We start from the raw sequence: 115,343 nt of genomic DNA on the forward strand, positions 1-115,343 counted from the left end.
TACCGATGGTCCCGCTCGGCGCCCCTATCACCGATGCGCTTCATTCCCGGGTGGGCGGTTGGGCTACCGTTCACGGGTAATACGTAGCGACGCTCGCGGCCTGCTGTACCCGGCCGCCGGGCGAGACCAGGTGAGCAGGGAGGGCGACCCTTGAGGGTTACCGTTGTTGTGCCGACCTACAACGAGCGGGACAATCTGCCGGTAGCGGTGGAGCGGTTGACTGCGCTACCCGTGCCCGACCTGCACGTACTGGTAGTCGACGACAACTCCCCGGACGGCACCGGTGAGGTGGCGGACAAGCTGGCCGTGGAGCTGCCCGATGTCGTGTCGGTACTGCACCGCACGGAGAAGGACGGGCTGGGCCGGGCCTACATAGCCGGTATCACCCGAGCCCTCGAGGAGGGCGCGGATGTGGTGATCCAGATGGACGCGGACCTGTCCCATCCCGCCGAGGTGATCCCTGCCATGCTCGCGGAGCTGGACCGGCCGGGTACCGGAGTCGTGCTCGGGTCCCGCTACGTGCCCGGCGGTTCCACCGCGGCGGAATGGAAGTGGTACCGCAAGGCGCTGTCGGCGTGGGCCAACTTCTACGTCAATGCCATCCTGTGGCTCGGGATCAAGGACGCCACCGCCGGTTTCAAGGCGTGGGAGGCCGATACGCTGCGCGCCATCGAGGTCGGCACGATCCGCAGCAACGGCTACTCCTTCCAGGTCGAGATGAACTACCGGGCCAAGAAGCAGGGCATCGGTATCGCCGAGGTACCCATCCGCTTCGAGGAGCGGACCCTCGGGGATTCCAAGATGAGCCTGAAGGTGCAGCTGGAATCGGCGCTGATGCCGTGGAAGCTGCTTCTCGGCCGCGCCCTCTGACCGTTCAGCGCGGCCAGTCGCGGAGTGTGTCGAGGTAGCGCTGCCGTACCTCGGCGACCTTCTCGTCCAGTTCGGCCGGGTCCTGTGTGTCCACCGCGATCGGCGGCAGGATCGCCACCTCGACCACACCGGGCCGCGCGATCATCGAATCCCGCCGGCCGACCTCGGCGGCATTGCGGATCACCACCGGGATCACCGGCACCCCCGCCTGCCGGGCCATGTGGAAGGCGCCCTTCTTGAATCCGCCGGGCTGCGCGGTGTACGAGCGGGTGCCCTCCGGGGCGATCGCGACGGACAGCCCGCCGCGCAGCGTATCCACCACCGGTGCCAGCGAGGCCTTGGCGAGGTCGGTGTTCGACCGGTCGATGAAGGTGACGCCGACGAACCGCATGAGTGGGCCGAAGATCGGATGCCGGATGAGTTCTTTCTTACCGACGCCGGTGACGTGTCCGCCGAGCACGGCGGGCACGATGAGCACGTCGAACTGACTCTGGTGGTTGAACAGGAAGACCGCGGGCCGCGGTTGGCGGGCGTGCTCCGCACCGGTGACGCGGAGCCGGATCCCGCACAGGCGCAGCGGCCAATCGGTGCCGTACTTCATCAGGGCCTCGGCCATGGCCCGCCGGTCGCGGGTGTAGGACTTGCGCAGTACCCCGTACAGCGCCCCGCCGAGCAGGGCGAAGAGCCCGAGTACGGTCCGCAGATAGTCGGCCGGGCGCGGGGCGGTCCGCGGGCCCACGGCGAGTGCGGCCCAGCCGTACTCGGCCGCCGTGGCCGCGAGTACGGGGCCCGGTGCGATCGGGATCCGCGTGCCGCCGCGGGACAGGAGCGGGAGATCGCTCGCGCTGCCGCTGTAGATATAGGAACGAGCGAGGTCGACCCCGTGGGCGGCCGCGAATTCCGCCACCGCCTCGGCCTTCTCGGGGCCGTAACGCACTTCGCCGTGGATGAGCCCGGTCAGCCGGCCCTCCGACACCGCCGCCCGGCTGCCGAGCACCCGTGGGATACCGAGCGCGGCGGCCGCCGGGAGTAACTGGAATTCCGCCGCGTCCCCGGTCAACACCACGGTGTGCCCGGCCGCGATATGTTCCTGCACCAAGCGCAGCGGCTCGGGGCGTAACCGGTCGTACCAGCCCCGTTTGAACAGGCGTTCGCCCAGCGCGGTGAGCTCTTCCGGTGTCCGTCCGGCCGCGGCCCGCACAGCGCGCTCGAGCATCTCGCCCGCCGCGTTCTCGCCGCTGTGCCGCAACTGGTCGAACAGCGTTTCCAGCACTTCACGGTCCGGCCCGCGCCACCGCGGCACGGGCGCGGACCCGAGTTCGGCTACGGCCGTCAGATCGAAGACAGCGCCGACCTCGGCGCCGCGGGGGCCGGAACGGATGGTGGCCACCACGGCGTCTATCCCGGACGGCGCGGGATTCTCGCCGGTGCGCCCGGTGCCCGCTTCCCGGGTGCTCACCGGATCCGCCCGGCCGGGAGATTGGAGGGGTCGAGGGTGGCGGCCCGGGAGATCCGGAAGCCGATGGTGCGCAACCGCTCGGCGAACTCGGCACGCCGAGTGGCCAGTTCGGCCACCGATTCCGCCGATTCCGGGTCCGCGGGTTCGAGCAGCCCGCGATTGGCGGCCAGTTTCAGCGCACTGCCGAACAGCTCGGTGGACACCGACTCCGTACTGTGCAGCCGTTGCTGCAACAGCATCTGCCTGCCGACCGAGACGCATTCCTCGACGAACTCCTTGCGGTCGATCGGCGCGGCCGGGTCCCGGGCGGCCAGCCGTTCGGCCACCACCAGCTGCGCGTCGAAGAACGAGCGCAGTACCCGGTGGGCCATCATGAAGCCGGTGCCGGTGAGCGCGGCCAGGATCTCGCTGCCGAGAGTGTCACGTGACCGCGACCGCCAGCGCGGGTCGATGAGCAGTACCTCCGCGGTCATCCGCTCGGCGAACTCGGTCCGGTCCGGGAAGAAGAACTCGAATTTCAGCAGATCCCGCAGCCGGTAGGCCTCGTCCCAGCCGACGTCCAGGGCGTCGGCGTCCGGTCCGACGGCATCGCCGGCCGGATCGTCGGGCGCGGCGTCGACCGCGGCCAGGATCGCCAGCTCGACAATGGCCCGATCGACGAACCAATGCACCGCGCTGTTGCGGTAGAACGCGGCTTCGAGGTGGGCACCCGCTTCGATGGAGTACACCGGCTCGACACCCCCGCGGTAGACGGTGACCACCTTCGCGAGCGATAACTGCTCGAGGACCACCGCCAGGCTCTGCTCGTCGCGCAGTTTCGCGATCTCGCCGCAGGGCAGGTTCCGCTGTTCGATGTAGTCCAGTACCGGGGCGAGTACCTCGCACACCTCGGTCCGGGTCAGTGCCCGCTGGTGGACGCCCAGTAAGACCAGCGTGACCAGGGCGTTGACGGTGATCGGGGTGACCGAGTTGATGCCCACGGCGACATCGAACGCCAGCCGCTGTACCGCCAGGCGTTCCTTTTCGCCGATTTCGTCGGGTGGCTCGCCGGGTTCGGTCCAGGCCCGGCCGTTGGCGTCGGCCGGGTGCAGCGGGATGGTGACAGGGGGCGCGATCAGCGGGTCGCCGTGCGCGGCGAGACGTTCGCGGGCCGAAAGCGGGGCCCCGAAGCGGACGTAGACGTGCCCGGCCGAATGCTGCTGGTTGCGGACGTAGCGGGCCAGCCAGGCCAGGCCCTCGGGTTTCTTACGACCGCCCATCTGCTCGTCGGCGATGGCGCCGAGTTCGTTGAGCCGTTCGTAGGTGATCGACACCGGGACCAGCAGTGCGTCGGCGATCCGGTCCTGGCGCACGGCCGCGGCGAGATAGTTGAGCAGGCCGTAGCGGGGTGGGCGCAGCTTTCCGGTGCGGGTACGGCCGCCCTCGAAGTACCACTCCAGGTTGAACCGCCGCGCCATCAGATAGCCGAAGTACTCCTCGACCACCGCCTGATACACCGTGTCGCCCCCGAAACTGCGCCGGATGAAGATCGTTCCGGTACGCCGGGCGATCGGGCCCATGGGCCAGAACCGGAGGTTCGCGCCGCCCACCACGTGGTTGGGCGGGAAATCGTTGCGGGCCAGCACATCGCCCAGGACGAAGGCGTCCACATAGGACCGGTGGGAGGGGAGGAAGATCAGCGGGTAGCGCCGGTTGAGGTCACGCAGGGCGGTGAGCCCGGATTCGTCGCAGTCCACCTTCCAGGTCGACGCGTGGACCGGGCGCATGGCCTGGGTGAACAGATCCGAGACCGTGCGGCTCTGCGCCGCGACCAGTTCGTTCAGTGCTTTCTCGGCGCGCCGGTGCACCTCCTGTGGCGCGGCCCCGATCTCGTCGGCGATCGATTCGAGCCGGCGCAGGAATTCCGGCGAGTCCAGGATCTCCTCGGTGACCAGGCGGGGCACCTTGTACCGGTCACCGATCACGCCGCGTTCCGCGCGTTCGAGCGCGACGACCGCGGCACGTACCACCGCGCGGGCGAACGGGTCCGCGGTGCCGGCGTAGTGCAGGGCGGTGGCCTCGGGATTGTTGGCCCGCAGTTCGCTCAGCCGGGCCGGGCTGCCGGTGAGCACGAGGTGCCGGTCGGGGGATCGTTCGACCAGCCGCCGCTGGGCGAGCCGGTTCGGGCGGCGCGGGTTGGTGAGCTGGGCGAGATCACCGAAGGTCACCCGCCGGACGCCGTCGCGTTCGGGCGGTAGCCACAGCACCCGGACCGGGACCACCAGTGGATCGTCGGCGCGGCCGGTGAGCCGGTCGGCGACGGCACCGGCGTCCAGATCGAGCTGGGTGACCGGGGCGCGTACGCCCAGTTCGGCGGTCAGGCCGCCGTCGGCGATCCAGCGACCGATCAGTTCCCGTTCGGTACCCGATGCCGAATCCACCAGCGCGACCACCGATTCCAATGGCAGATCGGAGAGTGCCGGAGCTCCACTGCGGTGCTCGATCATGGTGTGGATCCTCTGCTCGGAGGGGGGCGGTCGGCCCCGGCCCGGATGGGGCCGTATGACCGGATCGGCGAAGCCCGATCGGTCGTCGGCTCGAAAATACTCCTTGCCAACCACTATGGACGGCTCTCGCGCCGTTGGGGTTGTTTGGCTCGTTTCCGGTCGTTTCCGAAACCTCCCAACAAGAAGAGGTAATGCTAACCTTACTTTCGATTTCGGGTCGGTTAGCCTTGGAGGATCGTTGTCGACCACTGACGAACGTTTACGTGCCGAGTATGTGACCGACCCGGCGGCAGCGATGGCGCGCCTGGCGGCCGAGAACCACTCCGGCGACCATATGGTCTACGAGCGCGGCGGGGAATGGGTCTTCGCCGCGGATCCGATCGGCACCGTCGAACTCGACGCCGGCGAACTCCGGATCACCTGGGCCGGCGAGACCACGGTCCGCGGCTGGTCCGGCAGCCCGGCCGCGCTGATGCACAGCGTGCTCGCCGAACTGCCGATGACCGGCCGCAATGCCTACGGGTGGATCGGGTTCGAATTCTGCGCGTGGTCGCTGGGCGCCACCGGATATCTGCGCCCCGGCATTGCCCTGGCCCATCTGATGATCCCGCGCGTGGAGGTCCGAATCGACACCGCCGGGGCGGTGTGGATCACCGGAGCCGATCCGGCCGAGGCCGCGACACTCGCCGATACCGTCGCGAGTTCCCGGGATACCGCGCTCCCGCAACCCCATCCGGTCGATATCCGGGTGGATACCTCCGGCTACCGCGAGCGCGTCGCCGCGGCCGTGGCGGAGATCGAGGCCGGGCGGTACCAGAAGGTCATCCTCTCGCGGAAGGTCGAGCTACCGTTCGCGGTGGATATCCCGGCCACCTACCGGCTCGGCCGGGCGCACAACACCCCCGCCCGGTCCTTCCTGCTGAATCTGGGCGGGTTGCAGGCGGCCGGATTCAGCCCGGAACTGGTGCTCTCGGTGGACGACGACCGGACGGTCAGTACCGAACCGCTCGCCGGCACCCGCGCCTTCGGGCTCGGGGCCGAGATGGACAGTGCCGCGCGCGCGGAGCTGATCTCCGATCCGAAGGAGATCGTCGAACATGCCCTCTCCGTACAGACCTGCTTCGCCGAGATCGGTACGGTCGCCGAACCCGGCACCACCTCGGTCTCGGATTTCATGGCGGTGCGCGAGCGCGGCAGCGTGCAGCATCTGGCCTCCACCGTCCGGGGGCGCCTCGCGGCCGGCCGTACGGCCTGGGACGCGCTGGACGCGATCTTCCCTTCGGTGACCGCCTCGGGCATTCCGAAGCGGCCGGGGGTCGATTCGGTCTTCCGGCACGACCGGCCGCGTGGTCTGTACTCCGGTGCGGTGCTGATGGTTTCGCCCACCGGCGCGTTGGAGGCGGCGCTGGTGCTGCGGGCGGTGTACCAGACCGGTGCGGGCGCGTGGCTGCGCGCGGGAGCGGGCGTGGTCGCGCAGTCGCGGCCCGATCGGGAATTCGAGGAGACCTGCGAGAAGCTGGGCAGCGTGGCGCCCTACGTGGTGAAGGCGTAGGGCACCTCGGCCGGTACGAAGACGGCCCGGCCCGGCCCGTCTTCTCGCCTACACTTGGGCGCGCAGCGTCTTCTTGTCGATCTTGCCCACCGCGGTCAGCGGCAGGGCGTCCGCGCGGCGCGCGACGTCCGGGAGTTTGTAGGTCGCCAGGCCCCGCTCGGTGAGGAACTCCTTGATCTCGGCCAGGGTCGGCATATCGCCGGTGACGACCAGTACCGCGCAGACCTTTTCGCCGAGACCGGGATCTGGCAGGCCGACCGCGGCCGCGTGCCGGACAGCGGGGTGGGCGAGCAGATGCTCCTCGAGTTCGTCGCAGGAGACGTTCTCCCCGCCCCGGTTGATCACATCCTTGATCCGGCCCGACACCATCAGATGGCCACTGGGCAACTGCCGCACCAGATCGCCGCTGCGGTAGTAGCCGTCGGGAGTGAAGGCGCGGGCATTGTGTTCGGGGGCGCGGTAGTAGCCGCGTAGCGTGTACGGGCCGCGGGTGAGCAGTTCACCCTCCGCGCCCGGTGCGACGTCCACACCGTCCTCGTCGACCACCCTGATCTCGTCCGCCGGGCACAGCGGACGGCCCTGAGTGGTGCAGACGATATCCGGATCGTCGTCGAGCCTGGTGAAGTTCAGCAGCCCCTCGGCCATGCCGAAGACCTGTTGCAGGGTCACCCGTAGCGCGGGCGCCACTTCGCGGGCGTTCACTTCGGCCAGTTTCGCGCCCCCGACCTGCAGCAACCGCAGGGAGGAGATATCGGCCTCCTCCCATTCCACCGCGGCCGACCACAATTGCGCCAGCGGCGGCACCACGGCGGTGACGGTGACCCGATGGCGTTCGATCGCCGCGAAGGCACTCTCCGGGCTCGGGTCGGTGACGAAGGCCAGCGCGCCCCCGGTCGCCACCGTGCCCAGGATGCCCGGGCAGGCCAGCGGGAAATTGTGCGCGGCGGGCAGGGCGGCCAGATAGACGTCCCGGTCGTCGAGTTCGCAGACGGCCGCGCTCGCGGTGGCGTTGTAGACGTAGTCGTCATGGGTGCGGGCGATGAGTTTCGGGAGCCCGGTGGTACCGCCGGAGACAAGCATGAGCGCGATATCGGCTGGGTCGACCGCGGGCAGCGATCCGGTGTCCCGCGCGATGGACATCAGTGCGGTGAATTCGCCGGCCGCACCGGCGACCAGGACGTGCCGCAACGATTCGACGGTGGTCAGCAGGGTGGCGGCCAGTTGCCGGTAGTCGAAATCACCCTGCCGGTCGGCGACCAGATACGCGACCGCGCCGGAAAGACCGGCCAGATGCTCGATCTCGGACCGGCGGTGCGCGGGCAAGGTGAGTACCGGAATGATGCCGGCGCGCAACAATCCGAACAGCGCGATCACGAACTCGGGGGTGTTGAGCAGTTGGACGATCACCCGGTCGCCCGGCGCGATCCCGAGGGCCAGGAATCCGTAGGCCATCCGGTCGGCTTCCACGTCCAGTTCGGCGTAGGTGAGCGGCCGGTCGCCGAGCAGCGCGGGATGCTCCGGGCTGCGGCGCGCGGTATCGCGGAGCAGATCCCCCACGGTGGCGCCGGTCCAGTAGCCGGCGGCACGGTAGGTCTCGGCCAGGTCCTCGGGGAAGGGAACGTAACCGTCACGGTGGGTGCCGGCGGCGGTGGAAGTCACGATATGCCTCATAGGGAAAAAGGGACTCGAAAGCGTGTGCGGCGCGTTTCCGGTCCATTGATAGGTTAGGCAACCCTATATCTTTTGAAAAGAGCGTGTCTCTGCCGCGCAGGTCCCGGCGGTGCGCGAGAGATCCGGATCCGGTCCGCGATACCCGGTCCGTCGCGCCCGGTGCACACCCCCGTCGCGCATTAGACTCGCCCCATGAGTGGTTGGGGCGTCGGGGACATCCCCGATCAGCAGGGTCGAACCGTCATCATCACCGGCGCGAACAGCGGGCTGGGCGCGGTCGCCGCGCGGGCCCTCGCCGGAGCCGGGGCCCAGGTGATCCTGGCCTGCCGGAATGTGGGCAAAGGTGAGGCCGTCGCCGCCGAGATCGGTGAACGGGCGCAGGTCCGGCGGCTGGATCTGGCCGATCTGGCCTCGGTCCGGGAGTTCGCCGCCGGGGTGGAGAGCGCGGACGTCCTGATCAACAATGCCGGCGTGATGGCGGTACCGCTGCGGCGGACCGCCGACGGTTTCGAAATGCAGATCGGCACCAACCATCTCGGCCATTTCGCGCTCACCGGCCTGCTACTCGGCAAGATCGGTGAGCGGGTGGTCACCCTGTCCAGCGGTGCCCACGTGGCGGGGGCCATCGACCTCGAGGATCTCAACTGGGAGCGGCGCCCGTACAAGCGCTGGTCGGCCTACGGTCAGTCGAAGCTGGCCAATCTGCTCTTCGCCTTCGAGTTGCAGCGCCGGCTCACCGCGGCCGGCTCGGCGAAGCTGTCGGTGGCGGCCCACCCCGGCTACGCCGCCACCGCACTGCAGTCGCATACCGAGACCGTGCTCGACTCGGTGATGAACATCGGTAACAAGGTGTTCGCGCAGAGCGCGGAAATGGGGGCGCTGCCGGAGCTCTTCGCCGCCACCGCCCCGGTCGAGCCGGGCGCCTACTACGGGCCGACCGGCCTGGGCGGGATGCGCGGCCACCCTGGTCGGTCGGGTTGCTCGAAGCGGGCGAAGGACCAGCTCACCGCGCGTTCGCTGTGGGAGCTCTCAGAGCGGTCGACCGACGTGAAGTTCGACTTCTCGGCCTGAGGGGCCCACCTGTCCGCGATACTCCCCGCGGGATGTCACGCCTGCGTTCGCTGCGCCGTCGTCTCTGTGACAAGGCAGGAACGAAAGGAATCCGGATATGGAACCCCGTGTGAATCTCGCAGAGAACAAGGTGACCGCGAGCTACGTCAAGAGGTTGGTCACCGCCGGCAAGGTGGTCGAGAACTCGGGTCTGCCCGCAGCCACCTACGAACTGGTGAAGATCCGGGCGAGCCAGATCAACGGCTGCGCGGTGTGCCTGGATATGCACACCAAGGACGCTCTGCATGCCGGGGAAACCACACTGCGGATCAACCTCATCGCCGCATGGCGGGAGGCCACCGTCTTCACCGAGGCCGAACGTGCCGCGCTCGAACTCACCGAAGCGGGTACCCGGCTGGCCGACGGCGGCGGGGTGAGTGAGCAGACCTGGCAGCGGGTGCGCAAGCACTACGGCGACGACCAGATCGGTGGGCTGCTCGTCGCCGTCGCCACCATCAACGCGTGGAACCGGCTCAACGCCATCGCCCACTCCCCGGGCGGGAACTACGAGCCCGGCCAGTTCTGAATAGACAGCGGGGCGAGATTGTGTCTAATATCACTTTCCGCCATGCGATTCCGCCCCGCATCCATCCTCGTGGACAACCGCCTGGTACCGTCACCAATCGTGCAGCGCGTGTATTTCTGGTTTAGCAAGCCGGCCCGGGGTGGGTCGGTCTGCGGCTACCACGCGCGCTGACCAGTTTCCCCGAGCCGGATGACGACCGGCTCGACGGGCGAATATTTCCGTGGGTCGGCCCGAACGAGAAGGACACCACCCACGATGACAACCGCAGTCGATATCGACGCACGCCATTCCGATCTGGACGATCAGCGGACCCTCAGTGTGAGCCCGCTGCGCTCGCCGGCCGAAGTGCGCCGGGTCCACGCCATCACCGACGAGCACGCCGCCACCGTGCGGGCCGGACGTAAGTCCACCGTCGAGGTGCTCAACGGGGTCGACGACCGCCTGATGGTGGTCGTCGGGCCGTGCTCGGTGCACGACCCGGTCGCCGCGCTCGATTACGCGCGGCGGCTGGCCGCCGCGTCGGCGGAACTCTCCGATCGGTTGCACCTGATCATGCGGGTCTACTTCGAGAAGCCGCGTACCACGCTGGGCTGGAAAGGGCTGATCAACGATCCGCATCTCAACGGCAGCTTCGATGTCAACACCGGGCTGGGTATCGGCCGTCAGCTGCTGCTCGACATCACCGCGCTGGGCCTGCCGGTCGCCTGCGAGTTCCTCGATCCCATCACTCCGCAGTACATCTCGGATCTGGTCTCCTACGGCGCGATCGGCGCCCGTACCGCGGCCAGCCAGGTGCACCGGCAGCTGAGCAGCGCCCTGTCCATGCCGGTCGGGATCAAGAACGGGACCGACGGCGATGTGCAGGTCGCCGTGGACGGGGTCCGGGCGGCCGCGGCCAGCCATGTGTTCCCCGGTACCGATCTCGACGGCCGGGCCGCGCTGATCCAGACCGCGGGCAACGAGGACTGCCATGTGATCCTGCGCGGGGGATCCAACGGCACCAACTACGACGCGGCCTCGGTGGCCGACGCCTGCGCGCGGCTGGAGAAGTCCAAGCTGCCACAGCGGATCGTGGTCGACGCCAGCCACGGCAACAGCAACAAGGACCACCGGCGGCAGCCCGTCGTCGTCGCCGATATCGCCGAGCGGCTGGCCGCGGGTGAACCGGGTGTGGTCGGGGTGATGCTGGAGAGCTTCCTGGTCGAGGGCCGCCAAGACCTCACTCTGGGCCGGTCGGCCGATCTCACCTACGGCCAGTCCATCACCGACGCCTGCATGGACTGGGACACCACCGCCGCCCAGCTGAACCGGCTGGCCGACGCCGTCGCCCGGCGCCGCCGGCGTTGAGGATCCGGTCGCTGCGCCGTACGGACCGGGAGTCCGCGGCGCGAGCGGCCGGGCCGGCGACCGTGCGTCTCCGGCAGCGACCACCCGACGGCCGGATCAGACCCCGGCCGGCCAGCCGTCCGCCGGACCGGGCGGATCGGTGTTCAGCCGGGCGGCCATCCAATGGTCGCGACGACTCCCACGTAACACGCTGCCGAGCCGTGCCAGGCCCTCGTAACGGAAGCCCTGGGCGCGGACCGCGGCGGCGGATGCGTGATTACCGACGAAAGCCCGCCAATGGATACGGGCCAGGCCCATCCCGTCCGGGTCGAAGCCGAAATCGCACGCCAGCGTGAGCGCCCGCGATATCAGGCCCTGGCGTCGGTACTCGGCGGCGAGCCAGTAACCGATCTCGGCGGAGCCGCTGTCCGGCGGCCGCACACCCAGGCCCACGGTCCCGATGAGGCGGCCGTGCTCGCCGAGCCGGATCGCCCAGCACGGACTGCCATCGGCCCAGCTCTCCGCCGACCTGGTGCGGACGAAGTGCTCGGCGTCGGCGTGGGCGTAGGGCACCGGGACGGTCACCCATTCGGCGATCGCCGGGTCCTGGCAGCATTCGACAATCGACTCGATATCGGACTCCACCGGCCGGCTCAGCCAGACGGTCCCGTCGGTCAGTGTGCGCTCCTTCACCCGTCGATGGTGGCAGCCGGCGAAGGTCTCCGGCATCCGATTTCTCGGGCCGGCGCGCCGGGGCGTTACTCGGCCGGGCGGCGGGGCTCCGTAGAATTCCCGCGGTGGTAGCCACACTTCTCGCCGACCTCTTCGAGTCCCATCGCGGACATCTGCTGGCGGTGGCCTACCGGCTGACCGGCAGTGTGGCCGATGCCGAGGACGCGGTGCAGGAGAGTTGGTTGCGGCTGGCCGGCACCTCGCAGTCGGAGATCGAGGATCTGCGCGCCTGGTTGACGACCGTGGTCTCCCGGCTCTGCCTGGACCGGTTGCGCAGCGCCGCGGTGCGCCGGGAAAGTTATGTGGGGCAGTGGCTTCCCGAACCGGTGGTGAGTCCGCTGACCGGTGTGCCGGGGCCGGATCCGCTCGCCGCGGTGGTGCTGCGCCAGGAGTTCCGGCTGGCCGCGCTGGTGGTGCTCGATCAGCTCACGCCGCCGCAACGCGTGGCCTTCGTCCTGCACGAAGGTCTGCAGGTGCCCTACGCCGAAATCGCGAACATCCTCGACATCACCCCGGACGCGACCCGCCAGCTGGCCGCCCGGGCGCGCAAGGTCGTACGCGAACAGACCCCGCCGGTCGCCGCCGACACCGAGCACGAGGCCGCCGTGCAGAAACTCCTGGTGGCACTCGAAACCGGTGATGCCCGTGCGGTCGCGGCAGTGCTGCACCCCGACGCGAAGATGATCGGCGATTCCGGCGGCACCACCCGGACCGCGCGCAATGTGATCCTGGGACCGGACAAGGTCGCCCGGCTGTTCCTCGGCCTCATCCGCCGCTACGGGCTGGACCGGCCGGGCGCCGGTCTCGGGGCCGAGGATATGGAGTTCGTCCGGGTCAACGGCCAGCTCGGCGTGCTGTTCCATGCTCGTCCGGGCGACGGCGACTATCCGGGATTCCCGTCGCGGGTCATGGGATTCACCGTGGTGGACGGTGTGATCCAGAGTGCCTACGACCACGCCGATCCGGCGAAACTGCGCGGGGTCCGGTTGCGCTGACTCGACCGTTCAGGCCGGCGCCGGACGGGTCCGGTCGGTGAGCAGCAGGGCTGCCATCGCCCCCAGCACCGAACCCATCACGAACCGCTGGACGCGTAACCACAGCGGCCGTCCGCTCAAGAACCCCGCGACGGTGCCGGCGGTGCACACGATGAGTGCGTTCACCACCAGCGCGACGCTGATCTGCACCGCACCGAGGCACAGACTCTGGGCCCATACCGGGCCCGCCCCGGGCGATACGAACTGCGGGATCAGCGCCAGGTACATGACGGCGATCTTCGGGTTCAGCAGATTGGTCACCAGCCCCATGGTGAAGAGCTTGCGGCCGGGATCCCGGGGGAGTGGTTCGGGGGTGAAAACCGAGACCGCGCCCGGCCGGATCGCCTGCCAGGCCAACCACAGCAGGTAGGCGGCCCCGGCCGCCTTCAACGCGGTGTACAGCGCCGGGACCAGGGCGAACACCGCGGTGATCCCGGTCGCGGCGGCAGTCAGGTAGACGCCGAAACCGGCGGCGACCCCGGTCAGCGAGATCATTCCGGCGCGCCGGCCCTGCGAAATAGTGCGGGAGACCAGGTACATCATGTTCGGGCCGGGGGTGAGCACCAGGCCGAGCGCGGCCACCGCCACCCCGGCCGCCGCCGCGAGTTCGATCATGGGTTCAATACTGGTTTGCCGGTCGGGCGGTGTCTCGGTCCAGTTCGCACCAAGTGGTTGTGCAAGACAGTGCCGCGGGTCAGGCTCCGGTCACGTTCACCGTTCCGAGATGGGTGAATTCGGCGGCGATCTGCGTACTGGACTCGACGGGGACGGCATCGGTCATCCCGCCGGTCAGCACGATCCATCCGGCTTCGAGCGCCAGTCCGCGTTCGGCGAGCGCGTTCGCGGCGAGCGCGAGCGCCTGGGCCGGATGGCCCTGAACGGCCGCACCCGTCGCCGAATCGACCACAGTGCCGTCCACGCGCAGCACACATTCCTCGAGTGCGAGATCGAGGTCGGCCGGGCTCCGCTCGACCCCGCCGATGACGAATCGAGCCGAGGACGCGTTGTCGGCGAGGACATCGGGCAGGGTGAAGCGGAAATCGGTGAATCGGCTGTCGATCACTTCCAGGCCCGCGAAGACGGACCCGACGGCGGCCATCGCGGTGGCGGCGGTGACCCCGGGACCTTCGAGTCGTTCGCCGAGCACGAAGACGATCTCCGGCTCCACCCGGGGGTGGATGAGCTCCCCGGTAGGAATCGGCGTACCGGCCTCGAGCACCATCGCGTCGGTCAACCATGCGGTCAGCGGCGAGCTGATCCCCATCCGCTGCTGCTTGGCCTGTGAGGTCAGCCCGAGTTTCACCCCGACGATCTTCTCGCCGGCCGCCACCTTGCGGGCGATCAACGCATCCTGCACCCGGTACGCGGTCGCCACGTCGAGACCGGGCCAGTCCTCGGTGACCGGCTTACGGTCGGTCCTGGTCCGCTCGGCGCGGAGCAGGACTTCGGCGGCGGTCTCGACATTCCACCCGGTGCTGTCTGTATTCATGCGGAGAAGAGTTCCTTTCCTGCGGTGATCCCGGCCTCGGGCTATCCCGCGTCGGGCTGTGGTCAGCGGGCGAGGTCGTCGGATGGCCCGAGGTTCCCGGTCTCCAGTTCACGCCCTCGGGTCTCGGGCAGGAAGAAGAAGACGATCGCGGCGGCGAGTAGGTAGAACAGGGCTGTACCCATCATCGCGGCGCCGACTCCGGCCGAATGCGCCATGAATCCGACCATGGCCGGGGCCAGTGCGCTGGCGGCGCGGCCCGCGTTGTAGATGAACCCCTGCGCGAAGGCTCTGATCTCGGTGGGGAAGAGTTCCGCGAAGGTGGGACCGAATCCGGAGTAGAAACCCGTGCCGAACAACGCCATCACCGGGCCGAAAGCGAAAACGACGGCGGGAGCGGTCAGCGTGAGGAAGATCGGTATGCAGATCACGGCCGCGCCGAAGTAGACGATGAAGGCGTTCCGGCGGCCGATCCGGTCGGCGACGTAGCCGAAGGAGATGAATCCGGCCGCGGCCCCGATCTGCATGACGATGATCCAGGTGGTCGACGACAGCATGTTCATCCCGCGCCCGCCTTCCTCGACCGGTGAGGCGAGGTAATTCGGGATCCAGGTGAAAAGTCCCCAGTACCCGCACATGGCGGCGGCGGTGAACGAGAGGCAGACCGCGACCGCTCTGGGTTGCTGCGTGAACAGCTGCCGCAGCGAGGCGAGAGCGCCGAGTCGGGTGCCCGCCTCGAGCCAGATCTTCGATTCCTTGGTCTCCCGCCGCACCCAGATGGCCAGCACCGCGGGGAAGACACCGATGAAGAACGCCCACCGCCACCCGAGCGTGGGTACGACGAGGAACGCGATCAATGCCGCGAGCCCGTACCCGGTGGCGAACGCACTCTGCACCCAGGCGAGGACCTTGCCCCGATGGCGCGCGGGCCAGGTCTCGGAGACGAGGGCGGTCCCCGCACCCCATTCCCCGCCGACACCGAGTCCGACGATGACCCGCGCGGCCATGAGCGTTCCCATACCGGTCGAGAAGCCGCAGAGCATCGTCCCGATCGAATAACAGAGAATGCTGGCGACCATGGCCTTGGTCCGGCCGAAACGATCGGCGATATAGCCGAAGATCATGCCGCCGAACGCGGATGCCAGCAGCGTGAAGGACGCGATCATGCCCGCTGTGTCCCGGTCGCTTCCGAAATCCGAGATCACGTAGGTCAGGACCATCGAGAAGATGACGAGGTCCATGATGTCGAGCACCCATCCGAGGTAGGCACTCCAGAAAGCGCGCCACTGATCTTTGGTGGCTCCGCGGTACCACCGCGCTTCCGGGGCTGGTCCTGTCACGGTCATCTCCTTCTGAGAACGCAACCGCGCCACATGTATCGATCAGCGAGACTCGAATTCAGGCTGTCGTGACGTCGGCGTGGCGACGGTAACACGAAGTCCGGTACTGTTGCGACCATTGGTACAAGCGTATCGATGAGCGATACGAAGCTTGGATTTCGCGAAAGGGTTCCGCCATGCCACACACGATGTTCCTATTCGAGGACCACCTGCCCGCCGGCACCAAGCCGGTCTACCTGCCTCGCGGAAACCGCTCGATCTACGTCGTATCCGGCGGACTCGATATCCACTCCGACGACTGCACCCGGTACCTGTCCGAAGGCTCCGCCCTCGTCGCCGAGGACGAACTGGCGCTGCACGCCACCGAGGTCGACTCCACGATCTGGCGATGGGAACTGGCCGGCGCGGACTCCGACGAGACAGCGCACACGCTGCGTTCGGCCCCCCAGGCATCCAGCGCGCTGAAGCTGGCCGCGAGCCTCGATATCGACGAGCGCTACACCTGGCTCATGCGGTGCGACACCGTGACCTTTCCGCCCGGAGGTACCGCCCTGACCCATCTGCACCAGGGCCCCGGGGTTCGCATCACCCTGTCGGGCGAGATCACCATCGAGACCGAGGGCACGACGCAGGTGCACGGCCCGGGTTCGGCCTGGGCGGAGAAAGGAGTTGTCCCGGTTTTCGCGCCGACCACCGAGAAGGGTCCCACCGTCTTCGTCCGATGCTTCCTGCTGCCCAAACAGAACAAAGGCGCGAGCTCGATTCGTTTTGTCCATCCCGAAGACAACGAGAAGATCAACACCCAGAAGTACCGAGTCCTCATGGAAAGGGTGATCGTTGCCTGACAACGCGAACGAAGACGCGCTGCCCGAGCCGCCGGCGACCGGGCCCCGCGCGCCGGCCGTTCCCGCGTCGGACGCCCAGCCGACGCCGACCCTTCTTCCACTGCTGATCCTGGAGAAAGTGCTCGAACGCAGCGAGCCGTGGGGGGTGACGGCACTGGCCGCCGCGTTGGGTCTACCCAAAGCCCGTATCCACCGGCACCTCGGCAGCCTCCGGGACTCGGGTTTCCTCTCCCAGGATTCGGCAACGCGCGCCTACGAACCGGGGTGGCGTCTGCTGCTGCTCGGGCAGCGCATCGGCAAGCGGGCCGAGATACTCACTCTCGCGCGCCCCGTCATGACCCGGTTGCGTGACGAGATCGGCCAGACGATCGTGCTCTCGCAACTCACCGACCACGGCGTCACGGTCACCGAGGTCATACCCGGCGGGTCGCCGATCGATGTGATCTTGAGCCCGGGGACGCAATTCGGCTACAACAGCGTCGCGCAGGGGAAGGTGGCCCTGGCGTTCGGTTCCGCCGACCAGGTGCGCACCTGGTCGCGCCTCGCACCCGAATATCGCACGCCGAGTACGATCCTGGATCCGGCGCAGTTCCGCGCACAGGTGGCGAACGCCCGCCGGCAGGGTTGGGCATCCGCCCCGGAGGAGACGTTCCGCGGAGTAAATGCCGTCGCGGCGCCGGTGTTCGCGCACGGCGGCGACCTGGTCTGCACCTTGGCGGTGATCGCTTCCATCCACTATCTGCCGGATCCGCCGGCCGACGCTGTGGTCGACGCGCTCACGAGCGCCGCGCGGGCGTTGTCCGAGGAGCTCGGTCACCGGATTCGAGACCGCCGACCATGATCGTTCGAAGGAGAACCCCGTGCCGATAGTTCAGATCACCCTCGTCGAGGGCCGGGCCGCGGAGAAAGTCGAGAATTGCATTCGTGAGGTGGCCAGAACCGTCGCCGAGACCTTGGAGGCGCCGATCGGGACGGTCCGCGTCGTGGTCCACGAGGTCGAGCCGAGCCGGTTCGCGGTCGGTGACACGTTGAAGAGCGATAGCTGAGGCAACTCGCCTCCCGGGTCCCTTCAGGTCGGCTGTCGCAGCCGGATCGGCGGGCCGGACGGGGCGTCGACCCGGCCGGTCGCCCCGCGCCGGCGCCCCTGTCGGTGGTTTCGGGGACAATGGGTCGGAGCCGAGGTGAGGAGGTGTCCGTGGCAGACGGGCCGCTGATCGTGCAGAGCGATAAAACAGTGTTGCTGGAAGTCGATCACGAACTCGCGGATGTGGCGCGCCAGGCGATCGCCCCGTTCGCCGAGCTGGAGCGGGCGCCCGAACATGTGCACACCTACCGGGTGACTCCGCTGGCCCTGTGGAACGCGCGGGCCGCCGGGCACGACGCGGAGCAGGTGGTGGACGCGCTGGTCGGGCATTCCCGGTTCCCGGTGCCCCAGCCGCTGCTGGTCGATATCGTCGAGACGATGGCCCGTTACGGGCGATTGCAGCTGGTGAAACATCCGGCACACGGATTGACGCTGGTCAGCCTGGACCGCGCGGTACTCGCCGAGGTGCTGCGGCACAAGAAGATCGCTCCCATGCTCGGCGAGCGCATCGACGAGGACACGGTGGTGGTGCACCCGTCCGAGCGCGGGCACATCAAACAGCAGTTGCTCAAGATCGGCTGGCCCGCCGAGGACCTGGCCGGCTATGTCGACGGCGAGGCCCATCCGATCGACCTGGACTTCCACGGCGCGAGCTGGCAGTTGCGCGACTATCAGGAGATGGCCGCCGATTCCTTCTGGGCCGGCGGGTCCGGGGTGGTGGTGCTGCCGTGCGGGGCGGGCAAGACGATGGTGGGTGCGGCCGCGATGGCGCGTGCCAAGGCCACCACCCTCATCCTGGTGACCAATACCGTCGCCGGCCGCCAGTGGCGGCGGGAGTTGCTCGCGCGTACCTCGCTCACCGACGAGGAGATCGGTGAGTATTCCGGGGAGCGCAAGGAGGTCCGGCCGGTCACCATTGCCACCTACCAGGTGATCACCCGTAAATCGAAGGGTGAGTACAAGCACCTGGAACTTTTCGACAGCCGGGACTGGGGCCTGGTGATCTACGACGAGGTGCACCTGCTGCCCGCTCCGGTTTTCCGGATGACGGCAGATCTGCAGTCGCGGCGGCGGCTCGGTCTTACCGCGACTCTGGTCCGGGAGGACGGCCGGGAGGGCGATGTCTTCTCGCTGATCGGCCCCAAACGCTATGACGCGCCGTGGAAGGATATCGAGGCCCAGGGCTGGATCGCCCCGGCCGAATGTATCGAGGTCAGAGTCACGCTGACCGATGCCGAGCGGATGACCTACGCGACCGCCGAGCCCGAAGAGCGCTACAAGCTCTGTTCCACCGCGCACACCAAGATCGCGGTGGTGGAATCCATCCTGGACCGGCATCGCGGGGCGCCCACCCTGGTCATCGGGGCGTATCTGGACCAGCTGGAAGAACTGGGCGCCGCCCTGGACGCACCGGTGATCCAGGGGTCGACGAAGAACAAGGAGCGTGAGGCCCTGTTCGACGCCTTCCGCCGCGGCGAGATCCCGGTGCTGGTGGTCAGTAAGGTCGCGAACTTCTCCATCGACCTGCCGGAGGCGTCGGTGGCGGTGCAGGTCTCCGGCACCTTCGGGTCGCGCCAGGAAGAAGCCCAGCGGCTGGGCCGGTTGTTGCGGCCCAAACAGGACGGCGGTCAGGCCCATTTCTATTCGGTGGTGGCCCGCGACACTCTGGACGCGGATTATGCCGCGCATCGGCAACGTTTCCTCGCCGAGCAGGGTTATGCCTATCGCATAACGGATGCCGACGATCTGCTGGGGCCCGCCATCGGACCCGGCGAACAATAAGGGCATTCCGAACTCGACGAATTGTGTTAGGAATGGCGACGTGCGACGCATCGAATTCGCGGTGGACCGCCGGCACGCCCACGCGGTCAATGAAGTAGTCGCCGAACGCCGCCGGGTGCGGCTGTCCGCGGTGCTCGCCGCCGTCGCCGCGACGGCTGCCACCACCTCTCTGGTGTGGCTGGGGCATCCCTGGTCCTATCCGCTGGCCCTGGCCTGCGCCCTGAGCGCGGCGACGGCGCTGTGGGTGGCGCTGTGGGCGCCGCGCCGGGCCGGAATCGACCGCCTCTACGCCGAGGGCGAACTGGTGCCGGCGGTGGTCTCGCGCATCCAGGCCCGCGGCGCGGTGCTGCTCGCCCTGGTCAATCTGGCTCGCCGCGATTCCGGCGAGCAGCGATACGCGCTGGTCACCAAGAAGGTGCGCCGTCTGCCCGGACATCGGGTAGTCGAGGGGGAACGCGTTCCGGCCGTCGCGGTGCGCGGCGACCGGACCACCCGATCGATCGGCGAGCGCTGGATCCCGGTCGAGACGATGCCGATCGCCTGGGGTACCGCCGATACCGCGGTGATCGAGCGGGCCCGCGCGGCCATCGCCGAGAACGAATGGCGGCTGCTCACCGACAATCTCGCCCGCGCCGACGAGGTCCATCGCAGTGCGGCGAAGCGGTTGCTGCTCGACCCGGCTCAGCTGCCGGAGGGGCTCGGCGCCTGATCCGGCCCGGATACCGCCGGACGTGTAGTGGATCCGGCGTCGGGAAACGCTCGCGCGCCGCGTTTTCCGGGGTACCGGAATCCGAGACCGAATGCGACTAACGTCGTCGGACGAGATCACCCGGGAAGCACGATTCGATCACGGAAGGTGGAAACGTATGAGGCTCGGCCGCTGGCTGATCGCCGGGGTGGTTGTGCTGGCGAGCCCGGCGCCGGTTCCGGCCGCGGCACAGGCGCCGTCCGCGTCACTGGCGGGATCGGACGGCCTGGGTGACCCCTACTTTCCACAGGACGGTAACGGCGGTTACGACGTCGCGCACTACGACGTGACCCTCGGCTACGATCCGGCCGATCACCGGCTCACCGGATCCACCCGGATCGACGCGGCCGCCACCCAACCGCTGACCGCGTTCAATCTGGATTACAGCGGCCCCCCGGTGCGCGCCGTGCGGGTGAACAACGCACCGGCCGGCTTCGAACGGCAGGAAGCGCACGAGCTGGTGGTGCACCCGGCCCTGCCGCTGCTGCCCGGGCTGCCCTTCACCGTCACCGTCGAGTACGCGGGTACCGCCCCGGATACCCGCGGCGAGGGCTGGACCTACGCACCCACCGGTGGCGTCTTCGCCGCAGGACAACCACATTCGGCGAGCAGCTGGTATCCGCTCAACGATTCCCCCCGGGACAAGGCGACCTTCACACTGCACACGACCGTTCCCGAGGGATGGGAGGTGGTGTCGGGCGGGGTTCGGGTGCGCGACGAGGTGCGCGACGGATTCCGTACGGTGAGCTGGGAGCAGCGGCATCCGGTGATCGGCTATCTCACCACTGTCGCCATCGACCGTTTCGACTACCTGGAGCGGCGCCGCGCGAACGGTATGCCGTTGCTCAGCGCTTTCGCGCCGGGCGCCGAGGGTTTGCGGCAGTATGAGGAAAAGCTGCCGCAGGTGCTCGATTTCATCGAAGGCCTGTACGGCCCGTACCCGTTCGACGCCGGCGGCGGTATCTTCCTGTCCGCCGATATTCCGTTCTCCCTGGAAACCCAGACCCGGCCCACCTACGCGGCCTGGGCGGACCTGAACACCGTGGTGCACGAGACCGCCCACCAGTGGTGGGGCGATTCGGTGTCGGTGCACAGCTGGTCCGATATCTGCCTCAACGAATGCATCGCCAGCTATACCGCCGACTATCTGTGGCCAGAGCGGACCGAAGGCGCCGATGTGGACGCCGAATACCGCAAGACGATCCGGGAGATGCTGGCGGAGCCGAAATTCTGGGCCGTTCCACTGGAGGATCCCGGCCCGGAGAAAATGTTCACCTCGGTGTATTACCGAGGGCCGCTGTTCTTGCACGCCTTGCGGAAACAGCTGGGAGACGAGGTCTTTTTCGCGGCTCTGCGTGAATTCGTGACCTTCCACGCCTACGGCAATGCCTCGATGCGGGACTTCCGTACCTTCGTCCAGTCGAAATCGCCGACCGATCTCACCGGTTTCTTCGACGCCTGGCTGCGCGGTACCACGCCGCCGCCCGAGCAGTACCTCTACCCGGGATCGCTACGCGGCTGAGCACCGCGGCGGCACGGTTATTCGAGCAGCGCCACCGACGAGATCCGGTGCAGGGTGAACTGCCGGACCGTGCCGGTGACCGGGTCCAGCGCGTCCAACTGCCCATTACCGACCCGCACCGGCTCGACGACCCGCTGGATCGCGGTGCCCTTGGCGTCGACATAGCCGATATGCACCTGCCGCCGCACCCGCGCGGCCAGCTGGAGCAGGGCCAGGGCGGCGGCCGTGCTGGTGCGGGTCCCGTCACTGCGTACCACCTGCCCGGAGGTGGCGGTCGCGGCACGCTCCCCGGCGCGTAGCTCGGTGACCAGCAGTTCCAGCTGATCGGATGTCGGCGGGGCCGGCCGATACGGTTGCCGGGCCAGCGGCCGCACACCGATCCGCGCACCGCGTTGACGCAGGTCCACGATCGCGCCGGAGGCGTCCTCGCCCGCGGGTGCGAAGCCCGCCCGGCGCAGTTCTTCGAACAGTTCACCCAGCGGCGCCTGCGATATCGCCACCGTCGGCGCGATCCCACGCAGGGCCAGGGTCTCGGCCACCGGGGAGGCCAGGACCTGCGCCAGCAGGGCCGGGTCCTCGCTGCGCACGAACGACTGCGCCATCCCGGCCCGCAACCGGCCGTGCCGCCGCGCCACATCGTCGATCAGATAGGTGAGGGTTTGTGGAACCGGAGTCCGGGAATGCCGGCCGAACAGGCTGTGCAGCTCGGCGGCGGTCAGACCGGCGTCGAGCGCGCGGCGCAGGGTGGACTCCCCGATCCGGTAGACGGTGGCCGCCCCGGCCGACTCCACATCGGCGACCAATTCGATCCGGCGCTGAAGATCGGCGGTCAGGGGTCCGGGAGCCACCACCGTCAGATCGGCCTGGACCAGCACATGGTCCACCGGCTCGGGGAGGGCGGCCTCCAGGGCGGCTTCGGCGGCCGCGAGGCTATCGGTCAGCAGCATCCGGCCCGCTCCGGTGAGCGCACCCCGGCCCACCACACCGAGCCCGGCGGCCTCGTACAGGGTGTTGTCCACCACTTCGCGGCGGAAATGCCGACGGCGCCGCGGGGTACGCCAGGCCAGCAGCCGGGCGAGTCCGGCAGGTTCGAGTTCGGTGCCGGGTGGTTGCTCGGCGAGTGCTTCGAGCACGATCCGCCGGTCCCGCACGGCGTACGGCACCCGGAGTTCGTGTGCGAGCGCGGCCAGCGGTTTGTCCGCGGCATCGCGCAGGCCGATCATCCATGGATAGCGGTCCAGCTCCAGCCAGGCATGCACGAGCGGGACCCAGCGGCGGGCCGACGGCGCCTCCAGCCAGGAATCCGCGGCCGGGGTCGGCGCCCAGAAATCGTCGGCATCGGCCTCCGGCGGCGGGTCGGGGAAACCTTTCTCGATCAGTTTCGCCGCGGCCAGCAGTTCCACCAGCAGGCCCGCCCGGGTCTCATCGATACCGGCGGCCTTGGCTATCCGGCGCAGTTCTCGTACGCCGAGACCGCCCGCGCGCAGTGCCGGCGCGGGCAGCTGACCCAGCACTTCCAAGATCGCGGCGCAGTGCCGCAGCAGCTCGCCGACCTCGCCCGCACCGACGCCGTCGACTTCGCTCGGTGGGTGCGGGATCGCCCGGGGCCCGGGTTCGGCGAGCCGGTACGGGTCGGTGACCGGTTCGCCGCGCAGCAGCTGGCCCACGGCGGCCGGTAGCTCCACCGTCTCGTCGTCGATCCGGCGGAGCAGCCGGGCGGCCAGCAGCCGGGGGACGGGCCGGTCGGCGGGCGCGTCCGGGGCGGCATCCCGGGTACGTCCGCGTGGTCCGGTCTCGGCGAGTTTGTCCAACAGCGCGCGTTCGGCCTCGGGAAGATCGGTGAGCGCGGCGGCTATCTCCGATTCGGACGGCGCCGGGGCGGTCTCCACGCCGCTGCCCAACGGCCACGGCAGCGCCTCGGCGACGGCGGGTACGAGACGGATGCGGTCGCCTTCGAACCAGAGCAGCGCCCGGTCGGCCAGTTCGGTGACGGCCGCGTCCACCGTCGCGGCCTTGGCGCGGGCACGCAGCGCGCGTTTGAGTTCGGTGCGGGTCATCGGTTCACCGGCGCCCGCGGTATGCAGGGCCAGCATTTCCACGACCGCGAAGGGCACGGTGCCGAGATCGTCGGCCGCGCGCAGTACCGAAGCGCGCTGTTCGGCGCGGGCGGCGAGCACCGCCAGGGAGGCCGGCAACGGGACCGCGAGATCGGGCCGACGTTCCAGCAGTGCCACCAGCTGTGCGTCGGATCGGGCGCCGAGCCAGGCGGTGAACGAGTCTTGGCCGGTCATCCGGTCCAGACTAGCCGGGCGCCGCGGGTTCGGTGGGGCGTGGCCCGGCGACTCACGCGGCTCGGTCCGGCGGGCCGGTCCCGAGCCCGCGTCGGGTGTCGCCGAGGCGGTTGACATGCGGTACCGCGGCGAGGCCATGCCAGAATGAGAGGGTGGTGAACAAATCGAAGAAACCCTATATCGACAACGGCTGGCCCGAGGTGGCCGACGGTGAGCACGCGGTCACCGAGCTGTCGTCGTCCCGCTCCGGTAATCTCTCGCCCTTCGGCGAGGACACCGAGTTCCCGGTGGCTGCCGACCAGCTGCCGTACCTGCACCCGCACACAGTGATCAACCGCTGAGCGGACGAACGAAAGAACCCCGCGTCACCTGATGGTGGAGCGGGGTTCTTTCGTAGTAGAGGTGCCCGGTCAGGAGGGCAGCAGGCCCTTGTTGGCCTCGAAGACATTGAGCAGGCCCGGGTCGAGCTGCGGGGTGCCGGCCTTGACGGCTTCGAACAGATCCAGTGCGGGCTGCGGGACCTGAACACCCTGCGCCTGAACGGCGGCGAGCGCACGATCCACGGCGGTGTAGACCTCCTGGGTCTGCGTGGGTGCCTGGGCCGGAGCCTGGGCCTGGGTGCCCGGCGCGGCCTGGCTGCCCGGGGTTTCGGTCTGCACGGCCGGAGTGTCGGCCGGGGTTTCGCGCGGGGTCGCGCCGCTGGACAGGCCCAGCGAGGAGGAGCAGGAGGGCCAAGCGCCCCAGCCCTGCGAGGCGAGCACATTCTCGGCGACAGCGATCTGCTGTTCGCGGCTGGCCTGGTTGGCGGTCGGCGCGTAATCTCCGCCGCCGTTGGCCTGCCAGGTGCTCTGCGAGAACTGCAGTCCGCCGTGATAGCCGTTGCCGGTGTTGATGGCCCAGTTGCCGCCGGCTTCACACTGCGCGAGTCGATCCCAGTCGGAGTCGGGTGCCGCGCTGGCTGTACCGGCGAGGGCTACACCCGCACCGCTGATCATGGCGCCGGTGACGGCAACCTTGGCCACAGTGCGACCGGTATTGGTGGGCTTGCGGTGGCGTCCACTCATTCGGGTTCGTCTTCCTCTCGTACGCACCTGCGAGGTATTCGCTCGGGTCCAGGCTGAGAGGGTGCCCGTCCCGCCCTCGCCCCTCTTGGTTTCCGTTGGGGTCCGGTACCCGCGGGGCGAGGTTCGGTGCGGCGGGCCGGTGGGCCGGATGTGCCCGGCTGGGGTAGACGGTACGACGTTCCGGCCGAAAAATCACTATTTGGTAACCGGCGTGTGCGGATGGGTTGCGGAGCGGTCACAACCGCCCGCCAGCGACTCTCCGCAGCTAGTGGGACTGCATGAGGTATCCGCCGGGAGACACGCTGCCCCGTTATCGTGCCGTTATGTGATTATCATCACATCAGGCTTGGGAATTCGATGAGCCGGGTATTCGACAGTTGTCACCTGGATCGGCGACCGGAGCGCAGTGCGAAGATCAACGCCACGACAAAGCCGACGGGAGCCAGCATGGCGCCCAGGTACAACCAGAGCCCCGGCTCGCCGTCGGTGAGGATCGGGGTGAGGAAGATCGCCACCACCGACAACAGTCCGAGGGCGAAAAGACCCAGCGCGAGCTGAAGTAGCCAGTTGCCGGGGGTGCGCCCGGACGGGGGGCCGGAAGGCCGCGGATCGGCAGGATTCGTCACCGCTCGACCGTAAAACTGATGTGCTGGGGCTGTACCCACCGGGGTAGACTCGAAACGATCTCGCGTCCTGCTGCTTGCGGGGCGCGTTTTTCGAGTAGGGGAAAAGACCTGCCAACAGCGGGTTTCAGCAGACGAGCGTGCCCGGGCCCGGTGGGCCGGGCGCCGAACAGACGAACGGGTGAGCGCAGTGCCGACCGGCAAGGTGAAGTGGTACGACGTGGAAAAGGGCTTCGGCTTCCTTTCCCAGGACGAGGGTGAGGACGTCTATGTCCGCTCGTCCGCGCTGCCCCAGGGCGTCGAGACGCTCAAGCCCGGTCAGCGGGTCGAGTTCGGGATGGCGGCCGGGCGGCGCGGGCCGCAGGCGCTGAGCCTGAAACTGGTGGAGGCGCCCCCGTCGGTCCGGCAGAACCAGGAGCGCGGCGCCCGCAAGGAGCCGATAGCGCGGAAACACAGCCCCGACGAACTGCACGGCATGGTCGAGGACATGATCACGCTGCTCGAGGCGAAGGTGCAGCCCGACCTGCGCAAGGGTCGCTACCCGGATCGCAAGACCGCGCAGCGGATCTCGGAGGTGGTGCGCGCGGTCGCGCGGGAACTCGACCGCTGACCCGACGCGCACGACGCCGTAGTGGGCCGGCCGGATCATCCGGCCGGCCCACTGTCGTCTCAGTCCGTTTTGATCGACCACACCGCGTGTGGGATGGGGAATTCGTTGCCGGCCTCATCGATCGCGATGATCATCACCTGCAACTCCACACCGATCAGCTCCAGCTCCGGTTCCGGCCGGGAGGCAACGGTCAGGGCGCGAGTATTCGCCGGATGGTCCCGGTAGGAACTGGGCCGCTCGACGATCTCCCCGTTCTCGCGGGCGTACAGCGGCAGCAGTTCCCACGGGCTCTCCACGAGAGCGTCCGGCAGCGAGATCTGCAGGGGGTTACCGGCCGGCACGTCGAGATAGACGGTTTCGCCCTGCCGGCAGTCCTCCATCCGCACCGTGCAGTAGCGGAACGGCGGCACCGTCACCGTGGTGCCGTGCGCGTAGGCGGTGAGTTCCGGGTCCTTCGGCTCGACGTTCCGGGCCAGCAGCCAGACCACGCCGGCGGTCGCGGCCACCAGCAACAGGATCCCGGTCAGGGCCGGCGCGAGGGTCGTGCGGACTTTGTTCGTACTCACCGGGCGGCTTCTCCTCGTGGGGGGTCGTAGTGCGGGAATTCCTGCTCGGCGTGCAGCGGTCGGCGACCGCCGAGACCGGGCAGCAGACTGAACCCGCGGTAGCTCAGCACAGTCTGGACGAGGCCCCCGACCAGTACCGCACTGACCACCGCGAAACCCTTCCAGTAATCGGTCGGCAGCAGGACTCCGCCGGCGCCGCCGATCACCCAGCTGAGCTGCAGGACGGTTTCGGACCGGCCGAATCCGGAGGCGATCGACTCGGGCGGTAGATCGTCCTGGATGGCGGCATCGAGCGACACCTTGGCCAGGGCGCTCGCCCCGGCGGCGATCAAGGCGGCCACCGCCGCGCCGAACAGGTTGTCCATCACCACGGCGAGCACGGCGACGGCTGCGCAGCCGATGGTGCAGTTCACCACGATCAGCGAAGGCCGGCCGAGCCGGAGCCGGGCCCCGGCGGCGTTACCCGCGAAATTACCGACGGCGGCCGCCGCGCCGACCAGGCCGAGCATCGCGGCTTGCTGTACCGGCCGGTGTTCGGTCGCCTTGGCCACGAACGCGACGTAGAAGGTCAGGAATCCGGTGAGCACGCGGATACTGCCGTTACCCCACAGCCCGGTGACGACGGCGCGCCCCAGCGGCTGACGGCGTTTGCGGGCCGGTACCGGGTCGTCGGCGGCGGCGCCGTAGGTCTCGGTGTCCCCGGCGCGGGCGTGGTAGCCGAGCGTGGTCGGCACTTCCCCCTCGGTGATCTCCACCCAGCGCGGGATCTTCCAGCTCAGATAGGCCCCGCCGACGGCGATACCGGTGGCCAGGATCAACGCACCGGTCGAGCCCGCGATCGCCGCGACGGCCGCGGCGACGCCGCCGGCACCCAGGGTGCCGCCGACCAGGCCGAATACGGTCAGCCGGGAGTTCGTGCGCACCAGATCGATATCGGGCGGCAGCACTCTGGGTGTCACCGCGCTCTTGAGTACCGCGAACGATTTGCTGAGCACCATCATGCACAGCGCCAGCGGGTACAGCACCCAGCTGTCGAAACTGAAGATCAGCACCACCGCCACGACCGCGCGCGCGGCGAACGAACTCGCCAGGGCCAGTCGCCGGCCGCGCTGCAAGCGGTCCAGCGCGGGCCCGATGAGCGGCGCGATGACCGCGAACGGGGCGATCGTGATCAGCAGATACAGCGCGACCTTCGTTTTACTCTCCGCGGTCGCACTGGCGAAGAACAGGGTGTTGGCGAGCGCGACCGCGATGGCGGCGTCCAGTGCGAAGTTCGCCATCGTGGCGTAGGTGAGCGCGGTCAATCCGGATTTGTCCGCGCCGTCGGCCTCGGCCGCCCGCCGGAAGGTGGCGATACCTTTCTCGGTGATCTCGCGGCCGCGCATCGCCGCCACCCGGGTGACGGTGAGTTTGCGGGGGACACGCCGGCCTTCGGCGTCGTAGTCCGTGGCGGCTTCCGCGCTCGGGTACTCCTTGGTCGCGGGCGGTTCCTCCGCACCGCCGGCATGCGCGGCGGTGCGCCTGTCGCGCACGCCGTTCGGTTCGGTGCGGTCCCACGCGTCGGCCCCGGGGCCCGGCCGGTCCGCGGGCTCGGAGCGGCCCGCGGTGGGTGGCGGGCGTCGTCCGGCGGCACCGGACCCACCCGGATCACGCTGGGCCCCGGGGCCGGCCGGGGAAGCCGAGCCCCCGGGGGTGCGGTGATCCATGGGTGGGCCCGGTCGGAAGCGCGAGGTCGACCCCGACAGGGAAGCATCGGCCGCCGGTCCGGCACCACCGGCCCGCGGAGCGGAGCTGCCCGCGACGGGAGCACCCGGGATCGGCCGTTCCCGCTCGCCGGCGGGCCGCCGGCTGTTCCCGGGCGGGAGCGGCGCGCCGTTCGGCTCCTCGGCCCGCCGGCCGGGGCCCGGTTCCGCAGTCCCCGGCCGCACCGGTGGATCGGGCGGTTCCGCCGACCCGCGTGACCCGCTCAGCGAGCCGAGTATGCGAGCGAAGCGACCCCCTCGCCCCGGCGCACGGTCCCCGGACTCCACCGGCGGGTTCCGGTGACCACTCTGCGCCGACCGGGACGAATGGTCGTCCGGCCGCGCGCCGGACCCGGCAGCGGGCAGCGGGCGGGTCGGCGGCGGGGTAGGACGACGGTTGCCGGGGTCGGGCTCCCGATTGCGGTGTGGCACGTTCGGCGGGGGGTAGCGGTCGAAACCTGGATGCCGCTGGGGTGGCGGAGACTCGCCGGCGGGCCACTGACCGCGATCGGAACCGGAGGGCTCGCGGGAAGTGGGCACATCATCAATTCTGGCCCACCGCGGCGCCCGGCAAACTCCGCCCTGCTCACAGCGGCCCGAAAGTGAGATGTGTCGCGCCGTCAGGCCGGCACGAAACGGACCTCGAACACCGTGGGCCAGTACTTTCCGGTGAGCAGGAAGCGGTCGGTGCCCGGAATCTGGGCGATTCCGTTGAGCACGTCGGTCTGCGCGCGTTCGGCGGGTGGCAGCAAACCGGCGGCATCGACGATCGCCAGGACACGCCCGGTTTCCGGATCGATCCGCAGAATTTCGTCGGTGGGCCAGGAGTTGGCGTAGACCGAACCGTCCTCGGCGCATTCGAGTTCGTTCAGGCGGGCGTCGGTGTGCGTGGTCAGTCGCACCGATCCGGTCCGCGCGAAGGACACCGGATCGCGGAACGTGAGCCCGGCTGATCCGTCGCTCATGACCAACTGCCCGTCGCGGGCGCACAGGCCCCAGCCCTCGCCCTCGTAGCGCACCTGACGTTTCTCGGCCAGCGTCCGCGGGTCGCGAGCGAAGGCGACCCCTTCTTTCCAGGTGAGCTGCCACAGCGTGTCGCCGGCCAGGGTGATCCCCTCGCCGAAGAAAGGCGGCGGGAGAGGGACGCGGGCGAGTTCGGCGCCGGTCGCGCGATCGGTTGTCCGCACCCCGGAGAACCCGACCATCCCGGTGCTCTCGTACAGCACCTCGCCGTCGATCTCCAGCCCCTGTGTGAACGCGCCCAGGTCGTGCCGATGGGTCGCCAGCACCTCGATGTCCAGGCGCGGTACCGCGTCGTCGGTGTTCCGGCAGGCGGCCGTGGCGAGCAGGCAGACCAGCACGGCACCGACCCAGGTTCGCCGAGTGCGCTTCATACGGCAAAATGTAGACCGTGAGCGCAGTATCTGTTTCGGACACCGAGGTGCGGACGATCCTGGCAGGGTCCGTCGACCTGGCTCGTAGTGCGCTCGTGGACCTGGAACCGACCGGGGTCGGAGCGCATCTGGGAGTCCGGGCCGAGGACGAATGTTCGGCGACGCACCGTTTCGAGGCCACACTGCCCGGCTACCACGGCTGGCAGTGGGCGGTGGTGGTGGCCGCCGCGCCCGGCACCGACCGGGTGACCGTGAGCGAGTCCGCGCTGCTGCCCGGCCCCGACGCGTTGATCGCGCCGGAGTTCGTGCCGTGGGACCAGCGCGTCCGGCCCGGCGACCTGGCGCCCGGCGACTTGCTGGCCCCGCCCGCCGACGACCCACGGCTGGTCCCCGGCTATACCGCTACCGGCGACCCCGAGGTCGACGAGACGGCCCCCGAGGTGGGTCTGGGCCGTAAACAGGTGCTCAGCCGGGAGGGCCGGGCCGAGGCGGCCGAACGCTGGTACGCCGAGTACGGCCCCGATACCGAGATGGCCAAGGCAGCACCCGGCTCCTGCGAGACCTGTGGTTTCTATATGCCGCTGGCCGGTGCGCTGCGCGCCTGTTTCGGCGTCTGCGCGAACGCCATGGGCGCCGACGGCCATGTGGTCCACATGGGCTACGGCTGCGGCGCGCATTCGGACACCCAGCTGCCGACGGGCGCCGGGTCACCGATCTATCAGGCCTACGACGACGCCGCCATCGAAGTGGTCGCCGTACCGCCGAAGTCGCCGGAGACCGGATCCGGGAGTGAGGCGGCCGCCGAGGCCGACGTCGCGGCGAACACGGTGGTGCCGGGACACGCGGTCGTGGCCGCTCCGCCGGTGAGCGGGGCGGGGCCGGAGGCGGCAGCACCCGAATCCCGGACCGCTACCGAGGCCGTGAGCCCGGCCGGTGACGACCCGGCCGCGCAGGCCACCGCCGGTCCGGTCGCCACGAGCGAACCCGGTCCGGCCGGCGATTCGAGTACCGAAGCAGCCGCGGAACCGATCACCGATTCGAGCACCGGACCGGCTGCCGAATCGGCCGCTGAGCCGGTTGTCGAGTCCGGCCCCCCACCGGCCGCCGAGGCCGCCGAACCGGTTGTCGATTCGGGCACCGAATCGGCGATGGAGTCCGGTTCCGAACCGGCCGTGGAACCGGAAACCGCCGCCACAGACCGGACCGGTGTACCGGCCGCCGGGCGGGAGACCGGCGAGCAGACCACGTCGGAGACCGGCGACTCGGCCCACGGACCGGTCGACCACTGACCAGCCGGCCGCTGCCCCGGCTGTGCACGGTAAGCCCGCTGCGCTCGGGCACGTACGCTGGCTCGCGTGAGTGAGACCGGTGCGGTGGGCAATACCTTCGGGCCCGTGGGAACAGATGCCGGAACCGCGGATCCCTTCGGCACCGCCGATCTGCGTGCCGCGGTGCTGGCTGCCTGGCGCGATTCCCCGACCCGGCTGCGCGAGGACGCCGCTACCGAGGCGGACCTGGTGCGCGCCGGTTACCGCGATCGCCTGCTGACGGAGTTGGCGCAGAACGCGGCGGACGCGGCGGTGAAAGCGGGGGCGCCGGGCCGGATCGCCGTACGGTGCACGGGCCGGACCCTCTCGATCGCCAATACCGGCGCGCCGCTGGATATCGCCGGAGTGCACGCGCTGACGGCCCTGCGGGCATCGGGGAAATCGGGGAGCGGCGGGGAGACCGGGCGATTCGGTGTCGGTTTCGCCGCGGTGCTGACGGTTTCCGACGAACTGGAATTCCGCTCCACCAGTGGATCGCTGCGCTTCTCCCGGGAGTCGACCCGTGAGGCATTGCGCGCGTCCGGCATTTCGGCGCCGGGTGATGGGGACGTGCCGGCGCCGCCGGTGCTGCGCCTCGCGTGGCCGGTGGCCGCCGACCCGGCCGTCGGCGCGGAGACCGAGATCGTCCTGTCGCTGCGTGCCGGGATCGACCCGGTCGCATTGCTGGAGTCCATGCGGGCCGAGGCAGCGGACCTGCTGCTGGAGTTGCCGGCGCTGCGCGAGATCCGGATCGGCGAGGAGGTGGTGCGCGCCGAGACCCGCGATGCGCCGTTCGCCGGAGTGCGCGAGTTGCGGATCGGCGGTTCCGGGTCCGAACGGGTGTGGTGGGAGTTCCGGACCGCGCGGGCGCGCTGGCTACTGCCGTTACGCGACGGGGTCCCGGTGCCCGCCGCGCCCGACGTGCTGCGGGCACCGACCCGTTCGGACGAAGAGTTGTCCCTGCCCGCGGTACTCATCGCCGATATCCCGATGCAACCCGACCGGCGGCGCGTGCTGCCGGGCAATCATTCGGCCGAACTCGCCGCCGGGTACGCCGATTTCGCCCGCGCGCTGCCCCGGCGGCACCGGCTCGTGCTGGTCCCGGCTCCGGGATTCGCGCGCAGCGAGACCGACGGGCTCTTACGCGAGGCGATCCTGCGTGAGCTGCGGACCGGTAGCTGGCTACCGGTGGTCGCCGCGCCCGCGGATGCCGGACTCGACGAGGCCCCCCGGAACGGCGACGCGGACGACCGGGTGGCCGTACCCGCGCGGGCGAGCGTATTTCCCGATCTCACCCCCGAACTGGCCGAGTTGCTGGGTGGTGTGCTCGATCCACTGGTGGTCCCGGAACTGTCCGGCGCCCGCTACGCCGAGGCACTCGCGGCGCTGCAGGTGCACCGGCTCGGTCCGGCGCGGCTGGCGGAGCTGTCCGCCGGACTGGAACGGCCGCCCGCCTGGTGGTTCGCTCTCTACTCCGCGCTGGAACCGTTCGTCACCGACCCGCTGACAGTGGAGGAACTCGGCGCCCTGGCGGTGCCGCTCGCCGACGGACGGACGGTGACGGGACCGCGGACGGTGGTGCTGGACGACGAACTCACGGCGTTGCCCGCGGCGGTTCCGGTGCACTGGGCGCGGCTGGTGCATCCGGACGCGTCGCATCCGCTGCTGGCGCGTCTCGGTGCGCAGCGGGCGCGGATCGCGGATCTGCTGTCGGATCCCGCCCTACAGGCGGAATTGACCGAGCACCCCGACGATCCGGAGACCATCGAGGCGGTGCTCCGCTTGGCCGCGGCGGCCGATCCGGCCGAGTTGCCGGACTGGCTCGGCATGCTCGAACTTCCCGACAGTTCCGGTGGTGTGCGTCCGGCCGACGAACTACTGCTCCCCGATGCGCCCTTGATCGAAATTCTGGTCCCGGACTCGCCGTTCGGGGTCGTCGCGCGGGAGACGGTCGCCGAGTACGGTGCCGACGCGCTGCGGGCGATCGGTGTGGGATGGGATTTCGGGGTGGTCGCCGAAACCGACCCCACCGGTCCCGACCATCACCTCGACGACGAGGAGACCTGGTGGTCCGGGCTCGCCGAAGATCCCGCGGAACTGGTCGCCGTGCGTGATCTGGATCTGGTGGATGACGCGGCGTGGCCGGAGGCGCTGTGGCGGTTGCTCACCGCCGAACGGACCCGGCCGCTGCTCGGTGACCGGGACGGGTATACGGCGTGGTGGTTGCGCCACTATGCCCGGATCGACAGCATCGCGTTGGGTGGCTATCGGCATCCGGCGGATACCGAATTCGCCGGACTACTGCCGGAACTGCCGATCACCGGCCTGTCCGCGGCCGACCTCGACGCACTGCGCGGCTGCCTGGCCGACCCCGCGACCTTGGATCGCGATCTCGTCGAAGCGCTGCTGGCGGCGCTGGCCGACAGCGAGAAGACCCCCGCGCCCGAGGTGGTCGCGCTGGTCCATGCCCGGCTCGGCGCCGCGGTGCCGCGGCTGGAGCTCGGCACGCTCGACCCGCCCGATCGCGTCCGGGCCCTGTCCGGAGCGGTGATCGATGCCGGCGACGCCCTGGTGCTGGACCGGCCGTGGTTCGGTCTCGCGGTGCCCGCGGACCGGCTCGTGGCCGCCGATCCGGCGACCGCCGCCGACCTGGCGCTGCTGCTGGATCTGCCGTTGGTCTCCGAACAGGTCGACGCGGAGGTCGTCGGCCGGGGACACGAAACCGATTGGGCACGCGAGCCGCTGGGTGTGGTGCTGCGCCGGCTGTTCGATCTACCCGCGCAGAACGGGCCCCTGATCCTGCACGACGAACTGTGTATCCGGCTGACGGGCGCGGTTGATCGGACGGTCACCGTGCCGTGGTGGCGGGACGGTTCGGCCACCCATGTGCAGCGTCCGGGCCGGCCCGCCTGAACAGGCTATTCCGCGTGCCCCGCCAGCGCCGCGGCGAGCAGATCGAGTTGAGTGCGTACGCTGTCGCTGTCGTTGTCGACCAGCCAGCGCAGGACGAGGCCGTCGATCACGCTGAGCGTGAAACGCGAGAGCTGGGCCACCGGAACGGTCCAGGTACTCCCCGTGGCATCGCGGGCGTGGTCGAGGATATCGGCGACGGTGGAATCGTTGAAGGCGTACTGTTCCCGGGCGATCGCCAGTTTCGCGGGGGTCTGTTCGCCCTCACGCAGGGCGTAGGTGGTGGTCTCGTAGGTGAGCAGCTGACGTTCGGGGGTGGCTTCGATATTGAGCCACATGAGTTCCAGACCCGCGCGCAGCAGATCGCGTAGCGCCGTAATACCACTGCCCGCTTCCTGCCAGACCGATTCGCCTGCGTCCACCGAATCGCGCAGTTCCATCGACAGCGCCTTGACCAGCTCGGTCATCAGCGCGTCTTTGTTCTCGAAGCAGTAGTGCACCACGCCTAGCGAGACACCCGCCGCCTGAGCGACATCGCGGGTGGTCACCCCCGCGACCCCCTTCTTCTCGGCAAGGCCGATCGCGGCCTCGATAAGGTGGGCCCGTCGTTCTTCGACGCTCAATCGAGAGGACACCTGAGCGAGTTTGGCCCGAGAGGCCCGAACAGTCAATTCCCGGCGAGCAGCATCGGATCACCGGGGTCCCGCTCGACTTCCGGCTGCCGCCTGGTCGATATCGCCGCCGCCGCCGGAAAGCGCGGCGCTTCGGCGTCATAACCCGGTCTGTGCTCCCTTGTCACCGCGCCGGGCACCGCGGCGCTGTATCGCGAAGATGATGTACCCGAGCAGTCCGACCGCCAAACCCATCAGGCATACCGGGCGAGCCGATTCCCACCGGGGCCCGCTGAGCCAGACCACCGCGGTCGCGACGGCGAACAGCGCGCACCCGAGGGCGAGGACCGGCCGGGGGTCGGTCAGCCAGGTGGGGAGCTGCGGGAGCTGCGGGGCCATTCGGTCAGCGTAACCGCTGTACGCACGCCGATCCGACGTGTGTCACGTATGGTTCACTTTGTGACTACCCACTCGGATGTGCGGGCGCTGGCCAGCGACCTCTCGCTGGCGGTGGTGCGCTTGACGCGGCATCTACGGGGGCGGCGGACGGAATCGCAGATATCGCTGACCCAGCTTTCGGTCCTGGCCACCCTCGGGAACGAGGGCGCGATGACGCCCGGGGCGCTGGCGGCCAAGGAACGGGTCCAGCCTCCCTCGATGACCCGGGTGATCGCCTCGCTCACCGATCTCGGTCTGGTGGAGCGCAACCCGCATCCGACCGACGGCCGGCAGATCATCGTCTCGCTCTCCACTGCCGGTCACTCGCTGCTCGCCGATGAACGCAGCGCCCGGGAGGCCTGGATGAGCGACCAACTCGCGGGTCTGGAACCCGATCAGCTCGAAGACCTGCAACGGGCGGTCACGATCATGAACCAGATCGTCGCCGATTCGGAGTGAACCGGTAGCGGCGTCCTACCGGGGCCCCTGAATCCGCCCGGGTCGGAGATCATCCGCGGCACCGTGCACCGTGGCCTCAGCGCGCCGCGAACGGCCGGTCACTGTCGACGATTTCGCGGCCCAGCGGGAAGAGGGCGAGCGGGATCAGTTTGAGATTCGCCCAGGCGAACGGGATTCCGATGATGGTGCAGGCCAGGGCGATGCTGGTACCCAGATGGCCCAGGGCCAGCCACCAGCCGGCCACCACGAACCAGATGATATTGCCCAGCAGCGCCCCCGCGCCGGCGCCCGGCTTCTCGACCGTGGTGCGGCCGAACGGCCACAGCATGTAGACGCCGTTGCGCAGCGCGGCGACCCCGAACGGGATCGTGATGATGAGCACGAAGCAGATCAGGGCGGCCAGGAAATAGCCCAGCGCCATCCAGAACCCCGCGAGCACGAGCCACAGGATATTGAGCAGGAGCTGGATCGGCTTCATATCTCGAGCATGCCCTAAAGCGGCGCCGAGCGCACCCGCCACCGAACGCCGGTGGTGGGGGTTGGCAGGATGGGCGCCGTGGCCGTGGTTCTCGAGGTGAACAGTGTGGACGATCCGCGGGTGGACGATTTCCGCGACCTGAAGGCCGCCGACCGCAGACCCGATCGGCCCGGCGGGAAAGGTCTGGTCATCGCGGAGGGAACCGTGGTGGTCCGGCGGATGCTGGATTCGCCCTTCCGGCCACACGCGCTGCTCGGCGTGGACAAGCGGTGGCAGGAACTCGCGCCCGAACTCGCGGCGGTGGATGTGCCGTTCTACCGGGCCTCCGCGGAAGTGATGGCCGAGGTGGTCGGGTTCCATCTGAACAGGGGTGTGCTGGCGGTGGCGCACCGCCCGCCCGAACGCGATTTCGACGAGATCATCGCCGCTGCCACCACAGTGGCGGTGCTCGAAGGCGTGAACGACCACGAGAACCTGGGGTCGATGTTCCGTAATGCGGCCGGCCTCGGAGTAGACGCGATCCTGTTCGGCGATCGCTGCGCGGATCCGCTGTACCGTCGGTCCGTGCGGGTTTCCATGGGTCATGCGCTGCGGGTGCCGTTCGCCCGGGTACCGGAGTGGCCGGACGGGCTCGACCGGCTGCGGCGGCGAGGGTTCCAGGTGGCGGCCCTGACCCCGGACCCGGCGGCTCCGACGCTGGCCACCGCGCTCACCGGCGACCGGGTGGCGCTGCTGCTGGGCGCCGAGGGCCCCGGCCTGACCGAGGAGGCCATGGCCGCGGCGGATGTGCGGGCGCGGATACCGATGTCGGCGGGGACCGATTCGCTCAATGTGGCGACCGCGGCGGCGATGGCGTTCTACGAGCGGGTGCGGGCGTCGTGAACCCGGTGCTCGGAGGCTCCGGGGCCGGCCGGCGGCCTGATGAACCCACCCCGTGGGCGGCGGGTATCACGGTCGCGGTGCTGGTGGCCGCGCTGACCGCCGTCGGGGTCTTCGCCTTCGGGGCGGCGCTGGCCCGGGTGCACCCCGTGCTGTCGCTGGCGGTGAATCTGGTCGCGGTCGGTGGGGTGGCGCCCACCGTGTGGCGCTGGCGGGCGCGCCCGGTGACCCGCTGGGTGCTGGCCGGCGCGAGTAGCGGGGTGGCGCTGGCCTGGATCGGCCTGCTGTTCTCCGTGTGACCGGGACCGGTCTACTGATCGGCGCCCACGGTGGCTTCGTGCCCGCGCAGCCAGGACAGCAGGCCCTTTCGTTCGTGCGTGACCCGATTTTTCGGCTGCGGTGGTTCCGGCTCGTCGGGGCGATCGCCGCGGGGCCGCAACCGGAAACCACACACTCGGATGTCCTTGGGATCCACCGGGCGGGCGGCGTCGGCGTCGGCCGCGGTCTCCCTATCCGCGCTGGCCGTGGGGAAGTACCGGAAACCCAGCCATTCGTGATTGGCGGTATCGGCGAAACCGGGGGGATCGAACGGTAGGACCAGCGGATCGGGTAGCTCCCCGAGCCGCCACGCGATGGGATGTTCGCCCGCCCAGTGCGGTCGCTCCCAGATATGGGGCAGACCGTGGTCCTGCAGAATGTTGAGCCGGGTGGAACTGAACGCCCGGCGCAGTTCGCCACGCTCCCAGTGCGCGAACGCGCCCCAGCCGTATTCGAGGTCGAACGACACCAGATAGGTGTGCTCTTCGGCGAGCGGCCGCACCAGCAGCTCCGGGATGGCGGTCGGCTGCACCCGGGCGGCGTAGGAACTGCACAGCAGAGTGAGTCCGGGATAGCTGCCGATATAGACCTCGTCGGCTTCCGGGCCGTCGAGGTCGCCCAGGGGGACCGATTCGGTGGGCTCTACGTCCAGATCGGGATGCAGTTGCCGGGCCAGCGCGTACGCCGCGTCCGGATCGGGGTCGGGATCGGCGCGTAGCACCGCCGGCGGGTCGGGGGTATCGACGTACCACACGGACGAAACCTTGGACAGCATCGGTCCACCTCCGATAGCGCACGAAACCAGGTCGCGAACTCCTCGGCGCAACTGCTGTCGTCGTCCGGGCTGGCCCCGGAATCATCGGACCGCGTCGCCGTATACACCGAACTTACTCGCGCAAACGGATGATCCGGGCGGTTGCGCGGGGTAACACGCCGGTCCGTAGCCGGTCAGTGACCCGAACTGCGGACGCCGAGCAGTACGTCCTCCCAGGACGGCATGGGTGCCTTGCCGCGCTTGGTCCGGGGCGCCGGCTTCGTGGCTTTGGCGGAGGGTTTCTCGGCCGCCGGTTTCGCCTCGGCCGGTGCGGGATCCGGTGCTTCGGCGGCAGGTTCCTCGGCGGGGGCCTCGGGCATATCGGCTTCCGCGGGCGCGGTCTCTCCCACGGCCGGCGCGGCGGTTTCCGCCGTGGCCGTCCCGGCTTCCGGGGCGGGAGCCGGTTCGGCGGCGACCGGCGCGGGCTGCGGCGCCGCCACGGGGGCGGGCGCGGCCGCCAACGGAGCCGGTTCGGGCACGACGGCAGCCGGTGCCGGCTCGGGCTCCGGCGCAACGAGTTCGGGGGCGGCGGTTTCGACCGGAGTGGTCGGCGATTCGGCCGCCGGGGCGGGTGCCGCGGGCGGTGCGGGCGCGGGCCGCGGCACCGCGGGGCGCGCCGGTTCGGCGGGGACCGGATACGTTTCGGCCGGGGGCCGGTAGGTATCCGCGGGGGGACAGTAGGTTTCGGCGGGAGCACTCGCCGCCGGGGTGCCGGCGGGCAGCGCCGTGCCGCCGGGGCGGGGGCCACCGGGGGAGAGCGGGGTCGCGGCGGCGGGCAGCGGTGTCGTACCGCCGGCGGCCACGGCGCGCTGCTCGTAGTAGTCGTCGACGGCGGCTCGGGCGGGTTCACGCCGTGGCTCCGCCATCGCTTCGGCCGCGGCCGCCGGCTCGGCATCGACCGGCAGGATCGAGGCGAGACCACGCAGCGCGCGACCGAAATCCGGGTCGATCAGATCGGTGGCCGGATCGTCGAGTGGGGAAACGCTGCCACCGTGCGCATCCGGCTGATAGCGCCAGTGCGCGGCGATCTCCGAACGGCCGTTCTGCCACTGCAACTGGGCGACCCAGAAGCCCTTCTCGTCCTTCCAGGCATCCCATTCGGCATTGTCGAGGGTATGTCCGCGCGCGGTGAAAGCGGCTGTCACCACATCGATCAGGATCTCCACGGCCGGGCCGTCGGGTCGGATCGGATGCGCCTTCTGTGCGAGCTCGGCCGCGCGGGCCCGCTCCAACAGCACCGGGTAGGCGAACCGCTCCACCCGGCTCACCGGCATACCGGATTCCTGTGTCACCTGCTCGACCGACGCGCCGGCACGGATTCGAGCCTGGATATCGCGAGGACGCATAGTAGCTTCCATTTCGATCTCGATCTGGCCGAATCGGGCAAGGTCGCCGCGGGCGGCGGCACGAAGTTTGTCGTCGGCGGGAAGCCGGAATTTCTGACCACTTTCGGTGTCGACGCACACGATATGGGCGGAGTCGGGCGTCACCCCGATCACTCGAAGTTCACGCACCGTAACCTCCTTATCGCGTCGCTCGCGATACCGCCCACGTTCTGGAACAGTAGTGCACTTCTGGGATTCGTGTGGCAAGACACGCGGCATCGAAATGTACCCTGTGGCCGTCATCTACCGCTAATCTGCTCTATTCCCTTGTGTATCAACTCGATTCCCCAAGACGTCGGCGGGCCCGCCGCGCGACACGCGCGACGGGCCCGAACCCGCAGGTGATCTCGTCTCAGCCGAGATTTTCCACGACCCAGTCGATGCAGCGGGTCAGCTGCCCGACATCCTCGGGGTCGATCGCCGGGAACATCCCGACGCGCAATTGGTTGCGGCCCAATTTGCGGTACGGCTCGGTGTCGACGATGCCGTTGGCCCGCAGCGTCTTGGCCACCGCGGCGGCGTCCACCGAGTCCGCGAAATCGATGGTGCCCACCACCTGGGATCGGTGCGCCGGATCGGTGACGAATGGAGTGGCGAATTCACTGGCCTCGGCCCATGTGTACAGCCGCGACGAAGAATCCAGGGTGCGTTTCACCGCCCAGTCCAGGCCGCCGTTGCGATTGAGCCAATCGATCTGGTCGGCGAACAGCAGCAGGGTCGCCAGGGCCGGGGTGTTGTAGGTCTGGTCCTTGAGGCTGTTCTCGATAGCGATCGGCAGCGAGAGGAAATCCGGAGTCCAGCGCCCCGATTCCTTGATTTCGGCCACCCGCGCCAGCGCGGCCGGGCTCATGAGCGCGATCCACAGTCCACCGTCGGCGGCGAAACATTTCTGCGGGGCGAAGTAGTAGACGTCGGCGTCGGCGATGTTCACCGGCAGACCGCCCGCGCCGGAGGTGGCGTCGATGGCGACGAGCGCGTTCTCCGAACCCGCCGGTCGCTGCACCGGCACGGAGACACCGGTGGAGGTCTCGTTATGCGCCCAGCCGATCAGGTCGGCGGCGGGATCGGCGACCGGCTGCGGCGCGCTGCCCGGATCGGCGGAGACGACGATCGGGTCGCCGAGGAAGGGGTTCTTCTTGGTGACACTGGCGAACTTGGCGCTGAACTCGCCGTAGGTGAGATGCAGGGAACGCTCGCGGACCAGGCCGAACGCGGCGGCATCCCAGAACGCGGTGGTGCCGCCGTTACCGAGGATGACCTCGTAGCCCTCCGGGAGGGAGAACAGGTCCCGTAATCCGGAGCGGACCCGGGCCACCACATCTTTGACCGGTTTCTGCCGGTGGCTGGTGCCGAATACCGAAGCACCCACCTCCACCAGGGACTGCAGCTGCTCCGGGCGAACCTTGGACGGCCCGCAGCCGAAACGACCGTCGGCGGGCTTGAGGTCTTCGGGGATGGTCGGGAACGCACTGGTCATGGCGAACAGCGTAGCCGCGCCGTTGCTGTGCCGCGTACCACACTCCGGCTAACGTGAACGGGTATGAGCATGCGGTCGTCAAGGGGCGCTGCCGGGGGTGGAGCCGGTGACAGCCGGGCGCGCGGCCGGAGTGAGCTCCCGGGTTCACCCGGGCCGCTCATCCGGTTGCGCGACCTGCTCCCACGCCGCTTCCGGCGTCGCGGCGAAGCCCCCACCGGCCCCGATCGCCGGGATCTGCTGGCCACCGGAAGGGCGGGTTCGGCGACCGTGCTGGCGACCCGCACCCGCCGGACCGAACCCGGCTACACCTTCCGGGTCCGTGTGCGGCTGCCCGGATTGCCGCCGTACGAGGCCCAGGTACGCCAGCGGGTATCCGGCGCCGAACTGGACCGGATGCGACCGGGCGACCTGGTGTGCTGCCGGGTCGACCCCGAGGACCGCGACCGCATGGTGCTGTATCTCCCCGGTGATACCGACCCCGGCCGGGCCGGCCTGACCAAGATCCTCGCCGACGGTCGCCGCGCCGAGGCCACGGTCTTGGCGGTGACCGCGGTGGATGCCGACTACTGCGGCTGCGACGACCCGGTCCTGCGCCTGGACCTCGAATTACGCGCCTGGGACGAACCCGGGCCCTGGCGCGTCCGGGTGGTCCAGTCGGTTCCCCTGGCCGCCATCGGCCTCCTGGACCTCGGCGCCAAACTGGAAGCGGCCTTCTTCGCGGTCGACGCGGGGGAATCGGTCGCCATCGACTGGGAGGCGGAACCCGAACGGAGGTAACGGCCCGGGCGGCCTACACCGTGTGGACCTCGCCCCATCCCGCGACGTCGTGCGGTTTCCGCGGGCCCGGGCCGGTGTAGATCGCGGCCGGGCGGACCAGCTTGCCCAGCTTCTTCTGCTCCATGATGTGTGCGCACCAGCCGGCGGTCCGGCCACAGGTGAACATGGCGGGCATCATATGCGCCGGGACCTCGGCGAAGTCGAGGATGACCGCGGCCCAGAATTCGACATTCGTTTCGATGGCGCGGTCGGGCCGGCGTTCGCGGAGTTCGGCCAGGGCCGCCTGTTCGAGGGCGGCGGCCACTTCGTAGCGCGGCGCGGCCAGGCGGGCGGCGGTATCGCGCAGGACCCGGGCGCGTGGATCCTGGGCCCGGTAGACCCGGTGACCGAAGCCCATCAGCTTCTCCTTGCGGTCCAGGATCCCTTTGACCAGCGCGCGGGCATCGCCCGTGTTTTCCACCTCTTCGATCATGGGCAGGACCCGGGCGGGGGCGCCGCCGTGCAGCGGCCCGGACATGGCGCCGATGGCTCCGGAGAGCGAGGCGGCCACATCGGCGCCGGTGGAGGCGATGACCCGGGCGGTGAAGGTGGAGGCGTTCATGCCGTGTTCGGCCGCCGAGACCCAGTAGGCGTCGATGGCTTCGGTATGACGTGGGTCGGGGTCGCCCTTCCAGCGGGTCATGAAGCGGTCGGTGACCGTGGTGCATTCATCGATGCGGCGCTGCGGTACCGCGGGCTGGTAGATACCGCGGGCCGATTGCGCCACATAGGACAGCGCCATGACCGAGGCGCGGGCCAGGTTCTCCCGGGCGGTGGCGTCGTCGATATCCAGCAGCGGCCGATAGCCCCAGATGGGCGCGAGCATCGCCAGGCCGGCCTGTACGTCGACGCGTACGTCACCGGTGTGTACCGGCAGCGGGAACGGTTCGGCCGGTGGGAGGCCGTGCCCGAATTCGCCGTCGACCAGCAGAGCCCAGACATCTCCGAAGGTGACCCGGTTGCCGACCAGGTCCTCGATATCCACGCCGCGGTAGCGCAGCGCGCCCCCGTCCTTGTCCGGTTCGGCGATCTCGGTGGTGAACGCGACCACCCCCTCCAGGCCGCTGACGAAATCGTCCGGCACCCCACCGGACCCCGATACCGCGGAATTGGTGGTCATACGCGACTCTCCTCTCAACAGAACTCTAGCGCCGAGCTACCCGGGAGTAACGTCTGGCCCATGGCCGATGTGGAGGAGACGGGTGCCGATCTCGGCGCGATGCGCGCCGAATACGGTGCGGCCCATTCCGGTTCGCGTAACTCGGAACTGTTGCTGGGTGTGCACGACACGGAATTGGACGAACTGTCGGTGGCCGGCGGCTGGGAGCCGCTTCTGCGGTTGTGGATAGAACAGGCGACCGTCGCCGGGATCGCCGAGCCCAATGCCATGGTGCTCGGGACGCTCACCGGGTCGGGGGCCGATGCCCGGCCGGTGACGCGCACGGTGCTCTGCAAGGGCCTGTCACCGGAGGGCGTCACCTTCTATACGAACTACGATTCCGCCAAGGGCGCCCAGCTCGCGGCGACGCCGTACGCCTCGGCGACTTTCCTGTGGCCGCAACTGGCCCGGCAGGCCCATGTCCGCGGCCGGGTGGACCGGGTTCCCGCCGAGGTGACCGAACGGTACTGGCGGTCGCGGCCGCGGGAATCCCAGCTCGGCGCGTGGGCCTCGCATCAGTCCGAACCCATCGGTTCTCGCGCGGAGCTCGATGAACAGCTGGCACGGACCGCACGGCGTTTCGCCGCGGTCGCGGAGGTACCCGTACCGCCGCGCTGGGGCGGTTATCTGCTGAATCCCGACGAGGTGGAGTTCTGGCAGGGTCAGCGCGGGCGATTGCACAACCGGATCGTGGTCCGGATCGACGACGCCGGTATGTCGGTGCGGCGGCTCCAACCGTGACGGCGCGAACCGGCCGGTTATTCGGTCGCACGGCCGTGTTCAGGCCCGTTACGCCCCCTCCGGTGATGTTTCGCACGGTTTCATCGACAGACTTGTGGGTACGTTCTGTGGGCGGTGGCGAACGGCAGTTTCCGTGGATGTGGCACGGGCGCTGTCCACAACCGGCCGAGATCGGTTATCAGGGGTATTTTCCCCGGTCACAGCCATACCGACCGGCAGGTGAACCGCTGAATCCCACGCCCGTGCGGGCCGATTGTGAGATCGGCGCGCGGGTACCCTCCCCGCCGGTCCCACCAGAGCAAGGACTAGCGTCTACCGATAACGCACCGTGTGCCGACCGCATGCGATGCCGACGGTCTTGAGCCTGAGAGGGAACCTTCCGTGCCGGAGAATCACATAAATGACGCCAAACCGGTTCTCACCTACCCCGGTGGCGAATACCCGATGACGATCGCCGAGGCTTCCGAAGGAAACGACGGTATCGACCTCGGCAAGCTGCTGGCGAGTACGGGATATACAACCTATGACCCGGGTTTCGTCAACACCGCGTCGACCAAATCGGCCATCACCTACATCGATGGTGAACAGGGCATTCTGCGCTACCGCGGTTACCCGATCGAGCAGCTCGCGGACAATTCGACTTTCATCGAGGTCAGCTATCTGCTGATCTACGGCGAACTACCCACCCAGGATCAGCTCGAGGATTTCACCGACAAGATCCGCCGGCACACCCTGCTGCACGAAGATCTGAAGCGCTTCTTCGACGGCTTCCCCCGTAACGCGCACCCGATGCCCGTCCTCTCCTCGGCGGTCAACGCGCTCTCGGCCTACTACCAGGACTCGCTGGACCCCCGCGATCCCGAACAGGTCGAACTGTCCACCATTCGGCTGCTGGCCAAACTGCCCACCATCGCCGCGTACTCGTACAAGAAGTCGGTGGGCCAGCCGTTCCTCTACCCCGACAACTCGCTGTCGCTGGTGGAGAACTTTCTGCGGATGACCTTCGGTTTCCCGGCCGAGCCCTACCAGGTCGACCCGGAGATCGCCGCCGCCCTGGACATGCTGCTCATCCTGCACGCCGACCACGAGCAGAACTGTTCGACCTCCACGGTCCGGCTGGTCGGTTCCTCCGACGCCAACCTGTTCACCTCCGTATCCGGCGGTATCAACGCGCTGTGGGGTCCGCTGCACGGCGGCGCCAACCAGGCGGTGCTGGAAATGCTGGACGGTATCCTCGCCGCCGGTGGTGACGTCAAGGAATTCATCCGCAAGGTCAAGGACAAGGAAGACGGTGTGAAGCTGATGGGCTTCGGGCACCGGGTCTACCGCAACTACGACCCGCGCGCCACGATCGCCAAGAAGCACGCCGACACCATCCTGAGCAAGCTCGGCAGCGATCCGCTGTTCGATATCGCCCAGGCCCTCGAAGAGGCCGCGCTGACCGACGATTACTTCGTCGAGCGCAAGCTCTACCCGAACGTCGATTTCTACACCGGCGTCATCTACAAGGCCATGGGCTTCCCGACCCGCATGTTCACCGTGCTGTTCGCCATGGGCCGGCTTCCGGGCTGGATCGCGCACTGGCGGGAAATGCACAGCGAAGCCATCAAGATCGGCCGTCCGCGGCAGATCTACACCGGCTATGGTGCACGGGACTACACCGAAATCACCAACCGCTGAAGCGATTGAATCGAAGGGGATTCAAGGTATGAGCAAACCGGAGATCGAATTTCAGGCGGGCCCCCCGCCCACCGAACTGGTCATCAAGGACATCACCGTCGGCGAAGGCCCGGAAGCCGTTCCCGGCGGCACCGTCGAAGTGCACTACGTCGGCGTGGAATTCGATACCGGCGAGGAATTCGATTCGTCGTGGAACCGCGGCGAATCGATCACCTTCCCGCTGCGTGGTCTGATCCAGGGCTGGCAGGACGGAATTCCGGGCATGAAGGTCGGCGGTCGCCGTCAACTCACCATCCCGCCGGAACTGGCCTACGGCCGGGCCGGTGGGGGTCATCATCTGTCCGGAAAGACCCTGGTCTTCGTGATCGACCTGCTGGACGCCAAGTAGGTCCGTACGCGGGGGATATCCTCGGCAATACTTCTCGGCCCCGGAGCTGCGGCTCCGGGGCCGAGTGCGGTTTCCGCCGCCGGGTATTCGGCGCCGCGTCAGGCCGGCCTCGGGACCACACGGTTCGGCAGGACGAGTACCAACCGGACCCCGCCCAGGGTGCCGTCGTCGAAAAAGGCTTGCCCACCGTGCAGCTGGGCCTGCTGGGCGACCAGGGCCAGCCCCAGACCGGATCCGCCCTTGCTGGCCCGGCTGCCACGGGCGAAGCGGGCGAAAACGGTTTCGCGTTCCTCGGGCGCCAGCCCCTGCCCGTTGTCGTCGATCGAGATGACGATGGTGTCGTCATCGGCGCGATGGGCCGACAGCAGGGCCTCGGTGGCGCCGCCGTGCCGGACGGAGTTCTTCACCGCGTTGTCCACCGCGAGACGTAGGCCCGCGGGCAGGCCGCGGGTGACGAGTTCGGCGTCGGTGTCTATCCGGACGGTCAACCCGGGGTAGTGGCGCATGGCGTCGTGGGCGGCCTGATCCAGCAGCTCCGCGATATCGGTATCGATATGGTCGCGCTCGGAGGTCAGATCGCCCGAGGCGAGGCGTTCCAGCGCGGCCAGCGTGGTCTCCACCCGCCCCTGGCTGCGCTGCAGATCGGCGAGGATCTCGACGCGCTGGGATTCGTCCAGATCGAGGGTCGCCAGCACCTCCAGGTCGGTGCGCATCGCGGTCAGCGGGGTACGTAGTTCGTGAGCCGAGACCGCGGCGAAATCCCGGGCGGTCTCCAGCGCGGCGGCCGTTTCGGCCTGCGCTTGGTCCACCCGGCGCAGCATGGTGTTCACCGCGTCGGCCAGCTGTTCGGCCTCCAGCACGCCGGAACTGTCGACGGGTTCGGGCGTAGCGTCGCCGTACCCGGTGCGGGCCCCGACCTGCCGGGTGAGCACCACGATCGGCCGGACCGCGCGCCCGCCGAACAACCAGCCGAGACCGGCCGCGGCCGCGATCGCGAGCAGACCTCCCAAAAGCACCCAGCGCTGCTGTTCGGCGGTCATCTCGGCCGCCTCCGCCGCGGGAATGGCCAGCGAGACCGAGCGGCCGGCCGGCTGATTCTCGGTGGTGGTCAATACCCGGTAAGGGGTGTCGTGCACAGTGACCGTCTTCGCGCCCGGCTCGAGATCCGGCAACTCGACGGAACTGGAGGCGAGGACCCGGCCCTCGTCGCGGACGGTCAACGCCATATCGCGGTCGGGACCCAGCAGGTTCACCACCCCCACGGCGACCATCGGCTCGATCAGCACCAGCCGCGAGGCGATCCGCAGTTGCTGATCGGTCTGCTGCAGGTTGTTGTGCTCGATGGCGGGAACCGCGATCGCGCTCACCACCGCTACGATGAGCACCGCCCCGGCCGCCGCCGCCCCGGCGACCCGGGTACGCAGCGAATACGATCGGTGGCGTCTTCGGCCGGAAGCGCGGCCGATCACTTGGTCTCTCGCAGCACGAACCCGACGCCGCGAATGGTGTGCAGCAGCCGGGCGGTGCCGTCGGCCTCCAGTTTGCGGCGGAGATAGCCGACGAATACGTCCACCACATTCGTATCGGCCGCGAAATCGTAGCCCCACACCAGTTCCAGCAACCGTTCCCGGCTCAGCACCACACCAGCGTTACGCGCCAGGGTCGACAGCAGTTCGAATTCACGTTTGGTCAGCTCGATCTCCTGGCCGTTCAGCATCGCTCGATAGCCCGCCGTATCCACCTGCAGCGGGCCGACCGAGACGATATCCGGAGTTCCGGGAGCGGCGGTGGTGGTATCGGTGCGCCGCAGCAGCGCCTTGATCCGCGCCACCAGCTCCGCCAGGACGAAGGGTTTGACCAGATAGTCGTCGGCGCCCGATTCCAGGCCCGCGATCCGGTCACCGACCGAACTGCGCGCGCTCAGCACACAGATCGGCACCTCGTTCCCCATTGCCCGCAGGGCCGTCACCACCCCCGCCCCGTCCAACACGGGCATGTTCATATCGAGGACGACGGCGTCCGGCGCCACCTCGGACACCGCACGCAGCGCGGCCGCCCCGTCCCGGGCGATACTCACCCGGAACCCGGACAATCTCAGACCCCGCTCCACCGACGCGAGAACATCCTCGTCGTCGTCGACAACGAGCACCGCCGGATTGCTGATCCGCTCCGTCACAACGTCCATTGTGCTGGATGAATTCGTTGCCGGCGGTGTCGCGACACCGCCGGCAACGAACTCGTCTCAGTAGTTGTGGCAGGTGTCGGCTACGCCCTGGAGGGTGGTGCGGAGTTGTTCGGTCCGGGGGTCGTTCTCGGCCTGCTGGGCCGTTTCGGGGTTCTCGTCGATGTACTGCTGCAGTTCCGCGCGGCGCTGTTCGACCGGCTGGTCGAACTTGCTCTGCAGTTGTGCCTTCAGATCGGGGTTGTTGTCGAGCATCGACGCCAGTTCCGGAGCCTGGTCGTGGAGCGCGGCGTCGATCTGGGTGAAGGAGCAGTCGCTGGTGATCAGCGGTTCGGCGAAATCCGTCGGGGCCGCGGAGGCGACCGCGGGGCTCAGGAACGCGGTAACCGCGGCGGCGGCGCCCAGGGTGAGGGTGATCGGGCCGAATGCGCCGCGAAGCCGGGTTGTCGTGTGTGCCATGGGGTTACTGCCTCCTAGCGTGTCGTGTCGAGCCGGGGCTCGTGGACTGACTCAGACCGTATTGTGTCGTCATGGCCGGCCTCTGAGAGCTTCTTAAGAGGAGTTTGAGTTTTGTGCGGGTCGCACCATCCGCGCGAGTTCGTCCAGGACACCGGGATCTTCGATGGTGGAGGGTATTTCGTAGTTTTCGCCCGCTGTCATCTGGCGGATCGTTTTGCGCAGGATCTTGCCGGAGCGGGTTTTCGGCAGGGCGGGTACCACGATGGCGTCATACAGGCCGGCGACCGGCCCTATCTGTTTGCGGACGCGTTCGCTCAATTCGTCGCGCAACGTTTCGGGGTCGATGACGGCGTCGGCTTTGAGGACGACATAAGCGATGGGGCGTTGTCCTTTGAGTTCGTCGGGCAGCCCGATCACCGCGCATTCGGCGACGGCGTCGTGTCCGGCGACCGCCGCTTCGATACTGCCCGCAGAAAGGCGGTGCCCGGCCATATTGATCACATCGTCACTGCGGCCGAGGACGAACAGGTAGCCGTCTTCGTCGAAATAGCCGGAATCACCGGTGAGGAAATGCCCGGGATATGCCGAAAGGTAGGACCGCTGGTAGCGCTCGTTGTCGTGCCACAGGCCGATGAGCGCGCCCGGGGGGAGCGGCAGGCCGATGACGATATTGCCTTCGGCGCCCGCGGCCACGGGGTTGCCGGAGGAGTCCAACACCCGCAGCCGGTAGCCGGGCACCGGTACCGAGGCCGAGCCCGGTTTGATCGGCAGCCGCTGCAGCCCGAGCGGATTGGCGCAGATGGGCCAACCGGTTTCGGTCTGCCACCAGTGGTCGACCACTGGGCAGTCCGCGCGGTCGGCGAGCAGTGTGTCCGCGGCCCACCGATAGGTCGCCGGATCGAGCCGTTCACCCGCGCAGAACAGAGAACGTAGCGAGCCGAGGTCGTATTCGCGGGCGAAGGCGGCGGTGGGGTCGGCGCGGCGGATGGCCCGCAGGGCGGTCGGTGCGGTGAACAGCGTATGCACCCGGTGTTCGGCCACCACCCGCCAGAAGGCGCCGGCATCCGGGGTGCCCACCGGTTTGCCCTCGTAGAGCAGCGTGGTGGCGCCGGCCAGCAGCGGCGCGTAGACGATGTAGGAGTGGCCGACCACCCAGCCCACATCGGAGGCGGCCCACATGACCTGCCCCGGGCCGACATTATAGATATTGCGCATAGACCAGGTCAGGGCCACGGCGTGGCCACCGTTGTCGCGGACCACGCCCTTCGGCCTGCCGGTGGTTCCGGAGGTGTACAGCACGTACAGCGGGTCGGTCGCCGCGACGGAAACCGGCGCGGCGGGGTCGGCATCGCGGACCACGGCGTCCCAGTCCAGCCACCGCACGGCTCCGTCGAGGACCGGATTGCCGTCGTGATTATGTGCCGGGAATTCCGCGCGCTGTTTAACCAGTACGGTCCGCGGCGCGGTGGTGCCGGCCAGTTCGAGGGCCTCGTCGACAATGGGCGGATAGGCGATGGCCCGGTTCGGTTCCAGCCCCCCTGACGCTGTCACGATCAGGACAGGTTCAGCATCGTCGAGCCGGGCGGCGAGTTCGGGGGCGGCGAATCCACCGAACACCACCGAATGCACGGCTCCGATCCGGGCACAGGCCAGCATCGCGACCACGGCCTCGGGAATCATCGGCAGGTAGATCACGACCCGGTCACCGGCGGTCACTCCGAGATCACGCATGGCGCCGGCGAATTTCGCGACTTCGTCGCGGAGTTCGCCATAGCTGTAAACACGGGTCCGGCCGGTCATCGCCGAGTCGTAGATCAGTGCCGCCTGGTCGGCCCGCCCGGCGTCGATATGCCGGTCGAGCGCGTTGTAGCAGGTATTGAGCCGAGCGCCGGGAAACCACCGCGAAGTGCGGCGATCGGCGTCGAGTGCCTGTTCAGGGGGAACATCCCAATCGACAGCCGAGGCGGCGCGGGTCCAGAACTCGGCGGGATCGACCAGGCTGGTCTGATAGACCGGTCGATACTCGTTCCTCGCGTGCACCCGTGCTCCCTAGCCTCGCAGCAATCCTCGCCTCGATAGATCAGCACGATTGTGGCAGACTTCACGCGACCCCCCGTCGGGTGTCGCGACCATGGCTTATGCCTGTAACCGGCTGGTCAATGTGCGTGAACCCGGGCTGAGTACACCAAGAAGTTATTGATCCGTTAGAATCTGATGACACAAATTCGGTCCGTCGTAGACGCAATTTCTCGGCCAGCCGCGACCCACGGGCAGCTCCACCCGTCGAGCCACTATGCGAGTGTGGAGTTCCGCTGATGGAGCATGGCTGGGGCCAGGTTGGAAAGTGAGTGGGAATGCGTGACGCCGCTAGGTCCGGCACGAAGCGCTGGGCGCTGAGTAACTGGGACCTTCGCTGGAAGGTTACGGCCGTGCTGGCTGTACCGTTGGCGGTCGCGGTCGGACTCGGCGTCTCCAGGATTTCGGCGGAATGGAGCAACGCGAACCGGCTGGGTTCGGCCTCCGAGAACGTCAGTATCGTTCCGTCCGTTATCGATCTCAGTACTGCCACGTCCGCCACGGCGGGCTCTCAGGTGATCGCCATCGCGCCGGGCCGGTCGATGGTCACCGAGGACAACCTCACCGCTCTGGACCAGGCGATCGCCGCGGCCGAATCCGCGCTCGTCGAACTCGACGATCTACCGGCCGCGAATCAGGCGCTCACGGAGATGATCGATCAGGCGAAGGGAGTGCGCGCCGGCGGTATGGCCCCGTCGAATCTGCCTCCGGACGAAGCGGTGCAGGTCCTCGACAAAGCGCGTAACGCCGGAGTCCGGGCCGTCGAGGCCATTCTCGGGGAGATCGGTGACGCTTCGATCGACCCGGCGAAACTCCGGCTCGTCGACGCGCTGAACCTGCGGTCCACCATGGTCGGTGAGATCACGGCCGCGGCGGAACTGCTGCGCAACCAGGAATCCGGCGAGCAGGCCTACCGCACCGCGACCAACACCGAACGCGCGCTGCTGAATATCCTGAGTCAGCGTTACAGCGCCGAGAACACCGATATCGCGATCCTGCGTCAAGGAATCGACAACCGGGCCGGGATGCTCGAAACTCCCGAGGCGCAGGCCGGCCGGCTTCCACTGGGCGAGGCCCGCCAGTCGTTGCTGGACAGCACCGGGACGACGGACAAACTGATCGCCGAGGCCACAGCCTCGATCGACGACGGGGTGCGGAAGATGGCCGACAAGGCCCTCTCCGACGCGGTCATCTACTCGATCGTGGTGCTGTTGACGATCCTGGCGGCCCTGCTGCTCGCGGTGTTCGTGGCCCGGTCGATGATCGTGCCGCTGCACCGGCTGCGTCTGGCCGCCCTGCGGGTCGCCGAAAGCGATCTGCCCGACGAGGTCGCCCAGCTCCGTACCGGTGCCTCGCCGGAGGAAGTACCCCTCGAACCGATGCCTATCCGGTCCGAGGAGGAGATCGGTCAGCTCGCGCGCGCGATCGACGATATCCACGGTCAGGCATTGCGCCTGGCCAGTGATCAGGCGCAGATGCGTTCCCAGGTCAACGATATGTTCGAAACCCTGGCGCGCCGCAGCAAATCGCTCGTCGACCACCAGCTCAGCCTCATCGAGGCGATGGAGTACGACGAGAAGGACCCGCGCCTGCTGGAGAACCTCTTCCGGCTCGACCATCTGGCCGCGCGTATGCGCCGTAACGGCGACAACCTGCTGATTCTCGCCGGCACCAAACAGCGCCGCGCCAAATCCGCGCCCGTCGAGATCGCCGACGTGCTGCGCGCCGCCATCTCCGAGGTCGAGGACTACGAGCGGGTCAAGCTCGGCGCCACCCCGCGCGGTGCGCTGATCGAACCGGCCGCCTCCGATATGGCGCACCTGTTCGCCGAACTCCTGGACAACGCCCTGCGCGCGTCGCCACCGGAGACGGATGTGAAGTTCACCTTCGCGCAGGCGCACGACCAGGGCCTGCTCATCGAGGTCGCCGACCGCGGTATCGGTATGCCGCCGAGCGAGATGGCCGAGATCAACCGCCGGCTCGAGAGCACCGCCGAACCCGGGCCGGATACCGCCCGCCACATGGGTCTGTTCGTCGTGGGCCGGCTTGCCGACCGGCACGGCCTCAATGTGCGGCTGCGGCCGACCTTCGATACCGCGCGTGATCCGGGCGTCACCGTCACGGTGCACGTCCCGATGAGCCTCATCGTCGCCGGAGAGACCCAGATCCTGCCACTGGCGACCGGTTCCGGGCCGCAGGCCGTCGTCGCGAACGACGCCGTGAAGAAGAAGCCGGAACAGTCCCCCGACGAGGCCGCCGCGGCCGCGCTGCGCAACGCGCCGGGCGCACCGTCGATGCAGACTCGTGGCATCAGCCGTACGGCCGCCGGGAACATGATGGTGACCGTCGACCCAGGTATGAGCGGGCCGCTGCCGGCCGTCGAACGGCCCAAGCCGCCGGAGCGTCCGGCCGCTCCCGCGCCGCTCGGCTCGGGCGGGCTGCCGCAGCGGCAGCCGGGCAACGCGATGGCCGGTGGTACACGCGAGGGCGAGGGCACCACCAGTCTCCGGGAGGCCAGCGCCGGCAGCACCGCCCAGCGCGGCAAACTCGCCGCGGCCAGCCTGCCCAAACGTAATCTGGGGCCGAGCGGCGGCGGCGCCACACCGACTCTGCCGCCGCGTACCCCGGGCGAATCGACCGCGGGCGGTCCGCCGCCGCGGGAGACCAAGACCGGCCCCGGCGGGCTGCCGCAGCGGCAGCCCGGCACCGCCGGCGCACCGCAGTCGGGTGGTCCGGCCGGAATGGGCGGGTTGCCGCAGCGCCAGCCCGGCGCGAACGGAGCGCCCGGTAGCCACCGGGACGCCGCGCCCGCTCGCCCGGCCGACGAGCGTCCCACCGAGGCCGCCTCGGAAGCCGCCGCGCCGCCGCGTCCGGCCGGATCGTTGCCCACACGTCAGCCGGGCCATCAGCGCCCGGGCGGTCTGCCGCAGCGGGATCCGGGTACCAACGGTGCCCCGGCCCGCGAGAACGGGGCTTCCGGGCTGCCGCAGCGCGGAGGGCCGGCTGCCGGCGGTCCGGCCCGGAGGGAACCGGAACCGCGTCCCGCCGCCGAATCCGCATCGGACGGACTGCCCACCCGGCGCGACCCCGGAGCCAACGGTCTGCCGCAGCGGGGTACCGCCAATGGTCTGCCGCAGCGCGATGCCGCGTCGGGTCTGCCGCAGCGGGATACCGCCAATGGTCTGCCGCAGCGCGACGCCGCGTCGGGCCTGCCGCAGCGCGATACCGCCAACGGCCAGCCGCACCGGGATACCTCCGGCGAGTTGCCGGCCCAGCGTGGCCCGGCGGCGGCCGGTGGGTTGCCGGCCCGGGAGAGCTCCGGCGAACTGCCGACGCAGCGCCCGGGCGCGCTGCCGCCGCGACGGGAAGCACCGGGCAACGGGCTTCCCCAGCGGCCGGCCGCCGGTGGCGGTCTGCCGCAGCGCGGAGCGCCGGGCGACAGCGGCCACACGGCCCGGGAGCGCTCGAACACGCTGCCGCAGCGGGAGACCGCGGCACCGAGGCGGCAGGCCCCGTCCGCCGAGCCGGGCGCGCTGCCGCGCCGGGAACCAGGCGGGTACACCGCCGAGCGGTTCGACAACCCGCCGGGTGTCGCGCTGCCGCGGGCAACCGAGCCCACCGAGGGCCCGGCGTCCGCGCGGGAACCCGGACGGCACAGTTACAAGTCCAATCCCGCGAAAACGGCGTCCTTCTTCCAGACCCGGCTGCAGCCGGCCGAGGAGACGGACAGCGTGCTGGGCGGGACGCCCATCTTCGCGGAGATGATGTCGGCATGGCTGTCGGATTCGGACGCCGATCGTTCCCAGGCCGTCGCGTCCTTCGACTCCCCGGGTGACGAGGGCTGGACGGCGGCCCGGCGGGCCAGCGAAGCCGAGCCCGAGACCCGCACCGCGGCCGGTCTGCCGCAGCGTAATCCGGGTGTCCGGTTGGTACCCGGCGCTGTCAGCGGCGCCCAGGAACGGACGCCGAGTCGCAATCCCGAGACGATCCGGTCTAGTTTGAGTCGGCACCAGCAAGGTGTTCGGGATGGCCGCGCAATGAGAGCAATGAACCTAACCGGAGACAAAGGAGACCGATGAACCCCGAACTAGGTGGTACGAACCGTCAGTTGGATTGGCTGGTTTCGAACTTCGCAGGCGAGGTTCCTGGCGTAGCCCATGCCGTTCTTGTCTCGGCCGACGGCCTGTTGATGGCGGCGAGCGCCCAACTACCGGTCGACCGGGCCGAGCAGCTCTCGGCGGTCACGGCCGGCCTGGCGAGTCTCTCGGTGGGTGTGTCCAATCTGTTCGAAGGCGGCACGGTTCTGCAGTCCGTTGTCGAAATGGAGCACGGCTACCTGCTGCTGATGGCGGTGGGCGACGGGTCCTATCTCGCGGTCCTGACCAATACGTCCTGCGATATCGGACAGGTCGGCTACGAGATGGCTTTGTTGGTCGAACGCGTAGGCCAGACAGTTCAGGCCACCCCACGCGTCACGATGGGTTCCTGATGGTGGGATGGACATAGAGGATCACCGCGTGGGAGGCTTCGAGCCCAGTCTCGTGCGCCCGTACTCGCTGACCGCCGGTCGTACCCGGCCGAAGGTGGAGTTGGCGCTCGAGGCTCTCGTCGCGTCCCATCCCATTTCGCTCGAACGCCAGTACGAACTGAGCAATATCGAAAACTCGATAGTCGAGTTGTGCAGGGAGTCGCCGTCGGTCGCCGAACTAGCGGCTCGACTGGGTATACCGATCGGGGTGGCGCGTGTACTTGTAGCGGACCTGATCGAAGCCGGGCATGTCCGCGTTTCGGCGACATTGAAAGACGATTCCAGCGACGATGAACGTCGCGAGCTGATCGAAAGGGTTCTTAGTGGACTCCGGCGTATATGATTCGACGGCACAGGTCGATACCCGCCAGACCAAGCCGACCTCGGCGAAGATCGTGGTCGCAGGCGGGTTCGGCGTGGGCAAAACGACGCTGGTGGGGGCAGTTTCGGAAATCGTCCCGTTGAGAACCGAGGCTCTGGTGACCAATGCCAGCGCCGGGATCGACAGTCTCGCGGGTATCGAGAGCAAATCCACCACCACGGTGGCAATGGACTTCGGCCGGATCAGCCTGGCCGAGGATCTGGTGCTGTACCTATTCGGCACTCCGGGCCAGTACCGTTTCTGGTTCATGTGGGACGACCTCATCCGCGGTGCGATCGGCGCGGTCGTGCTGATCGACACCCGGCGGCTGGAGGACAGTTTCGCGGCGGTCGACTACTTCGAGGCGCGGAATCTGCCGTTCCTCGTTGCGCTCAACCAGTTCGACGACGCCCCGCAGTACCCGATCGAGGACATCCGGCAGGCGCTGGCGGTGCCGGCCGACGTGCCGATCATGCCGATCGATGCGCGCCGCCGGGAACCGGCCAAGGAGGCGCTCGTGCGGCTGACCGAATACGCGCTGCAGAAGGTCACCCGGGGCTACTGATCCGGCTGCCCGGCATACTGGTCGGCGTGTCGGTGTGGACAGCTGCGGTGCCGAGCGCCCCGGGGCGGCTCGGATGACGTCGTCGCGAATCGGCGCCCGGCAGCTACTCGAGGCGCTGTTGGATCCCGATTCCTTCGTGACCTGGGATTCCGCGCCCTTGGACATGGCGCGGGCCGGTGCCTACCGGTCCGCGCTCGCCCGAGCGAGCGCGGCGGCGGGAACCGACGAATCGGTGCTCACCGGCGAGGGACTGTTACGTGGTCGCCGTATCGCGGTCATCGCGTGCGAGTTCGGCTTCCTGGCCGGTTCGGTGGGGGTCGCCGCGGCCGAGCGGATCGTCGCTGCTGTCGAACGTGCCACCGAACTGGGGTTGCCGCTGGTCGCCTCGCCGACCTCCGGCGGTACCAGGATGCAGGAGGGCACTCTCGCTTTCGTACAGATGGTGAAGATCGCCGGGGCGGTGGCCGCCCATAAATCGGCCGGTCATCCCTACGTCGTGTACCTGCGCAATCCCACCATGGGCGGGGTGTTCGCCTCCTGGGGGTCGCTGGGACACATCACCTTCGCCGAACCGGGCGCGCTCATCGGTTTCCTCGGGCCGCGGGTGTACGAGGCGCTCTACGGTCATCCGTTTCCCGATGGTGTGCAAACCGCGGAGAACCTGTACCGCAACGGTGTGATCGACGGGGTCGTCGAGGTGCCGGTGTTCCGGCGTATCGCCTTTCGTGCGCTGAGCGTTCTCAGCGGCCGGGCACGGGCGTCCACCGAGGCGGAACCGGCTGTCGCGCAAGAGTTCCCGGAGACCGAGGCCGCGATCGGGGCCTGGGATTCGGTTGTCGCCTCCCGTCGGCCGGATCGCCCGGGACTGCGCGAACTGCTCCGGCGCACCACCCAGCGGGTCCCACTCAGCGGCACCGGGCAGGGGGAGGCGGATCGTACCGTGGTGCTGGCCCTCGCGAGGTTCCACGGCCGGCCGTGTGTGGTGTTCGGTCACGACCGGGCCCATCAGGACCCCGAGCACACCATGGGCCCGGCGGCGTTGCGGGAAGCGCGCCGCAGTATGCAACTGGCGGCCGAACTGCGGCTACCGCTGGTGCTGGTGATCGATACGATCGGCGCCGCGCTGTCCCAAGAGGCCGAAGAGCGGGGTCTCGCGCCCGAAATCGCACGTTGCCTGGCCGATTTGGTAACGCTGGACACCCCGACGGTTTCGGTACTGCTCGGCCAGGGAACCGGCGGTGGCGCGCTCGCGCTGCTCCCGGCGGACCGGGTGCTGGCGGCCAGGCACGGCTGGCTCGCACCACTTCCGCCGGAGGGGGCCAGCGCGATCGTCCATCGCGATACCGAGCACGCACCGGAAATGGCCGCGGCGCAACGTATCCGATCGGCGGATCTGCTGGCCGACGGGATCGTGGACCGTATCGTGCCGGAGTATCCCGACGCCGCGGACGAACCGGTCGAGTTCGCGCGCCGCACCGTCGCGGCGATCGCCGCGGAACTCGACCGGCTGAACGCGCAATCACCCGCCGAACGGCTGGCGACCCGGCAGCGCCGTTACCGCCGGCTGGGGGTCCCGCCCCGACGCGGCGGGACCGGTCGGCCGAAGGAGCCGAGTACCGACTGAGAGGAAACAGTGGCCGGAACCCCTGTGCCGCGAGCGGCGGTCAGTTCTCCGGTTCGGGCTCGGAGCGATTCCAGGCCAGGATCATCGCGGGGGCGCAGCCGCCGGCGAGCAGGGTCGCCAGGACCATCACCCCGCCGGCGTAGGCGGTGCGGAAGGCGTCCGCTTCGGGGAACAGTGCCCCGCTCCAGACGAGATACATCAGCGGCAACACTGTCAGGCCCTGGGTGACGGACAGACCGAACGACCGGGCCTTCTCACGCTGGGCGAACTCCATCTCGTCCAGCGTTTCGGCCGGTGCGTTGTCCTGGGCCTGCGAGACGATCCGCAGCATCGTCCAGGACGGCAGGAAGACCAGGGCGCTGAGTCCGGCGAACAGTGCGGCCCACGCCAACCCGAACGCGCAGAGCACGCCGGTGACGAAGAGCGCGGCGAGCGCGGCGATCACCAGCACCACCAGGGCGCGGCGACGCGGGGTGGTACGCCAGCCCGGCAGCATCCCGGCGATCTGCTTCTTCCGGACGAGCCAGCGCCGTACGCGGTAGGCCTGGTATCGGTCGAGCAGAGTGGTCGGTTCGGTGGCGGCGGTCATGGCTGCTGTCCTTTCTCGCGGGAGTACACCTCGGCCGATAAGGGGGTGAATTCGGTTCGGGAGAACACCGCCTCCACCGGCAGCCGGAACACCTCGCATATCCGCAGGGCGAGGTCCAGGCTCGGGTAGTGGTTGCCGCGTTCGAGCGCGCCGATTGTCTGGGGGTTGACGTTCACCGCGTCGGCCAGGGCCGCACGCGACATGCGGTGTTCGGCCCGCAGTACTGCGATCCGGTTGAAGATCGGTAGTGTTTCCCCGCGCCTTACTGGGCTCACGCAATGAAGTGTTGTAAAAACACAACGATATGTCAAGTGGATCTGTAGCCGGGTGGTCGATGGACACGGGCCGGCCGTTCGTTGACCTGCCGCCCAAGCGCTTCTACCGTCGAGGCGGTGACCACTAGACGTGAGACCGGTGTAGTTCCTCCGATCGTGTTGAACGACGGGAGCTTGATCCCACAGCTCGGTTTCGGGGTGTTCCAGGTTCCGGCCGACCAGGTGTTCGACACTGTCACCGCCGCGCTGAACGCGGGTTACCGCAGTATCGACACCGCGGCGATCTACGAGAACGAAGAGGGCACGGGGCGTGCCATCCGGCAGTTCGGCCTACCCCGCGACGAGGTCTTCGTCACCACGAAACTCTGGAACGCCGACCAGGGCTACGACTCCGCGCTGCGGGCGTTCGACGCCAGCATGCAGCGGCTCGGGCTCGACTACCTCGACCTGTATCTCATCCACTGGCCCGTGCCCGCCGCGAACCGTTTCGTGGACACCTTCCGCGCGTTCCAGCGTTTGAAGGCCGACGGCCGGGTCCGTTCCATCGGGGTCTCCAATTTCCGGATCCCCGACCTGGAGCGGCTCATCGCCGAGACCGGGGAAACGCCCTCGGTGAACCAGATCGAGTTGCACCCCCGGCTGACCCAGCCCGAACTGCGCGAGTACCACGCCGAGCACGCCATCGCCACGGAGGCGTGGAGCCCGCTCGGCCAGGGCGCCGTCCTCGACGATCCGGTGATCACCCGGATCGCCGATGAGGTCGACCGCACGCCGGCGCAGGTGATCATTCGCTGGCATCTGCAACTCGGCAATGTGGTGATCCCGAAATCGGTGACCCCGGCCCGGATCGTGGAGAACTTCGACATTCTCGGGTTCGAGTTGTCGGCCGATCAGGTGGCGGCGATCTCCGCGCTGAACTCCGGGAAGCGCACCGGCGCCGACCCGGAAACCTTCGCTTTCGGCCTGGAGAACTGAACCCGACGCCGGTAGCCGCGCGGCCGACGGCCGCGCGGCCATGACCCGTGTCGGCTTCCCCGGACGAGTGACGCTCCTGTGGCAGAGTGGGCAGTAGCGCCTCGTTATCGGCGGTTGTATCGGTATTCGTTCCGCGGGGAAGGACACACATGCTCGGGGTCAGCCGTGACGGCGACGTCGTCACCATCGAACTACAGCGCGAGGAACGGCGTAACGCGCTGAACCTGGATCTGGTCACCCGGCTGCGGGAGGCGCTGTCCAATGCCCGCCTCGATTCCCGGGCGATCGTGATCACCGGTAGCGGCTCGGTGTTCAGCGCGGGCGCGGATCTCGACGGTGTGTACTCCACCGAGTTCCTCGACGCCCTGCTGGACATGCTGCATGAGGTCGAGTCCATGCCGGTCCCGGTGATCGCGGCGCTGAACGGCCCGGCACTGGGCGCGGGCGTGCAATTGGCGATGGCGGCGGATCTTCGGGTGATGGCCCAGGACTCCTATATCGCCATACCGGCGGCGAAACTGGGCATCTCGGTGGACCGCTGGACCACCCGCCGGCTGGTGACGCTGGTCGGCGGCGGCCCCGCCCGGACGGTACTGCTCGGGGCCGAGCCGATCTCGGCCTCCGACGCCTACACCTTCGGTTTCGCGAACCGGCTCGGCACGGTGGCCGACGCCCAGGGCTGGGCGAAAACCATTGCCGAGCTGGCGCCGTTGTCGCTGCGGCACCTGAAACTCGAACTCAACGACGACGGCACCCGGGATCCGGCCAACCGCGAACAGCAGGCCGCGCTGGAGGCAGCATGGTCCAGCTCGGACGCGGAAGAGGGCAGGCAGGCCCGGCAGGAGAAGCGTCCCGCCAAGTTCGTGGGCAAATGATGAGGGCCCGCACTGCCGCCGCCGCGGCCGCCGGCCTGGCCGGAATGACCGTCTTCGGCTGGGTGGCCCGAGCCCTGGACGGACTGCCGGCCGCGCTCGGCGCGTCCGTGTCCGCCATCGCGCCCACCGCCACGGGCGCGCGCAGTTATCGCGACCGCCAATTCCACAACACCGAACCCGCGGCCCCGATCGTCGTGCGGGAGAACCCGACCGGCCTGTTGTCCATGGTGACCGGTATGCGCGCGGGCCGGCCGAAGGACGCGGTGCCGCTGGCCCGGCCCGAGCATCCGGGTGTGGCGGCAGACCTCGCGGTGACCTGGTACGGGCATGCCAGCGCGCTGATCGAGATCGACGGGTACCGGGTGCTCACCGACCCGGTGTGGAGCGAGCGCGTCTCGCCCTCCCGGCTGGTCGGTCCGTCCCGCATCCATCCTGTCCCGGTCGCGCTGGAGAAGTTGCCGCAGGTGGACGCGGTGGTCATCTCACACGATCACTACGACCACCTGGACGCAGATACCATCGCCACGCTGGTCCGCACCCAGCAGTCGGTTTTCGTGGTGCCGATCGGGGTCGGTGCGCATCTGCGGCACTGGGGCGTGCCGGAGGCCCGGATCGTCGAATTGGACTGGAATTGCTCGTATTCGCTGTCCACGGCCGACGGCGACCGTCCCGAACTCACCATCGTCTGTGCCGAGGCCCGGCATTTCTCGGGTCGCGGACTGGTCCGCAACACCACCCTCTGGGCGGGTTGGGCGCTCGTCGGGCCGAAACATCGCGCCTACTTCGGCGGGGACACGGGATTCACCAAAGCGTTCGCGGCCACGGGCGCGCAGTGGGGTCCGTTCGATCTGACCCTGCTGCCGATCGGCGCCTACGACCCGCACTGGGCCGATATCCACATGAATCCGGAGGAGGCGGTGCGCGCGCACGCCGATCTGTGCCTCGGTGAACCGGAGCACGGCGTTCTGGTGCCGATCCACTGGGCGACGTTCAACCTCGCGCCCCATCCCTGGGCCGAACCGGTCCGCCGGCTGGTGGACGCGGCCGCGGCGGCGGATACCGAGATCGCGGTACCGGTGCCCGGGCAGCGGCTCGATCCGCGTGACCTCCCGCCGGAGCGCCGGTGGTGGGAAGATATGGAGTGAACACTTCCGCACAGTGACAGGGAAGGAATCGGCTATGAGCTTGATGGAAAACCTGAAGAACCTGGTCGGCAAGGGGCAGGAGACAGCTGCCAAGAACTCGGACAAGATCAACCAGGCGGTCGACAAGGCCGGGGATTTCCTCGATCAGAAGACCAAGGGGAAGTACTCGGACAAGATCCAGAAGGGTAAGGAAGCCGCCCACAAGGTGGTTCCGACGGAACATCCGGACGGTGGCCCGGGCCGGCCCGGCGGACCGGGCCCGGAACCGCGTCCGTGAGGTACCGCACGGCGCCGAGCGGGGTTGTCCGCCCGCGGATGTGATCCGGGGTGCGCCGGAGTTTCGGAGGTGAGCCGGGACAGCCGGATATCGAGGTCCGGCTGAGCAACCCGGACAAAGTGCTGTATCCGGCGACCGGCACCACCAAAGGCGAAGTTCTCGAGTACTACTTCGAGATCGCCCCGGCCATGCTGCCGCATCTGGCGGGCCGGCCGGTCACTCGCAAACGCTGGCCCGACGGTGTCGGCGCGTCCTCCTTCTTCGAGAAGAATCTGGCCGCCGGCACCCCGTCCTGGGTGCCGCGCCGTACCCAGCGGCATTCCGGCCGCGCGGTGAGCTACCCGGTGATCTCCTCGCAGGCCGGGCTGGTCTGGCTGGGTCAGCAGGCCGCGCTGGAGATCCATGTGCCGCAGTGGCGCTTCGACGGTGACGAGCGCGGTCCGGCGACCCGGCTGGTGTTCGATCTCGATCCCGGGCCGGGCGCGGGGCTGCCCGAATGCGCGCGGGTGGCGCTGGGCATCCGGGATATGGTCGGCGAGATCGGAATGCGCGCCTACCCGCTGACCAGCGGCAGCAAAGGGATCCACCTCTACGTTCCGTTGGATCGCACGCTCAGTCCCGGTGGTGCGTCGACGGTGGCCAAACAGGTGGCGGAGAATTTGGAGAAACTGCTGCCCGATCTGGTGACGGCCACCATGGCGAAGAAGGTCCGCGCGGGCAAGGTGTTCCTGGACTGGAGCCAGAACAATCCGGCGAAGACCACGATCGCGCCGTACTCGCTGCGCGGCCGGGAGGAACCGAACGTCGCGGCGCCGCGCAGCTGGGACGAGATAGCGGACCCGACGGCGCTGCGGCAGCTGCGTTTCGACGAGGTACTGCGCCGATACCGGTCCGACGGTGATCTGCTCGCCGGGCTGGACCCGCCGCTCGACGACGCCCTGACGAGGTACCGGTCCATGCGGGACCCGGCCCGGACTCCCGAACCGGTACCCGCCGCACCGCCCCGGAGCGGCTCGGGGGATCGGTTCGTCGTCCACGAACACCACGCGCGCCGCCTGCACTGGGACGTGCGGCTCGAACGGGACGGAGTCCTGGTCTCATGGGCGGTGCCCAAAGGTCCGCCGGACAGCCCGAGCCAGAACCGGCTTGCCGTGCACACCGAGGACCATCCGCTCGAGTATCTGGATTTCCACGGCACGATCCCGTCCGGCGAGTACGGCGCGGGGGAGATGTCGGTATGGGACACCGGCACCTACTGGGCCGAGAAGTGGCGGGACGACGAGGTGATCGTGGTGCTGCGCGGGACCCGGCTGAACGGTCGGTACGCGTTGATCCGCACCGAGGGGGACCAGTGGCTCATGCATCTGATGAAGGAGCAGCCGGCGCCCGTGGCCGGCCTCCCGCGCGGTCTGGCGCCCATGCTGGCCACCAGCGGTGATGTTTCGGTGCTACCGGAATCGGAATGGGTGTTCGAGCGCAAATGGGACGGCTTCCGGCTCATCGTGGAGATCGAAGCGGGCGAGTTCCGGTTGCGCAGCCGGGCCGGCAACGATGTGACCGCGCAGTATCCGCAGTTCGCGAAGCTGGCCGCCGATCTGGACGGGCACCAGGTGGTGCTGGACGGGGAGATCATCGTCCGCGACCCGGACGGCGCGGTGAACGTCGCACTGCTGAAGGCGAATCCGCGGCGGGCGGAATTCGTGGCCTTCGATCTGCTCTATCTGGACGGCACCTCACTGCTGCGTAAACGCTACCGCGACCGCCGCCGGGTCCTGGAGGCACTCGCCGCGACCGCGCCCACCCTGCGGGTGCCGCCGCCGTACGCGGGCAGCGGTGCGGACGCCGTGCGGCAGAGCGAACTGGACGGGGTGGAGGGGGTCGTCGCCAAGAAGGTCGATTCGGTGTATCTGCCCGGAACCCGCGGCCGGACGTGGGTGAAGCAGCGCAACTGGCGGACCCAGCAGGTGGTGGTCGGTGGAATGCGGCGCAGTCGCGCTCGTCCGTTCGCGTCACTGCTGGTGGGCATTCCCGCCGAGGACGGTCTGGTGTACGCGGGACGGGTGGGCACCGGATTCGGGGACGCGGGTATGCGCGAGTTGGCCATCCGGCTGCACCGGCTGGAACGCAAGACCAGCCCGTTCGTCAACGAGATGTCGGCCGACGAACGCCGCGACGCGATCTGGGTGACGCCGAAGGTGGAAGGCACTGTGCGCTACATGGATTGGACCGAGACCGGCCGGCTCTGGCATCCGGCGTGGCTGGGCGAACTGTGAGCGCCGTCGCCACCGGTGATGTCACCCCTGTGTCGAATCCGCTGGGTACTGTGATGTTCGAGCGAGTTCGAGCAAGGAGTACGACATGGATTTCAAGGGTCTGGCGAACAAGGCATTGGGTCTGGCGCGCAAGAACGCCGACAAGGTCGACCCGCTGATCGAGAAGGTCGGCGACGCGGTGGACAAGAAGACCGGCGGCAAATACGCGGGGCAGGTGGACAAGGCGCAGGAGGCGGCGCGGAAAGCGGTGCGCGACCAGAAGCAGAAGTAACCGTGGCCGGAACCGGCCTCTCGTGACTGTGCCCGGTCAGATCAGAAGTTCGGCGGTGAGCGCTCCGGCGCAGACCGCTACCACCACTACCAGGGCGAAGGCGTCGTTGCGGCCGGGGGCGGCCGGGCGGGCGGTGAGCTGTCCCGTCCCGCCCCGGGCGGTAATCGCTTCACCCAGTTCGCCGGCCCGCCGGGTGGATACCGCCATGGCGGCGGTGAGGATATCGATGACCGGGTCGGTGGTGCGGCGCAGCAGATCGGGTTTGGGGCGCAGGCGGCGGGCGGCGCGCAGGATACGGATCTCCTCGAGCAGCAGGGGGAGGCCGCGCAGGGTCAGCGCCACCACCACGGCCAGCTCGTCCACCGGTACCCGCAGGCGGCGCAGCGGCCGGCCGAGAGTGGCCAGGGCGGGAGCGATTTCGCTCATAGGTGTGGTCCAGGCGATGAGCATGGACGCGGCCACCAGGATCAGCCCGAACACGACCACCTGCGCGTAGCGCAGTACGGCGGCGCCACCGACCGGCACATTGATCAGTGCGCCGAGCGCGATCAGCAGCCAGAACAGTAGCGGCAGGCGGGGCAGTACCCCCAGCGGCAGCCGGGCCACGAGTCCGATCGCGATCAGGAACACGATCATGACGCCGAGGATCGGCCAGCTCGGCAGGATCATCAGCAGCAGGCTGATCAGGAACGCGGCGATCATCTTGGTTCCGGCCCACAGGTTGTGGACCGGGCTGGCCACCGGGACCCGGCGCAGCAGGACGGTGCTCATGGGGTGCCTCCGTGGTCGATGCCGTGGGCGTCGCCGCCGCGCAACCGCCAGGCCGCGCCCGGGGCGCGCCGGTGAGCCGGACCGGACGGATGGACAGCCGGAATGGGTGCGGTGTCGGCCTCCCCGCCGGGCACGGCGGCGGCCGCCGTCTCGGTTTCCGGGATACGGCCCGCGCGCAGGTGGACGGTGCGATCGCAGATGGCCGCCACATCCTCCACATCGTGGGAGATGACGATCAGCGTGAGCCCCGAATCGCGGAGCCGGGCCAGTAGTTCGACGATATCGGCGCGGCCCTCGGGATCCAGTCCGGCCAGTGGTTCGTCCAGCACCACCACCTGTGGGTGGGCGGCGACTATAGCGGCCAGCACCACCCGTTTGGCCTGGCCGCCGCTGAGTTCTTCGATGGACCGGGTGGTCAGGGAGCGGTCGAGGCCGACGGCATCCAGGGCCTTGCCCACGGTGCCCGAACCGGTGCCTTCGCCGCCCCAATCGGCGACCTCCTCGCCGACGGTATGCCGTTGTAGCTGCAGCCGGGAATGCTGGAAGGCCAGTTCCACCCGGCCGATCTGTTTGCTGACCGGCTTGCCCGCCAGCTCGCAGCGTCCGGTGCTGGGCGCGATGAGTCCGGCCATGATCCAGGCCAGGGTCGATTTTCCCGACCCGTTCCCGCCGACCACCAGCAGTGCTTCCCCGCGGCGGACCGACAGGTCGACACCGTGCAGGGCGGGCGCCTCCCACGGTGTGCCGCGGTTGTAGGTGTGCCGGACCCCGCGCAATTCGAGCAGCGTCTCGCCCATGGGACGGTGGCGCCGGGCCCGGGCCGGTTTCGGCCAGGCGGGCAGCCGGCCGACCATCCGGCCTGCGGCCAGATGCACCACCCGGTCGGCGGCGTCGGCGTCGGCTTCGTGATGGGTCACCAGGACGACGGCCATGGCGTGCCGTTTCGGCAGCCCGGCCAGTAGTGTCACCAGTTCGCGGCGGCCGTCCGGGTCGATCATGGAGGTGGCTTCGTCGGCGATGAGCAGGGCCGGTCGCCGCGCCAGGGCCGCCGCGACCGCCAGTCGCTGCTGCTGGCCACCGGACAGGGTGGCGGTCTCCCGGTCGCCCATCCCGTCCAGCCCGACCTCGTTCAGCAGGGCGTCGATATCGACCTCGGCCGCGAGGGCGGTGGGTAGTCCCCAGACCACATCGTCGGCGACCAGCACACCCAGCGTCTGGCTTTCCGGCCGCTGCAGGACCAGCGCCGTCCCGCCCAGATGGCCGAGCCCCGCGGAGCCGGGCCGTTCGACCGACCCGCTGCTCGGCGGCAATCCCGCCAGCAGCCGGGTGAGAGTCGATTTCCCGGACCCGTTGTGGCCGACCACCGCGACGAATTCGCCGACCTCGACCCGCAGGTCGACACCGGTCAACGCGTCGGCGGTGCCGCCGGGGTACCGGTATCCGGCCGCGCGCAGGGTCACCGGCAAGGGGGCTATCGGGCGGTCGTCGGCGGGGGCGTCGAGGCGGTCGGTGCCGGGGAGCCAGGCGAGACGGTCCAGCACGGACCCGAGCACGAACCACGAGACCAGCGCGGTGACCACGGTCCCGGCCAGGACGGTGCCGCCGATGTAGACCCACCACCACTGCAGGACCACATCGGTGGCGTGCAGGACACCGCGGCCGAGCGGTTCCAGGTGCTGCTGGCGGGAGGTGAGTTCGGCCAGGCCCGTCGCGGTGTTGCGGACGGTGTCGAAGAGCAGGTCGCGGGTGGCGGAGAAGGCCAGCAGGAAGCCGACCGAGAATGCGCCCCAGGCGACACCGGCGAGAACCGAGAGCCCGGTGACCGCGACGATACCGCCGCGGCGACGTTTGACCGTGCCGACGATGCCGCCGATGGTGGCGGTGGCCACCATCGCCATGGCGGCGGTGAGGCCGGCCGCCACGAAGGTGACCAGGGCGGCCGAGATCGAGGCGGTGAGTACGGTCCGGAATCGGTAGCGGTGTGCGAGCAGGCCCATGGGCACGGCCGCGACCAGTTGCAGGGCGGCCGCGAAGGGGATCACGGCGCCGACGGTCACCAGTCCGACGGTGACGCCGCCGAGTACCGCGCCGGTGGCGAGCTCGATGGGACGCAGCGCCCCGCCGCGCTCGGTCCGGCTCGGCGCGGTGCCGTGGTCGTCGCCGTCGGACGCGGTCGTGCCGAGCACGGTCGCGCCCGGCTCGCCGGCGGCCGGGTCCGGTGCGCCGGGACGGGGGGCTGCGGACTGGTCGCTCACGTACTCGAGTCTGCCAGCCCGGCGGGTGGACGCGAATCGACGGTGTTGCAAGCATGCGCATTGACGCATATGTTTGTCGGGTGGGACATGATCATAAGCATCACGTATCACCGGAGAGTGCTTCCGGGAAATATGTCGGCCGTCTGGGGATCGCCCTGGCCATCGGCCTGGGATTCATGCTGATCGAGCTGGTGGTCGCGCTGGCCACCGGTTCGCTGGCACTGCTCTCGGACGCCGCCCATATGCTCACCGATGTCGTGGGTATCGCCATGGCGTTGTCGGCCATCATGCTCGCCCGCAATACGCGACCCAGCTATACCCGTACCTTCGGTTACTACCGGGCCGAGGTGATCGCCGCACTCGCCAACGCCGTCCTGCTGTTCGCGGTCGCCGGGTATGTACTGATCGAGGCGGTGCGCCGCTTCGGGGAACCGCCGGAGGTGCCCGGTGGGCCGGTGCTGGCCGCCGGTGTCATCGGCCTGCTGGCCAATATCGCGGCCTTCCTGCTGCTGCGGCGCGGAGCCGAGGAGAGCCTCAATGTGCGCGGCGCCTATCTGGAGGTTCTGGCCGATATGGTCGGGTCGTTCGGTGTGCTGCTGTCCGCCGCGATCACGCTGACCACCGGCTGGCTCTACGCCGATATGATCGTCGGCGTCGCCATCGGCCTGTGGGTGCTGCCCCGCACCTATCTGCTGGCCCGGCGCGCGCTGCGCATCCTGTTCCAGCACAGCCCCGAAGAGCTCGACGTCGAGAAGGTGGCGGCCGAACTGGCCGCGGTCCCGGGCGTCTGCGATGTGCACGACCTGCACGTATGGACATTGACCTCGGGTATGGAGGTCGCCTCGGCCCATATCACCACCACCGGATCCGATTCCGGTGACGAGGTACTACGCGCCGCCCAGCACCTGCTCGCCGATCGCTTCCACATCCACCACGCGACCCTCCAGGTGGAGACCACCGATACCGCCCGCCGGTGCGCGGAGCTGTCCTGGTGACCGCATCATGACCAATCGAGATATTCGGCCATAATGTCGGCATGGTGCAACGTCCGTCGATCCGGGACTGGGACTTCCCGCGGGGAGTCGCCAGTGTCGCGCTCATGGCCGGATACGGCGCGGAGCACGGAGTTCCCACCGCCGCACTACTGCGCGGAACCGATCTCACCGAAGCGCGGCTGCACGACCCGGACGCGCAGATCGACGCACACACCGAACTCGCGGTGGTGCGCAACCTGGTCCGCGAACTCGACCGCCCCGGTATGGGCATCGAGGTGGGCCGGCGCTACCGCATCACCACCTTCGGCATCTTCGGTTTCGCCTGTGTCAGCAGCCCCACCCTGGCCCAGGCGATCGATTTCGCCCTGCGCTACCTCGAACTGAGCTTCACCTTCTGCCTGCCGGTGACCCAGTGGGAGCACGGCGAATTCATCGGCCGCATCCACGACGAATCGGTGCCCGCCGATATCCGTCAGTTCCTGGTGGAACGCGATGTGACCGCCATGCACCAGGTGATGAGCGATCTGCTGGGCCGGCACCTCGCCCTGGTGCGTGCCGAATTCCGATTCCCCGAACCGGCCTACGCCGACCTGCTCGCCGAGGTGACCGTGGCCCGGCCGCGGTTCGGACAGCCGCACCATCTGGTGGCCATCGACCCGGCGATCCTGGACCGGCCGCTACCACAGGCCAACGAACACACACTGGCCATCTGCCTGGCACAGTGCCGAGACCTGGTGCACCGGCGGCGGGCGCGAACCGGGATCGCCGCGGAGGTGCGCGCGCGGCTGGTGCCCCGCGGCGGGATGGACGGACTCACCGCGCCGCCCGGTATCGACACCGTGGCCGCCGACCTGAACATGAGCACCCGTACCCTGCGCCGCCATCTCGACGCCGCCGGTACCAGCTATCGGGCCCTGTTGGACGAAGTACGCCAAGCCTTGGCGGAGGAGATGCTGACCACCACCCCGCTGTCGGTGAGTGATGTGGCGATCCGGCTCGGCTATGCGGAGGCCTCGACCTTCATCTACGCGTTCCGGCGCTGGACCGGCGGCACCCCCGCCGCCTACCGGCGAGCCCGCGCCGGCCGGTACTGAATCGGATCAGAACGGCGTACCGATCCAGCCGCCCATCGGGACGCTGCGGAAATGGCTGATCAGCCGGTGTTCGTCGTCGATGACGTGCAGCGCGACCGCCGGGTCCGGCGCGTAGTCCATCACCCGCTCGGGCGGCGCGAGTTCCCATTCACCGCCGAGCACCGAGGCGGTACTCGGGCCCATGAGCAGCGGCCGCCCGCCGAAGGTGGCGACCGCGGCGGTGTGCGCGTGCCCGGTCAGCGTGCCGATGATCCGTTCGTCGCCGGTGATGACCGCGGCCAGTCGCTCCGGCCCGGCCAGCGCGATGGGATCCACGATCGGGCTGTGCAAGAACACCGGGGGATGGTGCAGCGCCAGCAGAACGGAATCGTCGGCGGGGGTCTCGGCGAGAGTCGCGTGCAACCAGTCGTAGGTTTCGTCGGTCAGCCGCCCGGCGGACTGCCCCGGAACACTGGAATCGAGCAGGATCAGCGTGACACCGCGGACCCGGTGCACCTGGTTGACGGGGTCGTCGAGCGGGGGCGCGCCGAGCAGCACCTCCCGGAACGCCGCCCGCTCGTCGTGATTCCCCGGAATCGCCAGCACCGGCAGATCGGCCTGTAGCGCCGCCCGGGCCTCGGCGTACTCCTCCGGTTTGCCGGAATCGGTGATATCGCCGGTCACCACGATCACATCGGGCCGCCGCCGCAGATCCGCGAGATAGGCCATGACCCGCTGCGCCCGTTCGGTGTTACGGGTGCCGAGATCGAAATGTGTATCGCTGATCTGAGCCACCAAGATCATCGGACGCTCCTGTGTTTATTTGCGGCGCCTTCGGCGCCGTGGGGGCGAGGCCCCCGAAGGTCCCGCCGTTCAACCCTCGAGACTCGTGGCTTCGCCACATTCGCTTCGAGGGGTGAACGGCGGGACGGGCCTCGCCCCTTTCAGGGTCTCGTAAGACTCGACACCGCCTGGGGTCCCGGTCCGGCGCCGCGTTCGTCAACCGTGTGTCCCGGTCCGGTGCTGGGTCCTTCGACCAGCTTAGGGCAGTTGGCCAGTGCGAACAGTGCGGGTGAGAGGGAGGACACCACCGGGCGGGGTGCTGCGGGATGTGGCCGGGACCGCTGCAATCGAGACGTCGTCGGGTACGCCTCGGTATCACCGGGAACGCCTCGGCATCAGCCGATGCAGCGCCGGAAAGAAACAGCCCGCCCCCGAGCTCGGGGCGGGTAGCTATCGCGGCCGGGTGCCGAGGACCACGGGCCGAAACCGGCCCCGGGCGGTTCGGCAACGGCGATCAGTGCGCACGAGCCGGAGCCGAAGAACGCTTCGGCCTCGGCCACCGAATATCGAGGCGTTCACGATGGCCCGGTGGTGGCCACGCAGGATTCGGGGTTTACCGAGGCCCGGGCAGGGCGGGTGGCGGACCGGGGAGTGGTGACCAGAAATCGTCGCCGGGCGGGGCCTCCAGATCCAGTCTGCCGTCGGGGCGCCACTCGGCGGCCAGGCCGAGGCGCCAGGAGTGCAGATGGGCGCGCGGGATGGTGCCGGAGCGGTCGAACAGGGGATCGCCGAGGAGGGGGTGGCCGATCCAGGCCAGGTGTACGCGGAGCTGGTGGCGGCGGCCGGTGGTCGGGCGCAGCGCTACGACGGTGTGCTCGCGGTGCCGGGCGAGGACGGTGAACTCGGTGGTCGAGGGGTAGTTCTTGGTGTTCAGCAGGTCCGCTTCGGCAACGGACCAGCGGTCGCCGGCGCGGCGGATCGTTTCGCGCGGGGCGGCGACCCGGACGCGGTTCTTGCGACCCACGCTGAGCGGGAGATCGATGGTCCCGGTATCGGGGAGTTCGGGAGAACCGGCGGCGACGATCGCCAGGTAGACCTTGTCGGCGGTCTGCTTGTTGAACTGGCGGGTCAGCGGGCCGTGGGCGGACAGTTCCCGGGCGAACAGGATGAGGCCCGAGGTCACCTTGTCGATCCGGTGGACCGGGTACAGCTTCTCGCCGTGCGCCTCGGCGGCGGCCACGATATCGATATCGTGGCGCTCCCCGGTGACCGATATCCCGGCGGGTTTGTTCAGGGCCAGCACCGCCTCGTCCGCGATGAGCAGGCTGCGGGCGCGTAGCTCGGGCCAGTCGATATCCACCGGTCGAGCCTAGGAGCCGACGACGGCGTGCGGTCGAGCAGGCTCCGCCGGTGATATCACGCCACTCCCGGAATCGGCGAGTGAGCCGTGAGTCGGGGCCCGTAGCAGGCACAATGGCGACAGCAGGCCGTGAGTCAGTGATATCGCGATATCGGCGGTTCGGGAGGGTCTGGCCTTCCCGACCGCGTTCGACGACCGAATCGCCCGTCGAGCGGTGGGACAAGGTGTCCATCGGGCGCGAGAGCTAGCCGGACCGATCTCCCCAGGAGTGATGGTGGCCTCTTCGACTCCGCTGGATCCGGGCCGAGCCAGAGCCGGCGACCGTACCGTGACCGGCGCGCGCACGCTGATGCTGGTCCTGGCCACGGTGGGTTTCGCGCTCAATTTCTGGGCGTGGGCGCTGCTGAGCCCGCTCGCGCCGCGGTTCCGCGACGACCTCGGGCTGAATTCCTTCCAGGAATCGCTGGTAGTGGCCGTTCCGGTGATCGTGGGTTCGCTGGGACGGATCCCGATCGGCGCGCTGGCCGACCGCTACGGCGGGCGTCTGATGTTCCCGGCGGTTTCGCTGATCACGGTGCTGCCGGTGCTGTTCCTGGGCCTGGTCGGGCATTCCGCGTTGGCAGCCCTGCTGATCGGCGGTTTCTTCCTCGGCATCGGCGGCACGGTGTTCGCGGTCGGTGTCCCGTTCGTGAGTGCCTGGTTCCCGCCCGAGAAGCAGGGGCTGGCGATCGGTGTGTACGGGATGGGCATGGGTGGTACCGCCATCAGCGCCCTGACCACCGTGCGCCTGGTGGACGCGGGCAATACCGCCACACCGTTCCTGCTGTGCGCGGCCGCGCTGGTGATCTACGCGACCGCCGCCTGGTATCTGCTCCGTGACGCACCCGGCCACACCCCACCCACCGAATCCGTCACCGCCCGGCTGAACCGGACCGTACGGCTGCCCGCGACCTGGGCGGCTTCGGCGCTCTACGCCGTCACCTTCGGCGGCTTCGTGGCGTTCTCCGTCTACCTGCCCTCTTATCTGCGCACCGCCTACGACCTGTCCCAGACCGACGCGGCCAACCGGATGGCCGGGTTCGTGCTGCTCGCGGTGGTCATGCGACCGGTCGGCGGCTGGCTGGCCGATCGGTTCGACGCGCCGACGGTGCTCGCCGCCATGCTGTGTGCCGTCGTGATCGCCGCCTCCGTGCAGGCCACGACCCCAGGCCTGGCGCCGGTCGGCACCCTCGCCTTCCTGGTGCTGGCCGCCGCGCTCGGCGCGGGTAGCGGCGCCACCTTCGCGCTGGTCGCCCTGATCGCGCCCGCGGGCAGAGTCGGAGCGGTCACCGGGTTCGTGGGGGCGGCCGGTGGGCTGGGCGGCTTCGTGCCGCCGCTGGTGATGGGCGCCGTCTACGAGGCGACCTCCGACTACGGCCCGGGTCTGCTGGCGCTCGCGGTGGTGGCGCTGGTCGCGCTGCTGTTCACGCTGATCGTGGTGCGCCACCAGGTGGAGCGGGACCACATATGAGGCGATACCTCAGCCGGCGCTCCGGCCTTCGCGGGGCCGCCACCACACACCTCGAGGGAGGTGCGATACCGCCGCTACCACGGCTTCCACAGACCACGAGTGCACACTTCGAAGGAGGTTCTATGACTCATCGCCGCCCGCGGCAGGCGGGGCTCGACGACGAACTGACCGAAGCGCTGGTGGGTACCCGGCGGTTCTTCACCCGCGCGCAGATCTCCCCGGACCGGCGTTCGATGTTCGAGGTGGGCGGGCGGCAGGCGGACGAGTTCTACCGGGACCGCTGGAGCCACGACAAGGTGGTGCGTTCTACGCATGGCGTGAACTGCACCGGATCGTGTTCCTGGAAGATCTATGTCAAGGACGGGATCATCACCTGGGAGACCCAGCAGACCGACTATCCGTCGGTGGGCCCCGACAAACCCGAATACGAGCCGCGTGGTTGTCCGCGCGGTGCCGCGTTCTCCTGGTACACCTACTCGCCGACCCGGGTGCGCTACCCGTATGTGCGAGGTGTGCTGCTGGAGATGTATCGCGCCGCGAAGGCCGCCACCGGCGATCCGGTGACCGCCTGGGAAACGATCGTCGAGGACCCGGATTCGGCCCGGCGGTACAAATCCGCGCGCGGTAAGGGCGGTCTGGTGCGGGCCACATGGGACGAGGCGACCGAGATGATCGCGGCCGCCCATGTGTACACCATCGCCCGGTACGGCCCGGACCGGATCGCGGGGTTCTCACCGATCCCGGCCATGTCGATGGTGTCGCACGCGTCCGGATCCCGGTTCGTCTCGCTGGTGGGCGGGACGATGCTGTCCTTCTACGACTGGTACGCGGATCTTCCGGTGGCCTCGCCGCAGGTGTTCGGCGATCAGACCGATGTGCCGGAATCGGGGGACTGGTGGGACGCGGGCTATCTGATCATGTGGGGGTCGAATCTGCCGGTGACCCGGACTCCGGACGCGCACTGGATGGCCGAGGCCCGCTACCGCGGGCAGAAGGTCGTCGCGGTCTCCCCGGACTACGCCGACAATGTGAAGTTCGCCGACGAATGGCTGGCGCCGCACCCCGGTACCGACGGCGCGCTGGCCATGGCGATGGGGCAGGTGGTGCTGCGCGAGTTCTTCGTGGACCGCGAGGTGCCGTATTTCGCGAGCTACGTGCGTCAGTTCACCGATCTGCCGTTCCTGGTCCGGCTGGTGGAGACCGAGGGCGGCTACACCCCGGGCAAGTTCCTGACCGCCGCCGACCTCGACGAGCACGCCGGGGTGGAGAACGCCGCGTTCAAAACGGTGGTGCTCGACGCGGCCGGCCGCCCGGTCGTTCCGAACGGTTCGGTGGGTCATCGCTACGGCGAAGCCGGGGTGGGGAACTGGAATCTCGACCTCGAGGGGGTGGTGCCCCGGTTGACACTGTTCGGCGAGACTGCGGTGTCCGTGCTGCTGCCCCGCTTCGACACCGCGGCCGGTGACGATCCGACGCTCCGGCGCGGCGTGCCGGCGCGGCGGGTGAACGGCCAGCTGGTCACCACGGTGTTCGACCTGATGCTGGCGCAGTACGGGGTGCACCGGGACGGCCTGCCCGGGGTCTGGCCCATCGACTACGACGATTTCTCGCACCCATATACCCCGGCCTGGCAGGAAACGATCACCGGTGTACCGGCCGCCGCGGTCCTGCGGATCGCGCGCGAGTTCGCGGCCAATGCCGAGGAGAGCCACGGCCGCTCGATGATCATCATGGGCGCCGGGACCAATCACTGGTTCCACTCCGACACGATCTACCGAGCGTTCCTCGCCCTGACCACCCTCACCGGATGCCAGGGCGTGAACGGTGGTGGCTGGGCACACTATGTGGGCCAGGAGAAATGCCGGCCGGTCACCGGGTGGACACAGCTGGCCTCGGCCCTCGATTGGTCGCGGCCGGCGCGGCAGATGATCCAGACCGCCTTCTGGTACCTGCATTCCGACCAGTTCCGGTACGACTGGTTCGGTGCCGACAGACTCTCGGCCACCCCGGGCGCCGGCCGGCTGGCGGGGATGAGCACCGCCGACGTGATCGCGCAATCCGCGCGTCTGGGCTGGATGCCGTCGTATCCGACCTTCGACCGCAACCCATTGGAAGTGGCCGATGCCGCCGCGGCCGAGGGCGGCTCGGTGGCGGGCTATGTGGTCTCCGAACTGCGTTCGGGACGGATGCGTTTCGCCTGCGAGGACCCCGATGCCCCGGAGAACTTCCCGCGGATACTGAATGTGTGGCGGGCCAACCTGCTCGGTTCCTCGGCCAAGGGCAACGAGTACTTTCTCGAACATCTGCTGGGCACCGAATCGTCGCTGCGCGCCAAACCCACTCCGGCCGGCGCCCGCCCGCGTGATGTGGTGTGGCGGCCGGACGCGCCGCGCGGCAAACTCGACCTGCTGCTGACCCTCGATTTCCGGATGACCAGCACCACCCTGTTCTCCGATATCGTGCTGCCGGCCGCGACCTGGTACGAGAAGCACGATCTGAACACCACCGATATGCACCCATTCGTGCACTCGTTCAACCCCGCCATCGCACCGCCCTGGCAGACCCGCACCGATTGGGACGCCTTCCGGGCCATCGCCGAGAAGTTCAGCGAACTCGCCGGTCCGCGGCTCGGGGTCCGCAAGGATGTGGTCGCGGTGCCGCTGCTGCACGACACCCCGGACGAACTGGCCACCCCGCATGGCCGGGTCGCGGATTGGAAGACCGCGGATGTGGAACCCGTTCCCGGGGTGACCATGCCGAAACTGGTGGTAGTGGAGCGCGATTACGGCGCGATCGCGGCGAAGATGAACGCGCTCGGCCCGCTGGCGGAGAAACTCGGCGGCACCACCAAAGGCGTCACCTTCGATTTCGGGCCGGAGGTCGAGTACCTGCGGCACAAGAACGGCGTGGTCCGCGGCGGACCGGCCGACGGGCGGCCGTCGTTGCAGCGCGGTATCCAGGCGTGCGAGGCGATCCTGGCGCTGTCCGGCACCACCAACGGGCGCCTGGCCACCGAGGGTTTCCGCACCCTCGAACAGCGCACCGGAGTGCGGCTGGCCGATCTGGCCGCCGAACACGAGGGTAAACAGATCACCTTCGCCGACACCCAGGCCGCCCCGGTACCGGTGATCACCTCGCCGGAATGGTCGGGGTCGGAAACCGGGGGGCGCCGGTATTCGCCGTTCACCATCAATATCGAACGCCGAAAACCCTGGCATACGCTCACCGGCCGCCAGCATTTCTATCTCGACCACGACTGGATGACCGAACTCGGCGAGGGGCTGCCGGTGTACCGGCCGCCGCTGAACATGGCCGCACTGTTCGGCGAACCCGTGCTCGGTTCGACGGGGGAACTGGGCGTCACCGTCCGCTATCTCACTCCGCACAGCAAATGGTCCATCCATTCCGAATACCAGGACAACCTGTTCATGCTGAGTCTTTCGCGCGGCGGGCCCACCATCTGGATGGCGCCCGCGGATGCCGCGACCATCGGCGTGGCCGACAACGAATGGGTCGAGGCGGTCAATCGCAACGGTGTAGTGGTGGCGCGGGCGGTGGTCTCGCACCGGATGCCCGCCGGGACCGTGTACATGTACCACGCACAGGACCGGCTCATCGATGTGCCGATCAGCGAGACCTCCGGGCAGCGCGGCGGTATCCACAATTCGCTGACCCGGCTGCTGGTCAAACCCAGCCACCTCATCGGCGGCTACGCCCAGCTCAGTTTCGCGTTCAACTATCTCGGACCCACCGGTAATCAACGCGACGAGGTGACCGTGATCCGTCGTCGCAGCCAGGAGGTGAGCTACTGATGCGGGTGATGGCGCAGATGGCGATGGTGATGAACCTCGACAAATGTATCGGCTGCCATACCTGTTCGGTCACCTGCAAACAGGCGTGGACGAATCGGTCGGGCGTGGAATATGTGTGGTTCAACAATGTGGAGACCCGGCCGGGGCAGGGCTATCCGCGTACCTACGAGGATCAGGACCGGTGGCGTGGCGGCTGGGAACTGAACTACCGGGGCAGATTGCAACTCAAAGGCGGCGGCCGGCTGCGCAAATTGTTCACCATATTCAGCAATCCCATTCTGCCCGCGCTGAGTGATTACTACGAACCCTGGACCTACGACTACGAGAATCTGACCACCGCGCCGGCCCAGCGGCACACTCCGGTAGCCCGGCCGAAATCGCTGATCAGCGGCGGGGATACGAAAATCGAATGGTCGGCGAACTGGGACGACGATCTCGGCGGCGCGCCCGAATACGGCCACCGCGATCCGCTGCTGCGCAAACTGTCCGAACAGGTGCGTTTCGAATTCGAGCAGACCTTCATGTTCTATCTGCCGCGGATCTGCGAACACTGCCTGAATCCGTCCTGTGCCGCATCGTGCCCTTCGGGTGCGATCTACAAACGCAGCGAGGACGGCATCGTCCTGGTGGACCAGGACCGGTGCCGGGGCTGGCGAATGTGTGTCTCGGGCTGTCCCTACAAGAAGGTCTATTTCAATCACCGCACCGGGAAGGCGGAGAAATGCACCTTCTGTTTCCCACGGGTGGAGGTCGGGCTGCCGACCGTTTGCGCCGAGACCTGCGTGGGCCGACTGCGCTATATCGGGCTCGTTCTCTACGACGCCGACAAAGTGCTGGAGGCCGCGGCCACCCCGGACGAACACGGGCTCTACGAAGCGCAACGGGAGGTCTTCCTCGATCCCGCCGACCCCGAGGTGCGGCGGGAGGCCGAACGCGCGGGTATTCCGTGGGACTGGGTGGAGGCCGCCGACCGGTCGCCGATCTATTCGCTGATCAACACCTACAAGGTCGCGCTGCCCCTGCATCCGGAATACCGCACCATGCCCATGGTCTGGTACATCCCGCCGCTGTCGCCGGTGGTCGATATCGTGCGGGATACCGGCCACGACGCCGAGGATCACGGCAATCTCTTCGCCGCGATCGAGGCATTGCGAATTCCGGTGGACTATCTCGCGCAGCTGTTCACCGCGGGCGATCCCGGCCCAGTGACCGCCATCCTGCGCCGGCTGGCCGCCATGCGCAGCTATATGCGCGATATCAATCTCGGCCGGGAACCCCAGGAACGTATCGCCGAGGCGGTCGGTATGTCGGGTGAACAGATCTACGATATGTTCCGGTTGCTCGCCCTCGCCAAATACGATGAGCGCTATGTGATTCCACCCGCGCACACCGAATCGGCGCACGGGCTCGAAGAACTCGCCACCGAATGCAGTCTCGACTACGCGGGCGGTCCGGGAATGACCGGCTCCGGGCCATTCGGCGAGAATTCGGGTGGGGTCTCGCCCATCGCCGTGGAGAACTTCCGGATGCTGCGCAACCGGCAGACCTCCGAAACCTCCACCAGTATCGGCGGCCGTGGCCGGGTGAATCTGCTCAACTGGGACGGAAAGGTTCCCGACGGGCTGTTCCCGCCGGAGGGCGTAAACCGGGGTCCCGGTGACATGGAGTCGCCGCGATGAAAACGACCAGGACGAACGCCCTCGACCCGGCCACTCGGGCCGCGGCCTGGCAGGTGCAGTCCCTGCTGCTCGGCTATCCGGACGAATCCCTGCGCCGTAATCTCGATCTGCTGAGCACGGTGTCGGCGACGCTGCCGCCTCCGGTCGGCGCTCCGCTCACCCGGTTCCTCGGCCATGTGCGAACCCGGTCTGTCTTCGAACTCGCCGCCGACTATGTGGCGACCTTCGACCACCGCAAACGATTCAGCCCTTATCTCACCTACTTCGCCTACGGTGACACCCGCAAACGCGGTGTCGCCCTGTTGCGGTTCAAACAGGCGTACCGCGAGGCCGGGCTGACACTCTCCGAGGAGGAACTGCCCGACCACCTGTCCGTGGTGCTGGAATTCGCCGCGGCCGACAACGCCGAGACCGGGTTGCGTCTGCTCACCGAGCACCGAGCCGGTCTCGAGGTGATGCGTCGCGGTCTGCGGGAGACCGGCTCGCCCTGGGCCGACGTTCTCGAATCGATCACCGCCACCCTCCCCGCCCTCGCCGGGACCGAAGAGGACGCCGTCGCCCGGCTCATCGCCGCGGGCCCACCGGAGGAAGCCGTCGGCCTGGCCCCGTTCGCCCCGCCACAGCACCTCCCCGATCCCGCCGTATTACCAGCGTCCCGGAGAACCCCGGGGGGCACGGAGACGGCCGCGACCTTCCCGGGGTCGTCGGCGTTCGAGGTCGGGGCCCGCGCCGGTTCCGGAGCGACAGAGCGAAGGAGCGCAGCGACCGATCGGCGCAGTGGAGAACCGGGATCACGAGGGCCCCGACATGCGGCGCCGGAGGTGTCGCAAAGCAACACGGAGGCGTGCCGATGAACTCATTGCTGCTCGCCGCACCTGGTGAGAACCTCACCGCGTTCGACATCCTGCTGTGGGTCGCCCTGCCCTACGCCGCCATCGCGACCTTCCTGGTGGGCCACTACTGGCGCTACCGCTACGACAAATTCGGCTGGACCACCCGCTCCTCCCAGCTCTACGAGAGCCGGCTGCTGCGCCTGGGCAGTCCGCTTTTCCATTACGGAATCCTGCTGGTGATCATGGGCCATATCGTCGGCCTGCTGGTTCCGGAGGGTTGGACCGAGGCCGTCGGCGTGGGCGATTCGGTGTACCACATGGCCTCCGCCAGTCTCGGGATCGTGGCCGGTGTCGCCACCCTGGCCGGTGCGGCCATCCTGATCTACCGCCGCCGCACCACCGGACCTGTCTTCTCCGCGACCACCCGCAACGACAAGATCATGTACGTACTGCTGCTCGGCACGCTGGTACTGGGCTTCGGCACCACACTGGTGAACAATGCGAACAACCATCCGCACGACTACCGGGAGACGGTCTCCCCGTGGTTCCGCTCCGTCCTCTCCTTCCGCCCCGACACCGACCTGATCCTCGCCGCGCCCCTCGGTTTCCAGCTCCACGTGATCGCCGCCTGGTTGCTGTTCGCATTCTGGCCGTTCACCCGGCTGGTCCACGTGTTCTCGATGCCGATCGGGTACCTGACCAGGCCCTATATCGTCTACCGCAGCCGGGACCGGGAGTTGGGATCCAGGCCGCAGCGGCGGGGGTGGGAACGGATCCAGTAGGACGACCGTGTTTCCACTATGCCCTTGTCGGCTATCGACGTATATGACACCATACGCATATGTCACTCAAGCGCACTATGGTGTATGCCGATCCCGAGGATCTCGCGATCATCAAGGAAGCGGCGGCGCGTACACAGACGAGTGAGGCCGAAATAATTCGCGAAGGTATTCATTTGGCGGCACTCCGAGTACGGCGACGTTCCGAGCCGCTGCGCCTGCGCCGGTTCGCCAGCGGCGATCCCACCCTGGCGGATCGTGTCGACGAAATCCTTGCCGACGACGACGCGGAATGACCGCCTCCACATCTCCGGCGCGTATAGGGATCGTCATCGCGGACACTTCCGGCCTCCTCGCCGCCTTCGATACGTCCTCGGCCGAAAGTGACAAGGCTTTCGCGGTCCTCGAATCGGCCGGGCTCGTGGTTCTGTCGCCGCTCGTCCTGGCCGAACTCGACCACGTGGGCCGTCGTGCGCTCGGACAGCGGCATGCCGCCTCGATGATCGAGGACATTGCGGCCGAAGCGCGTCGCGGATCATTCGAAATCGCCACGGTGACAACGGATATTCTCGACCAGGCCAATGCCGTACGCACTCTCTATCCAGCGCTGTGTCTCGATCTCGCGGATGCGGTATGTGTGGCCCTCGCCGCTGAATACGAAACGAATTCGGTGCTCACGCTCGATCGCCGTGACTTTCGGGCACTCGGCCCGCTGACCCGCCACCAAGCGTTTCGGGTTCTTCCCGACGACCTGTGACTGTCGCGGACGAGGCGCTTTCGGGGGCCTGCCGAACTCGTGCTTCGGCTGCCACGCGCTGTTATCGGCCCGAGGGCGGAAAGCTGGATCTCGGCCGGTGGCTGATGCCACGCATATCCTTGACGTAATGATCGCGTCAACCTATCGTTGCGGAATGCTGTTTCCCACTCCTGCGCTGACCAGCGAAGACAGCGACGTGCTGGCCGAGGTGGACCGCATGCGGGGCGAGCTTCGTCATCAGCTGCAAGAGGTGCCTGCGAAGTGGGCCGGGGGGTTGCGGAAGTTTCTCACAGCCGACGCCGTGGCGGCGTCGAACTCCATCGAGGGTTTCAAGGTGGCCACCATCGACGTCGAGGATTTGCTCGCCGGCGAGCGCGATGTGGATATCTCCGAGGAGAACCGCGCCGAGACACTCGCCTACGAGCAGATGATGACCTACATCCAGACCCTGCACGATGTCGAGGATTTCGCCTACAGCAAGGGGTTACTCAACGCGCTGCACTGGATGTTGCAGGGGCATAGGCATTCTCCGCGTAAGCCGGCGGGACAGTGGCGACGGGGGCCGGTCTATGTGACCGATGCCCGCGACCCGAGCATCGCCGCGTACACCGCGCCGGAGGCCGATGCTGTGCCTGCGCTCATGGCGGAGCTGGTGGAGTGGCTCGAGACAGCGGACGGCACCCATCCGCTCGTCCGTGCCGCGATGGCCCATCTGCATCTTGTGTCCATACATCCCTGGGTCGACGGAAACGGCCGGATGTCGCGCTCGCTACAGACGCTGATGATCGCGCGGGAAGGGGTGCTCGCTCCGGAGTTCTCTTCGATCGAGGCATGGCTCGGGCGACCGGGCAATACGTGGGAGTACTACCAGGTGCTGGGACGCCGGGGTAGTGAGTATCTGCCCGACCAGGATGTATCGGAGTGGATTCGGTTCAATCTGATCGCCTACCACCAGCAAGCGCAGACTGTGCATGCGCGCTTCGTCCGGTCCGGACGGGTGTGGGAACACTTGCTGGAGTTCGCCGTCGCCGAGTCACTCGACGAGCGGCTCGTCACCGCGTTGCACGACGTCGCGATGGCGGGCCGGGTACGCCGGAGCCGCTACGAACGCAGCGAGAGTCTGAGCGTTCAGCAGGCCCAGCGGGACCTGCGTGAACTGGTGCGTCGGCAGATCCTGGAGCCGGTGGGACGGACCCGCGCCCGGTTCTATGTCGCCGGTGCTCGCTTTCCCGAAAAGGTTTCCGAGGTGGCGCATACGCCGACGACACTGCGGAACCCCTACCGCACGTAGTCGTTTCCCGCCGGCCGCCGGTCCGTGGGTCCGAGCGCGAACTCGGGCGGCGGTGCGGATTGTTGATCGTCTGTCGGGTGTGGCGTACCACTCTGGTCCAACCATGCGAATGCGTGTTAACTTAAATCGAACGGTCATTAACTTGACCGGCCGGAACGAGCAATTCAGGAGGGACTATGCAGTCCGCCGTCATCGTCGATGTGGTTCGCACGCCGTCCGGGAAGGGTAAGGCCGGTGGGGGGTTGTCCGGGGTACACCCGGCGACTCTGCTGGCCGGGGTACTGAGCGAGCTGCTGCAGCGCAACGACCTGGATCCGGCGCTCGTCGACGATGTGATCGGCGGCTGCGTGACCCAGAGCGGGGAACAGGCCTTCAATATCTCCCGCACCGCCGTACTGGCCGCGGGATTCCCCGAATCGGTACCGGCCACCACGGTGGACCGGCAGTGCGGATCCAGCCAGCAGGCCGCGCATTTCGCCGCGCAGGGTGTGCTCGCGGGCGCCTACGATATCGCCATTGCCTGCGGTGTCGAGTCGATGAGCCGGGTGCCCATGTTCTCCAACGCGCAGGGGCGCGACGCCAATCGCGGTCCCATCGTGCACCAGTACCCGGAGGGGCTGGTGCAGCAGGGTGTCGCCGCCGAGATCCTGGCGGCGCGCTGGAAGTTCGACCGGGCCACCCTCGACGAATTCGCGGCCCGGTCCCATCGGCTGGCGGCCGAGACCGCCGCGGCCGGCGGGTTCGACCGGGAGCTGGTCGCCGCCGGGGCGCTGACCGCGGACGAGACCATCCGGGCCGGATCCACTCCGGAGAAGCTCGCGGGCCTGAAGCCGGCCTTCGTCGACGAGCAGTACACGCGGCGGTTCCCGGAGATCGACTGGTCCATCACCCCGGGCAACTCCTCGCCGCTCACCGACGGGGCGTCGGCCGCGCTGATCATGAGCGAGCAGGCCGCTACGAAGCTCGGACTGCGGCCGCGGGCGCGTTTCCATTCCTTCGCGGTGGTGGGTGACGACCCACTGCTCATGCTGACCGCGCCCGTGCCGGCCTCGAAGAAGGTGCTGGAGCGGGCCGGGCTGACGATCGACGATATCGACGCCTACGAGGTCAACGAGGCGTTCGCGCCGGTGCCGCTGGTCTGGCAGCACGAGCTGAACGCCGACCCGGAGAAGCTGAACCCGCGCGGCGGGGCCATTGCGCTGGGGCACCCGCTGGGCGCCTCGGGGGTGCGGATCCTGGCCACCATGGTCAACCATCTCGAGCAGACCGGTGGCCGGTATGCGCTGCAGACCATGTGCGAGGCGGGCGGTCTGGCGAACGCCACCATTATCGAACGTCTCTGATCACCGAACACGGCCCTCGGGACTACCCCGGTCCCGAGGGCCGTGTTCCGTGAGGTGCGCCGTGGGCCCGAGGCTGTGGTGCAGGCTTGCCGCCGGTCGATGGGGAACCACGGTGCGGCTCGGGTCAGAAGCGGCGTGCTCCGACCACGGGCGAATACGACATCGGCGATATCTCCACAGTGGAGGTCGCGGCGTGGATCACCTGACCGTCTCCGGCGTACAGCGCCGAATGGCCACCACCGCTGTAGGAGATCACATCGCCGACACGCAGCTGGTCGAGCGGTACCGGTGTACCGGCGGCCAGCTGGGACCAGCTGGTGCGCGGTACCTGCACTCCGGCCTGCTGGTATGCCCACTGCACCAGCCCCGAACAGTCGAAGACGTTCGGTCCGGCACCACCGGTGACGTACGGTGCCCCGAGCTTGCTGCGCGCCGCCGCCACGGCGATATCGCCGACGGCCGGGGCGGGCACCACCGGCGGGGTGAGTGCGCCGATACCGGGGATTTCGGCCGGCAGGGGTATCTGATCGGGAATTTCGAAGGTGCCGAAGCCGGGCAGGGTGACCGGCTGGGCCTGGGCGGGTGCCGTTGTTCCGAGAATGGCGCCGGCCGCGGCGGCGAAAAGAGCCAGTGCGGCGCAGCGCTGACGTATCGGTACAGAATCCATAATTGCGGTCCTCCGTGCTCAGGTCGAGAGCCGGTGGGAGCGCGAACGGTTCGTACCGCCGAATGCGCGAGGAGAACATCACCGACCACTCGAACAGCGTTGGAAATACACCACAGCTATATGTCGGTCCTGCAAACCCGGGGAGTCATATTTCGCGTGATCGCGCGCCGATCGGTAAACGACACGGGCAATGCGGATCACGAAGAAATAACTATCTATATTTCCGCAGCGTAGCGGCGGTGTCCGAATTCAGCTCGGGCGATATCTGGCCTTGATGTGGAACCGCTCGCCCTGCGGACCGTAGATGCTCAGATACTCCACCGGATGCTCGTCGGCGTTGCCGAACCAGTGCGGCAGATGGGTATCGAATTCGGCCACTTCCCCCGGTGTCAGGATCATGTCCCGGTCGCCGAGTATGAGCCGGAGTCTGCCGTTGAGCACATAGAGCCAGTGGTAGCCCTCGTGGGTGTGCATTTCGGGTTCGGCCGCGGCGCGGCCGGACAGGATCTGTTTGTAGGCCTGCAGGCCGCCCGGTCGGCGGGTCAGCGGGATGAAGGTCTGACCGTGCCGGGTCACCGGGCGGGTGTGGACCCGGGGGTCGCCGGTCTCCGGCGCGTCGACGAGTTCATCCAGCGGCACCTGGTGGGCCTTGGCCAGTGGGAGCAGCAGTTCGAGGCTGGGTTTTCGCTGCCCCGATTCCAGGCGCGACAGCGTGCTCACCGGGATGCCGGTGACCTCGGACAGTGCTGCCAGCGTCGTACCGTTGCGGCGGCGTAGTTCGCGCAGCCGTGGGCCGATCGCCTCGATGACCTCGCCGAACTCCCGATCCATCCCTCTATTGCAGAACTGGCAAATTAATTTGTCAAGCCAGCTGTTTGTTCGGATGCTGGGGTCATACCTCACGGGATCAGGAGTAACGGATGGACCAGCAGTTCTGGGACGATATGTACGGCGAGAGCGAACGGCGGTTCAGCGGGTTGCCGAATGACGCCCTGGTGGCGGAAGTGACCGGTGCGGCACCCGGCCAGGCCCTCGATCTCGGCTGTGGAGAGGGAGCGGACGCCTACTGGCTGGCCGAACAAGGCTGGCAGGTGACCGCGGTGGATATCTCGCAGGTCGCGCTGGACCGCGCGGCGGCCGGGCACCCGGAGATCTCGTGGCAGCGCGCCGATATCACCGTCACGCCGATGCCGCCCCGTTCCTTCGACCTGGTGTCGGCGTTCTATTTTCCGATCGCGCACGAAACCGATCACGCCACCGTGCGCGGGTTGCTCGAGGCCGTGGCCCCGGGGGGAACCTTACTGTTCGTCGCGCACGACCCCACCGAATTCCCGCCGCGCGAGGAGCATTCGCACGGGAGTGGGCATTCGCACGCGGGCGACGGACCCTCACCTCGGTTCGACCCCTACGAGTTCTATCAGCCGTCCGAGATCATCGAACTTCTCGGTGACGGCTGGACCGTGGAGGTCGACGAGCGCCGCGACCGCAACCGGCCCGCCGCCGGACATCAGGTCAAAGACCTTGTCCTGCGGGCACGGCGCGTGCGCTGACAGCGCGGCGTGGGCTCGGTCACCCGGATGTATGCCCACCTCGGGTTTCGGTGATCGGCCGAGTCCGCGCGTCGTAACGCGCTTCTATCAGAGCTGATTGCTATCGTCGGCTCCACCTGTGTGCGGAAACTACTGTCGGCGCCGACTGTGCGCGGAAACCGGAACCACGAGGTGGAGGGTTTGTTCATGCGGCTGTACCGGGTTCACGGGCTCGCGGCCGCGGCGGCCGCCACCGTGGTAGTCATCGTGACCGTGATCCTGGTGGTGGCAACCCAATCCGCGCGCCACCCGGTGCACCGCGACACCTCGCCGGCGGTATCGCCCGCCGAACTCGCCCAGCAGTGGACCGATCTGCACGACGGTCCGCAGCCGTATCCCGAAACGCGGATCGACAAAGACGTACTGATCACCATGAGCGACGGTGTGGTGCTGAAAGCCGATGTGTACCGGCCCGCGGCGGCCGGCGGGGCGGTGGAGACCCGCCCGTTGCCCACGATCGTCACCATGACGCCGTACTCGAAAATGATGTCGAGCATGATCGATTCGGCGCTGGGCGACCCCGAAGTGCGACGGTGGACCATGGATCTGGTCCGCCGGATCAACCTGACCGGCACCCCGATCAGCGGATTCGAGGATCTGCTGCACGCGCTGGACGGCGGCACGGTGGCGACCGTGCTCGGGCTCGACAGCCAACTCGTCCGCGCCGGTTACACGATCGTCTCCGTCGATGTGCGCGGTACCGGGCAGTCGCAGGGGTTGTGGGACACCCTCGGTGAGCGCGAACAGCTCGATACCCGCGAGGTGATCGAATGGTCGGCGCGGCAGCCGTGGTCCAACGGGCGGGTCGCCATGAGCGGTGGTTCCTATGCCGGGATCAACCAGTTGCGTGCCGCGGAGAACGCCCCGAAACCGCTACAGGCCATCTTCCCGGTCGAACCGGGTAGCGATCTCATGCGCGATGTGGTGGCGCCGGGCGGCGGTGTCGGCGTGACCTTCCTGCCGCTGTGGCTCAATCAGGTGAACCAGGCCAAGCTCATGCCCGATGTGAAGGCCATGCTCAACGGCACCTTCGACTGGCAGTGGCTCAGCGACCGTATGGCCGATCCCGCGACGAACTACGATCTGCTCGCCCAGGCGCTGCTCACCCCGTCCCTGCGGGATATGCCGCCGGCCCTGGCCGACGCGTTGGACGAGAACAGCGCCTTCCGCCAGGGCATCATGGGCCATCCGGAGAAGATCACCGTGCCGACCTTCGTCTACGGCGGCTGGCACGATATCTTCGCCAACAGCGCGACCACGCTCTACAACGACATCCCCCTGCCGCCGGGCCGCAAACAGCTCATCGTCGGCGACACCTACCACGCCAACCCCGGTGCCGGGACCGGACGCCCCGGGGCGCCGCCGCGACTGGACGTGCTGCAACGCGCCTGGTTCGACCACTGGCTCAAGGATATCGACAACGGCATCACCGACTACGGGCCGGTGATCGTCTGGGAGCAGGGCGGGGACTGGGTCGTGCTCGACCGGTTCCCCCAGCCGGGTATGACGCACCGGCGGGTGTATCTGTCCGGGGCGGCGAGCGGAACGACCGGCGACTCGCTCCACGACGGCTCGCTCACCGATCGGCCGGGCGCGTCCGAACGGCTCACCGTGTCCCCGGGCCTGACCAATTTCTGCTCGCGGGACATGGCGCAGGGTTCGGCGGGGATCGGCGCGGCGCTGGACATGTGCGCCAAGGATTCCCGTATCGCCGAACGCAACGCGCTCACCTTCACCAGCGAGCCGATCGCCGAACGCACGATTCTGTCCGGCCCGATCAATGTGCACCTCAACACCGTGCACGACACCGCGGACGGCTACTGGAACGTCACGGTCAACGATGTGGCGCCCGACGGTACCTCGACGGTGCTGAGCACCGGCCAGCTCACCGCGTCGCTGCGGGCGATCGACGAGTCCCGCAGTACCCGCTCGGCCAACGGTGACCTCACCGCGCCGCACAATCCGCTCACCCTCGACAGTGTGCAGAAAGTGGTGCCGGGCGAGCCGGTGACGCTCGATATCGCGGTCATCCCGATCCAGGCGGTCCTGGCGCCCGGGCACCGGCTGCGGCTCGACGTCTTCGCCGGCAATTCGCCGAAGGCATTGGCATTCCGGCCCATGCTGAACGACAGCGAGCTCGCACCGCAGCATCTGGAACTGGATCCGGCCGCGCCGAGTTTCGTCAACCTGCCCACCGACCGGCCGCTGTTCGTCGCGCCCGCCGAACCCGCGCAGGCCGCGCCGCGCCCGGTGCCGGCTCCGGCTTCGCAGCCGGTACCGGCACCGCAGCCCGCGCAGGCCCCCACTCCGCCCGCGGCCCCGGCGAACCCGTCCGCCACGCAGCCGAACCCGCCCGCCGCACAGCCCGAGAAGCCGAACCCGCGCGCCGAACAGCCGGCACAACCGGCGGTTCCGACCGCACAGCCGGGAATTCCGGGCGCACAGCCGGCCGAAACCCACGCACCTCAGGGGGCTTCCACGCCGCCGGCCCCTTCGGCCGAGGCGCCCGTTCCCGCACCGGACCCCACCGCGCGCCCCGCCGAGGTCGCACCGCGGCCCGTGCCCGCCGCGGTTCCGTAGACCACCCGGATCGCGACCGCGTTCGCCCTACTGCCGCGCGCCCGCCGACTCCGGCGGTCTCCGGGATCCCGGCCCGCCGGTATCCGGGCCGCTGCCCGGACATGACGCAGATCACCGCGGGATTCGCCCGGACCGGTCGCGCGCCCGCCGGCGCGTCGTAAGGTTTCGCCCATGGTGTCGCAGGAGAGGGCCGAACTGGTGCGGGCGGCGGCCGAGGCGAGCCTGCTCGCCGGTCGCCGGCGCTACAACCGCAACGAGGTGGCCGAAAGAGCCGAGGTGACACCCGAGCTCGCCCGGCGGCTGTGGGTCTCGCTCGGTTTCCCGGCCAGCGAGGACGATTGGGCGCGCGATTACACCGACGCCGATATCGCGGCCATTCAGCGGTTCCGGGAGGTGGGTGCTCTGGCCGGGGCCGATACCCGGCAGCAGGCCGCGACGGCTCGCACCATCGGGCAGACCATGGCACGGCTGGCCGAATGGCAGGTGGATCTGGTCCTGGCCGAGATCGATCGACGTGTCGCCGCGGCCGGAACGGACGGGGACCGGGAACAGATCACCCGTACCGCCACCGCGGAAACGGTGGAACTGCTGGAGGGCCTGCTGTCCTACGCCTGGCGGCGCCACCTCGACGCGGCACTCGCGCGGAATCTGGAGGAGACCGGTCCGCCCGCCGATTCCACCCGGGTGCTGGCCGTCGGATTCGCGGATATGGTCGGCTACACCCGGCTCACCCGGCATCTGCATCCCGACGAACTGTCCACGCTGCTGGAAGCGTTCGAATCCACCACCAACGACGCCATCGCCGAGAACGGCGGCTGGGTCGTCAAGAACGTCGGCGACGAAGTGATGTTCGCGGCCGAATCGCCGCTGGCCGCGGCCCGGATCGCATTGGCCCTCCAGGAATCCACCATGACGGTGGGCACCACACCGGAGTTGCGGATCGCGCTGGCCTACGGGCCGGTGCTGCAACGTTTCGGCGACCTGTACGGCTCGGTGGTGAATATCGCCGCCCGGCTCACCGGTGTCGCCCGGCCGGGCACGATTCTGGTGGACGACGGGGCCGCGGCGGAACTGGACGGCGAGTCCGAGCTGAGCATCAAACACCTGCGGAGTGTGCGCGTACGCGGGTTCAACCGGCTGCGTCCGCATCTGCTCCGGCGCAACGGCCGGGCCGCGTCCTGACCCCTCCCAGCGGCATTATCGGTTTCAGCATATGAGATTTCTGACACCGTAAATCTCACTATGGGTAGGGTCGTCGCGGGAGCCGGTCGCGGCTCACGCGTGAAAAGGAGACCAGGATGGCCAAGGGCTACGTCATCGTGACCGAGCTGATCAAGGACCCGGCGGGGATGGCCGAATACGGTAAGGCAGCCGGAAAGGCGATGGCCGCCGGGGTGAAGGTCCTGGCGATCGACACCAAGTTCGAGGTCCTCGAAGGGGAATGGCCCGCTACTCAGACCGTGGTGCTGGAATTCGAATCTCCCGAAGCGGCCCGGGCCTGGTACGAGTCCGAGGAATACCAGGCGGCGATCCCGCTGCGCCAGGCGGCTGCGGACTGCAACGCGGTAATCGTCAACGGGCTGTAGTCGCCTCTGTCCGCGTGCGGCCCGCGTAGGGCCCTCCGGCCGTGGCGGTTGCCGCCGCTGTGGCCGGGCGAGCGACGCGGTGGCGCGCGTTCGCCGGCCGCGGCCGGGCCGGGTATCTAGGCTGACGAGGTGACCCTCTCCGAGCGCATCACCCCGACCGGCCGCTCGATCGTACTGGAGCTCTCCGGCGTACGCGCCGAGATCGGCACCGTGGCCGCCGTCCTGCGTGGGCTGACCGTCGGCGGCGTCGCGGTCACCGAACCGGTTGCGGCCGAGTCGACGCCGCCGATGGGCGCCGGAATCGTGCTGGCGCCCTGGCCCAACCGGGTCCGCGACGGGATCTGGATCCTCGACGGATTACCCCAGCAGCTCGATATCACCGAACCGGCGCGGTCGAACGCGATCCACGGGTTGCTGCGCAACACCGGCTACGAGGTGCGGGAACTGTCGTCCGCCGCAGTGACCCTGGGCGCGCTCATACCACCCCAGCACGGCTGGCCGTTCCTCCTCGACACCTGGGTGCGCTACGAACTGCGCTCCGACGGGCTCGCCGTGACCCACGGCGTGGTGAACCACGGCGACCGGCCGGCACCGTACGCCGTGGGCGCGCACCCGTACCTCCGGGTCGGCGAGACGCCGGTCGAAGACCTGGTGCTGACGGTCTCCGCCGCAACCTATTTCGAAGTCGACGCCCGCATGAATCCGGTGGCCGAACACCCGGTCGAGGGCACCCGTTACGACCTGCGGGCCGGAGTGTCGCTGCCGGAGCTGGACCTGGACACCCCGTTCGGCGGGGTGACGCCCGCAGCGGCGGCCCGGCTCACCGCGCCCGACGGCGCGACGGTCGAACTCGTCCAGGATGCGGGGTGGGAGTACCTGCAGGTTTTCACCCCGCGGGAGTTCCCACGCCCGCGGGGACAGGGGCTCGCGGTCGCGCTGGAACCGATGACGGCCCCGCCGAACGCGCTGAACTCGGGTGACGGATTGCGTCACCTCGCACCGGGTGCGCGCTGGGAGGGCGGATGGCGTATCCGGTACACGCCCGGGGCCGACGGGGATCGTTGAATTCGCGCGGGGCGGCGGAACAGCGGGGCCGGATACCGGTTGTTGGAGGATCGACTAGCACGGTTCGACGGCGCGGTCACGATTTTGCGGTCCACGCTGTTCATGTCGAATACCGCGCATTGGTGGTCGGCGGGAATTCGGCAGTCCCGGACCGCGTCCGCGCCGTATGCCGATGTGGCTGTCGCGCCGATCGTCCGGAAACCGAGGGCATGGCCCGCTACCGCCGCGCCCGCGGCAGTCCTTCGGGGCCGGGGGCGACGGGCGGTCGGCTCACCTGTCGGCCAGCACCAGTGCGAATCGTTCGGCGGGGTCGGTCCAGGCGCGACGCATACGGAAACCGGCGGTGGCCAGTTCGGCGCGGAACCCGGACAGCCGGAACTGCGCCGAGATCGCGGTGCGCAGCTGCTCTCCGGCGGCGAAATCGACCACGAGATCCAGATCGGGGATCGTCACGCGCATCGCCTCGGTGGCCGCCAGGCGCATTTCGATCCATTCGAGGTCCGGGTCCCACACCGCGAGATGGGCGAATGCGAGCGGATCGAAATCGGCGCCGAGTCGGTCGTTCAGTACATGCAACATATTGCGGTTGAACTCCGCGGTCACTCCCGCGGCGTCGTTGTAGGCGGCAATCATCACGGCGGGGTCGGTGACCAGGCCCACGCCGACGAGCAGCTGCTCGCCCGGCGCGAGGACCTGGTGCAATTCGCCCAGGAATGCGGTGCGTTCGAAGGGTGGCAGATTACCCAGGGTGCCGCCGAGCAGCGCGATCAACCGGCGGCCGCCGGGCGGGAGTGCCGCGAGCATGGTGGTGAAATCACTGACGATGCCGTGAATGGACAGATGCGGGAATTCGCCGCTTGTCCAATCGGCCGCGGCCCGTAGCGCGGTTTCGGAGACATCCTGCGGTACGTAGGAGCACAGCGAGCCGTGCGCGGTGAGCGCGTTCAGCAACAGCCGGGTCTTCTCGGAGGACCCCGAACCGAGTTCGACCAGTTCGGTCGCGCCCGAGGCGTGCCGGGCGATCTCGTCCGCCGCGGTGTGTAGCAGTTCGCGTTCGGTGCGGGCGGGATAGTACTCCGGCAGCCGGGTGATGAGGTCGAACAGCGCGTTTCCGCGGGCGTCGTAGAACCATTTCGGGGGCAGCCATTTCCGGGGACCGGACAAACCCCAAAGCACATCGGTGCGCAGTTGCTCGCGCAGATCGGCCTCCGTGAGCTGAATATCGAAGGTGGGTGCGATAGCCATGGGATCCCTCTCTGTTCCGCGGCCGTCGCCGTGAAGTTAGGGCAACCGTGGCGGCGGGACATCCGCCAACTTCCAGCGGAATATCCGCACTTGTGCGCGATCTGTGGGGGTACCGGCTTTCCGTATCCGCGCAGATCGGCGAGGGATGCCGGTATCGCGGGCAGGCATTTCCCCGGAATCCACCGGGTAATCGGTCCGCGTGGACCCACTTGGCATCCTTCTGGCAAACTCGAGTGCGTGCCAGTTTCGGTCCTTACGGTGAAGTCGTGCCGGGCAAATATGGGCATTACAGATGTGGATTTATCCCACCCGTGGCCGTTCCGCAATCGCGCCGCCGCTTGACACCCGCTACCCAGGAGGCAATATTGGCTACTGGTCGGACAATGATCGGATGCCGCGCCGCGGACAGCACGCACCGCTCCTGGACAGGAGAGATGGATGCCGATCTTCTCGCCGGAATTCTCCGGCCGTCGCCGCGATATGTCGGCCGGACATCATCCCGATGCGCGGCTCACCGCCCCGACGGCTGTTACGCCGATCGCGGTGACGCACCCGGGGCCGGTCCGGAATCGGGCCGGGACCGGACCCATGAGCAGATCCGCGCCTGTTCTCGTGTGTCCGGACCGCCCCTCCCGCCCTCGGCGTGCACCGGGCGGCGAAGGTCGCGCGGTATTCGGCGAACCTCCCGACGGCCACACCTATCGCGATCCGGACCAGTGGTCCGCCGCGAGGAGCGAACCGGTACCTCATCGGCGGCCCGGAGGCCCGGGTGGACTTCTGGTGCACCCGGCGCGTGCCCGCCGACTGCCCGCGACCGGCAGGTCGGCTCACCCGGGCCGACCTGCCGGTCCACCACCGCCGCCGGAGTCGCCTGTTGTGTCCGCGACCCCGCCGGATGCCTCGGCCCGCCGGGATATCCCGCGGCGCGGTGCGCACCGCGTGTTCCGAACCGAGGGAAGGATGAACCGCGCCGATCCCGGCATCCCGGTGGCCGCCGCATAACGGAGCGGGTGGCCGCCCACCCGTGAAATGCCCGGTTAGCCTGGTCGTGTGCAGGTGAGTTCGCCGGACAGCGCTCCGGGCGGCGAATGGGAGATCGGCCCACCGTCGCGTGTCGTGCCGGGGCGCCGGGCGGCGATGATCGGGTTCCGTGATCGTCGCGAATCCGGTCTGGAACTGCGGGTCGCCGATATCCCGGCGGTCACCGTGGTGATCGAATTCGGGGGCAGCGGGCTGACTGTGGAGGGCGCGGGCGGCCGACGCGAACTCACCGCCTTCGTGGCGGGCTGCGCCAGCGGGGCCATGCGGATCGGCGGCGCCCGCCCCGCGTGGGTCGAGGCGCGGCTGTCGCCGGTGCAGGCTTATTCGCTGTTGGGTGTGGCGCCCGGCGAGCTGAGCGGCGCCGTCGTCGACCTCACCGAACTGTGGGGACCGCGGGCGGAGCTGCTGCGGGAACGGCTGGCCGCCGCCGCGACCTGGGAGCGGCGGTTCGCGCTCACGGAGGACTTCCTGACCGCGCGGGCCGATCCGGCCCGCGCGGTGGACCCCGAGGTGGCTGTGAGCTGGCGGCGCATCGTGACCGGTCGCGGGCAGGTGCGGATCGACGAGCTCGCCGAAGCGTGCGGATGGAGCCGTAAACGGTTGTGGGCGAGATTCCATGCCCAGATCGGGCTGACCCCCAAACGGGCCGCGATGCTGGTCCGGTTCCGGCACGCGGTCGACGGTCTGGTGGCGGGCGGGTCTGCCGCCGATATCGCCGCGTGCTGCGGTTATACCGATCAGTCCCATCTCGGCCGGGATATGTCGAGTTTCATCGGTGTCACCCCCGCCACGCTGACGCGCGAGATGCTGAATCCGTTCTCGAGGCGTCGCCACCAGGCCTGGGGAACATTCTTCCTAGACCGTGCCGAGCCGGCCGTTCGATAGTGGGCCCGCGCCGGCGGGTCTTCCGGTGCGATGCCACGAGTACGCCGGGAGGAAGAGTCGATGGCGGCCGAGATCTTGTTGTGGGCGGCGAATGTCGCGGGCCTGATCGCACTGGTGGTGCGGTGGCGCGGGGGGCTGCGCCGCCTGCGGCATATCGCCGTCCTCGCGCCGCTCGCGGCCTGCGCTCAATTGCTCGCCGACGGTTACCGCTGGCCGATGGTTCCGGCCTACGTCCTGTCGGTGACCCTGGCAGTGGTGTGGACGCTCGGGGCCACCCGTACCGGCAGTGCTCCCACATGGTTGCATGCTCTCGGAATAGTATCTGGCACAGTGATTGTCGCTGTATCGGTGGCGACCCCGGTCGCGGTTCCGGTGTTCGGGCTGCCGCAGCCCGGCGGTCCGTACGCGATCGGCACCGTGACCTACCACTGGCGCGACGCGGCACGCCGGGAGATCTTCGATCCCGACCCCACCGCCCGCCGCGAACTGATGGCACAGGTCTGGTATCCGGCCGAGGCCGCCACCGATGCCTCCACCGCGCCGTATGTGGCCGACGCGAAAGAACTCTCGGCCGCGGCGGGCCCACTGCTCGGCGCCCCGGGTTTCGTATTCGATTTCTGGGACCGGGTTCCCACGCACGCCACCCGGCGCCCATCGGTGGCGGCGGCCCGTCCTCGTTACCCGGTATTGGTCTTCGCCTCCGGTCTCAACGCTTTCCGGCAGTCCAATATGTTCCAGGTGGAGCGACTGGTCTCGCACGGATTCGTCGTGGTGGGCCTCGATCAGCCGTACACCTCCGCCGCCACCGTGTTCCCCGACGGCCGCACGATCGCCGGATGGACGAAGGACCGGGTGTATCCGGCGATCCAGCAGAGCCTGACCCCGGCCACGCCCGCTCCCGCGCTCGGCTATGCCGAACTACCCGGCGGCCTCATTCCCTACCTGGCAGGGGATATCGGGTTCGCGCTCGATCAGCTGGCCCGGTTGAACGCCGAGGATCCGGAGGGTCTGCTGACCGGCCGTCTCGACCTGGAACGGGCCGGCGCCTTCGGGGTCTCGCTCGGCGCGATGACGGTCGGCCAGGCCTGCCACGCCGACCGGCGGTTGCGCGCCTGCTCGATGATGGACGCCGCGATGCCGGCCGACGTAGTGCGTGACGGTCCGCGGCAACCGAGTATGTGGCTGACCCGTGACGCCGGATCCATTCTGCTCGAACGTGACCGCAGCGGTGGCTGGCCCGATCGGGAGATCACCGAAACGATCACCACCCAGCGCGACGTGTTCGCCGCGAGTCGGCCGGGACAGGGATACCACGTGGAGATCCCGGGAATGTTCCATCTGAATTTCACCGATGCCCCCGCCTGGACGCCCTTGGCGCAGAAAATCGGCCTCTCGGGGCCGATCGGGGGCGCGCGTGGACACGAAATCGTCGCCGCGTACACGCTGGCCTTCTTCGAGCGGTTTCTGTCCGGAGGCCACTCGGCGTTGCTGGACGGGCCGGCCCCGTGGAGTGAGATCCGCATCGAGCGCCGATGATCCACCGGCCTGATCACCGCCGGACGATCCGGCCGGGGGCGATGCCCGTGCCCGGCTCCGCACCGCGCCGGACGAAAGTTCGTGCCGGGCCGGGCCGGACACCACAGCGCGGCGGGCCCTCCCGGGAAGGCCCGCCGCGCCGCGCTCGTACCGGGCGTTCAGACGACGCTCGCGTGCCGGACGATGATGTCGCCGTAGGAATTGTGTGCGTACACCCGCACGAGTTCCCCGTTGCTCGCCGCCGGGTCGGCCGGTTGCATCCGGTTCAGCACCGTGCCGTGTCGGGCACCGGCCTCCAGCCGTACCGCGCTGCCCGGGCCGATACCCACTTCGAGTTCGCCCATGGAGGTCTCCAATCGCAGTTCCCCGCGTACCGCCTCGCCGATGCGGATATCGCCTTTGGCGGTTTTCGCGGTCACCGAATCGGCCGGACGCTCGACGACGATATCGCCGGCGGCCACTTCCAGATCGCACCGGCCGAGTTCGCCGGTACCCCTCATGCGGCCCACCGCGGTGGTGCCCTTCAGCCGGGAGCCGGTAGGCACCTCGATGGTCACCACGATCGACGGATTGCCGCCGAACGGGGTGTAGGTTCGCCAATCCCGCGGGGTGATCACGCGCAGGGTGCCGGCCGTGAAATCGATCCGGGTCTGTTCGGCGGCGCGACTATCGCCTTTCGCGGACTCGTTCGCCGGCCGGACCGTGACCACGGTGTCGGTGCGGTCGGTGGCGGCGACGGTGACTTCGCCGGACAGTATTTCGACGATGACGGCGACCGGTTCCGGTGTCTCGAAGGTGGGCATGGCTGTGCTCCTCGGGGTGTGAAAGCAATGGGGGTCTGCCGGCCGGGCGATCGGCGGGTGGTCCACCGGGCCGTCAGGACCAGGTGACCGGCAGTTCGTGGACGCCGTAGATGTTCATATCGGTCCGCAGCGGTACGTCTCCGGCCGGCACGGCGAGCCGCAGAGTCGGGAAGCGGCGCAGCAGTCCGGCGAAGCCGGCGCGCATCTCCACTCGGGCCAGCTGCTGGCCCAGGCACTGGTGCACGCCGTGCCCGAAGGACACGTGTCCGCGCGCCCTGCGGTGGATGTCCAGGGTGTCCGGGTCGTCGAAACGCCGGGGATCGTGGTTGGCGGCCAGTAGCGAGACCACGACGGTGGATCCCGCGGGGATGGTCTCCCCGCCGAGTTCGAGATCCTCGGTGGCGTAGCGGTAGAAGATATCGGCGACCGACAGGTAGCGCATGAGTTCCTCGACCGCGTCCGGCATCAGGTCCGGGTCCGCGCGCAGTTCGGCCAGCTGTTCCGGATTCTCCAGCAGCGCGAAGGTGCCCAGTCCCAGCATGTTCGCGGTGGTCTCATGGCCGGCGAGCAGCAGCAGGAAGGAGATGCCGGTCAGTTCCTCGATGGAGAGGTCGTCGTCACGGGCGAGGTCGGACAGGATGTCCTCGCCGGGCTCGGCACGTTTGGCCGTGACCAGTTCGGCCAGGTAGCCCATCATCGCGCCGTAGGCACCCATCTTCTCCTCCAGCGGCTGGTCCCGGAGCAAAAACTTGGCGGAGTTGGTCTGGAACGTTTCCCGGTCGGCGTAGGGGACGCCGAGCAGTTCGCAGATCACCAGCGAGGGCACCGGCAATGCGAAGGCACGCACCAGATCGACCGGCGGGGTCGGCTTCGCCATCTCGTCGAGTTGCCGTTCGACGACCCCGGCGATGTGCTCTTCGAGCTGTTTCATGCGCCGGACGGTGAACGCGCCGATGAGCTTGCGCCGCAGCCGGGTGTGGTCCGGCGGGTCCATGGCGATGAACAGACCCGGGATCTGCGGGGACGGTTCGGTCTGGGCGGGCATATCCGGAGTCGCGTCCAGTGCGTGCAGGATGCCGATGTCCTGGCGGGAACTGAAGCGGGTATCGGCCAGCAGCGTGCGGACCTCGTCGTATCCGGTGACGAGCCAGCCGGGGTGTCCGTCGGGGAAGCGCAGGGGGCTCACCGGGCGCGTCTCGCGCAGCCGGGTGATCGCGCGGGGCGGGTCGAAGGGGCCGGCATCGCGTTCGGTGGGGAGGCCGTGCGGGACGGAAGCGGTGTCGCTCATCGTATTTCCTGTCGTTTCGAGGTCCCGGGCTGCGCGGGACAGGGGGTTGTCTGTGGTTTCGTGGCGGGCTGCGGTGAGCCGGATGTCCTGTCGCCGGTCAGTCGTCGCTGCACCGTTCCGGCCCCGGCGCGGGCGCCGGGTCGAGAAGGGCGATGGCCGCAGCCGGGCAGTTGTGGGCGGCCTCGCGGGCGGCCGGATGGTGTGCGGCCGGCGGCGCGGGGGCGAGCAGCAGCACCCGGCCGTCCGCATCGTCCTGGTCGAACACTTCTGGAGCGAGCAGTGCGCACATACCGGCGCCGATGCAGCGTTCCCGGTCGACCACGAGTTCCACGGGTGCTCCCTCCCGCCGGGCCACCGGGCTGTCCGGGCCCGTGGTCGCTGTTGCCGATCTGGTCATGGGAGAACTGTCGCCGGGCCCGCTGATACCGGCCTGATACCGCACTGACACGTCCACTGACGCAGTGTTATTGCTGGTAGCGAGGGTGATATCCATTCGCGAAAAGGCCGCGCGGTTCGCTGCGGCAGAATGGGCCGGTGCAGATCGCGTTGCTTGGACCCCTCGACATCCGAGCAGACGACGGGGGAGCCATCGAGGTACCGGGCGTCCGGCTACGGGCGCTGTTGATCGCCCTCGCGCTGGAACCCGGTCGCGCGGTCCCACGGGCCACGCTGGTCGACTGGATCTGGGGTGAGCAGCCACCCGCCGACGCCGCGAACGCCCTGCAGGCGCTGGTCTCCCGGCTGCGCCGGCTGCTGCCGGACGGATCGCTCGAGGGGCAGGCGGGCGGGGGATACCGGCTCACCGTGCGGCCCGGCGCGGTCGACGCGGTGCGGTTCGAACAGTACCTCGAAGAGGCTCGCGGCGGTGACGACGCGCAACGGACTCGGCTGCTGCGCGAGGCCCTCGACCTGTGGCGCGGTGCGCCGCTGCGCGATATCGAAGCAAGCGACAGCGCGGCCGTGGATGCCGTGATCACGCGGTTCGAGGGGTTGCGCCTGGCCGCTACCGAAGACCTCTACGAATCGGAGATCCGCCGCGGCAGGGCCGCGGAGCAGGTGGCCGAGCTGACCGAGCTGGTGGCCTGGTATCCGGTGCGGGAACGGCTGGTCGCCGCGTTGATGCGGGCACTCGGCGCCGCGGGCCGTGCTGCCGAGGCGCTGGTGGTGTACCAGGACGCGCGGGAGGCGCTCGCCGACACACTGGGCGTGGACCCCTCCCCGGAACTGTCCGCCCTGCATATCGCGCTGTTGCGCGGTGAAGTGGGCGGCGCGGAGAATGCCGAGCGCCGGACCAACCTGCGCGCCGAACTCACCGGGTACATCGGCAAATACGCCGATATCGCCGCCGTCCGCGATCTCATCGCCCGCCATCGACTCACCACCCTGACCGGGCCCGGGGGGTCGGGAAAGACCCGGTTGGCCCGGGAAACCGCGCAAACCCTGCTCGACGATCTACCCGACGGTGCCTGGCTGGTCGAACTGGCATCCCTCGACGCGAACGGTGACGTGGCGCAATCGGCCATCGCCGCGCTCGGCTTACGCGACGCGCTGCTCGGCGGAGCACCGGACGCCGAACCGATCGAGCGGTTCGTTGCGGCGGTCCGCGAACGCGAAACACTGGTGATCCTGGACAACTGCGAGCACGTGATCGAGGCGGTAGCGGTGTTCGCCCACCGGGTCCTCGGGGAGTGCCGGCGGCTCCGGATCCTGGCCACCAGCCGGGAACCGCTCGGTATCACCGGCGAGGCGCTGTGGCAGGTCGAGCCGCTGGCACTACCCGCCGAGCACGCGGACCCCGGCGAGATCGAAGCGTCCCCGGCCGTGCAACTGCTGCGGGACCGAGCCGGCGCGGTGCGTAAGGACCTCGCCTCCGACTCCCGGGCGCCGGCGACCATGGGTCGCGTCTGCCGCGCGCTCGACGGGATACCGCTGGCGATCGAACTGGCCGCGGCCAGGCTGCGCACCATGACCCTCGAACAGCTCGCCGACCGTCTCGACGACCGGTTCCGCCTGCTCACCGGCGGCAGCCGCACCGCGATCCCGCAGCACCGGACCTTGCGCGCGGTGGTCGACTGGAGCTGGGAACTGCTCACCGACGCGGAACGGACGGTGCTGCGCAGGCTCGCGGTGTTCGCCGGTGGCGCCGGTCTGGCGGCGGCGGAACAGGTGTGCGCCGATACCGGGGACGGCCTGGACGCGGGGGTCGAGCAGTGGGAGGTGCTCGAACTACTGACCGCGCTGACCGAGAAATCGCTGCTGCTCACCACGGCGGAGACCGAACCGCGCTATCGGATGCTCGATACGATCCGGCAGTACGCGCGCGACCGGCTGGAGGAGTCGGGGGAGGCCGACGCGGCGCGCCGCGCGCATCTCGGGTATTTCACCGGCCTGGCCGCGACGGCGGAACCGCACCTGCGCCGCGCCGAACAGCTGGAGTGGCTGGCCGTGCTCGGGGCCGAGCACGACAACATCGCGGTCGCGATGCGCGGCGCGCTCGCGGCCGGTGACACCGCGGGAGCGCTGCGGCTCGCCGCGGCCGCCGGGTGGTACTGGTGGCTCGGCGGGTACAAGGCCGAGGGCCTGGAATTCGTCACCGCGGTGGCGGACGCGCCCGCCGAGGTGGACGACGGGACCCGAGCCCAGGTGTACGCGCTGGTCGTACATTTCCTGAGTACCGGGCGCAATGACGCGAACCAGGTGGGGGAATGGATCGGTAAGGCCTACCGCGTCGGCCGTGACGTGCGGGCCGGGCATCCGGCGGTGTCGTTCATCGCCGCGCTGGAACGTATGCTGCACGGCCCGGAAGCGTTGCCGACCGCGTTCGAACCGCTGCTCACCGACGACGACCCCTGGGTGCGTGCGCTGGCCCGGTTGCAGATGGGCAAGATGCGGATCGTGCTGGGCCGGGACGGACCGGAAGTGGACTGCTATCTCGAGGGCGCGCTGGCCGAGTTCCGCGCCCTCGGCGAGCGGTGGGGGATGTCGTTCGCGCTGACCGAGGCGGCGAACCGATACGCCACCCGCGGCGAATTCGCGGTGGCCTGCGAACTCTTCGAACAGGCGAACGCCGTGGTCACCGAGATCGGCTCGACCGAGGACATTGTCGGGCTGCTGTCGCGACAGGCCCAGTTGTACTGGCTCGCGGGTGACACCGAGGCGAGCGCGGCCGCCCTCGCCGAGGCGCAGCGGTGCGCGGACCGGGTCGCCTGGCCGGTGGCGCTGGCCGAACTGGCGCTGGCGAAAGCGGAGCTGGCCCGATGGCGCGGTGCGGCCGAGGAAGCGCATGAGCAGATCCGAGTCGCGACAACCATATTGGGCAGCGAATCCGAGATGCCCCAGCTCGCCGCCATGATCCACACCATGCTGGGTTACCTCGCCACCGATCTGGAACAGGCCCGGTCCCACCATGGCACCGCTTTCCGGGCGGCGGCCGAGGCGGGACATTCGACCCTGGTCGCTCAGGTGATCGTCGGGATCGCGGATCTGGCGCTGCGCGCGGACCGCGCTCCCGAGGCCGCGCGGCTGCTCGCGGCGAGTACCGCCGTGCACGGTGTGCCCGATCGTTCCCAGCCGGACGCGGCCCGGGTCGAGCGGGCCCTACGAGAACGTCTCGGCGAAGCGGACTTCACCGAGGCGATGCGCGCGGGTGCGGAAGCGGACTGGCAGGAACTGGCCGCCGGCACGCTCGCTTGGTGAACGTGGCCCGGGACCACACGTTATTCCAGACGGCGAACCCGGCGCAGCAGGCGAGCGCCGCGGCCGTGTAGCCACCGGATGGAGTACCGGCCAGGAACCCCGCGCGGGGGATTCGATGATCGGCGTGAAGGGCCGGTTCCGTGTTCACTCCGGTAGCCCCGGGGATCCGGTGCGCGGACTGCCGGACGATCGCGGTGACCCGATGCCCACGGGCCGGCGCTCGACCAACCTGCCGGTGCGACCGGTGGCGCCGAGAACAGTCAGTGCGGCCCATACCGATCGCGGCGGCGGCCACCGGCAACGCCACGAAAGGAGCGAGTACGACGAGAAGGTGGCGGTTCGATCCCTGGTTCTGCGGTGGCGGCCACCTGCCGGGGTAGGTGCTCAATTCGTGCGCTCCCGATCGCCGGACATTGCCCCGTCAGTCTGGTCGGCGCTGCCGGGGACAGGTGAGATGCTTCGGTGGAGCGGATCGGTTCCGAGTAGTGCTGGGCGAATCCGGGGGTCACCGAGGACGGAGAGATGGATGGCGAAACGGATACTGGTCACCGGTGGTACCGGCCGGCTCGGGCGCGTGTTCGTGCCCCAGCTGCTCGCCGCGGGTCATGACGTGCGGGTGCTGACCCGTTCCGAACGCGCACCGGAGGCCCATCGGTGGATGGTCGGGGACCTGAGTACCGGAGCCGGGCTGGACGAGGCGCTCGCCGGTACCGATGTGATCGTCCACCTGGCCACGACCAACGGCCGCGGCGATATCACCGCGACCCGTGCGCTGGTCGAAGCCGCGCAGGCATCCGGCCGCCCGCATCTGCTGTATCTGTCGATCGTCGGTATCGACAACCACGCACTCGGCTATTACCGCGCGAAAGTGGAGTGCGAAACCCTGATCCAGCGGTCCGACCTGCCGTGGACCATTCTGCGCGCCACCCAATTCCACGATCTGATCGCCGAGATATGTGACGCCCAGCGCCTGCTGCCGTTTCTCGCGATGCCGTCGAAGGTGAGCTTTCAGCCGGTCGACGTCACCGAGGTGGCCGGCCGCCTGGTAGCGCTCGCGGCGGGCCCCGCGAGCCGGCGGACGCCGGACCTGGGCGGTCCGCAGATACGCGCCGCCACCGATCTGGCCCGGGCCTACCTGCGAGCGGTCGGGCGCCGCAGACCGGTGTTGGCGGTTCCGTTGCCGGGCAGGGCGATGCGTGACTTCCGCGCCGGGCTCCAGCTCGCTCCGGACCACAAGGACGGCCGGATCACCTTCGAAGAGTTCCTCGTCGCGCGTAGCGAAAGGGATCGGGGCCGCTGATGTCCGATGGCTTCGCTCCGGCCGGTGGCCATGGCCGACCAGCCGACGCCTTGGACTGCCGCATCTATGCTCGGGCTCGCGGTTGTCCGGCCGGCCGGGAATGCCGTGCTCGCCCCGCGGCGACGTCGAGGTCGCGAGCCCCGATCCGGCAGTGCGTCATGTTCGGCAACGGTCGTGTCGGTTTCGTCCAAGACATCGGTGGCGGCTGTTCCTAGGCTGATCCCAGGCCGAATCCGAGGCCCGTACTCAGGAGGAACTGATGACACGCGAACTCGTCTACACGGGCTTCATGTCGCTGGACGGCGTCGTGGACTCACCGGGCGGGAAGGTCGAGGGGCACCGCGGCGGCGGCTGGGTGATGGATACCGAGTTCGTGCCCGAGGCGTTCGCGCTCAAAGGCGAGGAACTCGCCGATACGACCGCGCTCATGTTCGGCCGCCGCAGCTACGAGGCCTTTGCTCCGACCTGGCGCGATTCCGACGATCACGCCGCGTACAAGGAGCTGCCGAAATACGTCGTCTCGTCCGGCTTGGGCGAGAACGCGCTGATCGACGGGTGGGGACCGATTACGATCCTGCGCACGGCGGACGCCGTCGCGAAACTGAAGCGGACCGACGGCGGTCCGATCTACATCCACGGCAGCGCCGAACTCGCCCGCAGTCTCTCGGACGCCGACCTCATCGATCGGTACAACCTGCTTGTGTTCCCGGTGCTGCTGGGCGCCGGCAAGAGCCTGTTCAGCCGAGCCGACCGCGACAGGCAGACCCTGCGGGTGCGGGATTCGGCCACGTATTCCAACGGCGTGACCAAGCTCGTCTACGACGTCGTGCGCTGACCGGGATCGAGCGCGATCGCGCCGCCGTCCCCCGTGCGTAACTGCTGCGCCGTCCGCCCGACGTACCGGCGCAGTGCCCGGGCGAGATGGGGCTCGTCGTAGTACCCGAGCTTGTCGACGACATCGCCGGGCGCCTCGCCCGAGGCCAGCAGCAGAGCGGCGGTCCGGGCGCGCCCGATCTGCCGGACGGCGCCCCGGGTGAGGCCGGTCGCCGCCCGGAAACGACGCTCGAGCGTCCGCTCGGTCACCTCGGGCGGCGACCCGCGCAGCGTCGTCGAGACCAGCGGATCGCGCACCACGACTTCTTCGCGGACGAGTCGGCCGACCAGTGCCTCGGCATCGTCGGAGCGCGGTGTCTCCCGCTGGGCACCGTCGAGCCAGAACGTCCGGCCGGTCACATCGGGCAGGAAGACACCACCGTCTACCAGGGTCGGTGTCGCCGTCGAGCGCAGCGACGTCCCGACCGCGAACTGGATACCGACGAACCCCGCTCCTTCGGGCACCGGCGCGGTCCCGGTGCGGCTCTCCGGACCGGTGATCGCCGCGTACGGCCGCCCCGCCTGCTCCCAGAACACCAGCCCCCAGGTCTCGGACGCGACCGAGGTCATCTCCGAGACGTCCTCGCTGCGGCAGGTCCACACCGACTCGACCCACGCCGAATCCGACGCCCGCGTCGTGAACAGCAGTCCCACGGTCGGATACTAGGCCGAACCAGGCGTCTGGAGAACAGTGACCGCGACCGCGGGCATTGCCACCCGCGTCGCTGCAGGAGGACACTGGTGAAATGGTTGACAGGGAGCAACGCACGCCTTTCTACGGGATAGTGCTGATACTCGCTGCGCTCGGTGCATCATTGGCGGTCAGTTACTACGGACCGATGTGGTTGCGCGTCACCGTTTATATCCTCACGGCGCTGATCGTCCTGGTCGGCGGTGTCATGACATTCCGGGACTACCCGTACTGACGTAGCGAATGCGCGAGTACGTCTCCCCGATTCGTCAGGGGGGACGAGCGAGTACTGCCTTGATGCATGCCAACATATGCATGAATTAGTGCATGTAATCGTGGTGGAGGTGGGCAGTGGCGACGATTCAAGTGCGTGAAGTGCCGGACGAAGTGGCTGCGGTGATCGCGGAGAAAGCCAGTGCAGAGCACAAGTCGGTGTCCGCGTATCTGCGGGACCTGATGGCAGCCGATTACGGCGGGAATTGCAACGGCGGGCGATCGTCGAGTGGGACGAGGAGCTGGCACAAACGCAGCAGCTGCTGGGTGTAACCGGTAGGTCGATGGTCCCCGGAGCCGAAGTGGTCCGTGAGATCCGGGATGGCTACGACCGGGGCGACGAGTGATCGTCGTCGATGCCTCGGTCTGGGTCGATTTGCTTCGGGGGGTCTTGCCGCCCGGCTATGCGGATCGAATCCGCATAACCGGGTGTGTTTCACCGCCGCACGTAGACTTCGAAGTAGGGTCGGCGCTGATCCGGCTGGCACGCTGCGGTGAACTGGAATTCGAGCAGGCGAATGCCTTGATCGGCGCGTTCAGCAGACATCCCGTGGAGCGGATCCGGGAGACGATCGATTCGGTTGCCGCCGTGGAATTGATAGATGACTCCACCTATGCGGATGCCTGGTATATCGCGCTGGCACAGCGCCTCGCCTATCCACTGATGACCCTGGACGAAGGAATGCAGAAAGCCGCTCGGATCCACGGAGTCGAGGTCGTGGGCGCGTCCGGCTGACAGTACGTCGCATCGGCGAGAGGAGCTCGGCGGCGATCGTCCGTGCGTACGGGCTGTTCACCTCCGCATACGGTTCGGGTTACCGCCCGGGAGCGGCGAGATGGAGCCCGTCCCGCGTCGCCGGCCACCGCCAGGCGGCCGGCGGGCGCGAAGGCGGCGTCGGTCAGCGGCGCTCGCCCCGAGAACAGCGCATTCAGGGTGCGATCGGAACAGTGTGGTGAACGCCGAGCGATACGACATGAACATCCCCCGTCGCTCTCCCATATCCACGGCATTTCCGACCGCTCCGACGGGCCGTCATCCGACATGATGAGACGGCGCATCGGCTTCGGGCTCCTCGCCGTAAACGGAGCCGAACTGCCCGCGGGCCCCGCGAGATCGAAGAACGGTGCAGCAGCGTGACGGCAGCCGGGGTAGCAACAGCAGATGCCTGGTCGACCTCAATCACTGAGCCGCATATGCGGTGAATGCTTGGATATTGACGAGCAGCATCCGTTCGGTAATCCGGGGTGAATTCCCGAACCTGTGCTACGACGACTGAACTCGTGGCCGCGGTTGACAAATGGATATGTTAGTACCGCCCCCCGCCAAGGGCGTTTCGACCGTGGGGGCGTCGGTAATCGCCGTCGGCGGGGGGATCGTAGTCGGTTCGGACGCTCGGTGACCGAACTGCGGCGTCAGAAGCGATCGTCTCCGGAGCGGCGTTCCTGGTCGATCTCGTCGTCGCGTTCGCGGTCGCGCTCATGGTCGGTTTTGGCATTCGCGTTCCACGAGACCGGGTGTGCGCCGGGGCCGCAGTCCTGGCTCAACTGGATTGTCGATTCGGGGCGCATCCGTACCTCCTGGACCAGCGGGCGGAGGTCGCTGCACATTACGAATGCTCCGACGGTTGCCGGGCCCACATCGGTATTCGTGCATTCGATATCGACACGGCTGTCGACCGGAACCGCTGAGCAGAACGCTTCACGGGGCCGCGCTTCAGCAGACCCCGCACCGACGGTCGTCGATACCGTCACAGCCGCGAGACCGGACATCACCGCGCCCACGATCGACAGTCGCCAGGCACTTCTCTTGGGTACGGACACCGAGTTTCTCTCTCTCACTGCACTACAGAACAATTCCCGAAATCATATGCATCCCGGAGCCGGATTCCCAAAGGAAGGAGTTCCCCACGGTAGCCAATTTCTGCTGTCGGCACGCGGACGAGCGTTGTGGCCGGCCGGGCTGCGGTACTACGCCGGGCGGTTCGCCGCCCGTGGTGTCACCGTTGAGTATCCGGCCTCGGCTGTGGTGCGGAAGCCGATCGACCGTGGCGGTAGCCAGGCCTTCCGGCATGATCTCGGATCCGACCGGTCCGGCCGCAGCGGCCTCGGTCACACACCATGTCACGACGTCGGCTACGCCCGAGCAGATCATCCGCAAGCTCCGCGAGGGAGCGCCACAGCTCGGTGAGAGGTTCACGATCGAGGACGTGTGCAAGCACCTGGAGATTTCAGACACGAACCTGCGACGCATGACCTGCGGTTTCTGGACGGCCGCGATACTTGCTGTTACGGGGACCGTGTTGACCTGTGTAATTAGGTCGCAGGTTTGTGCCCGTGGCATGGCGCGCAGAACATGGGCAACTGGTAAATGCCTGGTCATCGTGGGTGGCTACTCGATCTGAGCATATCGAACCTGGTTGGCGCTGCACGATGCTGTTCGAGTTGATGTCCGAGCAGGGCAGCTGAAGTAAGACGGCATGTTGGCCGAGTTCATTTGTCGGTCAAGTCCGATGGAGCCAACCATGGAACGTGCTCGAGAGTTACAGCGCATTCACCGCTTCCGAATGCCACATTCTCCCCGACGGGAATACAGGATGCGACGAGTTACCCCTTGGCATACACTTCGACCGAAACAGATTGTCTTGACAGGTCTCCAGTCCTGACCTTGTCACCGCGGAAAGGTCTCCTCGTTGGCGAAGAATCCGGTTGTCGTATACGGCGCCTCTGGCTACACTGGAAGGCTCGTGTGTGAATATCTCTGTCAGTTCAACGTCCCTTTTACGGCGGCAGGATCGGATGCTTCAGAGCTCCATTCTGTTGTCACCAGAATACCTGGGATCGAGACGGCAGAATACGATATCGTCGAGTCCGACATTTCCTACTCATCTCTGATGCGCCTATTCGGTGGATCGAGTGTAGTAATAAACACGGTAGGCCCCTTTGCTGCTCTGGCTCCAGATGTGGTGCAGGCAAGCCTGGATTCTGGGATGCACTATATAGATCCTTCCGGGGAGCAGAACTGGCTACTCAACGCAAAAGGTAACTGGGGAAAACTGTTTGCCGCATCAGATCTCCTGTTGGGACCTGGGATAGCGCACATGTACACCACAGGTGAAATTGCTGCAGGATTCTGCCTCGAAACGCCAGGCCTGGACTCCCTTGACATACTGACCCTCTGGAAAGGCGTGCCCTCTGCTGCCTCCGCGAAAACGATCTTAACCAATCTTCGGGAAGAATGGTTCTACCTGGAACAGAATCAATACGTCAAAGGCGAAGCCCTGACCTTCTTCGAAGTCGTAGTTCCTGGTCGGCACGAGGTCACTCTGGCGCTTCCGTGGGGTGGCACCGGCCACCCGGTTTGGTTCAAGGACGATCCTCGAGTCGCCAACGTGAGGGCTGCCGGTGGCGTTTTTGACAGACGTATAATGGAACAGACACTGGAAACCATGAGAATGATCCAGGAGCAGGTTGTAGACGTGCCTGAAGAAGAGCAGGCTTCCGCGCTTGAACGGGTGGCGGCAACGATGCAATCCCGCACACCGCCTCGCGAAAATCCCCGCATTAACCAAACCGTCGACTCTGTTTATGCGTCAGGACCGACCGGGCAGAATCATTGCATAATTCGCGGCAACTGCAATTACAAGCAGACTGCTCTCCTGCAGGCTTATGCCGCATATTCGCTGCTTCAGCAGGGAAATCGCAGAACCGGATTCTCCTCCGGATGTCAGGCTTTCGGTCACCGAGAACTTCACGCAATTCTCAAGACTTTCGGTCTTGTGGCAGATCCAATCATCAGCAGTGCTACGAGCATGCGATAGAGATGGATCGCATCAGAATCCTCCAGCTTGTAATCTGCGGAGCTCACCAAGCGAATGAAGTCCTCAAAATCATAAGCGTTGCTCAAAATGAGGGCTGGTCCGTACAAGTTGCAGCAACGCATTCAGCATTGGCCTTTGTCGATACAAGGCAGGTGGAAGAACTTGTTGGCCAACCCATACGGACCGAACAGCGCACTCCGCAAGATCCTCGTCCGCCGCGGGCGGATGCGCTGATTGTGGCACCTGCAACCTTCAACACGGTCAATAAAATTGCTCAAGGAATTGCCGACAACTATGCGACCAGCATAGCCGCAGAGGCAGTGGGGCTGAGGATTCCAGTCATTATAGCGCCCAGTCTGAATGCTGCACTCGCCGCCCGCGAGCCGTTTCTTCGATCTATTTCATCGCTGAAGCGAGAAGGTGTTCGGATAGTAACCAGTAGTCATCCTTCTGCCACTGGAACGGAACCAGGCGAAGAATTCCCTTGGTCATTGGTCATGCAGGAACTCAGAAGCCTTTCCGGGTAAATTCCTTGCATTGTAGTGCCGGTCGAATTTGGCAACGACCAATGAGTGCTCCTGAGTTGTATGAACTTGCCGAGTCGAGAATAGCGAGAAAGTGGTATGGCGTTGGCCAAGCGGCTCCCATATGCAATAACCGGAATATCCGCTGTGGTGGCGGAACCGACACCAATCGACGAATGGGCGGCCAATGCGCAGATACCCAATCGGAAGCACCCTGATCAGTCGTTGACGGGAGCTGATATCACACGCATCCTCGGACTTCGCAGCAAAAGCTGGGACCCTGAGCTTTTCTCGAGTCTCGGGCCGGCTGTGTCCGCAGCCCGTCGAGCGCTCGCTTCAGCGGGGATCGAGCCGCAAGACATCGACACACTGATAACGGTCACCTCTATTCCCTATCAGCCAATGATGGACGCCGACTCGATGGAGATTGCGAGAGAGCTCGGCCTGGCCGACAGTGTCGCACCCATCGGCCTCAGTACCGGATGTGCAGGGATGGTCAGAGCGGCCAGACTGTTGGCAGCTATGGACGCCGAACGGGCTCTGATCGTTACATATAACGCCCCCAGTCGAGTCATGGGGGACAAGGCCGGCAGAATCGGCAATCGATATACGAGTAATATTCATCATCCGTTCGCTCGTGACTTGTGGGCTTCACCCGCCCTCTTTTCCGATGGAGCCGCAGCCCTAGTTTTCAGTCGAACTCACATCGCGAACGCCGCCGAAGACGGGATTGTGACGTATTCAGGAGACCGTCATACTCCCTTTGGAGGCGCGTCTGGATTCGCGGACCCTCTCGTGCATCATCCCGGCGGATCGGCCCTACTCCCCTTTGCTTCAGAAGACGGACTGCAATACTCCGCATACGGGATGAATGCGCCTGCCATCAAAGACTATTATATGGAGGGTATGGCCCTGAATCATCAGGAGCTATCTCGAGTGGCCCCGAACTATGACGATCTAGTGCGCCGAATATATCTTCACCAAGCCAATCCATTCATTGTCAATGATTTTCTACGAATGGCAGATCTGCCGGACCAGAAAACACCAACCCACGGCGAGACATACGGAAACCTCATAACAGTTGCGAGCCCGTTGATGCTGCATCAGGACATCATGACGCAGCAGGTAAGGACTGATGACCGCGTGGCTTTCTCGCTTGTCGGCGGTGGTCCCGAGCGCGGCTCGTTCATAGCGCCCATCCAAGTGCCTCACCCAGAGTGCCTGACGTCTCCCCATGTCTCGAGAGGCAGGTAGATTCGCTTCCGCAGTGTCAACTTCGGTTGAATCGGCGTTGGTCGACCAACCGGGTTCCCCGCACGCAATTGTTCGATCGTGCACCCGACCGAGGGCAACTGAAACGCACAGTCGGCTGACCCTGAACCTCGGTGAATTACCGGTCCCGTTGTCCTTGTTATGCCTTTCCTGGAGGAAGGAATCAGGACAACGGTTCGACCTGCAAATATTCCGTTCTGTTAATGATTGGCAAGCCGTTCGCGGATCGTAAAGGCCGGTTGACCGGCGGAAACGCTGTCGCAAGTTGTGCCCTCGGCAGGATTCGAACCTGCGACACCCGCTTTAGGAGAGCGGTGCTCTATCCCCTGAGCTACGAGGGCCGGGCCGTGGCCGGTGGGCAGAGTCTACCGGGTCACCCACTTCGGGGCCGCATCGTGGGGAGCGGCGGTCCCGGTGGGGATCAGGCCGCGTGACTGGTTTCGTAGTCGGCGGGGTCGAAGCGGCGGGTCTTCCAGCGGTAGAGGATCGTGGCGCCCGGCCAGTTGTTGGTGATGCGGCCGGAGGCGTTGCGGTACCAGCTGGAGCAGAAGTTCCAGGGGGTGTCCTTCAGGCGTTTCTGGAGCCAATCGTCCCACCGCTGTTCGGTTTCCGGGCGGGCGGACAGGCCGCGGCCGGGGTTGTCGCGCAGGTATTCGACGGCCTGGCGGATGTAGCGGGCCTGTGCTTCGAGCATGTAGACGATGGAGCCGGAGCCGACGTTGGTGTTCGGGCCGTACATCATGAACAGGTTGGGGAATCGCGGTACCGAGACGCCGAGGTAGGCGCGGGCGCCTTCGGCGGCCCAGGTGTCGGCGAGTTTGCGGCCACCCGCGCCGTAGATGTTCATGGGGGCGAGGAATTCGGTGCCCTTGAAACCGGTGCCGTAGATGATGACGTCGACCTCGTGGTGGATACCGTCGGCGGTGCGCACGCCGGTGGGGGTGATCTCGGTGATGGGGTTGGTCTCCACGGTGACATTCGGCCGGCTCAGGGTGGGGAAGTAGTCGTTGGAGAAGAGGGCGCGTTTGCAGCCGGGGGCGTAGTCGGGGGTGAGTTTCTCGCGCAGGATCGGGTCGGGGACCTGGCGGGAGCGGTGGGCGTCGGCGATCTTCACCACGGGGGCCTGGATGCCCTGGAGGTCGGTGAGGGCCAAGGCCATGACCTCGAAGAACATCCACCAGCCGAAGCGCTCGGCCCAGCGGACCGGCGGCAGGTACTTGAACACGGCGTGGTGGCGGGGGGTGTAGGCGGCGTCGGCCTTGGGCAGGACCCAGGCGGCGGAACGCTGGAAGAGGGTGAGGTGTTCGGTGAGCGGCTGGATACGCGGGATGTACTGGATGGCGCTGGCGCCGGTGCCGATGCAGGCGACGCGTTTACCGGCCAGGTCGACGGAGTGGTCCCATTCGGCGGAGTGGAACGCGGGTCCGGTGAAGGTGTCGATGCCGGGGATTTTCGGCATGGCGGGGCGGGAGAGCTGGCCGACGGCGGAGATCAGGATATCGGCGGTGAGCTGTTCGCCGTCGGTGGTGCGGATCTGCCACTTCGCGGTGGTCTCGTCGTATTCGGCGTCGCCGATCTCGGTGCCGAAGCGGATGTGGCGTTCGAGATCGTATTTGCCGACCACGCGGCGCATATAGGCGTGGATATCGGCCTGCTCGGAGAAGCGGCGGGGCCAATCGGAGCGGGGCTCGAAGGACCAGGAGTAGAGCGGGGACGGCACATCGCAGGCCGCGCCGGGGTAGGTGTTCTCGCGCCATACGCCGCCGAAGTCCTGGGCGCGTTCGAGGATGGCGAAATCTTTCACGCCGGAACGCAGGAGCTCCAGCCCCATACCGAGCCCACCGAACCCGGCCCCGATGATGATGATCGACGGCGATGTCATGGTCTCAGAGTAGGTCGGGCGGCGGTGCCGTCGAAGAGAACGGCGGTCAGTGAATCGAGATTTCCGGCCACGAAATCGGGCCCGGAGAGGTGATGCGCGTGCATATGTAAGCGAGCGCTCGCCGAGTTCGGCGTTACTGTCCCGGATGCGGTAAAACCGGTGGTCCACATGCTTGCGAGCTGTGGATATTCGTCCTATGAACGGGTCATGAACCGGGTTCGTGTCTCGTTTGGATGTCATTTCGTTATCTGACTTGGCAGTGGGCCGGAAACCCCGTTATCACAGTGGAGTGCTCGGCGGCGATGGCGCAGTGCCGGTGGCCCGCAGGGGGCGTCGCGGGCATTGCGTTCCATCCCGCCGGCCGGCGGCGATCATCAATTCGCCCCTTTGTCATGCCGACCAGCGCTCCCGGTGAATCCACCCGGTTTCCGTCTACCCCCACCACGCCCGGCTACTGCACGGTAGTGTTCGGCGGTGTGTGATGTGAGTCATGTCCGTTCCTGTGTCTCACAGGGGTGTGACCGGACTCCCCGCGCGACCGTCCGCCGCCCAGATGAGTAGGGGTATTTCCGATGTTGAGCACCATGATGGACGACCAGCTGTCCTTGGCCACGCTGCTGCGCTACGCGTCCACCTTCGTCGGCGATTCCACGGTGTCCACCTGGACCGGGGACGGGGTGCGCACCATGACCTATCGCGAGGTCGGGGCCGACTCGGCCCGGCTGGCCAACGCACTCACCGATCTGGGTATCGGCGAGGGCGATCGGGTCGGCACGTTCATGTGGAACAACAACGAGCATTTCCTGGCCTATATCGCGATCCCGGCCATGGGAGCGGTGCTGCACGCGCTGAACATCCGGCTCTCGCCCGAACAGCTCGTTTTCGTGGCCAACCACGCCGAGGACCAGGTGGTACTCGTCGACGCCAGTCTGGTGCCGATGTTCGCCCAGTACCTGCCACATCTGAAAACGGTCCGGCATGTGATCGTGGTGAACGGTGACGCCGCGTCGCTGGCCGCGCCCGAGGGCGTGACCGTGCACGATTACGCCGAACTGCTGGCGAAATATCCGGCCGAGTTCGACTTCCCGGTGCTGGACGAGCGCTCACCGTCGTCGATGTGCTACACCTCCGGCACCACCGGCGACCCGAAGGGCGTCGTGTATTCCCATCGATCCAACTGGCTGCATGCCATGCAGGCGACCACGCCCTCGTCGATGGGGGCGCGCAATGACGACACCATGCTCGCGATCGTGCCGCTGTTCCACGCCAATGCCTGGGGGCTGCCCTATGCGGCGCTGCTGACCGGGGCGAATCTACTGATGCCGGACCGGTTCCTGCAGCCGGCACCGCTGCTGGAGATGATGGCCGCGGTGAAACCCACCTTCGCGGCGGCGGTGCCGACCATCTGGGGCGGCGTACTCGCCGCGCTGGAGGCGCATCCACAGGACATCACGCATCTGCGTTCGGTGGTGGTGGGCGGTTCGGCCGCGCCGCCGTCGATGATGAAGGCGTTCGAGCAGAAGCATGGGGTGCGGGTCATCCACGCCTGGGGGATGACCGAGACCTCACCGCTGGGCAGCGTGGCTCAGCCGCCGCAGGGTGTGACCGAGGAGGAGGCCTGGGCCTACCGGGTCACCCAGGGGCGGTTCCCGGCCGCGGTACAGGCCCGGCTGGTCGGCGACGACGGGAACGTGGTGCCCAACGACGGGAACTCTCTCGGCGAGGTGGAGGTTCGCGGACCGTGGATCACCGGTTCCTATTATTCGCCCGACGGAGCGGATGTGGACCCCGGCAAGTTCGACGACGGATGGTTGCGCACCGGGGATGTGGGCAAGATCAGCCCGGATGGCTACCTGACGCTCGTCGACCGGTCAAAGGATGTGATCAAATCCGGCGGTGAGTGGATCTCCTCGGTGGACCTGGAGAACGCGGTGATGGGTCATCCCGCGGTGGCCGAGGCGGCGGTGATCGGTATCCCCGACGAGAAGTGGGACGAGCGCCCGCTGGTGGCGATCGTCCGGGCCGACGGCGCGTCGGTGGAACCGGCCGAACTGCGCGAATTTCTCGCGGATCATTTCGCGAAATGGCAGCTGCCGGAGTATTGGACCTTCATCACGGAGGTGCCCAAGACCAGTGTCGGCAAGTTCGACAAGAAGCGGCTGCGGGCCCAGCACGCGGACGGAGAACTGATCGTCACGACCGTGCACTGAGGGTGCGCGGACCGCGACGGTATCCGCGGCCGGGGTTGCCGGCCGGATGCGCGGTCCCCGGCGCGAATTCGCGCCGGGGACCGGCCGGGTCAGCAGTTACGCAGTTCCGGGCTCTGGTTGAGCAACTGGTTGCGGGGGCTGATGAAGCGGCTGTAGGTCTCGCCGCCGACGGCCGATAACGGGAACGCCGCCACCCGGTGGCAGTTCTGGAACGCCAGTTTGACGCCGAAGTGCCGTTCCAGGCCGCCCCGGATGGCATCCGAGGCCAAGGCGCGCAACAGCTGCCCGCGCGCCGTCTCGTCCGGCGGGGCCACTTCGTTGTCGGCGAATTCCGCGGTGCCGGAACCGAGTTCGCCGGCGACGCGGCTGACGACCTCCCACGCGTAGGGCAGCGAGTTGCGGACGCATTCGACGAATTCGGCATCGGTGACGTCACCGCGTTCGGCACGTTCCAGCAGAGCGGTGGGGACATCTAGGGACACGGCGACCTCCTGGGTCAACTGGTCTTGCAACTGATGGTGCGGAAACCCGCGTGCAGATCTGCCGGGCCGAGTCTAATCGAAATTGGTTGTCAATAGCAGTGGATTGGTTGTGAAACTCGTTCGCGGGGGCCGCCTTTGGTGGTAGCGGGGTCATTGCTGTCCTGATGGCCGGCTGTGCGGAGCGCGCGGGACGGCCGCTGTCGTGGGTCGGTGTGCGGGGTTTGCCGGGGGGTGACCGCCTCGCGTGGGTCGGCGCGAGAAGCTTGCGAATATTACGAAAAAGACAGTGTTCACAAGTGGGTGCGCGGACTGTATTACCCACTCGAGCTGGACTTTTTCTGAAAAGGTTGCGATTCGATCACGGGCCGGTAGAGTTACCGTCACAACGGATGCCGAAACGTTACGTTTACCCGGCTCGAGTAGCTGGATCCGTGCACGGCGTTCGACCCTGATGACCGGATAGCGAGGACGGACCTTTGGCGCACCATCGATTAGGCCCCAGCTCCATCACCGTGATGAGCCTTGTCGGTGACGATGTGCAGGTCCGCCCCCGCCGCCACCGCGCCGCCGCCACCGCGGCCGAGAAGGTCCGTGCCGC

101 protein-coding genes, 1 tRNA gene and 1 pseudogene (1 of these 103 cut by a window edge) are annotated in these 115,343 nt (G+C 68.2%); 62 read left to right on the forward strand and 41 right to left on the reverse strand.

From position 1 onward, the window contains the following. The first annotated feature begins 150 nt into the window (after positions 1 to 150). Complete coding sequence (locus NGR01S_RS07735) at positions 151 to 870, forward strand: polyprenol monophosphomannose synthase (protein WP_281179723.1); 720 nt, start codon at positions 151 to 153, stop codon at positions 868 to 870. 4 nt (positions 871 to 874) lie between these two features. Here NGR01S_RS07735 and NGR01S_RS07740 read toward each other — a convergent pair whose 3' ends face one another. Next, positions 875 to 2,329 carry a 1-acylglycerol-3-phosphate O-acyltransferase gene (locus NGR01S_RS07740; RefSeq protein WP_063035491.1) on the reverse strand — a complete coding sequence of 485 codons (1,455 nt, stop codon included), beginning with the start codon at positions 2,327 to 2,329 and terminating at the stop codon, positions 875 to 877. Then, positions 2,326 to 4,815 (reverse strand): glycerol-3-phosphate 1-O-acyltransferase, encoded by a 2,490-nt coding sequence (locus NGR01S_RS07745; RefSeq protein WP_063035492.1) that lies wholly within the window; start codon positions 4,813 to 4,815, stop codon positions 2,326 to 2,328. Before NGR01S_RS07745 ends, NGR01S_RS07740 begins: the two co-directional genes overlap by 4 nt. 238 nt (positions 4,816 to 5,053) lie before the next feature. Between NGR01S_RS07745 and NGR01S_RS07750 the strand changes: the two genes are divergently transcribed. Beyond that, positions 5,054 to 6,367, forward strand: coding sequence for a salicylate synthase (locus NGR01S_RS07750; protein ID WP_063035493.1), 1,314 nt, complete (start codon positions 5,054 to 5,056; stop codon positions 6,365 to 6,367). 48 nt (positions 6,368 to 6,415) lie between these two features. On the opposite strand, the gene NGR01S_RS07755 is transcribed toward NGR01S_RS07750, so the two are convergent. Further along, the gene (locus NGR01S_RS07755) at positions 6,416 to 8,038 is read right to left on the reverse strand and encodes a (2,3-dihydroxybenzoyl)adenylate synthase (protein ID WP_063035494.1); all 1,623 of its coding nucleotides are present in this window, start codon (positions 8,036 to 8,038) and stop codon (positions 6,416 to 6,418) included. A gap of 192 nt (positions 8,039 to 8,230) precedes the next feature. Between NGR01S_RS07755 and NGR01S_RS07760 the strand changes: the two genes are divergently transcribed. The 3 genes from NGR01S_RS07760 (at position 8,231) to NGR01S_RS07770 (ending at position 11,021) form a co-directional block, all read left to right on the forward strand. After that, positions 8,231 to 9,109, forward strand: coding sequence for an oxidoreductase (locus NGR01S_RS07760; protein ID WP_063035495.1), 879 nt, complete (start codon positions 8,231 to 8,233; stop codon positions 9,107 to 9,109). A gap of 97 nt (positions 9,110 to 9,206) precedes the next feature. Continuing rightward, positions 9,207 to 9,674: a carboxymuconolactone decarboxylase family protein gene (locus NGR01S_RS07765; protein WP_063035496.1), complete on the forward strand. Its 468-nt coding sequence runs from the start codon at positions 9,207 to 9,209 to the stop codon at positions 9,672 to 9,674. Positions 9,675 to 9,929: 255 nt separating this feature from the next. Continuing rightward, positions 9,930 to 11,021: a 3-deoxy-7-phosphoheptulonate synthase gene (locus tag NGR01S_RS07770; RefSeq protein ID WP_063035497.1), complete on the forward strand. Its 1,092-nt coding sequence runs from the start codon at positions 9,930 to 9,932 to the stop codon at positions 11,019 to 11,021. 96 nt (positions 11,022 to 11,117) lie between these two features. Here NGR01S_RS07770 and NGR01S_RS07775 read toward each other — a convergent pair whose 3' ends face one another. Next, positions 11,118 to 11,693 carry a GNAT family N-acetyltransferase gene (locus NGR01S_RS07775; protein ID WP_245664478.1) on the reverse strand — a complete coding sequence of 192 codons (576 nt, stop codon included), beginning with the start codon at positions 11,691 to 11,693 and terminating at the stop codon, positions 11,118 to 11,120. Positions 11,694 to 11,797: 104 nt separating this feature from the next. Here NGR01S_RS07775 and NGR01S_RS07780 point away from each other — a divergent pair, with 104 nt between their 5' ends. Then, positions 11,798 to 12,727: a sigma-70 family RNA polymerase sigma factor gene (locus NGR01S_RS07780; RefSeq protein WP_063035499.1), complete on the forward strand. Its 930-nt coding sequence runs from the start codon at positions 11,798 to 11,800 to the stop codon at positions 12,725 to 12,727. Positions 12,728 to 12,736: 9 nt separating this feature from the next. Here the strand turns inward: NGR01S_RS07780 and NGR01S_RS07785 are convergent, their stop codons facing one another. The 3 genes from NGR01S_RS07785 to NGR01S_RS07795 all read right to left on the reverse strand — a co-directional run bounded on the left by NGR01S_RS07785 (position 12,737) and on the right by NGR01S_RS07795 (position 15,592). Next, a complete protein-coding gene (locus tag NGR01S_RS07785; protein WP_063035500.1) occupies positions 12,737 to 13,381 on the reverse strand; it encodes a LysE family translocator in 645 nt (214 codons plus the stop codon). Between the two features lie 79 nt (positions 13,382 to 13,460). Next, the gene (locus tag NGR01S_RS07790; protein WP_063035501.1) at positions 13,461 to 14,255 is read right to left on the reverse strand and encodes a 2-keto-4-pentenoate hydratase; all 795 of its coding nucleotides are present in this window, start codon (positions 14,253 to 14,255) and stop codon (positions 13,461 to 13,463) included. A 62-nt stretch (positions 14,256 to 14,317) separates the two neighbouring features. Further along, positions 14,318 to 15,592 carry an MFS transporter gene (locus NGR01S_RS07795; RefSeq protein ID WP_218020745.1) on the reverse strand — a complete coding sequence of 425 codons (1,275 nt, stop codon included), beginning with the start codon at positions 15,590 to 15,592 and terminating at the stop codon, positions 14,318 to 14,320. A gap of 176 nt (positions 15,593 to 15,768) precedes the next feature. Here NGR01S_RS07795 and NGR01S_RS07800 point away from each other — a divergent pair, with 176 nt between their 5' ends. The 6 genes from NGR01S_RS07800 (at position 15,769) to NGR01S_RS07825 (ending at position 21,573) form a co-directional block, all read left to right on the forward strand. Further along, complete coding sequence (locus NGR01S_RS07800; RefSeq protein ID WP_063035503.1) at positions 15,769 to 16,437, forward strand: cupin domain-containing protein; 669 nt, start codon at positions 15,769 to 15,771, stop codon at positions 16,435 to 16,437. Beyond that, positions 16,430 to 17,278, forward strand: a complete 849-nt coding sequence (locus tag NGR01S_RS07805) for an IclR family transcriptional regulator (RefSeq protein ID WP_063035504.1) — start codon at positions 16,430 to 16,432, stop codon at positions 17,276 to 17,278. The genes NGR01S_RS07800 and NGR01S_RS07805 overlap by 8 nt, the downstream gene beginning before the upstream one ends. Before the next feature lie 19 nt (positions 17,279 to 17,297). After that, positions 17,298 to 17,483, forward strand: a complete 186-nt coding sequence (locus NGR01S_RS07810; protein ID WP_063035505.1) for a tautomerase family protein — start codon at positions 17,298 to 17,300, stop codon at positions 17,481 to 17,483. Positions 17,484 to 17,632: 149 nt separating this feature from the next. Further along, complete coding sequence (locus NGR01S_RS07815) at positions 17,633 to 19,303, forward strand: DNA repair helicase XPB (protein WP_063035686.1); 1,671 nt, start codon at positions 17,633 to 17,635, stop codon at positions 19,301 to 19,303. Positions 19,304 to 19,343: 40 nt separating this feature from the next. Next, the gene (locus NGR01S_RS07820; protein WP_174551678.1) at positions 19,344 to 20,012 is read left to right on the forward strand and encodes a DUF3239 domain-containing protein; all 669 of its coding nucleotides are present in this window, start codon (positions 19,344 to 19,346) and stop codon (positions 20,010 to 20,012) included. Between the two features lie 157 nt (positions 20,013 to 20,169). Then, positions 20,170 to 21,573: a M1 family metallopeptidase gene (locus NGR01S_RS07825; RefSeq protein ID WP_063035506.1), complete on the forward strand. Its 1,404-nt coding sequence runs from the start codon at positions 20,170 to 20,172 to the stop codon at positions 21,571 to 21,573. A 17-nt stretch (positions 21,574 to 21,590) separates the two neighbouring features. On the opposite strand, the gene NGR01S_RS07830 is transcribed toward NGR01S_RS07825, so the two are convergent. Continuing rightward, positions 21,591 to 23,864 (reverse strand): helicase-associated domain-containing protein, encoded by a 2,274-nt coding sequence (locus NGR01S_RS07830; RefSeq protein WP_063035507.1) that lies wholly within the window; start codon positions 23,862 to 23,864, stop codon positions 21,591 to 21,593. A 152-nt stretch (positions 23,865 to 24,016) separates the two neighbouring features. Here NGR01S_RS07830 and NGR01S_RS07835 point away from each other — a divergent pair, with 152 nt between their 5' ends. Further along, on the forward strand, positions 24,017 to 24,205 hold the full coding sequence (locus tag NGR01S_RS07835) for a hypothetical protein (protein ID WP_039822140.1): 189 nt from the start codon (positions 24,017 to 24,019) through the stop codon (positions 24,203 to 24,205). A gap of 69 nt (positions 24,206 to 24,274) precedes the next feature. Here NGR01S_RS07835 and NGR01S_RS07840 read toward each other — a convergent pair whose 3' ends face one another. Both NGR01S_RS07840 and NGR01S_RS07845 read right to left on the reverse strand, forming a co-directional pair. Further along, positions 24,275 to 24,928: a transglycosylase family protein gene (locus tag NGR01S_RS07840; RefSeq protein ID WP_063035508.1), complete on the reverse strand. Its 654-nt coding sequence runs from the start codon at positions 24,926 to 24,928 to the stop codon at positions 24,275 to 24,277. Between the two features lie 380 nt (positions 24,929 to 25,308). Then, positions 25,309 to 25,554 carry a hypothetical protein gene (locus tag NGR01S_RS07845; RefSeq protein ID WP_063035509.1) on the reverse strand — a complete coding sequence of 82 codons (246 nt, stop codon included), beginning with the start codon at positions 25,552 to 25,554 and terminating at the stop codon, positions 25,309 to 25,311. A gap of 187 nt (positions 25,555 to 25,741) precedes the next feature. Here NGR01S_RS07845 and NGR01S_RS07850 point away from each other — a divergent pair, with 187 nt between their 5' ends. Beyond that, complete coding sequence (locus tag NGR01S_RS07850; RefSeq protein WP_063035510.1) at positions 25,742 to 26,161, forward strand: cold-shock protein; 420 nt, start codon at positions 25,742 to 25,744, stop codon at positions 26,159 to 26,161. Between the two features lie 59 nt (positions 26,162 to 26,220). Here NGR01S_RS07850 and NGR01S_RS07855 read toward each other — a convergent pair whose 3' ends face one another. From NGR01S_RS07855 to NGR01S_RS07865, 3 genes are all read right to left on the reverse strand, one after another. Beyond that, positions 26,221 to 26,727: a DUF2771 domain-containing protein gene (locus tag NGR01S_RS07855; RefSeq protein ID WP_063035511.1), complete on the reverse strand. Its 507-nt coding sequence runs from the start codon at positions 26,725 to 26,727 to the stop codon at positions 26,221 to 26,223. Then, positions 26,724 to 28,259 carry an MFS transporter gene (locus tag NGR01S_RS07860; protein WP_174551679.1) on the reverse strand — a complete coding sequence of 512 codons (1,536 nt, stop codon included), beginning with the start codon at positions 28,257 to 28,259 and terminating at the stop codon, positions 26,724 to 26,726. Before NGR01S_RS07860 ends, NGR01S_RS07855 begins: the two co-directional genes overlap by 4 nt. 830 nt (positions 28,260 to 29,089) lie before the next feature. Further along, complete coding sequence (locus NGR01S_RS07865; protein ID WP_063035512.1) at positions 29,090 to 29,863, reverse strand: glutaminyl-peptide cyclotransferase; 774 nt, start codon at positions 29,861 to 29,863, stop codon at positions 29,090 to 29,092. A gap of 17 nt (positions 29,864 to 29,880) precedes the next feature. On the opposite strand from NGR01S_RS07865, the gene NGR01S_RS33135 reads away from it, so the two are divergent. Continuing rightward, positions 29,881 to 31,152, forward strand: coding sequence for a DUF3027 domain-containing protein (locus NGR01S_RS33135; RefSeq protein WP_373861401.1), 1,272 nt, complete (start codon positions 29,881 to 29,883; stop codon positions 31,150 to 31,152). A gap of 162 nt (positions 31,153 to 31,314) precedes the next feature. Then, the gene (locus NGR01S_RS07875) at positions 31,315 to 34,083 is read left to right on the forward strand and encodes a sacsin N-terminal ATP-binding-like domain-containing protein (protein WP_157107177.1); all 2,769 of its coding nucleotides are present in this window, start codon (positions 31,315 to 31,317) and stop codon (positions 34,081 to 34,083) included. Positions 34,084 to 34,088: 5 nt separating this feature from the next. Here the strand turns inward: NGR01S_RS07875 and NGR01S_RS07880 are convergent, their stop codons facing one another. Together NGR01S_RS07880 and NGR01S_RS07885 are read right to left on the reverse strand one after the other, a co-directional pair. After that, positions 34,089 to 34,715: a TetR/AcrR family transcriptional regulator gene (locus tag NGR01S_RS07880; RefSeq protein WP_063035513.1), complete on the reverse strand. Its 627-nt coding sequence runs from the start codon at positions 34,713 to 34,715 to the stop codon at positions 34,089 to 34,091. A gap of 135 nt (positions 34,716 to 34,850) precedes the next feature. Beyond that, positions 34,851 to 35,090, reverse strand: coding sequence for a DUF2530 domain-containing protein (locus NGR01S_RS07885; protein ID WP_063035514.1), 240 nt, complete (start codon positions 35,088 to 35,090; stop codon positions 34,851 to 34,853). Positions 35,091 to 35,138: 48 nt separating this feature from the next. Here NGR01S_RS07885 and NGR01S_RS07890 point away from each other — a divergent pair, with 48 nt between their 5' ends. Continuing rightward, positions 35,139 to 35,588: a MarR family winged helix-turn-helix transcriptional regulator gene (locus tag NGR01S_RS07890; RefSeq protein ID WP_063035515.1), complete on the forward strand. Its 450-nt coding sequence runs from the start codon at positions 35,139 to 35,141 to the stop codon at positions 35,586 to 35,588. 76 nt (positions 35,589 to 35,664) lie between these two features. On the opposite strand, the gene NGR01S_RS07895 is transcribed toward NGR01S_RS07890, so the two are convergent. Further along, positions 35,665 to 36,066 (reverse strand): YccF domain-containing protein, encoded by a 402-nt coding sequence (locus NGR01S_RS07895; protein WP_030522800.1) that lies wholly within the window; start codon positions 36,064 to 36,066, stop codon positions 35,665 to 35,667. Positions 36,067 to 36,144: 78 nt separating this feature from the next. Here NGR01S_RS07895 and NGR01S_RS07900 point away from each other — a divergent pair, with 78 nt between their 5' ends. Continuing rightward, positions 36,145 to 36,948, forward strand: a complete 804-nt coding sequence (locus tag NGR01S_RS07900) for a TrmH family RNA methyltransferase (RefSeq protein WP_157107162.1) — start codon at positions 36,145 to 36,147, stop codon at positions 36,946 to 36,948. Next, complete coding sequence (locus NGR01S_RS07905) at positions 36,945 to 37,244, forward strand: DUF2537 domain-containing protein (RefSeq protein WP_245664479.1); 300 nt, start codon at positions 36,945 to 36,947, stop codon at positions 37,242 to 37,244. The genes NGR01S_RS07900 and NGR01S_RS07905 overlap by 4 nt, the downstream gene beginning before the upstream one ends. 11 nt (positions 37,245 to 37,255) lie before the next feature. Here NGR01S_RS07905 and NGR01S_RS07910 read toward each other — a convergent pair whose 3' ends face one another. The 3 genes from NGR01S_RS07910 to serC all read right to left on the reverse strand — a co-directional run bounded on the left by NGR01S_RS07910 (position 37,256) and on the right by serC (position 40,939). After that, complete coding sequence (locus NGR01S_RS07910) at positions 37,256 to 38,038, reverse strand: DUF6928 family protein (RefSeq protein ID WP_063035517.1); 783 nt, start codon at positions 38,036 to 38,038, stop codon at positions 37,256 to 37,258. A gap of 173 nt (positions 38,039 to 38,211) precedes the next feature. Then, positions 38,212 to 39,591, reverse strand: coding sequence for a septation protein SepH (sepH, locus tag NGR01S_RS32350; protein ID WP_084480472.1), 1,380 nt, complete (start codon positions 39,589 to 39,591; stop codon positions 38,212 to 38,214). A gap of 223 nt (positions 39,592 to 39,814) precedes the next feature. Then, on the reverse strand, positions 39,815 to 40,939 hold the full coding sequence (gene serC / locus NGR01S_RS07920; protein ID WP_063035519.1) for a phosphoserine transaminase: 1,125 nt from the start codon (positions 40,937 to 40,939) through the stop codon (positions 39,815 to 39,817). Positions 40,940 to 41,002: 63 nt separating this feature from the next. On the opposite strand from serC, the gene NGR01S_RS07925 reads away from it, so the two are divergent. Continuing rightward, a complete protein-coding gene (locus NGR01S_RS07925) occupies positions 41,003 to 41,716 on the forward strand; it encodes a hypothetical protein (protein ID WP_245664480.1) in 714 nt (237 codons plus the stop codon). Positions 41,717 to 41,729: 13 nt separating this feature from the next. On the opposite strand, the gene NGR01S_RS07930 is transcribed toward NGR01S_RS07925, so the two are convergent. Further along, positions 41,730 to 42,875, reverse strand: coding sequence for a citrate synthase 2 (locus NGR01S_RS07930; RefSeq protein ID WP_063035520.1), 1,146 nt, complete (start codon positions 42,873 to 42,875; stop codon positions 41,730 to 41,732). Between the two features lie 60 nt (positions 42,876 to 42,935). On the opposite strand from NGR01S_RS07930, the gene pdxH reads away from it, so the two are divergent. From pdxH to NGR01S_RS07945, 3 genes are all read left to right on the forward strand, one after another. Further along, positions 42,936 to 43,655, forward strand: coding sequence for a pyridoxamine 5'-phosphate oxidase (gene pdxH / locus NGR01S_RS07935; RefSeq protein ID WP_063035521.1), 720 nt, complete (start codon positions 42,936 to 42,938; stop codon positions 43,653 to 43,655). Between the two features lie 381 nt (positions 43,656 to 44,036). After that, positions 44,037 to 45,335, forward strand: a complete 1,299-nt coding sequence (locus NGR01S_RS07940) for a citrate synthase (RefSeq protein ID WP_084480474.1) — start codon at positions 44,037 to 44,039, stop codon at positions 45,333 to 45,335. Positions 45,336 to 45,363: 28 nt separating this feature from the next. Further along, entirely contained in the window at positions 45,364 to 45,723 is a 360-nt protein-coding gene (locus NGR01S_RS07945) for an FKBP-type peptidyl-prolyl cis-trans isomerase (RefSeq protein WP_030522790.1), read from the forward strand. A gap of 98 nt (positions 45,724 to 45,821) precedes the next feature. Here NGR01S_RS07945 and NGR01S_RS07950 read toward each other — a convergent pair whose 3' ends face one another. The 4 genes from NGR01S_RS07950 to NGR01S_RS07965 form a co-directional block, all read right to left on the reverse strand. Then, positions 45,822 to 47,189: a sensor histidine kinase gene (locus NGR01S_RS07950; protein WP_084480535.1), complete on the reverse strand. Its 1,368-nt coding sequence runs from the start codon at positions 47,187 to 47,189 to the stop codon at positions 45,822 to 45,824. After that, positions 47,189 to 47,908 carry a response regulator transcription factor gene (locus NGR01S_RS07955; RefSeq protein ID WP_063035522.1) on the reverse strand — a complete coding sequence of 240 codons (720 nt, stop codon included), beginning with the start codon at positions 47,906 to 47,908 and terminating at the stop codon, positions 47,189 to 47,191. Before NGR01S_RS07955 ends, NGR01S_RS07950 begins: the two co-directional genes overlap by 1 nt. A 57-nt stretch (positions 47,909 to 47,965) precedes the next feature. Then, entirely contained in the window at positions 47,966 to 48,364 is a 399-nt protein-coding gene (locus NGR01S_RS07960; protein WP_063035523.1) for a hemophore-related protein, read from the reverse strand. A 93-nt stretch (positions 48,365 to 48,457) separates the two neighbouring features. Then, entirely contained in the window at positions 48,458 to 50,404 is a 1,947-nt protein-coding gene (locus NGR01S_RS07965) for an AMP-binding protein (protein ID WP_063035524.1), read from the reverse strand. A gap of 389 nt (positions 50,405 to 50,793) precedes the next feature. On the opposite strand from NGR01S_RS07965, the gene NGR01S_RS07970 reads away from it, so the two are divergent. From NGR01S_RS07970 to NGR01S_RS07990, 5 genes are all read left to right on the forward strand, one after another. Beyond that, positions 50,794 to 54,519: a sensor histidine kinase gene (locus NGR01S_RS07970; protein WP_245664481.1), complete on the forward strand. Its 3,726-nt coding sequence runs from the start codon at positions 50,794 to 50,796 to the stop codon at positions 54,517 to 54,519. Then, positions 54,516 to 54,929, forward strand: a complete 414-nt coding sequence (locus tag NGR01S_RS07975) for a roadblock/LC7 domain-containing protein (protein WP_030522784.1) — start codon at positions 54,516 to 54,518, stop codon at positions 54,927 to 54,929. Before NGR01S_RS07970 ends, NGR01S_RS07975 begins: the two co-directional genes overlap by 4 nt. Before the next feature lie 7 nt (positions 54,930 to 54,936). Continuing rightward, complete coding sequence (locus NGR01S_RS07980; RefSeq protein ID WP_063035525.1) at positions 54,937 to 55,311, forward strand: DUF742 domain-containing protein; 375 nt, start codon at positions 54,937 to 54,939, stop codon at positions 55,309 to 55,311. Then, complete coding sequence (locus tag NGR01S_RS07985) at positions 55,292 to 55,894, forward strand: GTP-binding protein (protein ID WP_174372388.1); 603 nt, start codon at positions 55,292 to 55,294, stop codon at positions 55,892 to 55,894. The genes NGR01S_RS07980 and NGR01S_RS07985 overlap by 20 nt, the downstream gene beginning before the upstream one ends. A gap of 73 nt (positions 55,895 to 55,967) precedes the next feature. Beyond that, positions 55,968 to 57,518, forward strand: a complete 1,551-nt coding sequence (locus NGR01S_RS07990; RefSeq protein WP_063035526.1) for an acetyl-coenzyme A carboxylase carboxyl transferase subunits beta/alpha — start codon at positions 55,968 to 55,970, stop codon at positions 57,516 to 57,518. A 40-nt stretch (positions 57,519 to 57,558) separates the two neighbouring features. On the opposite strand, the gene NGR01S_RS07995 is transcribed toward NGR01S_RS07990, so the two are convergent. Together NGR01S_RS07995 and NGR01S_RS08000 are read right to left on the reverse strand one after the other, a co-directional pair. After that, positions 57,559 to 58,107 (reverse strand): hypothetical protein, encoded by a 549-nt coding sequence (locus NGR01S_RS07995; protein ID WP_063035527.1) that lies wholly within the window; start codon positions 58,105 to 58,107, stop codon positions 57,559 to 57,561. Next, positions 58,104 to 58,382, reverse strand: a complete 279-nt coding sequence (locus NGR01S_RS08000) for a helix-turn-helix transcriptional regulator (RefSeq protein WP_084480478.1) — start codon at positions 58,380 to 58,382, stop codon at positions 58,104 to 58,106. The genes NGR01S_RS07995 and NGR01S_RS08000 overlap by 4 nt, the downstream gene beginning before the upstream one ends. 117 nt (positions 58,383 to 58,499) lie before the next feature. Between NGR01S_RS08000 and NGR01S_RS08005 the strand changes: the two genes are divergently transcribed. The 6 genes from NGR01S_RS08005 to NGR01S_RS08030 all read left to right on the forward strand — a co-directional run bounded on the left by NGR01S_RS08005 (position 58,500) and on the right by NGR01S_RS08030 (position 64,198). Further along, positions 58,500 to 59,357: an aldo/keto reductase gene (locus NGR01S_RS08005; RefSeq protein WP_063035529.1), complete on the forward strand. Its 858-nt coding sequence runs from the start codon at positions 58,500 to 58,502 to the stop codon at positions 59,355 to 59,357. Between the two features lie 149 nt (positions 59,358 to 59,506). Beyond that, positions 59,507 to 60,232, forward strand: coding sequence for an enoyl-CoA hydratase (locus tag NGR01S_RS08010; RefSeq protein ID WP_063035530.1), 726 nt, complete (start codon positions 59,507 to 59,509; stop codon positions 60,230 to 60,232). Beyond that, complete coding sequence (locus tag NGR01S_RS08015) at positions 60,229 to 61,377, forward strand: MBL fold metallo-hydrolase (protein WP_157107163.1); 1,149 nt, start codon at positions 60,229 to 60,231, stop codon at positions 61,375 to 61,377. The genes NGR01S_RS08010 and NGR01S_RS08015 overlap by 4 nt, the downstream gene beginning before the upstream one ends. 34 nt (positions 61,378 to 61,411) lie before the next feature. Next, a complete protein-coding gene (locus tag NGR01S_RS08020) occupies positions 61,412 to 61,654 on the forward strand; it encodes an antitoxin (RefSeq protein ID WP_063035532.1) in 243 nt (80 codons plus the stop codon). A 50-nt stretch (positions 61,655 to 61,704) separates the two neighbouring features. Continuing rightward, positions 61,705 to 63,927: an ATP-dependent DNA ligase gene (locus NGR01S_RS08025; RefSeq protein ID WP_063035533.1), complete on the forward strand. Its 2,223-nt coding sequence runs from the start codon at positions 61,705 to 61,707 to the stop codon at positions 63,925 to 63,927. An 85-nt stretch (positions 63,928 to 64,012) separates the two neighbouring features. Further along, entirely contained in the window at positions 64,013 to 64,198 is a 186-nt protein-coding gene (locus tag NGR01S_RS08030) for an antitoxin (protein ID WP_063035534.1), read from the forward strand. 36 nt (positions 64,199 to 64,234) lie between these two features. On the opposite strand, the gene NGR01S_RS08035 is transcribed toward NGR01S_RS08030, so the two are convergent. Both NGR01S_RS08035 and NGR01S_RS08040 read right to left on the reverse strand, forming a co-directional pair. Continuing rightward, positions 64,235 to 64,969 carry a CbiQ family ECF transporter T component gene (locus NGR01S_RS08035; protein WP_063035535.1) on the reverse strand — a complete coding sequence of 245 codons (735 nt, stop codon included), beginning with the start codon at positions 64,967 to 64,969 and terminating at the stop codon, positions 64,235 to 64,237. Then, positions 64,966 to 67,083, reverse strand: a complete 2,118-nt coding sequence (locus tag NGR01S_RS08040; RefSeq protein WP_063035694.1) for an ABC transporter ATP-binding protein — start codon at positions 67,081 to 67,083, stop codon at positions 64,966 to 64,968. Before NGR01S_RS08040 ends, NGR01S_RS08035 begins: the two co-directional genes overlap by 4 nt. Positions 67,084 to 67,304: 221 nt before the next feature. On the opposite strand from NGR01S_RS08040, the gene NGR01S_RS08045 reads away from it, so the two are divergent. Both NGR01S_RS08045 and NGR01S_RS08050 read left to right on the forward strand, forming a co-directional pair. Further along, complete coding sequence (locus NGR01S_RS08045) at positions 67,305 to 68,219, forward strand: cation diffusion facilitator family transporter (RefSeq protein ID WP_281179724.1); 915 nt, start codon at positions 67,305 to 67,307, stop codon at positions 68,217 to 68,219. Positions 68,220 to 68,260: 41 nt separating this feature from the next. Next, entirely contained in the window at positions 68,261 to 69,313 is a 1,053-nt protein-coding gene (locus tag NGR01S_RS08050) for an AraC family transcriptional regulator (protein ID WP_063035537.1), read from the forward strand. Between the two features lie 6 nt (positions 69,314 to 69,319). Here NGR01S_RS08050 and NGR01S_RS08055 read toward each other — a convergent pair whose 3' ends face one another. Both NGR01S_RS08055 and NGR01S_RS08060 read right to left on the reverse strand, forming a co-directional pair. Beyond that, complete coding sequence (locus NGR01S_RS08055; RefSeq protein ID WP_063035538.1) at positions 69,320 to 70,096, reverse strand: metallophosphoesterase; 777 nt, start codon at positions 70,094 to 70,096, stop codon at positions 69,320 to 69,322. 592 nt (positions 70,097 to 70,688) lie between these two features. Continuing rightward, complete coding sequence (locus NGR01S_RS08060; protein ID WP_063035539.1) at positions 70,689 to 71,435, reverse strand: RluA family pseudouridine synthase; 747 nt, start codon at positions 71,433 to 71,435, stop codon at positions 70,689 to 70,691. A 271-nt stretch (positions 71,436 to 71,706) separates the two neighbouring features. Between NGR01S_RS08060 and NGR01S_RS08065 the strand changes: the two genes are divergently transcribed. The 9 genes from NGR01S_RS08065 (at position 71,707) to NGR01S_RS08105 (ending at position 83,439) form a co-directional block, all read left to right on the forward strand. Further along, complete coding sequence (locus tag NGR01S_RS08065) at positions 71,707 to 72,945, forward strand: MFS transporter (RefSeq protein WP_063035540.1); 1,239 nt, start codon at positions 71,707 to 71,709, stop codon at positions 72,943 to 72,945. 122 nt (positions 72,946 to 73,067) lie between these two features. Then, complete coding sequence (locus NGR01S_RS08070) at positions 73,068 to 76,757, forward strand: nitrate reductase subunit alpha (protein ID WP_063035541.1); 3,690 nt, start codon at positions 73,068 to 73,070, stop codon at positions 76,755 to 76,757. Beyond that, the gene (gene narH / locus NGR01S_RS08075; RefSeq protein ID WP_063035542.1) at positions 76,757 to 78,436 is read left to right on the forward strand and encodes a nitrate reductase subunit beta; all 1,680 of its coding nucleotides are present in this window, start codon (positions 76,757 to 76,759) and stop codon (positions 78,434 to 78,436) included. Before NGR01S_RS08070 ends, narH begins: the two co-directional genes overlap by 1 nt. After that, complete coding sequence (gene narJ / locus NGR01S_RS08080) at positions 78,433 to 79,290, forward strand: nitrate reductase molybdenum cofactor assembly chaperone (RefSeq protein ID WP_157107164.1); 858 nt, start codon at positions 78,433 to 78,435, stop codon at positions 79,288 to 79,290. Before narH ends, narJ begins: the two co-directional genes overlap by 4 nt. Continuing rightward, positions 79,287 to 80,051: a respiratory nitrate reductase subunit gamma gene (gene narI, locus NGR01S_RS08085; protein WP_063035695.1), complete on the forward strand. Its 765-nt coding sequence runs from the start codon at positions 79,287 to 79,289 to the stop codon at positions 80,049 to 80,051. Before narJ ends, narI begins: the two co-directional genes overlap by 4 nt. A gap of 59 nt (positions 80,052 to 80,110) precedes the next feature. Further along, the gene (locus tag NGR01S_RS08090) at positions 80,111 to 80,344 is read left to right on the forward strand and encodes a ribbon-helix-helix protein, CopG family (RefSeq protein ID WP_063035543.1); all 234 of its coding nucleotides are present in this window, start codon (positions 80,111 to 80,113) and stop codon (positions 80,342 to 80,344) included. After that, positions 80,341 to 80,805 (forward strand): PIN domain-containing protein, encoded by a 465-nt coding sequence (locus NGR01S_RS08095; RefSeq protein WP_218020746.1) that lies wholly within the window; start codon positions 80,341 to 80,343, stop codon positions 80,803 to 80,805. Before NGR01S_RS08090 ends, NGR01S_RS08095 begins: the two co-directional genes overlap by 4 nt. 154 nt (positions 80,806 to 80,959) lie before the next feature. Beyond that, the gene (locus tag NGR01S_RS08100) at positions 80,960 to 82,096 is read left to right on the forward strand and encodes a Fic family protein (protein ID WP_063035544.1); all 1,137 of its coding nucleotides are present in this window, start codon (positions 80,960 to 80,962) and stop codon (positions 82,094 to 82,096) included. A 176-nt stretch (positions 82,097 to 82,272) separates the two neighbouring features. Continuing rightward, positions 82,273 to 83,439 carry a thiolase family protein gene (locus NGR01S_RS08105; RefSeq protein WP_063035545.1) on the forward strand — a complete coding sequence of 389 codons (1,167 nt, stop codon included), beginning with the start codon at positions 82,273 to 82,275 and terminating at the stop codon, positions 83,437 to 83,439. 124 nt (positions 83,440 to 83,563) lie between these two features. On the opposite strand, the gene NGR01S_RS08110 is transcribed toward NGR01S_RS08105, so the two are convergent. After that, on the reverse strand, positions 83,564 to 84,106 hold the full coding sequence (locus NGR01S_RS08110; protein WP_063035546.1) for a C40 family peptidase: 543 nt from the start codon (positions 84,104 to 84,106) through the stop codon (positions 83,564 to 83,566). Between the two features lie 249 nt (positions 84,107 to 84,355). After that, positions 84,356 to 84,937, reverse strand: coding sequence for a helix-turn-helix domain-containing protein (locus tag NGR01S_RS08115; protein WP_063035547.1), 582 nt, complete (start codon positions 84,935 to 84,937; stop codon positions 84,356 to 84,358). A gap of 89 nt (positions 84,938 to 85,026) precedes the next feature. Between NGR01S_RS08115 and NGR01S_RS08120 the strand changes: the two genes are divergently transcribed. From NGR01S_RS08120 to NGR01S_RS08140, 5 genes and pseudogenes are all read left to right on the forward strand, one after another. Then, positions 85,027 to 85,656, forward strand: coding sequence for a class I SAM-dependent methyltransferase (locus tag NGR01S_RS08120; protein ID WP_063035548.1), 630 nt, complete (start codon positions 85,027 to 85,029; stop codon positions 85,654 to 85,656). Between the two features lie 186 nt (positions 85,657 to 85,842). Next, positions 85,843 to 87,903, forward strand: a pseudogene (locus NGR01S_RS08125) (CocE/NonD family hydrolase); the annotation flags it as partial. 543 nt (positions 87,904 to 88,446) lie between these two features. Next, positions 88,447 to 89,457 (forward strand): adenylate/guanylate cyclase domain-containing protein, encoded by a 1,011-nt coding sequence (locus NGR01S_RS08130; protein ID WP_063035549.1) that lies wholly within the window; start codon positions 88,447 to 88,449, stop codon positions 89,455 to 89,457. Positions 89,458 to 89,573: 116 nt separating this feature from the next. After that, positions 89,574 to 89,861: a DUF1330 domain-containing protein gene (locus NGR01S_RS08135; RefSeq protein ID WP_063035550.1), complete on the forward strand. Its 288-nt coding sequence runs from the start codon at positions 89,574 to 89,576 to the stop codon at positions 89,859 to 89,861. Between the two features lie 129 nt (positions 89,862 to 89,990). After that, on the forward strand, positions 89,991 to 90,926 hold the full coding sequence (locus NGR01S_RS08140) for an aldose 1-epimerase family protein (RefSeq protein ID WP_245664483.1): 936 nt from the start codon (positions 89,991 to 89,993) through the stop codon (positions 90,924 to 90,926). Between the two features lie 270 nt (positions 90,927 to 91,196). On the opposite strand, the gene egtD is transcribed toward NGR01S_RS08140, so the two are convergent. Continuing rightward, on the reverse strand, positions 91,197 to 92,171 hold the full coding sequence (gene egtD / locus NGR01S_RS08145) for an L-histidine N(alpha)-methyltransferase (protein WP_063035551.1): 975 nt from the start codon (positions 92,169 to 92,171) through the stop codon (positions 91,197 to 91,199). A 1,050-nt stretch (positions 92,172 to 93,221) separates the two neighbouring features. Here egtD and NGR01S_RS08150 point away from each other — a divergent pair. Next, a complete protein-coding gene (locus NGR01S_RS08150) occupies positions 93,222 to 94,097 on the forward strand; it encodes a helix-turn-helix domain-containing protein (protein WP_245664484.1) in 876 nt (291 codons plus the stop codon). A gap of 60 nt (positions 94,098 to 94,157) precedes the next feature. Then, positions 94,158 to 95,633, forward strand: a complete 1,476-nt coding sequence (locus NGR01S_RS08155; RefSeq protein WP_063035552.1) for an alpha/beta hydrolase family protein — start codon at positions 94,158 to 94,160, stop codon at positions 95,631 to 95,633. A 158-nt stretch (positions 95,634 to 95,791) separates the two neighbouring features. On the opposite strand, the gene NGR01S_RS08160 is transcribed toward NGR01S_RS08155, so the two are convergent. The 3 genes from NGR01S_RS08160 to NGR01S_RS08170 form a co-directional block, all read right to left on the reverse strand. Continuing rightward, complete coding sequence (locus tag NGR01S_RS08160; protein ID WP_063035553.1) at positions 95,792 to 96,436, reverse strand: DUF4097 family beta strand repeat-containing protein; 645 nt, start codon at positions 96,434 to 96,436, stop codon at positions 95,792 to 95,794. A gap of 73 nt (positions 96,437 to 96,509) precedes the next feature. Then, complete coding sequence (locus NGR01S_RS08165; protein ID WP_063035554.1) at positions 96,510 to 97,724, reverse strand: cytochrome P450; 1,215 nt, start codon at positions 97,722 to 97,724, stop codon at positions 96,510 to 96,512. Positions 97,725 to 97,821: 97 nt separating this feature from the next. Then, positions 97,822 to 98,121: a ferredoxin gene (locus NGR01S_RS08170; RefSeq protein ID WP_307718766.1), complete on the reverse strand. Its 300-nt coding sequence runs from the start codon at positions 98,119 to 98,121 to the stop codon at positions 97,822 to 97,824. A gap of 137 nt (positions 98,122 to 98,258) precedes the next feature. On the opposite strand from NGR01S_RS08170, the gene NGR01S_RS08175 reads away from it, so the two are divergent. The 3 genes from NGR01S_RS08175 to NGR01S_RS08185 all read left to right on the forward strand — a co-directional run bounded on the left by NGR01S_RS08175 (position 98,259) and on the right by NGR01S_RS08185 (position 103,555). Then, positions 98,259 to 101,420 carry an AfsR/SARP family transcriptional regulator gene (locus NGR01S_RS08175; RefSeq protein WP_063035555.1) on the forward strand — a complete coding sequence of 1,054 codons (3,162 nt, stop codon included), beginning with the start codon at positions 98,259 to 98,261 and terminating at the stop codon, positions 101,418 to 101,420. Positions 101,421 to 101,946: 526 nt separating this feature from the next. Beyond that, positions 101,947 to 102,720, forward strand: a complete 774-nt coding sequence (locus NGR01S_RS08180) for an SDR family oxidoreductase (RefSeq protein WP_063035556.1) — start codon at positions 101,947 to 101,949, stop codon at positions 102,718 to 102,720. A gap of 259 nt (positions 102,721 to 102,979) precedes the next feature. Continuing rightward, positions 102,980 to 103,555, forward strand: a complete 576-nt coding sequence (locus NGR01S_RS08185; RefSeq protein WP_063035557.1) for a dihydrofolate reductase family protein — start codon at positions 102,980 to 102,982, stop codon at positions 103,553 to 103,555. On the opposite strand, the gene NGR01S_RS08190 is transcribed toward NGR01S_RS08185, so the two are convergent. Next, the gene (locus tag NGR01S_RS08190; protein WP_063035558.1) at positions 103,537 to 104,247 is read right to left on the reverse strand and encodes a helix-turn-helix domain-containing protein; all 711 of its coding nucleotides are present in this window, start codon (positions 104,245 to 104,247) and stop codon (positions 103,537 to 103,539) included. The two genes, NGR01S_RS08185 and NGR01S_RS08190, sit on opposite strands and share 19 nt — an antisense overlap. 92 nt (positions 104,248 to 104,339) lie before the next feature. On the opposite strand from NGR01S_RS08190, the gene NGR01S_RS08195 reads away from it, so the two are divergent. Both NGR01S_RS08195 and NGR01S_RS08200 read left to right on the forward strand, forming a co-directional pair. After that, a complete protein-coding gene (locus NGR01S_RS08195) occupies positions 104,340 to 104,519 on the forward strand; it encodes a hypothetical protein (protein WP_063035559.1) in 180 nt (59 codons plus the stop codon). Positions 104,520 to 104,900: 381 nt separating this feature from the next. Beyond that, entirely contained in the window at positions 104,901 to 105,293 is a 393-nt protein-coding gene (locus NGR01S_RS08200; RefSeq protein WP_063035560.1) for a type II toxin-antitoxin system VapC family toxin, read from the forward strand. 677 nt (positions 105,294 to 105,970) lie between these two features. On the opposite strand, the gene NGR01S_RS30840 is transcribed toward NGR01S_RS08200, so the two are convergent. Continuing rightward, complete coding sequence (locus tag NGR01S_RS30840; RefSeq protein ID WP_157107165.1) at positions 105,971 to 106,165, reverse strand: hypothetical protein; 195 nt, start codon at positions 106,163 to 106,165, stop codon at positions 105,971 to 105,973. Positions 106,166 to 107,247: 1,082 nt separating this feature from the next. On the opposite strand from NGR01S_RS30840, the gene NGR01S_RS30060 reads away from it, so the two are divergent. The 3 genes from NGR01S_RS30060 (at position 107,248) to NGR01S_RS30070 (ending at position 110,153) form a co-directional block, all read left to right on the forward strand. Next, complete coding sequence (locus tag NGR01S_RS30060) at positions 107,248 to 108,375, forward strand: DUF5938 domain-containing protein (protein WP_084480480.1); 1,128 nt, start codon at positions 107,248 to 107,250, stop codon at positions 108,373 to 108,375. Between the two features lie 2 nt (positions 108,376 to 108,377). After that, positions 108,378 to 108,902: a flavoprotein gene (locus tag NGR01S_RS30065; protein WP_169811880.1), complete on the forward strand. Its 525-nt coding sequence runs from the start codon at positions 108,378 to 108,380 to the stop codon at positions 108,900 to 108,902. A 96-nt stretch (positions 108,903 to 108,998) separates the two neighbouring features. Next, positions 108,999 to 110,153, forward strand: coding sequence for a 3-oxoacyl-[acyl-carrier-protein] synthase III C-terminal domain-containing protein (locus tag NGR01S_RS30070; protein WP_084480484.1), 1,155 nt, complete (start codon positions 108,999 to 109,001; stop codon positions 110,151 to 110,153). A 286-nt stretch (positions 110,154 to 110,439) separates the two neighbouring features. On the opposite strand, the gene NGR01S_RS08215 is transcribed toward NGR01S_RS30070, so the two are convergent. Together NGR01S_RS08215 and NGR01S_RS08220 are read right to left on the reverse strand one after the other, a co-directional pair. Further along, positions 110,440 to 110,512: transfer RNA gene (locus NGR01S_RS08215), tRNA-Arg, on the reverse strand. Between the two features lie 80 nt (positions 110,513 to 110,592). Next, a complete protein-coding gene (locus tag NGR01S_RS08220; protein WP_063035563.1) occupies positions 110,593 to 112,053 on the reverse strand; it encodes a flavin-containing monooxygenase in 1,461 nt (486 codons plus the stop codon). A 572-nt stretch (positions 112,054 to 112,625) separates the two neighbouring features. Between NGR01S_RS08220 and NGR01S_RS08225 the strand changes: the two genes are divergently transcribed. Continuing rightward, on the forward strand, positions 112,626 to 114,263 hold the full coding sequence (locus tag NGR01S_RS08225; RefSeq protein WP_063035564.1) for a long-chain fatty acid--CoA ligase: 1,638 nt from the start codon (positions 112,626 to 112,628) through the stop codon (positions 114,261 to 114,263). Between the two features lie 89 nt (positions 114,264 to 114,352). Here the strand turns inward: NGR01S_RS08225 and NGR01S_RS08230 are convergent, their stop codons facing one another. Then, the gene (locus tag NGR01S_RS08230) at positions 114,353 to 114,745 is read right to left on the reverse strand and encodes an SCO5389 family protein (RefSeq protein ID WP_039828431.1); all 393 of its coding nucleotides are present in this window, start codon (positions 114,743 to 114,745) and stop codon (positions 114,353 to 114,355) included. Positions 114,746 to 115,260: 515 nt separating this feature from the next. Between NGR01S_RS08230 and NGR01S_RS08235 the strand changes: the two genes are divergently transcribed. Beyond that, positions 115,261 to 115,343, forward strand: partial view of a M23 family metallopeptidase gene (locus NGR01S_RS08235; RefSeq protein WP_063035565.1) — the start only. Its footprint extends 745 nt past the window's final position; 83 of the gene's 828 nt are visible here — the first part of the coding sequence; its start codon is at positions 115,261 to 115,263; its stop codon lies beyond the right edge, outside the window.

It is taken from the genome of Nocardia grenadensis NBRC 108939, assembly GCF_001613445.1.
GTDB lineage: Bacteria > Actinomycetota > Actinomycetes > Mycobacteriales > Mycobacteriaceae > Nocardia > Nocardia grenadensis.

Bases quoted from the DNA above. Each gene is read 5' to 3' on its own strand.
- NGR01S_RS07790 (WP_063035501.1), bottom strand. From the start codon at position 14,255: ATGAATACAGACAGCACCGGGTGGAATGTCGAGACCGCCGCCGAAGTC.
- NGR01S_RS08130 (WP_063035549.1), top strand. From the start codon at position 88,447: ATGGTGTCGCAGGAGAGGGCCGAACTGGTGCGGGCGGCGGCCGAGGCG.
- NGR01S_RS08155 (WP_063035552.1), top strand. From the start codon at position 94,158: ATGGCGGCCGAGATCTTGTTGTGGGCGGCGAATGTCGCGGGCCTGATC.
- NGR01S_RS07785 (WP_063035500.1), bottom strand. From the start codon at position 13,381: ATGATCGAACTCGCGGCGGCGGCCGGGGTGGCGGTGGCCGCGCTCGGC.
- NGR01S_RS08090 (WP_063035543.1), top strand. From the start codon at position 80,111: ATGTCACTCAAGCGCACTATGGTGTATGCCGATCCCGAGGATCTCGCG.
- NGR01S_RS08030 (WP_063035534.1), top strand. From the start codon at position 64,013: ATGGATTTCAAGGGTCTGGCGAACAAGGCATTGGGTCTGGCGCGCAAG.
- NGR01S_RS08020 (WP_063035532.1), top strand. From the start codon at position 61,412: ATGAGCTTGATGGAAAACCTGAAGAACCTGGTCGGCAAGGGGCAGGAG.
- NGR01S_RS07895 (WP_030522800.1), bottom strand. From the start codon at position 36,066: ATGAAGCCGATCCAGCTCCTGCTCAATATCCTGTGGCTCGTGCTCGCG.
- NGR01S_RS08160 (WP_063035553.1), bottom strand. From the start codon at position 96,436: ATGCCCACCTTCGAGACACCGGAACCGGTCGCCGTCATCGTCGAAATA.
- NGR01S_RS08095 (WP_218020746.1), top strand. From the start codon at position 80,341: ATGACCGCCTCCACATCTCCGGCGCGTATAGGGATCGTCATCGCGGAC.
- NGR01S_RS07865 (WP_063035512.1), bottom strand. From the start codon at position 29,863: ATGAAGCGCACTCGGCGAACCTGGGTCGGTGCCGTGCTGGTCTGCCTG.
- NGR01S_RS07980 (WP_063035525.1), top strand. From the start codon at position 54,937: ATGGACATAGAGGATCACCGCGTGGGAGGCTTCGAGCCCAGTCTCGTG.
- NGR01S_RS08185 (WP_063035557.1), top strand. From the start codon at position 102,980: ATGACACGCGAACTCGTCTACACGGGCTTCATGTCGCTGGACGGCGTC.
- NGR01S_RS08135 (WP_063035550.1), top strand. From the start codon at position 89,574: ATGGCCAAGGGCTACGTCATCGTGACCGAGCTGATCAAGGACCCGGCG.
- NGR01S_RS08070 (WP_063035541.1), top strand. From the start codon at position 73,068: ATGACTCATCGCCGCCCGCGGCAGGCGGGGCTCGACGACGAACTGACC.
- narJ (WP_157107164.1), top strand. From the start codon at position 78,433: ATGAAAACGACCAGGACGAACGCCCTCGACCCGGCCACTCGGGCCGCG.
- NGR01S_RS07960 (WP_063035523.1), bottom strand. From the start codon at position 48,364: ATGGCACACACGACAACCCGGCTTCGCGGCGCATTCGGCCCGATCACC.
- NGR01S_RS08050 (WP_063035537.1), top strand. From the start codon at position 68,261: ATGGTGCAACGTCCGTCGATCCGGGACTGGGACTTCCCGCGGGGAGTC.
- NGR01S_RS08165 (WP_063035554.1), bottom strand. From the start codon at position 97,724: ATGAGCGACACCGCTTCCGTCCCGCACGGCCTCCCCACCGAACGCGAT.
- NGR01S_RS08010 (WP_063035530.1), top strand. From the start codon at position 59,507: ATGCTCGGGGTCAGCCGTGACGGCGACGTCGTCACCATCGAACTACAG.
- NGR01S_RS07840 (WP_063035508.1), bottom strand. From the start codon at position 24,928: ATGAGTGGACGCCACCGCAAGCCCACCAATACCGGTCGCACTGTGGCC.
- NGR01S_RS08100 (WP_063035544.1), top strand. From the start codon at position 80,960: ATGCTGTTTCCCACTCCTGCGCTGACCAGCGAAGACAGCGACGTGCTG.
- NGR01S_RS08035 (WP_063035535.1), bottom strand. From the start codon at position 64,969: ATGAGCACCGTCCTGCTGCGCCGGGTCCCGGTGGCCAGCCCGGTCCAC.
- NGR01S_RS08225 (WP_063035564.1), top strand. From the start codon at position 112,626: ATGTTGAGCACCATGATGGACGACCAGCTGTCCTTGGCCACGCTGCTG.
- narH (WP_063035542.1), top strand. From the start codon at position 76,757: ATGCGGGTGATGGCGCAGATGGCGATGGTGATGAACCTCGACAAATGT.
- NGR01S_RS07930 (WP_063035520.1), bottom strand. From the start codon at position 42,875: ATGACCACCAATTCCGCGGTATCGGGGTCCGGTGGGGTGCCGGACGAT.
- NGR01S_RS30840 (WP_157107165.1), bottom strand. From the start codon at position 106,165: ATGTGCAGCGACCTCCGCCCGCTGGTCCAGGAGGTACGGATGCGCCCC.
- serC (WP_063035519.1), bottom strand. From the start codon at position 40,939: ATGACCAGTGCGTTCCCGACCATCCCCGAAGACCTCAAGCCCGCCGAC.
- NGR01S_RS07765 (WP_063035496.1), top strand. From the start codon at position 9,207: ATGGAACCCCGTGTGAATCTCGCAGAGAACAAGGTGACCGCGAGCTAC.
- NGR01S_RS07755 (WP_063035494.1), bottom strand. From the start codon at position 8,038: ATGAGGCATATCGTGACTTCCACCGCCGCCGGCACCCACCGTGACGGT.
- NGR01S_RS07925 (WP_245664480.1), top strand. From the start codon at position 41,003: ATGAGCATGCGGTCGTCAAGGGGCGCTGCCGGGGGTGGAGCCGGTGAC.
- NGR01S_RS07770 (WP_063035497.1), top strand. From the start codon at position 9,930: ATGACAACCGCAGTCGATATCGACGCACGCCATTCCGATCTGGACGAT.
- NGR01S_RS08110 (WP_063035546.1), bottom strand. From the start codon at position 84,106: ATGGATTCTGTACCGATACGTCAGCGCTGCGCCGCACTGGCTCTTTTC.
- NGR01S_RS08120 (WP_063035548.1), top strand. From the start codon at position 85,027: ATGGACCAGCAGTTCTGGGACGATATGTACGGCGAGAGCGAACGGCGG.
- NGR01S_RS08195 (WP_063035559.1), top strand. From the start codon at position 104,340: ATGGTTGACAGGGAGCAACGCACGCCTTTCTACGGGATAGTGCTGATA.
- NGR01S_RS30070 (WP_084480484.1), top strand. From the start codon at position 108,999: ATGGCGTTGGCCAAGCGGCTCCCATATGCAATAACCGGAATATCCGCT.
- NGR01S_RS07995 (WP_063035527.1), bottom strand. From the start codon at position 58,107: ATGACCGCCGCCACCGAACCGACCACTCTGCTCGACCGATACCAGGCC.
- egtD (WP_063035551.1), bottom strand. From the start codon at position 92,171: ATGGCTATCGCACCCACCTTCGATATTCAGCTCACGGAGGCCGATCTG.
- NGR01S_RS07890 (WP_063035515.1), top strand. From the start codon at position 35,139: ATGGTTCACTTTGTGACTACCCACTCGGATGTGCGGGCGCTGGCCAGC.
- NGR01S_RS08015 (WP_157107163.1), top strand. From the start codon at position 60,229: ATGATGAGGGCCCGCACTGCCGCCGCCGCGGCCGCCGGCCTGGCCGGA.
- NGR01S_RS07910 (WP_063035517.1), bottom strand. From the start codon at position 38,038: ATGCTGTCCAAGGTTTCGTCCGTGTGGTACGTCGATACCCCCGACCCG.
- narI (WP_063035695.1), top strand. From the start codon at position 79,287: ATGAACTCATTGCTGCTCGCCGCACCTGGTGAGAACCTCACCGCGTTC.
- NGR01S_RS07885 (WP_063035514.1), bottom strand. From the start codon at position 35,090: ATGGCCCCGCAGCTCCCGCAGCTCCCCACCTGGCTGACCGACCCCCGG.
- NGR01S_RS08065 (WP_063035540.1), top strand. From the start codon at position 71,707: ATGGTGGCCTCTTCGACTCCGCTGGATCCGGGCCGAGCCAGAGCCGGC.
- NGR01S_RS08220 (WP_063035563.1), bottom strand. From the start codon at position 112,053: ATGACATCGCCGTCGATCATCATCATCGGGGCCGGGTTCGGTGGGCTC.
- NGR01S_RS08055 (WP_063035538.1), bottom strand. From the start codon at position 70,096: ATGATCTTGGTGGCTCAGATCAGCGATACACATTTCGATCTCGGCACC.
- NGR01S_RS07760 (WP_063035495.1), top strand. From the start codon at position 8,231: ATGAGTGGTTGGGGCGTCGGGGACATCCCCGATCAGCAGGGTCGAACC.
- pdxH (WP_063035521.1), top strand. From the start codon at position 42,936: ATGGCCGATGTGGAGGAGACGGGTGCCGATCTCGGCGCGATGCGCGCC.
- NGR01S_RS07830 (WP_063035507.1), bottom strand. From the start codon at position 23,864: ATGACCGGCCAAGACTCGTTCACCGCCTGGCTCGGCGCCCGATCCGAC.
- NGR01S_RS07825 (WP_063035506.1), top strand. From the start codon at position 20,170: ATGAGGCTCGGCCGCTGGCTGATCGCCGGGGTGGTTGTGCTGGCGAGC.
- NGR01S_RS08170 (WP_307718766.1), bottom strand. From the start codon at position 98,121: ATGACCAGATCGGCAACAGCGACCACGGGCCCGGACAGCCCGGTGGCC.
- NGR01S_RS07945 (WP_030522790.1), top strand. From the start codon at position 45,364: ATGAGCAAACCGGAGATCGAATTTCAGGCGGGCCCCCCGCCCACCGAA.
- NGR01S_RS08115 (WP_063035547.1), bottom strand. From the start codon at position 84,937: ATGGATCGGGAGTTCGGCGAGGTCATCGAGGCGATCGGCCCACGGCTG.
- NGR01S_RS07990 (WP_063035526.1), top strand. From the start codon at position 55,968: ATGACGTCGTCGCGAATCGGCGCCCGGCAGCTACTCGAGGCGCTGTTG.
- NGR01S_RS30065 (WP_169811880.1), top strand. From the start codon at position 108,378: ATGGATCGCATCAGAATCCTCCAGCTTGTAATCTGCGGAGCTCACCAA.
- NGR01S_RS07800 (WP_063035503.1), top strand. From the start codon at position 15,769: ATGCCACACACGATGTTCCTATTCGAGGACCACCTGCCCGCCGGCACC.
- NGR01S_RS07955 (WP_063035522.1), bottom strand. From the start codon at position 47,908: ATGGACGTTGTGACGGAGCGGATCAGCAATCCGGCGGTGCTCGTTGTC.
- NGR01S_RS08180 (WP_063035556.1), top strand. From the start codon at position 101,947: ATGGCGAAACGGATACTGGTCACCGGTGGTACCGGCCGGCTCGGGCGC.
- NGR01S_RS07975 (WP_030522784.1), top strand. From the start codon at position 54,516: ATGAACCCCGAACTAGGTGGTACGAACCGTCAGTTGGATTGGCTGGTT.
- NGR01S_RS08105 (WP_063035545.1), top strand. From the start codon at position 82,273: ATGCAGTCCGCCGTCATCGTCGATGTGGTTCGCACGCCGTCCGGGAAG.
- NGR01S_RS07745 (WP_063035492.1), bottom strand. From the start codon at position 4,815: ATGATCGAGCACCGCAGTGGAGCTCCGGCACTCTCCGATCTGCCATTG.